This window comes from Trujillonella endophytica, from assembly GCF_900110555.1.
In the GTDB taxonomy this organism is placed as follows: domain Bacteria; phylum Actinomycetota; class Actinomycetes; order Mycobacteriales; family Geodermatophilaceae; genus Trujillonella; species Trujillonella endophytica.
The window spans coordinates 56,987-169,953 of the sequence record NZ_FOEE01000010.1; the positions used below are offsets into that span (position 1 = coordinate 56,987).

Consider the following 112,967-nt stretch of genomic DNA (forward strand, 5'->3'; position numbering starts at 1 on the left):
CAGTCGCTGGTCTACGCCGCCGTCCTCACCGCGCTTGCCTTCCGGCACTTCGCCCGCCGCGACGTCACGTCCTGACCGGAGTGCGAGAGCGCAGGAAACCTGCGCTCTCGCACTCCACTACAGGCTTGCGCGGACGGCCTGGGCCCAGCCCTCGCCCATGGGGGCGTCGGTCACGGCGGCGTTCGCGACGGCGGCCAGGCGCTGGGCCATGCCGTCGACGGCGGCCCCGTTGGCGGTGATCCACAGCCGGCCGACGGCGGGGGCCATCTCGAGGTCGCTCACGCTGTCGCCGATCGCGACCGCGTCGGCCGGGTCGAGGCCGCGGCGGCGCAGGTCCCAGGCGATGGCCGCGCCCTTGGAGATGCCGCGCGGCATGAGGTGATAGACGTGCGGAGGGGCCGGATCGGGGTCCAGGGTCATCTGCGAGCCCGCGCGGATGGCCCCGTTGTCGTTGAGCGTCAGCCACTCGAAGCCGCGCTCGGCCAGTTCGGCGTCGACGGTCCGGGGGTCGACCCGGCCGCGCAGCAGGGCATCGGCCTCGTGGGTGGCGTGCCACGGGGCGTGCCACTCCAGCCGCCCCGCGTGCCGGGTCAGCAGGTCCTCCACCACACGGGTCTCGGCGAACACGTCCATGGGCGTGCGGCCGGCGTAGGCGTCGGGCATCTGCCCCGTGAGCAGGTGCCGGTCGCGGCCGGCGTTCCAGCTCACCACCGCGCCCAGCTCGGCGATGGCGCCGTCCGCGGCGAAGATGCGGCCGGCCTCGACGACCTGCTCGAGGGTCCGGCCGCTGACCAGCACGAGCGCCACGCCGGCGCGGTGGAGCTCCAGCAGCGCGCCGGCCGGGTCCGCGGTCAGGTCCCGGCCCGCGGTGTGCCAGAACGACCCCCGCGGCCCCACCATCGTGCCGTCGAGGTCGGTGTAGACGATGCGCGTGGCCACGCCCGCAGTCTGGTCGTGGAGGGAGTGCTCCTCCGACCCGGGTAGCATGACCGGCGTTCCACTCATCCAGAGGGGCAGAGGGACACGGCCCGATGAAGCCCCGGCAACCGCCGTCCGCGCACCTGCGCGGACGGAAGGTGCCAATTCCGTCCCGCACGGCTCGACGGCCCGGTGCGGGGAAGATGAGGAGGTAGTCGTCGCATGACCCTGACCGCTCCCGGCTCCGTCCAGGCCGACTCCACAGGCGGGGGCCCGGTCCCCGCGTGTCCCGCCCGGGGCCTGGTGTGTCGCAACTGCGGCGCCACCTTCGGCCTCATCGCCCAGCACGCGTGCGCCGAATGCTTCGGCCCGCTGGAGGTCGACTACGACCCCGAGCTGATGCGGGCGGTGACCCGCGAGCAGATCGAGGCGGGCCCGCAGAACATCTGGCGCTACGTCGCGCTGTTGCCCGTGGGTCAGGACCCGGCCGACCGCGTCTCCCTCGACCCCGGGCTCACCCCCCTGGTCCGCGCCGACCGGCTCGCCGCCGAGCTGGGGATCACCGGCGGGCTGTGGGTCAAGGACGACTCGGCCAATCCCACGCACTCGTTCAAGGACCGGGTGGTGAGCCTCGCGGCCACCGCCGCCAAGGGGCTGGGGTACGCGCGGATCGCCTGCGCCTCCACCGGCAACCTGGCCAACTCCGTCGCCGCCCACGCCGCCCGGGCGGGGCTGCCCTCGGTCGTGTTCATCCCCAGCGACCTGGAGCCCGGCAAGGTCGTGCAGTCGGCGGTCTACGGCCAGACGCTGGTCGCCGTCGACGGCTCCTACGACGACGTCAACCGGCTGACCAGCGAGCTCGGCGAGACCGACGAGTTCGAGGACACCGCCTTCGTCAACCAGAACGTGCGGCCGTACTACGCCGAGGGCTCCAAGACCATGGGCTACGAGATCGCCGAGCAGCTGGGCTGGCGGATCCCGGCGCAGGTGGTCATCCCCATGGCGTCGGGCTCGCTGCTGACCAAGGTGGACAAGGCGTTCCGGGAGCTCGTCGCGGCCGGCATCGTCGAGGCGACCGAGTGGACCGTGTTCGGGGCGCAGTCGGCGGGCTGCGACCCGATCGCCACGGCATTCGACAACGGCTGGGACGTCGTCCGGCCGGTCCGGCCGACCGGCATCGCGAAGTCGCTCAACATCGGCAACCCGGCCGACGGCCCGTACGCGCTCGACGCGATCCGCCGCACCGGTGGCGCGGTCGGCCGGGTCGGGGACGACGAGATCGTGCAGGGCATCCGCGACCTGGCGCGCACGACCGGTGTGTTCGGCGAGACCGCGGGCGGGGTGACCATCGCCGTCCTCCGGCAGCTGGTCGCCGACGGCCGGCTGGACCCGGCTCGGGAGACCGTCGTGCTCAACACGGGGGAGGGCCTCAAGACCCTCGACCCGCTGGAGCCGGTGGTCGGTCCCACGCACCGCGTCGAGCCCTCGCTGAAGTCGGTCCGCGCGGCGGGGCTCATCGGCTAGCGATAGCGTGCGTTCACCCGACCGGGTGGCGAGACGAGAACGTCCGCCACACCGGCATGTCGTCGGGCCCGGACCTGGTGTGTCCGACGTCTCTTTGTTGTAGCTTCTCGCGCGGTTCGAGTTCCACGCACGTGTTCGGCGGGCGGAAGAGCGAGTAACCCGACTCCCGGTACTCGGGGGCCGTCCGCACGCACGAAACGTGGGAGTGCACGTGGCACAGGGCACCGTGAAGTGGTTCAACGCCGAGAAGGGCTTCGGCTTCATCGCCGTCGACGGCGGCCAGGACGTCTTCGTCCACTACTCGGCCATCCAGATGGACGGCTACAAGAGCCTCGACGAGGGCCAGCGGGTCACCTTCGAGGTCGTGCAGGGCGACAAGGGCCCCCAGGCAGACGGCGTGCGCGCGGTCTGAGCTCACGGCGTCCTCGCGGAGGCCCGGTCCCCACCAGGGGGCCGGGCCTCCGTCGCGTCCGAGCCCGGTCGTCGAGGCATAGGAAGCTTTCCCCACGTCTGCAGGCTGGAGACGTGCGGAAAGCCTCCTATGCCTCGCGCCCGAGGCCCGTCCGTGCCCCGCCGGCGGCGGTTCCAGTGGCGCGGGAACAGGCGCCGGGGCACCCCCGTTCTTGCACTCGGCAGGGTCGAGTGCCAGACTTCGGGCTGGCACTCGACAGTGCCGAGTGCCAATCAGGTCGGAACGGTGAGGCACTGGTCGGCGGACCGACGGAGCGTCCGCAGCACCGGTGTCGTCCGTCGCGGGCGCCGAACCCGGCCGTGCAGCGATCCATGCATGGAGGACATCACCACATGGCCAAGATGATCGCCTTCGAAGAAGAGGCGCGCCGCGGCCTCGAGCGGGGCATGAACACCCTCGCCGACGCCGTCAAGGTGACGCTCGGCCCCAAGGGCCGCAACGTCGTCCTGGAGAAGAAGTGGGGTGCCCCCACGATCACCAACGACGGTGTGAGCATCGCCAAGGAGATCGAGCTCGAGGACCCCTGGGAGAAGATCGGGGCCGAGCTCGTCAAGGAGGTCGCGAAGAAGACCGACGACGTCGCGGGTGACGGCACCACCACCGCCACCGTGCTCGCCCAGGCGCTCGTGCGCGAGGGCCTGCGCAACGTCGCCGCCGGCGCCAACCCGATGGCCCTGAAGAAGGGCATCGAGAAGGCCGTCGCCGCGGTCACCGAGTACCTCCTCTCGACGGCCAAGGACGTCGAGACCAAGGAGCAGATCGCCGCCACGGCGTCGATCTCCGCCGCCGACCCGGCCATCGGCGAGCTCATCGCCGAGGCGATGGACAAGGTCGGCAAGGAAGGTGTCATCACCGTCGAGGAGAGCAACACCTTCGGCCTCGAGCTCGAGCTCACCGAGGGCATGCGCTTCGACAAGGGCTACATCTCGCCCTACTTCGTCACCGACACCGAGCGCATGGAGGCCGTCCTCGACGACCCGTACGTGCTCGTCGTCAACTCGAAGATCGCCTCGGTCAAGGACCTGCTCCCGCTGCTGGAGAAGGTCATGCAGTCGGGCAAGCCCCTGGCGATCATCGCCGAGGACGTCGAGGGCGAGGCCCTCGCGACCCTGGTGGTCAACAAGATCCGCGGGACCTTCAAGTCCGTCGCGGTGAAGGCCCCCGGCTTCGGCGACCGCCGCAAGGCCATGCTGACCGACATCGCCATCCTCACCGGTGGCCAGGTCATCAGCGAGGAGGTCGGCCTCAAGCTCGACAACGCCGGCGTCGACCTGCTCGGTCGCGCCCGCAAGGTCGTCGTCACCAAGGACGAGACGACGATCGTCGAGGGCTCCGGTGACACCGACCAGATCGCCGGCCGGGTGAACCAGATCCGCGCCGAGATCGAGAAGTCGGACTCCGACTACGACCGCGAGAAGCTGCAGGAGCGCCTGGCCAAGCTGGCCGGTGGCGTCGCCGTCATCAAGGCCGGCGCCGCGACCGAGGTCGAGCTCAAGGAGCGCAAGCACCGCATCGAGGACGCGGTGCGCAACGCCAAGGCCGCCGTCGAGGAGGGCATCGTCGCCGGTGGTGGCGTCGCTCTCGCGCAGGCCACGGCCATCGCGTTCGACAAGCTGGAGCTCGAGGGCGACGAGGCGACCGGTGCCAACATCGTGCGCGTCGCGCTCGAGGCCCCGCTGAAGCAGATCGCGATCAACGCCGGCCTCGAGGGTGGCGTCGTCGCGGAGAAGGTCCGCAACTCGGAGACCGGCTGGGGCCTCAACGCCGCCACCGGCGAGTACGTGGACCTGATCGCGGCCGGCATCATCGACCCGGCCAAGGTCACCCGCTCGGCGCTGCAGAACGCCGCCTCCATCGCGGCGCTCTTCCTCACCACCGAGGCCGTCATCGCCGAGAAGCCGGAGAAGAACGCCCCGGCCATGCCCGGTGGCGACGGCGGCATGGGCGGCATGGACTTCTGAGTCCCGCCGCTGCCGTTCCCCGGTAGCACGACCCGTACGTCCCGGCAGGGGCGGTCCGCTTCGGCGGGCCGCCCCTGTCGGCGTTCCGGGATGGGTCGGTCGGCCATGCACCCGCGCCGAGATCGGCGATCTCGGCGGTTCCGGGCGCCGGTGGTGCCGAGATCGGCGATCTCGGCACCCGGGGGATGGCGTCGGGACGGCGGACCCCGGGTAGCCGACGACCGTGAGCGTGGTGATCGGGACGTCGGGGTGGCAGTACCGCGACTGGCGCGGCCGCCTGTACCCGCAGAAGCTGCCGCAGCGGCTGTGGCTGGAGCACCACGCCGGGCTGTTCGCCACGGTGGAGAGCAACGCCGCGTTCTACCGGCTGCCCGAGCAGCACACGTTCGAGGCCTGGCGGCAGCGCACCCCGCCGGACTACCGATGGGCGGTCAAGGCCAGCCGCTTCCTCACCCACGTGAAGCGGCTGCGCGACCCCGCGGAGCCGGTGGCGCGGCTGATGGAACGCGCGGCCGGGCTGGGGGATCGGTTGGACGCGGTCCTGCTCCAGCTCCCGCCGACGCTCCGGGCGGACACCGGGCTGCTGCGGGAGTGCCTGGCGTGCTTCCCGCCCACCGTCCGCGTGGCGGTCGAGCCGCGGCACGACAGCTGGTGGACCGACGAGGTGCGGGCCCTGCTGGAGCGCTACGGCGCGGCGTTGTGCTGGGCCGACCGCGCCGAGCAGCCGGTCACCCCGCTGTGGCGCACCACCGGGTGGGGCTATCTGCGCCTGCACACCGGCGCCGAGGGCTGGGGGTACCCGCCCGCCGTCCTGCAGACCTGGGCCGACCGGCTGGCGGCCACGTACGGCGACGACGAGGACGTGCTCGTCTACCTCAACAACGACCCGGGGGGGAACGCCGTCACCGATGCGGTGGTCCTCGCCGAGGCGGTCCGGCGGGCCGGACGGACACCGACCCGCGTGCCGACCCGCGAGCAGGCCACCGGCGAGGCGTGGACCGGCGACGAGCGGCCGGTGGTCTACAGCTAGAGCGCCGCCGGGTCCTCGCGGTGGACGACACCGAGCGCCCGGGCCGCGCGGCCCAGCACGTCCTGCACGGCCAGGGTGTCGGCCAGCGGCATCACCGCGCTCTCGGTGCGCCCCGCCCGCAGGCACTCGGTGGCCTCGACGAGCTCGTGCGCGTAGCCGCGGCCGGTCTGCGGCCGGGTGACGGTCTCCGGCTCGGCGCCGGCCCGGTTCAGCACGATCGTCTCCGGGTGGTGGAAGCGGGGCAGGACGTCGATCCAGCCCCGCGTGCCCAGGACCCGCGCCGCGCCGGGCGTCGGGTAGCGCAGCGAGCAGGTCAGCGTCGCGGACCGGCCGTCGGCGTACCCGAGCAGCAGGGCGGCCTCGGCGTCGACGCCGGTCGGGAAGGTGGAGCCGGCGACGGTCACGGTGTCCGGCGTCCCGAGCAGCATCTGGGCGAAGGAGACGACGTAGACCCCGAGGTCCAGCAGCGCCCCGCCGCCCAACTCCAGGGCGAACAGCCGGTCGGCCGGGTCGTACTCCCGGGCGACGCCGAGGTCGGCCTGCACCGCCCGCACCTCACCGATCGCGCCCTCGGCGATCAGTTCGCGCAGGGCGACCACCGCCGGCTGGAAGCGCGTCCACATCGCCTCCATGACGAAGACCCCGGCGCCGCGGGCCGCCGCGACGACCGCGCTCGCGCCCTCCGGCGTGGCGGTGAACGCCTTCTCGACCAGCAGCGCCTTGCCGGCGGCGATCGCCGCGAGCGCGATCGCCTCGTGCTGGGCGTGCGGGGTGGCGAGGTACAGGATGTCGACCTCGGGGTCGGCCAGGATCTCGGCGTAGGAGCCGTGCGACCGCCCGATGCCGTGCCGCCGGGCGAAGTCGGCACCCCGCTGCGCCGACCGGGAGGCGACCGCGGTCACCCGGGCCCCCTCGACGTGCGCGAAGTCGGGCACCAGGCTCTCGGCGATCCGGCCCGGTCCGACGATGCCCCAGCGGATCTCCTCGGTCACCCGGTCGACGGTAGCGGGCTGCCGAACCGCAGGAGGTTGCCGTCCGGGTCGATGTGCCAGCCCTCCCGCAGGCCGTAGTCGGTGTCCACGGGAGCCCCCGTGCGCGGCACGTCGGCCCACATCGCCGCCACCGCGTCGGCGTCGGGGACGTGCAGGTAGGCGGCGGCGGCGGTGCGCAGGGGGTCGTGGTCGGCGACGACGACGAGGTGGAGCTCCACCCCGCCCATCGCGGCGAAGCCGTAGCCGTCGTCGTGGGTGCTCACCGTGCAGCCGAGGGCCGCGTAGTGCTCGAGCGCCCGGGGGAGGTCGGTCACGGGGAAGATCGGCGACGCGCGCACGGCGGGCTGCTCGCTGTCCATGCCGTCACACTGGCACGGTGAGCCTGCTGATCGACAGCCCCGTGTGGCCCTGGCGCGGTCGCCGGTGGGCGCACCTGGTCAGCGACGTCTCCCACGACGAGCTGCACGCGTTCGTCGCCGCCGAGCTGGGCATCCCGCGGCGGGCCTTCCAGGGGGACCACTACGACGTCCCCGAGGAGCTGCACGAGGTGGCGGTGGCCGCGGGGGCCGAGCCGGTCGGCTCGCGGGAGCTGCTCAGCCGGCTGACCGCGGCGGGGCTGAGACGTCGGAAGCCCCGCCCGCCCGCGCGCGCAGCAGGCTGAGCTCGGCGGCGAGGTTCGCCCGCGCCCGCGGTGCCCACTCGCCGGCGACCTCGGGCAGCCGGTAGAGGCGCCCGAGGCCCAGCAGGTGCTCCAGGACCGCGATCCGGCCCGCGGTGAACTCCGCGTCGGACAGGTGGCCGTACTCCTCGCGCACCGCCGAGGCGTACGCCGCGTAGGCGTCCGGGGGCCCGGCCAGCACCGCCAGGTCCGCGTCGCACAGGACGGCGCCGTTCGCGTCGTCCGGGCCGGCGTCGTGGCCGGCGGTCAGCAGGACGAGCCGGACCACCTCCTCGACCCGCTCCCCGGGCACCAGCCCGCGCAGGCCGGCCCGGGCTCGCTCGGCGCTCCGCGCCTCGTTGTCGCCGCGGCGGGGGTCGTAGACGACGTCGTGGTACCAGGCGGCCAGCCGGACGGCGTCCGGGTCGGCGGCGGCGTCGGCGAGCCGGCCGACGATGCCGAGGACGGCGGCCAGGTGGGCCGGGTCGTGGTAGCGGCGGTGCGGCTGCCCCCACGCCTCGAGGACCAGCGCCCACTCGGTGCGGGAGGTCGGGGAGTCCCCGGCCAGCGCGGCCCACGCCTCGAAGCCCACGAGCTCCATCAGGCCACCCCGCACCGGTGCAGGGTGAGCAGCGCGAATGCGCGCGCGGCGGTGACGACCTCGGCCAGCGGCACCCGTTCCGCCGGCCCGTGCCCGAGGTCCAGGTCGCCGGGGCCGAAGTGCAGCGTCGGGATGCCCGCGGCCGCGTAGAGCCGCAGGTCCGTGCCGGCCGCCACGGCCCGCTCGGGTGCGGGGGCGGCACCGGCGCCCGCCAGTGCCGCGTGCATCTGCGGCAGCAGGGCCGATCCCGGGGGCAGCTCGCCGCTGGCGAACGCCCCGCCGGTCCACGCCACCTCCACCGGGTGCGCCGCCAGCCACGGGGATCCCGCGCAGAACGCCGCCACCCGCTCATCGAACGCCCGCTTCGCGACCTCGACCGGCTCGCCCAGCCGCACCCCGTAGCGGCCCTCGGCGACCAGCAGGTCGGGCACCGTGCTCGCCCAGTCACCGGCGCGCACGGTGCCCACCGACAGGCCGAACGGGTAGCGGGCCTCACCGAACCGGCGATCGGCGTCGCGCTGCCGCTCGCCCTCGAACGCGAGCAGGTCGGCGTGGACCGCGGCGAACAGCTCCACGGCGCTGACCCCGCGGTCGCGCAGCGCCCCGTGCGCGGCGGCACCGGTCACCCGCAGGCGGAACGTGAGGGCCCCGGCCGCCGCGGTGACCACGGCACCCGCGGTGGGCTCGGGGATGACGCACGCCTCGCCGCGGTGCCCCCGGGCGAGCGTGGCCCAGGCGCCCAGCCCGCCGTCCTCCTCACCGACGACGGCGTGCACCGCGACCGGCCGGGCCGGCCGGACCCCCGCCGCCCTCAGCGCCGCCAGGGCGGCCAGCACGGACACCAGCCCGCCCTTCATGTCGCACGCGCCGCGGCCGTGCAGGGCGCCGTCCGCGATCCGCGGCACGAACGGGTCCCCGGCCCAGGACGCGGGGTCGCCGGCGGGGACGACGTCGGTGTGGCCGGAGAAGATCAGCGCCGGGACGCCGTCGTCGGCACCCGGGAGCGTGCCGACGACCCCCCACGCCTCCTCCCGCTCCACCTCCTGGCCGGGCGCGTCCGGCGCCGTCGCCGCGGCGGCCAGGTCGATCGGCCAGCGGTCGACGTCGCACCCGAGCTCGGCCAGCCAGTCGGCGACCAGGTGCTGCACCTCGACCTCGGCCGCGGTGCCGCCGACCGACGGGACGGCGACCAGCCGGGCCAGCCGCTCGGTCGCCCACACCTCGTCGACGGCGGACAGGACGCGCGCCTCGACGGCGGTCGGGTCGGCCACGGCCGGGAGTCTGGCACGGGCGCCGCCCGGCGAGCCGCACGGCGCCTGGGACCGGAAGCGGGCACGGGAGGCTAACTTGCCCGGCGTGACGCAACCCCCTCCGCCTCCCGGCTGGTACCCCGATCCCGGCGGCAGCAGCAGCATGCGCTGGTGGGACGGCCAGGGCTGGACCGAGCACCTGCAGCAGCAGGCCCCGCCGGCGCCCTCGCCCGTCCCGCCACCGCCGCCCGCACCGACCCCGCAGCACGTCCCCGTCCAGCAGGCCGCGGCCCAGCACGCCCCCGTCCAGCAGCAGCCCGTGCAGCAGCCCGCCTTCGCGGGTTCCGGCCCGTCGCTGTACGACCAGTCGGTGCTCGTGGTCTCGCAGAAGACGAAGCTCATCGAGCTCACCAACGAGTACGCCGTGCTCGACGCCCAGGGCCAGCAGATCGGCGCGGTCGTGCAGGTCGGGCAGAGCGGGCTGAAGAAGGCCGTCCGCTTCGTCTCCAGCCTCGACCAGTACATGACCCACCGGCTCGAGGTCCGCGACAGCCGCGGGCCCGTCCTGGTGCTCACCCGCCCGGCCAAGCTGGTCAAGTCGCGCGTGATCGTCGAGCGTCCCGACGGGTCGCCGATCGGCGAGATCGTGCAGGGCAACGTCTTCGGCAAGATCCGCTTCGACATCTTCGCCGGGGGCCAGCAGGTCGGCGCCATCCAGGGCGAGAACTGGCGGGCGTGGAACTTCGCGATCACCGACTCCGCCGGCACCGAGATCGCCCGGATCACCAAGAACTGGGAGGGCCTGGCCCGCACCCTGTTCACCACGGCCGACAAGTACGTCGTCCAGGTGCACTTCAAGCTTCCCGAGCCGCTGGCCAGCATGGTCATCGCGTCCGCGCTGACCGTGGACACCGCGCTGAAGCAGGACTCCCGCGGATTCGGCTGACCCGGCCCGCGCGCGCACGCTGAGGGGTAGCCTCGGGGATGTCCGGACCGGGCTATCTGTGTCCCCGGGTGCCAATTGGATACCGCCTTCACGGACTACCGCCCCGACCTCGGTCGGGGGCCTGGAGCCGCGTCGTGCAACTCGCCGCGAGGCGACCAGAGCCCGGTCCGGACCCTGACCGTGCGAACGACCGAGGCCCCTCAGGAACCCTCCTGAGGGGCCTCAGTCGTTCCCCGGGCCGCAGGAGTGCGTGACCTCCCCATGCCCGGGCGCGCACCTCAGCAGGAGCGTCGTCGTCGTCCGAGAACGAGACGACGAGGAGTCCACCGTGTACAGCGCCTATCCCGACCCGGCACTCGAGGCCGAGCTGGCCTACCGCCGCGACGTCCTGGCCGCCCTGGGCCGCAGCGCCCGCCCCCGCCGCAACCCGTGGCTGTCCCGGTGGCGCCGGCGGGCGGACTGACCGGCTCCTCCGGTCCGGGATGTCCCCGGCCCGTGCGAGCATGCCCGGCGTGCCGCAGTGGGAGGACCGTCCGCTCGTCGGCCGGGCCGCCGAGCTGACCCGGCTGCTGGGTGCCGTCGACCGGGCGGTCGCCGGCTCCGGGGCCGCCGTCCTTCTGGCCGGGGATGCCGGCGTGGGCAAGACCCGGCTGCTCGACGAGCTCGCCGCCCGCGCGACGGAGCGGGGCCTGCGCGTGCTGACCGGCCACTGCGTGGACCTCGGCGACGTCGGGCTGCCGTACCTCCCGTTCGTCGACCTGCTCAGGCCGCTGGCGGCCGATCCGGCGACGGCGGGCTCGCCGGCGCTCGCGGACCTGCTCGCCGGCCGGGCGGGGGGCACGGCGCCGGAGCCGCCGGCGGAGGACGCCGGCGAGCTGGGGCGGCCGCTGCCCAGCCGCGCGATCCGGATCCCGGTGGACGACGGCCGGCTGCAGCTGTTCGAGTCGGTCGCCGGGATGCTGGCCGAGCTCGGCGCGCAGGCGCCGCTGCTCCTGGTCGTGGAGGACCTGCACTGGGCCGACCGCTCCAGCCGCGACCTCCTGCGCTACCTGCTGGCCCGGCTCGCCGAGGAGCCGGTGGCGGTGGTGGCCTCCTACCGCGCCGACGACCTGCACCGCCGGCACCCGCTGCGGCCGCTGCTGGCCGAGCTGGTGCGGCTGCCCGGCGTCGAGCGGCTCGAGTTGGCGCCCCTGCCGGCCCCGGCGGTCGGGCAGCTGGTCCGTGACCTGGCCGCGGACGTGCCGGAGGCCACGGTGGACGACGTCGTCGCCCGAGCGGAGGGCAACGCCTTCTACGCCCAGGAACTGGTGGCCGCGGGGCTGGCGGGGGAGAGCCTGCCGCTGGCCTTGACCGACGTGCTGCTGGCCCGCGTGGAGCAGCTGGGTCCGGGGGCGCAGCGGGTGCTGCGCACGGCGGCGGTCGCCGGGCGGCAGGTGCGCCACGAGCTGGTCGCCGCGGTCTCCGGGCTGCCCGCGACCGAGCTGGAGCCCGCGCTGGCCGAGGCCGTGCACCGGCACCTGCTGGTGGTCTCGCCCGACGGCCGCTACCGCTTCCGGCACGCCCTGCTGCGCGAGGCGGTGCTGGCCGACCTGCTGCCGGGGGAGCGGGTGCGGCTGCACGCCGCCGTCGCCGCCCACCTGGCCGACCACCCCGGCGCGGGCACCGCCGCGGAGCGCGCCCACCACGCGCGCGAGAGCAACGACCTGCCGACGGCGCTCACCGCCTCGCTGGAGGCCGCGGCCGACGCGGGTCGGGTCGGGGCCCCCGCCGAGCGGCTGCAGCACCTGGAGGCCGCCCTGGCCCTCTGGCCGGCCGTGCCCGACGCGCAGGCGCGCACCGCCCGGGACCACCCGGGCCTGCTCCTGGAGGCGGCGGCCGCGGCGCGGGCGGGCGGCGAGCTGCACCGGGCCGTGGCCTTCCTGCGCGCCGCCCAGGAGGTGCTCGGGCCCGACGGCGACCGCGCCACCCTCGCGCGGGTGCACTACACGCTCGCGCAGGCGCTGGGCCGCATCGAGGACCAGGCGGCCGCGCACCGGGAGAGCTCCCGGGCGATGGCGCTGGTGCCGGCGTCCCCGCCGTCGTCGGCGCGCACCTGGGCCGCGGCCACGCATGCCCGCACCGCCTACGACGTGGGCCTGTGGGAGGAGGGGAACGCTGCCGCCGAGGAGGCGCTCGCCGCGGCCGACGCGCTCGGCCTGGACAGCGCCTGGGCCGACACCGCGGTGACCCTGGCCCGCGCCCGGGGCGGCGCGCCGGCGGCCGTCGTCGCGCGGCTGGAGGAGGCGCTGGCCCGGGCGCGGCGTTCGGGGGACCGCGACGTCGAGCTGCGCGTGCTGTTCAACCTCGCCGTCGTCCCGTACGAGGCGGGGGACGTCGCGCGCGGCGTGCACTGGACCGACACGGCGCTGGCCCGGGCCGAGGAGCTCGGCGTCCCGTGGACCTTCTACGCGGCGGAGCTCCGGCACCTGGGGGTGTCCGCGCGCTACGTCGCGGGCGACTGGGACGGGAGCCTGGCGCTGGCCGAGCGGCTGGCCCGGGTCCCGGAGATGGGCGCGCACGTGCGGGCGGCGAGCCTGCTGGTGCAGGTGGGCCGCGGCGATCCCGCTGCCGTCGAGCGGCTGGCCTGGGCCCGCGGGCTCTCGGCGCGGCTGGAGGCGCACGTGCTGCTCCTGCTCGCGACCGCCGGGGCGGCCATCGACCTGGCCGCCTGGGCGGGCGACGCGGAGACCGCCGCGCGGGAGGCCGAGGAGGCGGAGCAGCAGCTGGGCGCGCTGTGGGGCGACGACCGGCTGGCCGCCGTCCGGCTGGTGGCGACGGCGCTGGCCCCGGTCGCCGACGCCGCGGCGGCCGCCCGGTCGGCGGGGGACGCCGGGGCCGAGCGGCGGTGGGTGGACCGGGGCGCCGGGCTGGTGGCGGCCGCCCGCTCGGCCGTGGCCGACCACCGGCGGGCCATCGGCGAGTACGGCGTCGAGGGCGCGGCGTGGCTGGCACGGGTGGCGGCGGAGGAGGAGCGGCTGCACGGGCGGCCGGCGGCGGAGGCCTGGCGGGCCGCGGTCGAGGCCTTCGACTACGGGCACGTGTACGAGCAGGCCCGGTCCCGGTGGCGGCTGGCCGAGGCGCTGCTGGCCGCCGGCGACCGGGAGGCGGCGGCGGTGGAGCTCCAGCGGGCCGCCGACGTCGCGGTGCGGCTGGGCGCGCGCCCGCTGCGGGAGGCGGTCGTGGCGCTGGCGCGGCGTGGCCGGCTGGCGGTGGACGTGCCCGGGCTCGGGCGGCTGCCCGATGCGGCGGCGGTGTTCACTCCCCGCGAGGCCGAGGTGCTGGCGCTGCTCGCGCGGGGCCGGACGAACCGGCAGATCGGCGCGGAGCTCTTCATCAGCGAGAAGACGGCGAGCGTGCACGTCAGCAACATCCTGGCCAAGCTCGGCGCGGGCGGTCGCACGGAGGCGGTGGCGATCGCCGCGGCTCGCGGCCTGCTGCCGACGCCGGAGCCGTCCGGCGGCTGAGCTCCCGCCGCGATGTCAGAGCATCGTGCGCAGGCGCTCCCGGCGGGCGCGCAGCACGTCGACCGACGCCGACGCCGAGGGTGGGCCCGGCACGTGCTGGCGCAGCTGGGTGTGCACCACGGCGTGCGGCGTCGACGTCTTCGCCGACACCCGGCTGACCAGGCGGTTGATCTCCCGGCGCAGCTCGGCGGCGTCCCGCCACGAGTTGCCGGCGCGGCCGTCGTGCAGGTCCTCGTCCGGATGGTCCTCGATGCGGAACAGCTCGCCGGTGTCGTCGTCGGCGTGCTGCCGAGATGCGATCCGCACCCGCAGCTCGTCGTCCCGCCTGGACAGCAGCTCGGCCGTCTGCTCCGCGGTGAGCAGGCCGGGGATGCCGAGGAAGTCGTCGTCCTCCGGGGCAAGCGCGACGGCACCGGAGCCCTCGCCGGTGTGCGCCGTCCCGCCGTGCAGTACGTGGGCGAAGCGCGCGTCGGCCTCCAGCGCCTCCCACTTCGGAACGCCGTTCGGGTCCTTCTCCTTGGGCGGCAGCGGCTCGAGGTCCAGCTCGTCGCCCTGCGCCGTCTTCGGCGGCGGCATGACGTGGTTGCGCTGCTCCTCCATCGTCGCCGCGAGCCCGAGCAGGGGGCGCACGGCGGGCAGGAACACCGTCGCCGTCTCGTGCGCGCCGCGGGCACGGACCACGCGGCCGACGGCCTGGGCGAAGAACAGCGGCGTCCGGTAGGAGGTCATCCACGCCAGGACGGCGGCGCGCGGCACGTCGACGCCCTCGGAGATCATCCGCACGCAGACCGCGATCCGGGCCGAGCCGTCGGCGAAGCGCTCGATCTTCTTCGACGCCTTGGGGTCGTCGGAGAGGATGACCTCGGGGAGCTTCCCGGTGACCCGCTTGACGATCTTGGCGTAGGCGCGGGCGTCGTCCTGGTCGCTGGCGAGGATCAGGCCGGCCGCGTCGGGCATGCCGTGCTCGCGCAGGTGGGTGATCCGGTCGTCCATGGCGGCGATGACGTGCGGCACCCACTGGCCCTTGGGGTCCAGCGCGGTGCGCCAGGCGGCCATCTCCACCGACCGGGTGCCGGCCTCGGAGAGCGAGGCGGCGACGACCTCGCCGGCGGAGTTCCGCCAGCGGGAGGTGCCGGTGTAGGCGGCGAAGACGACGGGGCGGACGACGTTGTCGGCCAGCGCCTCCTTGTACCCGTAGGTGTAGTCGGCGCGGCTGACGAGGCCGACGCCGCCGGAGCCGTCGTCGCCCTCGAAGGTGTCCTCCTCGTACCGGACGAAGGGGATGCGCTCGTCGGGCTTGGTGCGGAACGGCGTCCCGGTGAGGCACACCCGGCGGGCGACCATGCCGAAGGCGTCGGCGACCGCCTCGCCCCAGGAGAGGCCGTCACCGGCGTGGTGCACCTCGTCGAGGATCACCAGCGACTTGACCGCGGTCGCGCGGGCGGCGTGCAGCATCGGCTTGCCGGCGACCTGGGCGTAGGTCGTCACGTAGCCCTGCGTGCCGGCGCGGACGGGCCCGACGGCGTTGGTCAGGCCGGGGTCGAGCACGATGCCCATCCGGTCGGCCGCGTCGGCCCACTGCAGGCGCAGGTGGTCGGTCGGGCAGACCACGACGACCCGGGCCACCTCGCGCCGCTGGAGCAGCCGGGCGGCCAGCGTCAGCGCGAAGGTGGTCTTGCCGGCGCCGGGCGTCGCGGTGACGAGGTAGTCCTTCGGGGACAGCTCCTCGTACCGCGTCAGCGCGGCCTGCTGCCACGCCCGGAGCGGTCTGCTGGTCCTCTGCGGGGCGACCGCCTCCGCACGTGCTGCACTGGCCATATCGGGTGCCAGTCTGCCGTCCGGCGAGGAGACACGCCCAACCGGCCGCCTCCCGCGTGCCTGCCCGCCGACGACGTATGGCCGGTGCGGGCGGGTCGCTGACCAGCGCTTTTCCGGACGACGGTGGCCCGGCTGTGGCGAGCGTCATGCCGGGCGCGGACCGGTCCGTCCCGCCCCGCCGGTCCCGGCGCCCCCAGCCGCCCCCGCGGGTGCAGCTACCTGTCGGAGCCGACCACGCGGAGGTCGGGCCGGGTCTCGATCCCCGCCCGCGGGTCGGGGATCGCCGGGAGCCCGGCGACGCGGCGGACGCGGGACTCCGTGGTGTCCAGGGCGCGCGCCAGCGGGCCGGCGAAGCCCTCGGAGATGAAGCTCGCGCCACCCCGGGCGAGGCGTTCGACCACCTGTACGGGGATGACCCAGCGGGACCGCTGGGATGCCACTTCGGGGCTGCGCCGCAGTTCCCACAGACGCCGCCGAACGAGGTCCGACACATCGGCCATCCCAGCAGGCTACGGCCGGCCGCTGCTCCCGGCACCCTGAGCGGCGCCGCCCCGCCCGCCGGATGTCGATGGCCGGCGGTCCGCTCCGGGCGCTAGCCTCGGCGTCGAGCTCCTCGACCAGGAAGCCCATCGGCGCGTCGACCCCGCGGAACACCACCCGCCGCCGTCCGCGCCGGACGTCCCGCCCGTCGAGGTCCTGCGCAGGAGAGCTCCGTGTCCGCCGTCGTCCCGCCCCGCCCCGCCCCCGCTCTGGCCGCACGCCTGCGCGGCGTCGCCAGCTCGCCGGTCCGCGAGCTGCTCGCCCTGCTGGACCGGCCCGAGGTGATCTCCTTCGCCGGCGGGCTGCCCGCGCCCGAGCTGTTCGACGTCGACGGCCTGCGGGCGGCGTTCGACGCCGCACTGGCCGGCGACCGCGCGCGCCGCAGCCTGCAGTACGCGCCCACCGAGGGCGATCCGTTGCTGCGCGCGCACGTCGCCGAGCGGATGACGGCGCGCGGGCTGCCCACGACCGCCGCGGACCTGCTGGTCACGACCGGTTCGCAGCAGGCGCTGACCCTCGTGGCCACCGCCCTGCTCGACCCGGGCGCCGTCGTCGCCGTCGAGGAGCCGACCTACCTGGCCGCGCTGCAGTGCTTCTCGCTGGCCGGCGCGCGGGTCGTGCCGGTGCGCTCCGACGAGCACGGCGTCGACCCGGACGCCCTGGCCGACGTCGTCGCCCGGGAGCGGCCCGCCCTGCTCTACCTGGTCCCGACCTTCGCCAACCCCACCGGGCGCACCCTGCCCGCCGAGCGCCGCGCCGCCGTCGCCGAGATCGCGGCGGCCCGCGGGCTGTGGGTGGTCGAGGACGACCCGTACGGCGAGCTGCGCTACCGCGGGACGCCCGTGGCGCCGCTGGCGGCCGAGCCGGCCGCCGGCGACCGGGTGCTCTACCTCGGCAGCTTCTCCAAGGTCGCCGCGCCGGGCCTGCGGATCGGCTGGCTGCGGGCCCCCGCGGCGCTCCTGCCGGCGCTCACCGTCGCCAAGCAGGCCGCCGACCTGCACACGTCGACGGTCGACCAGGCCGCCGCCGCCGCGTGGCTGGCGGCCGCCGACGTCGACGCGCACGTCGCCCGCCTGTGCGCGGCGTACGCCGAGCGGCGCGACGCGATGATGGCGGCGATGCCGGGCACCCTCCCGCCCGGGAGCACGTGGAGCGACCCGGACGGCGGCATGTTCACCTGGGTGCGGTTGCCGGGCGACGTCGACGCCGCGGCCCTGCTGCCGGCCGCCGTGCGCGCCGACGTCGCCTTCGTGCCGGGTGCGCCGTTCTTCGCCGGCGAGCCGGACCGGGCCACGCTGCGGATGTCGTTCACCACGAACACCCCCGAGCGGATCGCCGAGGGGATGGCCCGGCTCGCCGCGGTGCTCAGGGCAGCGGGCGGACGAAGCTGACCCGGTCCAGGCCCGGGCCGTCGTAGTCCGAGTGCACGGGGATGTCGTCGACCTCCCGGTCGCCCGGCTCCAGCGCGAAGCCCATGCGGGTGTGGAAGGCGACCGACGCGCGGTTGGCCGGCCCGGTGATGCAGCGGACCTCGCGGGCGTCGCGGTCGGCGGCGAGCGCGAAGAACCACTCGTACAGTCGCCGGCCCAGCCCGCCGCCCCGCGCCGCCGGGTCGATGCCCACGAAGTGGATGTAGGCGGTCCCCGGCCGGGCGGGGGAGAGGAAGCCGACGAGGAAGGCGACGACCCGCCCGTCGGCGTCCTCGACCAGCGCGCTGGTGTCGGTCATGTGCTGGAAGAACAGGCGGGGGAGCAGCAGCGCTCGCTGGAGGTCGCCGAACTCGCCGCCCAGGTGCCCCCACCAGTCGCCGAGCGTCGCCTGCACGCGGGCGTGGTCGGCCTCGGTCGGCCGCCGGGCGGTGAGCCCGGCGGGAACTGCCGGGAGGTCGGTCGTCGTCGTCACGGCCGCGACCCCACCACCGGATGGACCGCGGCGTCCAGCGAGTTGCGGGCCGACCCTGCTGGCGGGTTCCCGACGGCGCCGGGGAGATCCCGCCGGCATCGTCGGCAACCCACCGGCAAGGTGAGCCCGTCAGCGCGTGCCCGGCGGCGCGTGCCCGGCAGCGCGTGGGGCCGGTCAGTCGGCGGGCTCGTCCACCCAGTCCGGGCCGTTGACCTCGCCGGGGCCGGCCAGGTCCGCGGCGTCGACGATCGTGTACGCGTAGCCCTGCTCGGCGAGGAAGCGCTGCCGGTGCGCGGCGTACTCGCTGTCGAGGGTGTCGCGGCTGACGACGCTGTAGAAGTGCGCCTGCCGGCCGTCGGCCTTGGGGCGCAGCAGCCGGCCGAGCCGCTGGGCCTCCTCCTGCCGCGAGCCGAACGTGCCCGACACCTGCACCGCGACCGCGGCCTCGGGCAGGTCGATGGAGAAGTTCGCGACCTTGGAGACCACCAGCGTGCGGATCTCCCCGGTGCGGAACGCCTGGAACAGTCGCTCCCGCTCCTTGTTCGTCGTCGACCCCTGGATGACCGGGGCGTCGAGGGCGGCGCCGAGCTCCTCCAGCTGGTCGAGGTAGGCCCCGATCACCAGCGACGGCTCGTCCGGATGCCGGTCGAGCACCCGGCGGATCACCGGCATCTTCGAGTGGGCCGTGGCCGCGATGCGGTACCGCTCCTCGGGCTCGGCGACGGCGTAGGTCATCCGCTCCTCGTCGTCGAGGGAGACCCGCACCTCGATGCACTCGGCCGGCGCGATGTAGCCCTGTGCCTCGATGTCGCGCCACGGGGCGTCGTAGCGCTTCGGGCCGATGAGGGAGAAGACGTCGTCCTCGCGGCCGTCCTCGCGCACCAGCGTGGCGGTGAGGCCCAGCCGCCGGCGGGACTGCAGGTCGGCGGTCAGCCGGAAGATCGGCGCGGGCAGCAGGTGCACCTCGTCGTACACGATCAGGCCCCAGTCCTGGGCGTCGAAGAGGTCGAGGTGGATGTACTCGCCCTTCCGGCGGGTGGTGATCACCTGGTACGTCGCGATGGTGACCGGGCGGATCTCCTTGCGCTCGCCGGAGTACTCCCCGATCTCCTCCTCGGTGAGCGAGGTGCGCGCGATCAGCTCGCGCTTCCACTGCCGCCCGGCGACGGTGTTGGTCACCAGGATCAGCGTGGTCGCCTTGGCCTCGGCCATCGCCGCGGCGCCGACCAGGGTCTTGCCGGCGCCGCAGGGCAGGACGACGACGCCCGACCCGCCGGCCCAGAAGCCGTCGACGGCCTCCTGCTGGTAGTCGCGCAGGTGCCAGCCGCTCTGGTCGAGCTCGATCGGATGGGCGGTGCCGTCGACGTAGCCGGCGAGGTCCTCGGCCGGCCAGCCGATCTTGAGCAGCGCCTGCTTGAGCCGGCCGCGCTCGGCGGCGTGGACGATCACGGAGTCGTCGTCGATCCGCGCGCCCAGCATCGGGGCCACCCGCTTGGACCGGACGACCTCCTCGAGCACCGCGCGGTCCGACGTCGTCAGCACCAGCCCGTGCACCGGGTTCTGCGCCAGGGTCAGCCGGCCGAAGCGGTCCATCGTGTCGGCGACGTCGACCAGCAGCGCGTGCGGCACGGGGTAGCGCGAGTAGCGCACCAGGGCGTCGACGACCTGCTCGGCGTCGTGCCCCGCGGCGCGGGCGTTCCACAGCGCGAGCGGCGTCACGCGGTAGGTGTGCACGTGCTCGGGGGACCGCTCGAGCTCCGCGAACGGCGCGATGGCCGCGCGGCACTCCTTGGCCAGCGGGTGGTCGACCTCCAGGAGCAGGGTCTTGTCCGACTGGACGATCAGGGGGCCGTCACTCACGGGCGCGTTCACTCCAGGTGGCAGGCATTCGGGGCGCGACGGTGCGCCGGACTGCCCAAGATAACGCCGCGGGGCGACAGGTCCTTCCGCGCCGCGGCATCGACGACCGTCGGACCCTCATGGCCCGCCGTGGCGGGAGGAACGGGCCACCGGGGTACGACCGTCAGGCCGGTGGGGGTGCCTCGTCGTCGACCAGGGCCACCGAGGTGATCCGGTGGACGGCGAAGGTGCGGGTCTCCCCGCGCCCCTCGTCGAAGGCCTGCAGGAACCCGCCGCCCAGCGACACCGGCTGCACGATGCGCTGGCTCCCGCTGCCCTGCGCGTCCACGTAGCCCAGCCACACGGGCAGCCCGACGCGGACGGCCCGGGAGAGCAGCTCCAGCGTGCCCGCGGTGGTCACCCCCGGGATCTGGCGCACGGCCTCGGTGCGGCGGGCCGACAGCGCCGCGTCACCGGCCCGGATCTCCCGCACGGTGGCGGCCAGTTCGGCCTCGGTGAGCGGTCGCGGGGCGGCCGTGGTGGTGGTCGTCGTCTTCCGGCCCAGGGCGCGCGGCCGGGCCGGCGGCCGGGTGAGGACGGCGCCGCCCGCGGACTCGCCCGCGGGCGCGTACCCCGCCTCGCGCAGCACGGTCAGCACCTCGTCGGCGCCCAGGCCGCTGACCAGCACCCCCGGGGCGAGGCGGCGCAGCTCGGCCGACGCGGTGCGCCGGTCGTTGAGCACCTGGGAGAGCAGGCCGTGGTCGTCGGAGCGGACGTAGCTCTCGATCGAGCCGACGCGGACCCGGCCGTGCTGGCGGGCGACGTCGTCGACGAGGTAGTCCAGCGCCTGTGGCACCGGCGTCCGCGAGGCCCGGGTGAAGAACTCGTGCAGATCGGTGGCCGACCAGCCCGAGTCCAGGGCCCGGCGCACGCTGGCCTCCGAGACGCGGAAGACCGTCGCCCCGCCGGAGGACTCGACGTCGGCGACGACGGCGAGGGTGTCGGCCAGCTCCGCGACCAGCGGGCCGGGGGCGATCAGCGAGAGGTCGGGCTGGGCCAGCACGTGGTCCACGGGAGCGGGCAGCAGGCCGCGCATGCCGTCGGCCGCGCCGTCCTCCCCGCCGGTGAGCAGCCCGCGGCCGCCGGTGGTGAGCACGCCCCCGACGAGCACGCCCAGCCGCGCTGCCTCGTCGAGCATGCCGGGCACCGGGGCCAGGCGGTCGGCGCGGCGGGGCGTGCGCCAGCGCAGCAGTTCCACGAGGGCGTCGGGCGCCAGCCCGGCGCCGCGCGGGTACTCGGCCAGGGCCGCCAGGGCGCCGCGGCGGATGCCCGCGGCGGTGTGCCGGACCAGGTCGGGGGACAGCGCGTTGACCGCCTTGCCGCCGACGTCGCGCTGGCCGACCAGCGAGGGCAGCCGGGAGCTGTCCAGCCAGCCCGCGGCGAGGGTCGCCCAGCGGTCGGCCAGGTCCTGCTCGCGCCAGAGGTCGTAGGCGCGGGTGGGCAGCCACTCGTCCCGGTGCGGCCCGCCGACGTCCAGCAGGCCCGCGGCGAGCGCGAGCTCCAGCAGCCAGCCGGCATCGGTCTCGTCCACGTGCAGCGTGCGGGCGACCCGCTTCTGGTCCCGCACGGCCACGCCGCCGCTACGCAGCAGCCCCGCGGGCTCCTCCTCCAGCAGGGTCAGCAGCTCGCCGATCCGTCCGACGATCTCCAGTGCGGCGCCCGCCGCCCGGCGGTCCAGGGTCGTCGTGTCGCGGGTCGAGACCTCCGGCTCCGGGCGCAGCCGCGGCGGGCCGTAGGGCCGCGATCCCCGCAGCAGCAGGGCCACCTCGCGGGGGAGTTCGACGTTGAGGGCGTCGATGCGGGCCAGCAGCCCGCGCTGCAGCAGGCGCCGCGCGGCGGTGCCCGGGCCGCCCGAGGTGTCCGGCAGGTGGCCCACCGGGCGGCTGCCGGCCAGCCGCTCCAGGACCTCCCGCTCGTCGGCGGGCAGCTCGCCGAGGGCGGCGGGCAGGTCGGCGGGCAGGGTGAGCCGCAGCTCGGCGGCGCGGCGGCCCAGCCCGGCGGGATAGCGGACGGCGCGGCGCACCGGCTCGGGCGCGTGCAGGAGGTCCTCGCCCCACAGCAGCGCCCGGGTCGTCAGCGCCTCCAGCGCGCCCTCGAGCACCTGCTCCGGCACCTCCGGCAGCGCGCCGAACAGGTCGGCCGCGTCCACGCCGTCGGTCGGGGCGAGCAGCACGACGTCGAGCACCTGCAGGGTGGCGGCGTCCAGTTCATCGAGGGCGCGGTCCACCGACACGGGCACGGCCAGCCGGCTGGCGAGGGCGACGACGTCGGTGGGCGCCGGCCGGGCGACGTCGGGCCGGGCCGCGAGCAGGGCGGCGACCTGCGCGTCGGTGCGGGTGCGCAACCACCCGGCCAGCGTGGCCGGCCGCCCGTCGGCAGGGGCGGCGCCTGCGGTGTCTTCGGCGGACATCCGGTCCACGGTACGGCGCCCCTGCGACCATGGTGGCGTGAGACCGGCCCTCGACGACCCCGCCACGGTCGCGACGCTCGCCGCCTACCGCGGCGGCGCCCTGCGGTGGCTGCTCGGTGGGGGCGTCGCCGTCGTCGTCGCCGTGGTGGCCGGCATGGCGGCGATCGCCATCGCCCGGGACACCGGCGAGCCGGTGCCGTTCGTCGGGCTCGGCGTCGTCGCGCTGCTGCTGGGTGCACCGGTGGCTCTGGCGGCGGGCGGGGGCTCCCTGCTGCGGGCCCGCCGCTGGTCCGCCGCGCTCGCCCACACGCCCTGGCAGCCCGGGGTTCTGCGCACCGGTGGCGCCGCCGTGCTCTCGTTCGAACCCGCCGGCTCCGACGAGCCGGAGCCCGTGCCGCTGCGCCTGCAGAGCACGACGAGCTGGCGCGTCCGCGAGGTGCAGCGGCTCGACGGGGCCGAGGTGACGGCCGCCCCGGTGGGCGGCGGCGAGTGGGTGTTCACCGCCGACGGGCTGGGCACCCTGATCGGCGCGCGGGAGCTCCGCCGGCGCCGTTGACCCCCTCGGGTGGTGTCGCGTGCACCCGCGCGGGGGCGGTCGGCGAGAATGGCGGCAGGCGGCGCACCGGCGCGTGCGCACACGGACCTCGGAGGCGACATGGCGAAGCGGAACCCCAAGCAGGCGCACCTGGTGGAACCCACGTGGGGCCAGTCGGAGAACGCCGGCCCGCCGGTGACCGAGCTGATCAGCTCCGTGGCGGGCGGGCTCTCCCCGTTCGGCGAGGACCACAGCTTCCCGCTGCCGCCGGAGCGGCTGCGCTACGCCCACCCGACCGACAAGCCCAACCGGGCCGGCCTGCAGGCGGGGGAGCCCCGCAAGAAGAGGCGCTGAGCCACCGCCGATCGACGCGGCTGGTCAGCCGGTCTTCGCCCTGGAGGCCGGCGCCAGCCGCACGATCAGCTTCGACAGCATCGAGCCCGCCACGACCCAGACGATCGCGGCGATCGCCGCGTTGACGGTCTCGCGGACCTTCGGGTCGTCGGGGGTGAACAGGTCGGTCGTGAACCCGCCGAAGTCCTCGCGGATCCCCCTCGCGAACTCGACGAGCCCGTTGGCCGGGTTCGCCTCGAAGAACACGAAGACGGCGTAGAGCGCGACGATCGCTCCGATGACGGAGCAGACCACCCGCACCACGGTGGCGACGACGTTCAGTGCTCGGGCGGCCATGCGGCGATGATCTCCCAGGTCACAGCCGTCCGCGACCCGTCGACCCCGTCAGCCCACCCGGCAGTCGACGGCGAGGGCGCGGTGGTCCGACAGCGGCAGCCGCACCGCCTCCGCCGGTCCCCGAGCGCTGAGCGGGCCGCGTGCCAGCAGGTGGTCCAGCTGCCGGGTCGGCTCCTCCACCGGGAAGGTCGCCGCGGTGGCCAGGGCCCGCAGGCCGCTGACCCGCGTCGCCTGGCGCGACTCCATGTTCAGGTCGCCCATCACGACGAGCGGCTCGCGGGTGCCGGCCAGCGCGCGCACCAGCCGCCGCAGCTGTAGCCCGTTCCACCCGGGCACGAACGACAGGTGCGTGTTGGCCACCGTGAAGTGCCCGTGCGGACCGTCGAGGACGGCGGCGACGGCGACCCGCGGCTCGTCGCCGACGACCTTCGGTACGCGGTCGCCGCGGAACCACACCGGGACCCGGCTGGGCAGCGCGGGCAGCCGGACCACGCGCCAGGAGACCACCGGGAACCGCGACAGCAGCGCGATTCCGTAGCTGGCAGAGCCCGGCTGCTCGTCGCCCGTGGCCGCCATCCACGTGCCGCCCGGGGTGCCCGACAGGGCCGCCACGAACTGGGAGTCCACCGCCCCCATGGCCTCGGCGGCGACGGCGGTCAGGTCCGCGTTCATCGAGCGGGGCTGGTCCCGGTCTACCTCCTGGAGCCCGAGGACGTCGACGTCCAGCGCCTCGACCGCGGCGGCCAGGCGGGCGACGTCGACGCGGTCGTCGGTGAGCGAGTGGCCGTGGAGGATGTTGAACGTCGCGATGCGCACGGCGGTGACCATGCCCCGACCTGGACGTTCCCTACCGTGCGTGCTCCCGGCGCGAGCGGGTAGCAGGCTGGCGTGCAACCCGACGACCGTGAAGAGATCCGCGACCTGCTCAAGCGCACCGCCGTCGCCCTGAAGGAGGGGGACGTGCCGTTCGCCCTCTGCGGCGGGTACGCGGCCTGGATGCGCGGCGCCCCCGAGCCCGACCACGACGCGGACTTCCTGGTGCCGGCCGCGGAGTCCGAGCGGGCGGCCAAGGTGCTGGCCGAGGCGGGTCTGGAGGTGGCCGACCCCGCCGAGGACTGGCTGACCAAGGTCGTGCAGGGCAACTCGTTCGTCGACGTCCTGTGGCGGGTGTGCGGCCGCCCCGCCGAAGCCGACCTGATCGACCGCGCCGAAATCATGCCGGTCCTCTCGGTGCACATGCCCGTCCTGGCGGCGACCGACATCGTCGTCACCAAGCTGATGGCCCTCGACGAGCACTACTGCGACTTCTCGCGGATGCTCCCCGTGGCCCGGGCGCTGCGGGAGCAGGTGGAGTGGGCGCGGGTCGGGCGGGACACGGCCGACAACGACTTCGCCGCCGTGTTCCTGGTGCTGCTGGGCCGGCTCGGCATCGTCGACGTCCCGCCCGGGGACCCGACGGGCTCTTGAACTGAACCCTGCTCAGCGAGCATGATGCGGGTCACATACCAGTCACTATGTCCCGTGCGTGGCGGGGCGCGACGGGCTGGCGAGGAGACCCGTGACCCTGACGACGAGCACCTCCCGGGCCGAGATCGACTTCTCCGTCTACGACCCGAAGTCGATGGACTTCGTCCAGAACCCCTGGCCGGTCTGGGACCGGCTGCGGACCGAGTTCCCGGTCGCGTTCCACACCGACCTCGGGGTCTGGATGGTCGCGCCGCACGACCTGGCGCTGGAGGTGACCCGCAGCCCCCGGTTCAGCACCAGCTTCGCCGACTGGGAGCACGCGCCGCCGCCCAAGCCCCGGTCGGAGTGGAACCTCTACAACGAGGTGATGGCGTTCCACCTGCAGAACCAGTCGACCGAGGGCCACATGCGGCTGCGGCGGCTGACCGCCCCGGCGTTCTCCCGCAAGGTCATGGACCTCATCGAGCACCGCATCCGTGACTCGATCGTCGGCGTCTTCGACGAGATCGCCGACCCCCGCCGGTTCGACGTGGCCGACGACATCGCCGCGAAGGTCCCGATCCGGGCGATCGCGCGCATGGTCGGCGTCCCGTCCGACGCCGACACCCTCTTCGAGCACGGCCTGGGCTGGAACCTCGTCCGGGCGGCCAACCCGCTCTACTCCGCGGAGGAGCGGGCGCAGTTCCAGGCCGACACCATCCCCGGGCTGCGGTTCCTCATCGAGACCGTGCAGGAGGCCCGTAGCGGCGGGCACTCCGACGACTTCATCGGCACGCTGATCGCCACGGAGATCGACGGGGAGCGCCTGCACGACCTCGAGATCGTCGCGCTGCTGATCTCGTTGATCTCGGCCGGCGCCGACACCGCGGTCGACCTGCACACCACGGCGCTGCTGGCCTTCCTCACGCACCCCGACCAGTGGGCGCTGCTCGGCGAGCGGCCCGACCTGTACGAGGCGGCGGTCATCGAGTCCCTGCGCTGGGGCTCGATGGGCAAGCTGGGGGCGATCCCGCGCTTCCCCCGGGACGACGTCGAGATCGGCGGGCAGGTGCTGCCGAAGGGGGCGTTCGTCTACCCGCTGCTCGGCCCCTCGTGGGTCGATCCCGCGAAGTGGCCCGAGCCGCGGCGCTTCGACCTCACCCGCAACCACGCCGGCAACCTCGTCTTCGGCGCCGGTCCGCACCTGTGCATCGGGCTGAACCTGGTCAAGGTCCAGGGCCGGCTGATGCTCCAGGAGTTCCGCCGCCGCTTCGGCGACACCGCCCGACTCGTGGGAGACCTCGAGTACGACCCCCAGCACTGGAACGCGCGACGGATCAGCCGGATGACCGTGGCCACGGGGGCCTGAGCGCGGAGGCCGGCGGCGGGGGCGTCCGAATGCGTTCTCCGGCGGCGGGGGGAGCCGACTAGCCTGGTCGCCGGCGGCCAGCCGTGCCGCTCCCGCCGGCGACCCGCCGGCTCCACCGCGAGCTGACTGAGGGAACTTTCGTGCCGACCGGCAAGGTGAAGTGGTTCAACCCGGAGAAGGGCTTCGGCTTCCTCTCCCGCGAGGACGGCCCCGACGTCTTCGTGCACAAGGATGCCCTGCCGTCGGGCACCGAGGAGCTCAAGCCGGGGCAGCGCGTGGAGTTCGGCATCGTCGCCGGCCGCCGCGGCGACCAGGCCCTGCAGGTCCGCGTCCTGGACCCGCTGCCGTCGGTCACCGCCGCGCACGCCGCCGCCACGCGCAAGAAGCCCGACGAGCTGGTGCCGATCATCGAGGACCTGATCAAGCTCCTGGACGACGTCTCCGAGGGGCTGCGCCACGGCCGGCACCCCGACCGCTCGCACGCCCGCAAGGTGGGCACGGTGCTGCGCGCGGTGGCGGCCGACCTGGAGCACTGAAGAAGGACCCCGCGTGGTGGGGGGATCCCCTGCGGCCCGACGAGTGTGCAGGTCTCCACCCCATCCCGAGGGGATGAGGTGGAGACCTGCACAGTGCCGGCCGTGCGGGTGACGGGGTGGGCGCGGAGGGGCCTCCGGTGCGGCTGCTACTCGGCGCGGATGAAGCCGACCGGCCAGGCGCCGGAGAACTCGCCGCAGGCGGTGCCCGCGTCCTCGACGACGACGAGGTAGAACGCCGCGGGGACGACGTCGGAGCTGGAGATGCCGTCGAAGGTGGTGCTGCCGGCCTCGACCTCCACCTCGCCGATCTGCTCGTCCAGCCGGTCGTCGAAGACCTGCACGCTCCAGCCCTGCTCGGCGACCTCGTCGGGCACGGTGAGCGTGATCGGCTGGTCGGGCGACACCTCGACGACCGGCGGCTGCACCGAGGTGTACCGCTGCCCCTCGCCGTCGACGCAGTACTGGGTCGGCGCCACGTCGATGTCCTGCGGCCCCACGGCCACCTGCACCGAGGGCGGGCCCTCGGGGTCGTCGTCCCCGCAGCCGGTCAGCAGCACCAGCAGGGCGACAGCACCGGCGGCGGCCGGCCTCACTGCGCCCATTGCTCGGTCGGCGCGGGGTGCCCCGGCCGGTTGCGGCCGTAGAGGACGACGCCGACGGCGAGCACGAGCAGGGCCGCGGCGACGGTGAAGCCCAGCCAGCCGATGGTCGGCAGCGCGATGCCGAGGGCCCCGCCCACGACCCAGGCCAGCTGCAGCATCGTCTCCGAGCGGGCGAACGCCGACGCCCGCTGGGAGTCCGGCACCTCCCGCTGGATGATCGCGTCGAGGGACACCTTTCCCAGCGCGTTGGCCACGGCCGAGACGCCGGCCACGACGGCGGCCATCCACAGGCTGAAGAAGACCGCGGCCAGCACGGTGATGCCGGCCGCGACACCGGCCGAGATCAGCACCATCTGGTCGGGGTTGGCCTTGTGCAGCCGCGACCCGATCCCGGTGCCCAGGACGCTGCCCACGCCGGCCGCCGCGGCGATGCCGCCGAGCGCCAGCGTCCCCTCCCACCCGTCGGCCGTGGCCTGCACGAGGAACGCGGAGAAGATCGTGAGGAAGCCGCCGAGCCCGCGCAGCGCCGAGTTGGCCCGCAGCGCCACGACGACGTGCGGGCTCACCTGCCGGCGACGCTTGCCCGCGGTGTCCTGCGGGGTGGTGGAGAGGACGTCGGCCGGCTGCTCACCCAGCGGGATGTCGACGTGCGGGGGCAGCCGGATGGCCAGGACGCCCGCGACGGTGAAGACGATCGCGGTGGCCCACAGCTCGGGCGGGAAGCCGAACGCCCAGGCCAGCCCCGCGGCGACGCCCCCGAAGACCGCGGAGGTGAGCAGCCCGAACACCGACGTCCGTGCGTTGGCGCTGGTGAGCGACATCGCCCCCGGGAGCACCCGCGGGAGCACCGCGGCGCGCAGCACGTTGTGCGCCTTCGACAGCACCAGCACGCCGAGCGCCGCGGGGTAGAGGATCAGGTCGTCGTAGTGGGCGGCCATCACCAGCGCCAGCACCGCCCGGCCCAGGGAGGCGCCGCCCATGGCCCACCGGCGCCCGCGCTGCATCCGGTCCAGCAGCGGACCGATGACCGGGGCGACCACCGCGAAGGGGGCCATGGTCACCAGCAGGTACAGCGCGACGTTGCTGCGCTGCGCGTCCGCGCTGGCGGCGAAGAAGAGGGTGCCGGCCAGCGAGACGGCGATCATCGCGTCGCCGGCCGCGTGCAGGGCGTTGGCCCACAGCAGCTGCGTGAGGCCGCTCTCCTCGGCGCCGTCGGCGCGGCTGGCGGCCTTCACCCGGCGGACGGCGGCACCGGTCAGCTCGCGGGAGCGGGCGACGGCCACGCGGGTCACGGTGGCGCGCTGGGCGGCCAGGGCGGCCGGCTCCGTGCCCGAGTCCGGGACCTCCTCCGGCAGGACCGACGTCTCGGCGGCCGGATCGGCGTCCGCCTCCTCGGGCCATCCCGGTGCCGGCTGCCCCGGGTACCAGCCCGCAGGCGGTCCCGGCGGGTACGCCGCGGGCGGATACGCCGCCGGTGGATAGGCAGCCGGTGGGTAGGCGCCCGGCGGATAGGCGCCCGGCGGGTAGGCGGCCGGGGGATAGGCCGCGGGGGGATAGGCGCCGGGCGGGTAGCCCGCCCCGGGGGCGGCGGGCGGGTAGCCGCCCGGAGGGTAGGACCCGGGCGGATAGGAACCCGGGGGGTAGGCGCCGATCGCGTACGGCGCCCCGTGGGGGTCGGCGCCGTACGGCGGCTGCCCGTAGGGACCCGGAACCGGGGGCGCGCCCGCCGTCGGCCGGCCGTAGGGATCCGGGCCGGCCGGGGCGGGGGCCGGGGTGGCGCCGGCCGCAGCGGACTCGCCGGGCAGGCCGGCGTCGGCCGCGGGCATGGGCTTCGTCGCCGAGCGCGGGCGCGCCACCGGGGCGGTGTCCGGAGGCCCGGTCACCGGGGGTGCCGACCGACGGCGCAGCAGACCGCGGCGCGGACCGGGCGGCGGAGAGGCGGGCACCGCTCCATGGTGCCGCACGTCGCTGATCAGGCGGAGAAGGCGGGAGCGGCGCGCTCCGCACCGAGTCGGGGAAGAGGCGGTCGGTGCGCGACAATGGTGCCGTGCCCGATACCCCGTCGTCCCCCCTGGCCGCCGCCGTCGACCTCGCGCGAGCCGCGGCCGAGGAGACCGCCGGTGACCCCGGCGTCATCGGCGAGCACCTCGGCGTCGGCTCCGACCAGACCCTCGACCCCGTCCTCGGTGAGGCGTCGACCCACTCGTTCGCCAGCAGCCTGCCCGGTTACGTCGGCTGGTTCTGGGCGGTCACCATCGCCCGCGCCGCCGGCGAGGAGACCGTCACCGTCGACGAGGTCGTGCTGCTCCCCGGGGACCAGGCGCTGCTCGCACCGGCCTGGGTGCCGTGGCACGAGCGGCTGCGCCCCGGTGACCTCTCGGTCGGCGACGTGCTGCCCAACACCGAGGACGACCCCCGGCTGGTACCCGCCTACACCACCGACGACGACGCGGCCGACGACCTCGAGGCCCGCGCCGTGGCCCAGGAGATCGGCCTCGGCCGCGAGCGCGTGCTGTCCCGGGAGGGCCGGTCGGGTGCGCTGACCCGCTGGAACGAGGGCGAGTTCGGGCCGCGCTCGCCCATGGCCCGGCACGCGCCCGGCCACTGCGGCACCTGCGGGTTCTTCCTCCCGCTCGCCGGGTCGCTGCGCGGTGCGGCCGGTGCGTGCGGCAACGCCTACGCCCCCGCGGACGGCCGCGTGGTGACCGTCGACTACGGCTGCGGCGCGCACAGCCAGGCGTCGCTCGTCGTCCAGGAGGCCACCGAGGTCGTGCACTCCGCGCGCTACGACACCTCGGACTTCGACCTCATCTGAGCGCGTCGATCGTCGGCGTGTGGTCGGGCCCGGCGGCGTGGCGAACGACCGTTCGCCGATGATCAACCGTGGGTGCCGCCGCGGCGGCCGAGCTGGCCCTGCCAGCGCATGATGCCCAGGCCGAGGAACGGCAGCACGATGCCGGCGACGCACGTCCAGGTCCACACCCGGTCGACGCGGTCGCCGAGCAGGAGGACGACCACCAGCGCCACCGCCCACAGCGCCGTGCCGGCCAGCACGACCCGGGCGGTGTCGACCCGCAGCGGGGGAGGGGCCTGCTTCGTCGGTCCGGGCATGCACCGACCCTAGGACGCGGGGTCCCGGTCGGTCGTCCCGCGGCGGTCGCGGCGTGTGGCACTCTGTCGCCGCCCGTCCGGCAGATCCCACGGGGAGATGTGTCATGCCCGAGAAGTCCCACCCCGCCACCGGGGACACCCCCGCCGACGTCACGACGGCGACGCCCGCGGGCACGCCGCGGCGCAGCGACGGCCCGCGCGTCCGCCCGCGCAACGGCGTCGACCGCTACTTCGAGATCAGCGCGCGGCGCTCCACCGTCGCCCGCGAGGTCCGCGGCGGCCTGACCACCTTCTTCACGATGGCCTACATCGTGGTGCTCAACCCGATCATCCTGTCGGGAGCGGACATCGACGGGACGACGCTGCCGTTCGCCTCGGTCGCCGCCGTCACCGCGCTGATCGCGGGCGTGGTGACGATCCTGATGGGCGTCGTCGGCCGCTATCCGTTCGCGCTCGCCACCGGCCTGGGCATCAACGCCATCGTCGGCGTGTACGCGGCCACCCAGCTGACCTGGCCCGAGATCATGGGTCTGGTCGTGCTCGAGGGCCTGCTCATCACGGCGCTGGTGCTGACCGGCTTCCGGAAGGCCGTCTTCGAGGCCATCCCGTCGCAGCTGAAGACGGCGATCGCCGTCGGCATCGGCTTCTTCCTCACCATCATCGGGCTGGCCGACGCCGGGGTCATCCGCCCGGGCAACCCGCTGATCAGCTTCGGCGTCGACGGGGAGCTGGCCGGCTGGCCGCTGCTGGTGTTCGTCGTCGGCCTGCTGCTCATGGCCGTCCTCGTCGTCCGCAAGGTCAAGGGCGCCCTGCTCATCGGCATCGTGGCGACTACCGTGCTCGCGATCATCGTCGAGGCCATCGCCGACATCGGCCCGCGCTTCTCCGACGCCGGCGAGAACGCCCGCGGCTGGGCGCTGCAGGTGCCCGAGCTGCCCGACGACGTCGTGGCCAGCCCCGACCTCTCGCTGGTCGGCAACTTCTCGCTGTTCGGCGGCTTCGAGCGGATCGGCATCATCGCCGCCCTGCTCATCGTCTTCTCGATCATGATCGCCGACTTCTTCGACACCGTCGGCACGGTCACCGCCGTCGGCGCCGAGGGCGGCCTGCTGGACGAGAAGGGCAACCTGCCCAAGTCCCAGCCGGTGCTGCTGGTCGACTCCCTCGCCGCCGCGGCCGGCGGCGCGGGCAGCGTCTCGTCCAACACCACCTACATCGAGAGCACCGCCGGAGTCGCCGACGGAGCCCGCACGGGCCTGGCGAGCATCGTCACCGGTGCGCTGTTCCTCGTCGCGATGTTCTTCACGCCGCTGGTGGACATGGTGCCCTCGGAGGCCGCCGCGCCCGCGCTGGTCATCGTCGGCGCGCTGATGATCACCCAGATCCGGCACCTGGTCTGGGACGACATGTCGCTGGTCATCCCGGCGTTCCTCACCATCGCGCTGATGCCGTTCACCTACTCGATCACCAACGGCATCGGCGCCGGCGTCGTCAGCTTCGTGCTGCTGCGCCTGGCGGTGGGCCGCCGCCGGGACATCCACCCGCTGATGTGGGTGATCGCGGTCGTCTTCGTCGTCTACTTCGCGCTGGACCCCATCCAGCAGCTCGTGTGACGCACCCCCGCTCGTAGCTCCCCTGCGGCCCCGTTCCAGGGGCGGCCGGGGAGCGGTCGTTAGATAGGCTACGGATCGTGACCCCGACCACGCTGGACAGCGCGGCGCTCGCGCACGACCTGCGGCTGGCCGTCATGCGGTTCTCCCGCCGGCTGCGCCACCAGCGGGTCGACACGTCGGTGACGCTGACCCACCTGTCGGCGCTGTCCACGCTGAAGCGGCACGGGGCGATGAGCCCGGGGGAGCTGGCCGGGCACGAGCGGGTGCAGCCCCCGTCGATGACGCGCGTCGTCGTGGCGCTGGAGGGCATGGGCCTGCTCACCCGCAGCCCGCACCCGACCGACGGGCGGCAGGTCGTGATCGAGCTGACCCCCGCTGCCGAGGAGCTGCTCACGGCCGAGGCGCAGGCCCGGGAGGCCTGGCTGACCGGGCAGCTCGGCGAACTCACCGAGGAGGAGCGCACCGTCCTGCGGGAGGCCGCGACGATCATGGAGAAGCTGGCCGCTCGGTGAGCGAGGGCGCCGTCGAGAGCAGGTCCCCCCAGGGGATGTTCCGGTCGCTGCGGGTGCGCAACTACCGCCTGTACGCGTCGGCCAACCTGGTCAGCCTCATCGGCACGTGGATGCAGCGCATCGGCCAGGACTGGCTGGTGCTCCAGCTCTCCGACGGCAGCGGCGTGGCGCTCGGCGTCGTCACCGCGCTGCAGTTCGCGCCCAACCTGCTGCTGAGCATGTACGGCGGCGTCCTCGCCGACCGCTATCCCAAGCGGCGCCTGCTGGTCATCACCCAGGCGCTGATGGGGCTGCTGGCCCTCGCGCTGGGCATCCTGGTGACCACCGGCGGCGTGGCTCTGTGGCACGTGTTCGTGCTGGCCGCGGGTCTGGGCGCGGTCTCGGCCATCGACGTGCCGGTGCGGCAGGTCTTCGTCTCCGAGATGGTCGGGCCCGACCTGCTGACCAACGCCGTCGGCCTGAACTCCACGATCTTCAACGGGGCGCGGCTGGTCGGCCCGGCCGTGGCCGGCCTGCTCATCGGCGCCTCGTCGGGCGACACCGGGCCCGCGTTCCTGGTCAACGCGGGCAGCTTCGCCTTCACCATCGCCGCGCTGTTCGGCATGCGCAGCGACGAGCTGAGCTCCACCCCGCCGGTCGCGCGGGCGCGGGGGCAGCTGCGGGCCGGCCTCGCCTACACCTGGTCGCGCCCGGACCTGGTCCTCGCGCTCACGCTGGCCTTCCTCGTCGGCACCTTCGGCCTGAACACGCAGGTCACCATCGCGCTGATGGCCCGCGAGGAGTTCGGGCTCGGAGCCGAGGCCTTCGGGCTGCTCACCACGTTCTTCGCGGTCGGGTCGCTCACCGGGGCGCTGCTGTCGGCGCGGCGCAACGCCCGGCCGAGGGAGCGCTTCCTGGTGATCGCCGTCGTCGTCCTCGGCGTCATGTGCGCCGTCGCCGGCCTGATGCCCGGGTACGTCGCGTTCGCCGCGGCGCTCGTGCCGATGGGCGCGGCCGCGATGATGTTCACGGTCGCCAACAACACCTTCGTGCAGCTGGGCGCGGACCCGCAGCTGCGCGGCCGGGTCATGGCGCTGTACTTCATGTGCCTGACCGGAGGGATGCCGATCGGGGCGCCGGTCATCGGCTGGGTGGCCGAGCACCTCGGGGCACCGTGGGCGTTCGTGCTGAGCGGGTCACTGCTGGTGGTCGCCGGCCTGGGTGCGGCGGCCTGGCTGGCGCGCAGCCGGCGCCGGGCGCCCCGGGTCGGGACGGCGGACGCGCGCTCGCCGATCACCGCGGCCTGACCCGGCGTACCCTTCCGCCACCCGCACTCCGTCGACCCGGAGGCCGCCATGGTCGGCGCCCTGCTGCAGATCGCGTTGCTCACCGCGGGCCTCGTCGCGGCCTTCGCGCTGCTGGGGCTGCTCACGGCACTGTTCTGCGGCACCGTGCGGCTCCGGCCGGTCCGTCGTCGCCCGACCGACCCGGTGCACCGCCCGCTGGAGTTGGTGGCCGCGGATCTCCGGCGGCTGGCCCGGCAGCTCGCGCTCGTCCCGGCGGGGGTCCCGGTCGCCCGCCGGCGGGGACTGCAGGCCGCCTACGACGACGTGCTGGTGGAGGCCGCCGCGCTGCTCGAGGTGCCGCACGCCCTGACGCTGACGCCGCTCGGTCACGCCCGGGACGTCGAGCGGCTGCGGTTGCAGGCGGCGCTCAGGGCGGCCGGCCTGGACCCCCGCTGACCGCGCCGTCCCCGCTGCGGCTGTTCGTCGCCGTCCCTCCGCCCGCGGCGGCGCTGGCGCACCTGGCGGCGGCCGTCGCGCTGCTGCGCGAGGCCGGCGGCGCCCCCGCGTGGACGGCGATCGATCGCTGGCACCTGACCCTGCTCTTCCTCGCCGCCGTGCCGCCGGGGGTGGTGCCGCCGCTGACCGAGCGGGTGGGGGAGGCGGTGGAGGCGACCCCACCCCTGATCCTGCGGCTGGCCGGGGGCGGGCGGTTCGGCTCGGTCCGGCGCCCGCAGGTGCTGTGGGCCGGCGTCGCGGGGGACGTCGCCGCGCTCGGTGCGCTGGCCGCCCGGCTGCAGGCGGCGGCCCGGTCGCTGCGGCTACCGGTGGAGGACCGGCCGTTCCGACCGCACCTGACCCTGGGGCGCTGGCGCCCGGGCCGCCCCGCCGACGGCGCCCTGGCCGACCGGCTCGCCGGCTACGCGGGGCCGACGTGGCCGGTCGAGGAGGTCGCGCTGATGCGCAGCACCCTCGGGCCGGCGCCGCGGCACGACCGGCTGGCGGGTTGGGCGCCGGGCAGGTGAGTTCCGCACCCAGATGCGCACGGTGGCGGTCACCCGGGTGCGGATGACCGCCACCAGGCTTATCGGGGCGCTTTCCGGCGCGTCCTACCAGGCGTACTCCTCGGGGGCCGGCCGGTAGCCCGGGAAGATCTCGTCGAGGCGGGCCATGGTGGCGCCGTCCAGGCTGATGTCGAGCGCGCGCAGGCCGCCCTCGAACTGCTCCATCGTCCGCGGCCCCACGATCGGCGCGGTCACGCCTGGCCGGTGCAGCAACCAGGCGACGCCGACGTCGGCGGGCGCGGAGCCGAGCTCGCGGCACAGCGCCTCGTAGGCCTCCAGCGCCGGGCGGTGCCGCTCGATCTGGCGGCGCACCCGGTCGTCCCGGCGGCGGTCACCGGCCGACTCGTCGAGCACCCCGGCGAGCAGGCCGCCGGCCAGCGGGCTCCACGGGATGATCCCGATGCCGTGGTGCTCGGCGGCGGGCAGCACCTCCAGCTCCACGTGCCGGGTGAGCAGGTTGTAGTGCGACTGCTCGCTGACCAGGCCCTGGGAGCCCCGGCGCGCGGCGACCCCGTTGGCGGTGGCCAGCTGCCAGCCGGCGTGGTTGGAGGAGCCGACGTAGACGACCTTGCCCTGGGCGACGAGGGTCTCGCAGGCCTGCCAGATCTCGTCCCAAGGCGTGGCCAGGTCGACGTGGTGGAACTGGTAGAGGTCGATCCAGTCGGTCCGCAGCCGGCGCAGCGACGCCTCGCAGGCCCGCACGATGTTGCGGGCGGAGAGGTGCTGGTCGTTGGGCCAGTCGCTCATCGTGCCGTAGACCTTCGTGGCCAGCACGGTCTTCTCCCGGCGCTCGTCCCCGTGCGCGAACCAGGTGCCGATGACCTCCTCGGTGCGGCCCCGGCCGTTGCTGCGCCCGTAGACGTTCGCGGTGTCGACGAAGTTCACGCCCTCGGCCAGCGCGCGGTCCATGATCGCGTGCGAGTCGGCCTCGGTCGTCTTCCAGCCGAAGTTCATCGTGCCCAGGCAGAGGCGGGAGACCGTCAGGCCGCTGCGCCCCAGGTGCGTGTACTCCATGGGGAACCACCCTGGCACCCTGGACGGCGTGCCGCAGAACCACCCCGAGAGCGCCTTCGACCGTGCCACCGCCGTCTCCGTCGCCGAGGGCGGCGGTGCGGTCGCCGAGCTGGACCCGGGGTGGGAGGTCGGCGGGGGAATCCTCAACGGCGGCTACCTCATGGCGATCGCGGCCCGCGCGGCGCTGCTGGGCAGCCCGCACCCGCACCCGGTGGCGGTCTCGGCGACCTTCCTGCGGGCCAGCGCCGGCGGGCCGGCCAGCGTCTCGGTGACGTCGGGTCCGGCCGGGCGCACCCTGGCCAACGGCGTCGCCGTCCTGTCCACCGACGCCGGGCCCGCCCTGACGGCGCAGGTCACCACGGCCACCCTGGGGGAGGTGCCGGTCGACTGGTCGGCCCACCCGATGCCGGCGGTCCCGGCGCCCGAGGCGTGCGTCGCCGCGCTGCGCCCGGACGGCGTGCCGACGCCGGGCCTGGTGCAGCGGCTGGACATCCGCTTCGACCCGGCGACCACGGGCTGGACGGAGGGCCGCCCGGCCGCCGAGCCGCGGCTGCGCGCGTGGATGCGGCTGTCCGACGGCCGCGAGCCCGACCCGCTGGCGCTGCTCCTGTTCGCCGATGCGCTGCCTCCCGCGGCCTACGCGATCGGCCGGATGGGCTGGGCGCCGACCGTGCAGCTGCAGGTGCTCGTGCGGGCGCTCCCGGCGCCGGGCTGGTGCCTGGTCGAGAACGTCAACACCGAGGTGGCCGGCGGCTGGACCGACGAGGACTGCCGGATCTGGGACTCCACCGGCCGGCTGGTCGCCCAGAGCCGGCAGCTGGCCCGCCTGCCCCGCTGAGCCGCCCCGGTCAGCCGGGCAGGACGACGTCGCCGGTGAGGTAGCGCTGCACCGTCGGCCCGACGGCGGCCACGACCTCCTCGGGGGACGCCGACGCCAGCGGTTCCAGCCGCAGCACGTAGCGGGTGACGACCAGGCCGATGACCTGCGAGGCCACCAGCGCGCCGCGGGCCTCCCGCTCGTGGACGGGCATGTCCAGCGAGCCGATGACGCGGCGGATGACCTTCGCCAGGACGAACTCCCGCAGCAGCTTCGCCGACCATTCGTGGTTGATCGCCGACCGGACGAGCGCGAGGACGGCGGGTCGGGCCGGGCCGTCCCACACGCGCATCACCATCCGCACGACGGCGGCGCCGCGGGCCTCCGGCGGCTCGGCCAGCACGTCCGGGAGGAAGTCCTCCGGGTCGGCCGGCGCCTCGACCGCGGCGAGGAACAGCTTGTCCTTGGTGCCGAAGTAGTGGTGCACCAGCGCGGGGTCGACGTCGGCGGCGCCGGCGATGGCCCGGATGGAGGCGCCGTCGTACCCGCGCTCGGCGAACGCCGCCCGGGCCGCGGCCAGCACCGCCTCGCGGGTGTCGGGGTTGCCGGGGCGGCGTCCGCCGGGGCGCCGGGGGCTCGGGGTCAGCTGGTCCTCCTCCGCAGCGTCGCCGCCGCCAGGGCGAGCGCGAGCAGGGCGGCTCCCGCGACGACGGCGACGTCGCGCCACATCGTCGCCGTCGCCGTCTCCGACGCGCCCACCTCCTGCAGCGCCTCCACCGCGTAGGTCAGCGGCAGCACGTCGCTGATCGCCTGCAGCCAGCCCGCCATCTGCTCGCGAGGCACCAGCAGGCCGCAGAGGAAGAACTGGGGGAGGACGACGACCGGCATGAACTGCACCGCCTGGAACTCGCTGCGGGCGAAGGCGCTGGCCAGCAGCCCGAGCGCCACCCCCAGCACGGCGTCCACCACGGCGATGAGCACGACCAGCCCCGGCGACCCGGCCACGTCGAGGTCGTACAGCGTCGTGGCCACGGTGACGGTCACGACCGCCTGGACCCCCGCGGCCACCCCGAACGCGGCGCCGTAGCCGAGCAGCAGGTCCAGCCGCGACAGCGGGGTGGTCAGCAGCCGCTCGAGCGTGCCGGAGGTGCGCTCGCGGAGCATCGCGATGCTGGTCACCAGGAACATGACGACGAACGGGAAGATGCCGAGCATCGTCAGCCCGACCCGGTCGAACACCGGCTGCTGCCCGGGTGGGGCCGGGACGTCGCGCCACAGCAGGTACAGCAGCCCGAGCAGGAGGCCGGGCAGCACGGTCAGCATCGCCAGCGTGCGGGGGTCGTGGCGCAGCTGGCGCAGCACCCGCCCGCCGGTCGCGGCGGTCAGGGTCGCGGTCATGCCGCGACCCCCTGCCTGGTGCGGATCAGGTGCAGGAACGACTCCTCCAGGTCGTCGGTGCCGGACTCGGCGCGCAACTGCTCCGGGGTGGAGTCGCTGAGCAGCTCGCCCTCGCGCAGCAGCAGCAGCCGGTCGCAGCGGCGGGCCTCGTCCATCACGTGGCTGGACACGATCAGCGTCGTCCCGGCGGCGGCGAGGGCCGCGAAGCGCTCCCACAGCTCCGCGCGGAGCACGGGGTCCAGGCCGACGGTGGGCTCGTCGAGCACCAGCAGCTCGGGCTCGCCGACCAGCGCGGAGGCCAGCGACACGCGGCCCCGCTGGCCGCCGGAGAGGTCGCGGACCAGCTGCCCGGCGGCGTCCCGCAGCCCCACGTCGGCGATCGCGGCGTCGGCGGCGGCGGCGCCGCGGCCGTACAGCGCGGCGAAGTACCGGAGGTTCTCCCGCACGGTGAGGTCGGCGTAGACGCTGGGCTCCTGGGTGACGTAGCCGACGCGGGAGCGCAGCGCGGGGGAGCCGGCCGGCCGGCCGAGCACGACGACCTCCCCGGAGCGGACGCGCTGCACGCCGACGACGGCCCGCAACAGCGTGGACTTCCCGCTCCCGCTGGGGCCGAGCAGGCCGGTCACCCGGCCGGCGGGCACGGCGCAGGTCAGCCCCGGCAGCACGCGCCGCGCGCCGCGGTCGACGACGAGATCTCGGACGGTGACGGCGTCGTCCATGGGAACCTCCGGAAAACTCAACGCCTGATGAACTCAACGGTAGGTGAGTTGTGCGGCGCTCGTCAACGCCCCCTCGTGCCGAGATCCGCACGGTGGTCGCCATCAGGGCCTGATGGCGACCACCGTGCAGATCTCGCCGATGGGGGGAGGGGGAACGGAGGGGTTCAGGCGGTGCGGCGCCGGCCGACCGCGTCGCCCGACAGGCAGACCACCCCGCGCAACGCCTGCACCGCGGCCACCGGCGGCAGCACGGACGCCGGCGGGTCCAGCCCAGCCGGGCAGGTACTCCGCCGGGTAGCTGCCGGTGCTCGTGGCCGCGCCGACGGTCAGCAGGGCGGCGGTGGCGACGAACGTGCCCACCGCCCCCAGTAGCCGCCCGCCGGTGTGGCGGCTCGAGCCCGGCCGGTATCAGGCGCCGGTCGCGAGTGCCCGGCCCAGCGCGTCCCCCGAGGTCCAGGCGGCCTCCACCCGCGACGGGCCCGACCACCCGTCGCCGCACGCGCCGATCCGGTCGATCAGGCCGTAGGGCTCGGTGCGGGCCTCGGTGGGGCGGGCGAACGTCCAGCGGTGCACCGTCGTCCACACCGGGTCGCCCGCCAGCGCGAGGACGCGGGTGACCGCGGCGGCGACGGCGGGCGTGGCCGCGTCGGGGTCGGCGAGATGGGCCCGCGCGAACGCGGGGGTCGTGTGGGCGACCAGCACGGGGGCTGCGTCACCGCGCCGGTCCCCGTCGTCGGCGACCCAGGCCAGCACGTCGTCGTCGTGCACGAACGCGCCGTGCAGGTCCGCCGGCCAGTCCCGCCGGTCGAAGCCCAGGACGACGGCGAGGGCCGGCTCCCACGCGCGGTCGCCCAGCAGCAGGTCGGCGGTGGCCGGGTCGAGCAGCCGCCGGGCCTGGGGGTCGGGCATGGCGAGGACCGCGGCCGGCACGGGCTCGCCGTCCACCGTCGGGCCGGGCCGGACCTGCTCGACGGTGTGCTCGCGGCGCACCTGGACGTCGGTGGCGAGGTCGGCGACGAGCGACCGCAGGCCGTCCGGTGCCGCGTAGCGGACGGGACCGGTGGTGGTCCGCTCCAGCCCGCCGGGCCCCGCGACGGCGAAGGTGTCGGTCCAGGCGCGGGCCAGGCCGCGCTCGACCCAGCCGGCCACGACGCCGGCGAACGGTGTGCCCGCCGACGCGGTCAGGTAGGAGGCGCCGATGTCGACCACCCGGCCGCCGCGCATCGACCGGGACGCCATGCGGCCCCCCGGGCGGTGCGCCCGGTCGAGCACCCGGACGGCGGTTCCGCCGGAGGCCAGGGCCCGGGCGCAGGCCAGGCCGGCGATGCCGCCGCCGACGACGGTCACGGGGGAGGCCACCGATTGATCCTGCGGTCGGGACGCCGTTCCCGCTCGGGGAGGATCGGCCCCGTGGCACCCGAGGAGATCACCGACCCCGCCGACGAGCGCGTCGCCGACTTCCGCGACCTGGTCGCCGGCGATCGCCCGCCCGGCGTCGAACGGGGTACCGGCCCGGTGATCGTCGAGGGGGTCCCCGCGGTCCAGCGGCTGCTGGCCTCGCCCTACCGCGTGCGGGCCGTGGTCGGCGTCCCCGGACGGCTGGCCGAACTGGACCTGCCCGAGGGCGTGCCGGCCTACGAGGCCGACAAGTGGGTGCTGTCCGCGGTGATCGGCTTCCGCCTCACCCGCGGCGTGCTGGCGTCGGCCGACCGTCGTCCACCCGAGGACCTCGACGGGCTGCTGGCCGGGCCCGATCCGGCGGCGCCCCGGCGGCTGGCCGTGCTCGAGGGACTCAACGACGCGGAGAACCTGGGCTCGATCGCCCGCTCGGCGGTGGCGCTCGGCGTGGACGGGCTGCTGCTGGACCCGCGGTGCGTCGACCCGCTGTACCGCCGGTCCGTGCGGGTGTCGATGGGGCACGTGCTGTCGCTGCCGATCGCCGTCCTGCCCGACTGGCCGGCGGGGCTGGACCGGCTGCACGCGGCGGGCTACCTGTCGGTGGCGCTGACCCCCGCCGACGACGCCGTCGACCTGGCCGACATCGACCCCCGCGCGCACCCGCGGACCGCCGTCCTGCTGGGCGCCGAGGGTCCCGGGCTCACCCCGGCGGCGCAGGCCGCCGCCCGGGTGCGCGCCCGGATCCCGATGCGTTCCGGGGTGGACTCACTGGGCGTCGCCGCCGCGGCCGCCGTCGCCTTCGCGACCCTCCGCTGACCCGCTCCCGGCCGCGGGCCGGGCCGGCAGCGCCGCCGCCGCGGCCGTCGAGAGGGCACCGGCGACCGCGGCCAGCACGAACACCCCGGACCCCGAGCCGGTGCCGGATCCGGGGTCGCCCGACAGCAGCAGCCCGAGCAGGCTCGCCCCGGTGATGCTGCCCAGGTAGCGGCAGGTCGACCAGACCCCCGCGGCCAGCCCGGCGCGGGCCGGCGGCAGCGCCTCCAGCGCCGCGGTCTGGACGGCGGCCATGGAGAGGCCGAGGCCCGCCCCGCAGAGCGTGAGGAGCGCGGCCGCGGCGACCGGATCGCCGGCCGGCTGCACCCCGATGAGCAGCGCGGCCGGGCCCGCCATCAGCAGGCCGCCCAGCACGGCCGGCCGCCGCCGGCCCCAGCGGTCGCTGAGCCGCCCGCCCGTCAGCGACGCGATGCTGCTCGCGCAGAGCAGGGGCAGCAGCAGCCACACCGCGCGGGTCGTGCCGACGAGCAGCGGGATCGCGAGGACGACCGTGTACAGCGCGGCGTTGCCCGTCGCCACCGCGGCACCGGCCGTGACCACGCCCCGGATGCGCAGGACCCGCACGTCGAGCACCGGCACGGGGCAGGCCAGTTCGTGCCGCACGAACGCCGTCGCCAGCCCGGCCGCGGCCACCCCGCCCACGGCGGCGACGGCCAGGGGCAGCCGGGGCAGCTCGCCGAGCAGCGCCGCGCCCCCGCCCAGGGCGAGCAGGAGCAGGACCGCGCCCGCCGCGTCGAAGCGGGGCGGCGGCCCGTCGGGGCGGGGCTCGTGCGGCAGGCCGCGCGAGGCCGCGACGAAGCCGAGCACCGCGACGGGCGCGCCCACGACGAACGCGCCCCGCCAGCCGAGCAGCGCGACCGCGCCGCCACCGAGCAGCGGCCCCGCCGCCGCCGCGGCGGTGGCCGCGGCGCCCACCCGGCCGAAGGCCCGGCCCCGCCGGTCGTCGGGGACGGCGGTGCGCACGATGGCCGCGGCGTTGACCAGCGCGAGCGCGCCGCAGGCCGCTTGGGCGCAGCGGAGGACGCCGAGGACGACCACCGAGGGGGCCGCGGCCGCGAGCAGGGACGCCACGCCGAAGCCGGCCGTGCCGAGCAGGACGCTGCGCCGCCGTCCCCACCCGTCGCCGAGCGCGCCGGCGATCGGCTGGCAGGCCGCCGTGACGACCAGGTAGGCGGTCACCAGCGCGACGGCCCCGCCGACCCCCGCGTCGAAGGCCGCGTCGATCTCCGGCAGCGCGACGGCCACCGACGTCGACCCCAGCGGGACCAAGGTGGTCACCAGGCACGCCGCGACGACGACGGCGTCGGGAGACGCGTCCGCCGTCCGGTGCCGGGTCCGCAGCGCCACCGCCGGCCGGCTCAGCCGAGGGTGGTGATGGGTCGTCGCTGCAGCAGGCTCACCGCACCGCCGGCCGCGGCCCACTCCACGTCGGACGGGCCGCCGAACACCCGGTCGCAGGTGCGCGCGAGCGCGGCGAGCGCCGCGAGGTCGGCCGGTTCCAGGCAGGGGCGGCGGGCCCGCTCCGGGGGGACGGCCACCGTCGTCGTCCCGCCGCCGGGCCGGGGCACGACGGCGCGGTCCTTGCGCCCGACCACCTGGGTGAGGACCCGCCCGTCGGGCGCCAGCCGGAACAGGTCCGGGACGACGAGACCGTCGACCACCGCCTCGCCCAGCGCCCAGCTGGCCTCGACGACGACCTCGTCGGCCCCGGTGACGGGATCGGCGGAGAACGCGACGCCCGCGGTCTCGGCCGGCACCAGGCGCTGCAGCACCACGCCGCACGCCGGCTCCGGGAGCGCGCCCCGGGCCCGCCGGTACGCCAGCGCCGACTCCGACCGGCTGGACGCGGCGATGCGCAGGACCACCGCCACGACGTCGACCGGCCGCACGTTGAGCACGGTGAGGTGCTGGCCGGCGAAGCTCGACGCGGCGCCGTCCTCGCCGACCGCCGACGAGCGCGCCGCGAGCGGCCCGCCCAGCTCCTCGGCCGCCTCGCGCACCCGCGCGCGGGCGGCCTCCCCGGCGGAGCCGGCGCCGGCCAGGGCGGCCACCAGGTGGACCGACAGGGCGACCCCGGCCGGCACGGGCAGTCCCTCCCGCACGGCCGTCCCCAGCGCGGCCGCCTTGCCGCCGAACACCTGCTCGTCGCCCACCTCGGCCAGCGGCAGCGGCCGGCCGGTCACAGCACCGTGACGGTGCCGGTCCCACCGTCCACCCGCACCCGAGCTCCGTCGGGGATCACCTCGGTGGCGTCCTGGCACCCGACGACCGCGGGGATGCCGAACTCGCGCGCCACGATCGCGGCGTGCGAGAGCAGCCCCCCTCGGTCGGTGACGATCGCCCCGAGCCGGGGGAGCACCAGGTTGAACGCCGGTCCCGTCATCGCGGCGACCAGGACGTCCCCGGCCTGGATGCGGGACAGCTCCTCGCTGCCGGCCAGGACGCGCGCGGTGCCCTCGTGGCTGCCCGGGCTCACTGCCAGCCCGTGCACCGCCCGCGCCTCGGGGGCGCGGTGCGCGTCCTCGAGGACGGCGCCCACGACGAAGCCGAGGGCCTCGTGGATGCGGGCGGCGGCCGGTGGCAGCCACTCAGCCGGCACCGGCGGCGCGGGCGGCGGGCCGAACAGCGGCGGCATGTCGCGGTAGGTGGCGGTCCGCCGCCAGCGGACCCGTTCGGCCACCTCGGCGTGTGAGGGGCCGGAGCCGTCGAGGAGCAGGGACCGCACCTCCGCGGGGTCGAGGTCCACGGCGTCGGCCGGCTCGTCGATCGCCCCGCGCGCGGCCAGCCGTCGTCCGGCCTCCAGCAGGGCGGCGCGGGCCACGCTGCCGAACAGGCGGTCGGCGTGCACCGCGCGCTCGTCCCGCAGCCGGTACACCAGCCGGGCCTCGGTGAGCAGGTCCTCGAACTCCGTCCGGTGCTCGGCCGGGACCGCGGCGCGCACCCGGGCGGCGGCGTCCGTCCCGGCCGTCGCGCGTGCCCGCGGGTCGCTGTGCAGCGCCGCACGGATGCGGGCGACGAGCAGCCCGGGCGCCTCCAGGGAGCCGGGCTCGGCGACGGCGTCCTCCCCGTCGAGGGGGAGGGCGGCCAGCGCGTGGATGTAGGCGTCGGCCCGGGCGCCCACCGGATCCGGGCTGCGCAGCAGCCGGCTCAGGGCCTCGTCGGCGGGCAGGGTCTCGTCGGTGGCGACGGCGGTCGCCGCCGGGTCCCCGCGCAGAGCCCGGACCAGCGCGGCCAGCTCGTCGGGGGCGCCCTCGGTCACCGGGCTGGCCCCGGCCAGGCAGGCGAGCACCTCGGCGGGGGGCAGCCCCGTCCAGCGGATGGCGTGCACGACGAGGTCGCCGACCGGCAGCATCGCCGGGGCGTTGTGCCGGTGGTGCTGGAGGACGCCCTCGGCGAACGCCCGTGCGCACCGGTCGACGTGGTCGCACAGGGCCGCGTCGTCCAGGCTCCCGAGGTCGACCCGCACCAGGTCCGCGTGCCGCCGGTGCAGCGCCGGCTTGATCTCGTCGTCCCAGCGCCGCAGGTCGCCCCGCCACCGCCGCTCGGCGAGCACCGTCGCCGCCGTCGCCACCCGCTCCCGGAGGGCCGGCGCGGTCTCCAGCAGCTCCCGGAACACGGGCTCCGGCGGTGGGCCGGCGGCCTCCGGCGGGGCGCCGACGGGCCGCAGCCGCTGGTAGAGGAACCCGTCGACGATGACCGCGTCGAGGGACTCGAGCAGGCTGCCGTAGCGGGCGAGGGTCTCCTGGAAGCCGGCCTCGAACGGCGCCGTGATCAGCGAGGACGTGAACCGGCACAGCGGCCGGGGCACGTGGCTGCCGTCCTGGACCCACGAGCCGGGACCCGGGGCCGTCCAGCGGCCGGGATCCGGACGGCCGGCGGTCGTGGTGGGAGCCGCTCCGGCGGCCTCCTGGCTCCTGCTCGCGTCCATGACGCCTCCCCGGGCGGGTGGGGGCGGACGCTAGCGGCCCGGCGGCGCACGGTGACAGGGCCCAAGGCCCCGGCCGCAGGTCAGCCGCGGAGGGAGAAGCGGGCCAGCGAGGCGCGGGCCTCCTCGGCCCGGCTCGGGTCGCACATCACGTCGTACCGGCCGGCGACGATCCGGCTGGTGCTGGTGAAGTCGCGCCGGCCCCGGGTGGCGGCGTATCCCATGCCGGCGAACAGGGCACCGAAGAGCAGGCCGACGAGCAGGCCGGTGAACACCGACCCGAGCCAGTTGCTGCCGTCCTCGGAGAACATCCCCAGCAGCAGGCCGACGAACAGGCCCCACCAGGCGCCCCCGGCGGCGCCCGCGCTCAGGGCGCGACCCCAGGTCATCCGCCCGGTGACCTTCTCGACCTGCTTGAGGTCCGATCCGATGATCGTCACGTTCTCGACGGGGAACTTCTCGTCCGACAGGAAGTCGACCGCGGCCTGGGCCTGCTCGTAGCTGTCATAGGACCCGACCTGGACGCCGCCGAGCGGCATCGACACCGACATGGACATGGGCACCTCCTACCCGCAGGCAAACGGAGGACACGTCCGGAGTGTTCCGGCGGTCAGCGGTGCCGGCGCACTCCGAAGACGATGTCCTCCCACGCGGGGATGCGCGCCCGCGGGTCCTCGTCCTCGCCGTCGGTGCGGCCCAGGACCACCGTGTCGTGCTCGGCGATCTCGTCGAGGTCGACCTCGGGGTCGGCGGCCCGGCGGGAGTGGTCGGCGTAGCCGTCGCCGGGGACGACGTCGCGGACCTGCTCCTCGGCGTCGGCCGGCTCGGACTCCGGCACCTGCTCGGTCACGAAGGCGACCGGCCGGGAGCGGTGCAGCGGGGACGCGGGCAGCCCGGCCGGCACGTCGGGGACGACCCGGACCAGGCGGGTGCCCTCGGCGAAGTCGGTGGTGGCCGCGTCGACGGGCACGACGGTGCGGCCGGGGATGTCGTAGGCCCAGCGGGTGACGCCGGACTTCGCGCCGGCCTGCCAGGCGGCGGTCACCTGCCACACGCCGTCCGTGGCGCGGGCGGAGTCCCACCGGACGGCGTCGAGATCGGTGCCCAGCAGTCGCAGGCGCTCGGCCATGAACTGCTGCAGCGGCGGGGCCATGCTGCCGTCGGACAGCCGGACCCGGGCCTCGCGGGCCTGCTCGGCGATGCGCTCGCGCTCCTGGAGCACCGGGTGGGCGAACCGCAGCACCCGCTCCAGGCGCAGCCCCGCGGCCTCGGCCAGCTGCTCCGGCGTCTCGCCGGCGCGGATGCGGGCCTGGATGACCCGCGGCGGCAGGCTGGTCCCCAGGTCGACGTCGATCTGCCCCAGCCGGCGGGTGTCCCCGCGGGCGGCGGCCCGGACGCGGTCGTCCACGGGGAGCAGGAACCGCTCGCCGTCGTCGCCGGGCTCGGCGCCCTCGGCGACGAGCACCAGGTCGGAGCCGTCGTCGGACAACCCCACGAGGCGCAGCGTGCGCATGGGCGTCCTCCGTCGTCAGTCGTTCCGGGATGGACCGGCGTCCGAGGCTATCCGCGCCCGGCGTGCTATCCCCCGCAGGCTCGCCCGGCGTGGCGGGAGTTGTTGCCGGCGACATCCGGACGCAACACGGCCCCTCCACTGTGGCGGATGGGGCTGCTGCGTCGACGGCGCGGGCCCTGCGGAGTGCGTGCGCTGCCACACCACGTCGGCGTGCGACCCTCCCGCGGGCCGCCGTCCGGAGCCGCCGGGCGCGCATCGCCCACCAGCCGAGGAGGTGCCGTGGCCAGCCCGCTGTTCGCCCCGCCGCCCGCCGTCCCCGCGGGCCTCGGGACCGGCCTGACCACCGAGGTCCGGCTGGCCGTCGCGGAGGTCGCCGGCGCCGCCGGCGCCTGGTGCCCCGCGCTCTCCCCGGCCGGCGACCTGGTCGCCTACGTCACCGACCGCTCGGGCATCCCCCGGCTGGAGGTGCTCCCCGTCGGCGCGGGCGGCTCGGCCGCGACGCTGCCGCTGGTGCTCTCCGGCCCGGAGCAGGAGGTCGTCTCCGTCGCCTGGGCCCCCGACGGCGCCTGGCTGGCCTACCTGGTGAGCCCCGGCGGATCGATCTGCGCGGAGCTGCACGTGGTCCGCCCCGACGGCAGCGACGCCCGCCTGGTGGCCGGGGAGGACCCGCGCGCCGCCGTCTTCGCCGGGCATTGGACGCGCCCCGGCCACTACGTGTGCTCCATCGCGCCGGGCACCGGACCGGACGCCGACGTCGTCCTGATCGACGTCGAGACCGGCGCGCACCGCACGCTGGCCCGCGGCGGCTTCCTCTCCGTGACGGCCGTCTCCGCCGACGAGCGCCGGGTGCTCGCCCGCCGCGGCCCGCGCGGCTACCGGCACGTGGTCCTCGTCGACGTCGCGACCGGCGAGGCCCGCCGCGTGATCGGGCTGGACGCCCCCGGCGGCATCGCCTCCGAGGACGGCCGCTTCGCCCCCGACGGCCGGTCGGTGCTGCTGCGGGCCGCGCTGCCCGGCCCCCCCGGCGCCGACCGCGCGGGCCTGGTCGAGGTGCCGCTGGCCGACGACGGCACCCCCGGCGCCGGCCGCGTCGTCCTCTGCCGGCCCGACGCCGACCTCGACGCCTACGCCGTGCGGCCCGACGGGTCCGTGCTCGCGGTGTGGAACGCCGGCGGCGTCTCGCGACTGGCGGTGCACGACCTGGCCTGCGGAGCGGTCGTCGAGCGCATCCCGCTGCCCGAGCCCGTGCTGCCGGGCTGGTCGCTGGCGGCGGACGGCGCGACGATGGTCGCCGAGCTCACCGGCCCGCACGCCCCGCGCGGGCTGTGGTCGGTGCCGCTGGCCGCGGCCGGGACGCCGGCCCGCCTGCACTCGCTGCCGCGCCGGCCCGACCGCGCGCTGTCGGTCGACCCGGTCCGGATCGACTACCGCGGCGACGACGGCACGCCCCTGCACGGCTGGCTGTACACCCCGCCGGACGTGCACGGGCCCAACCGCACGGTGGTCAGCTTCCACGGCGGCCCCGAGGGGCAGGAGCGCCCGGCCTGGTCGCCGGTGGCGCAGTCGCTGGTCGCCGCCGGGCTCACCGTGTTCGCGCCCAACGTCCGCGGCTCCGGGGGACAGGGGCGGGCCTTCATGTGCGCCGACGACGGCGCCGCGCGCGAGGCGTCCTTCGCCGACGTCCCCACCACGGTGCGGTTCCTCCTCGACGAGGGGATCGCGGCGCCGGGGCAGGTCGGCGCCCACGGGTGGTCCTACGGCGGCTACCTGACGCTGGTGGCGCTGACCCGCTGGCCCGAGCTGTTCGCCGCCGGGGTCTCGGTGGCCGGCATGAGCGACCTGCGCAGCTTCTTCGCCGGGACCGAGCCGTGGATGGCCGCGGCCTCGGTGACCGAGTACGGGGACCCCGTGGCCGACCGCGAGATGCTGGCGGCGATCTCCCCGATGACGGCGCTGGACCGGCTGACCGCCCCGGTGCTGCTGGCCCACGGCGACCGCGACACCAACGTGCCGGTCGCCGAGTCGGTGCAGGCCCACCAGGCGCTGCTGGCCCTCGGCGCGACCAGCGAGCTGCTCCTGCTGCCCGGCGAGGGGCACACGGTCGTCGGGCGCGAGCACGTGGTGGAGCTCGCCGAGCGGGTCGCGGAGTGGTTCACCCGGTGGCTCTAGGAACCGCCGAGATCGGCGATCTCGGCGGTTCCAGGCGCTGATGCCGCCGAGATCGCCGATCTCGGCGGGAGGGGCGGGCGCTACAGGCGCTGCGCGACGTGGTCGATGCAGGCGGTCAGCGCGCTGACGTCGTCGGGGTCGACGGCCGGGAACATGCCCACGCGCAGCTGGTTGCGGCCGAGCTTGCGGTAGGGCTCGACGTCGACGACGCCGTTGGCCCGCAGCACGGCCGCGATGTGCGCGGCGTCCACGCCCTCGGCGAAGTCGACGGTGCCCACGACCAGCGACCGCTGCGCCGGATCGGCCACGAACGGCGTCGCGATCGGCGACTCCTCCGCCCAGCGGTAGAGCCGGCCCGAGGAGTCGCGGGTGCGGGCGACCGCCCCGGACAGCCCCCCGAGGCCGTTGAGCCAGTCGATCTGGTCGGCCAGGAGGAACAGCGTGGCGACGGCGGGGGTGTTGTACGTCTGGTCCTTGCCCGAGTTGTCGACGGCGATCGACAGGTCCAGGAACCCGGGGATCCACCTGCCCGAGGCCTTGATCTCTGCCACCCGCGCCAGCGCGGCCGGCGACATGAGCGCGATCCACAGGCCGCCGTCGCCGGCGAAGACCTTCTGCGGGGCGAAGTAGTAGACGTCGGTCGCGCCGACCTCCACCGGCAGGCCGCCGGCGCCGCTGGTCGCGTCGATCAGCACGAGGGCGTCGTCGTCGGCCCCCTCGGGACGGAGCACCGGGGCCATCACGCCGGTCGAGGTCTCGTTGTGCGCCCACCCGTAGGCATCGACGCCGGCCAGACCCGCCGGCAGCGCGAGCGAGCCCGGGTCGGCCTTGGCGATCACCGGGTCGCCGAGGAACGGGGCGTCGGCCACGCCGGAGGCGAACTTCGCCGAGAACTCCCCGAAGGCGCCGAAGGCGGCGCGGTCCCGGATCAGCCCGAAGGCGGCCGCGTCCCAGAACGCCGTCGTCCCCCCGTTGCCGAGGACGACCTCGTACCCCTCGGGCAGGCTGAACAGCTCGGCCAGGCCCTCGCGGATCCGCCGCACCAGGTGCTTGACCGGCGCCTGGCGGTGCGAGGTGCCCATCAGGGCAGCGCCGTCGGAGGCGAGGGCGGCCAGCGCCTCGGGGCGGACCTTCGACGGGCCGCAGCCGAACCGCCCGTCGCCGGGCAGCAGGTCGGCGGGGATCTGGATGGTCATGGGTGTCCTCCGCGGATCGACGGCCCCACCGCAGGGGGCCCGCCGCGGGCGTTGCGCGCGACGGGCCCCTGCGGTGCTGCTGGGTGGTTCAGGAGGCGGGGGCCGCCTGGGTGACGGACTTGGTCCGGACGGTCTCCCAGCCCTCGACCTCCTCGGGCTTGCGCGGGTCGGGCCCGATGTAGCGGGCCGACGGGCGCACGAGGCGGCCGGTGTTCTTCTGCTCGAGGATGTGCGCGCACCAGCCGGCGGTGCGGGCGCAGGTGAACATCGAGGTGAACATGTGGCTGGGGACCTCGGCGAAGTCGAGGACGATCGCCGCCCAGAACTCGACGTTGGTCTCGACCGGCCGGTCCGGGCGCCGCTCGCGCAGCTCCTTGAGCGCGGCCTGCTCGAGGGCGCGGGCCGCCTCGAAGCGCGGGGCGCCGAGCTCCTCGGACGTGCGGCGCAGCACGCGGGCGCGCGGGTCCTCGGCGCGGTAGACCCGGTGACCGAAGCCCATCAACCGCTCCTTGCGGTCGAGCAGGTCCTTCACGTACTTCTCGGCGTCGCCGGTCTTCTCGACCTCGTCGAGCATGTGCAGCACGCGGGAGGGGGCGCCGCCGTGCAGCGGGCCGGACATGGCGCCGATGGCCCCGGACATGGCCGCGGCGACGTCGGCCCCGGTGGAGGCGATGACGCGGGCGGTGAAGGTGGAGGCGTTCATGCCGTGCTCGGCCGCCGACGTCCAGTAGGCGTCGACCGCGGCGACGTGGCGGGGGTCGGGCTCGCCGCGCCAGCGGACCATGAAGCGCTCGACGATGGTCTTCGCCTCGTCGATCCGGCTCTGCGGCACCGCGGGGGTGCCGATGCCGCGCGCGGACTGCGCGACGTAGGACAGCGCCATGACGGCGGCGCGGGCCAGCTGCTCGCGGGCCTCCTCGGCGCTGATGTCCAGCAGCGGGCGGTAGCCCCAGAACGGGGCCAGCATCGCCAGGGCCGCCTGGACGTCGACGCGCACGTCGCCGCTGTGCACCGGGATCGGGAACGGCTCGGCCGGGGGGAGGCCCGGGCCGAACTTGCCGTCGACCAGCAGGGCCCAGACGTTGCCGAACGTGACCTTCCCGACCAGGTCCTCGATGTCGACGCCGCGATAACGCAGGGCGCCGCCGTCCTTGTCCGGTTCGGCGATCTCGGTCTCGAAGGCGATGACGCCTTCCAGTCCGGGTACGAAGTCGTCGGCCATCTCGCATGCTCCTCTGCGCGCGGGATCGTGCGCCGGGTCGCGGCGCACGACAACGGTCGAACAGTAGGCCCAGGCCGCGGGCGCGGCGCAGCCGGGGCGGGAGCGGTGGCAGCATCGGACGGGTGCCCGACCTCTCCCGCATGCGCAGGGACTACGACCGGCCCGTACTGGCCGAGGACGACGTGGCGACCACCTGGGTGGAGCAGTTCGACCGGTGGTTCGCCGACGTCGTCGCCGCCGGGATCGACGACCCGAACGCGGTGGTGGTCGCCACCGCCGACGCCGACGGCGTCCCGGACGCGCGGATCGTGCTCGTGAAGGGCTACGACGCGTCGGGCTTCGTCTTCGGCACCAGCTACGCGTCGGCCAAGGGCGCGCAGCTGGCCGTCAACCCGCGCGCGGCCCTGGTCTTCCCCTGGCACGCGCTCCAGCGCCAGGTGCGCGTGACCGGCCGGGTCGAGCGCATCGGCGACACCGCCTCCGACGCGCTGTGGGACCCGCGCCCCCGGGAGGCGCAGCTGGCCGCCGCCGCGTCCGTGCAGTCGACCGTGGTGGGCTCCCGTGCCGAGCTCGAGGAGCGCGTCCGGGCGCTCGACGCCGGGACGCCCGCGGGGCCGGTGCCCCGGCCGGCGGCGTGGGGCGGCTACCGGGTGGTGCCCGAGACGGTGGAGTTCTGGCAGGGCGGCCCGGGGCGGCTGCACGACCGGCTGCGGTTCGTCCGCCCGGCCGGGGACGACGGCGCAGCGGGGGGTGGCTGGCTCCTGCAGCGCCTCGCCCCGTGACGAGGGACCCCGCCGCCCCGCAGGCCCGGCGCGGGTCCCTGCCGCGGAGCCGCTGGGCGATCGACACCTCCCCGCTGCAGAACCCGCACTACCGGCGGCTGTTCTGGGGGATCGCCGCCACGATGCTCGGTCAGCAGATGACGCTGGTCGCCGTTCCGTACCAGGTCTACGCCCTGACCGGGTCCTCGCTGCTGGTCGGCGTCACCTCCGTGGTCGCGCTCGTGCCCCTGGTCGTCTTCGGCCTGCTCGGCGGCGCGATCGCCGACGCGATGGACCGCCGGCGGCTGATGCTGGTCACCGCCGCCGGGTCGGCGGGGACCAGCGCGCTGCTCGCCCTGCAGGCGCTCCTGCCCGGCGGCGGCAACCTGTGGCTGCTGTGGGTGCTCACCGCGGCGGTCTCCGGCTTCAGCGCGGTCAACCAGCCGGCCCGCAGCGCGGTGATCCCCGCGCTGGTCGGGCCGGCCGGCGTGCCCGCGGCGAACGCGCTGTCGATGACGGTGCGCCAGGTCGGCGTCATCGTGGGGCCGCTGCTGGCCGGCCTGCTCATCGCCGTCGGCGACCTGTTCGTCGCCTACGCGGTCGACGCCGCCGGCTTCGTCGTCGCCCTCCTGCTGCTGCGCGGGTTGCCCTCGCTCCCGCCGGGGCGGGCGGCGGCCGGACCGCTGCGGCTGGGCGCCGCGGTGCGAGGCGTGGGCGAGGGGTTCGCGTTCCTGCGCACGCAACCGGTGCTGCTCATGACGTTCGTCGTCGACGTCCTGGCGATGCTGCTGGCGTGGCCGCAGGCGGTGTTCCCCGAGCTCACCGAGACCCGGTTCGCCGACTCGCCGAACGCGCTGGGGTGGCTGTTCGCCGGCATCTCCATCGGCGCCCTGGGCATGGGACTGACGTCGGGCTGGGTCTCGCGGGTCGACCGGCAGGGCGCGGTGGTGATCGCGGCCATCGCCGTGTGGGGAGTGGCGATCGTCGGGTTCGGGCTGGCGCCGTCGCTGTGGCTGGCGGTGCTCTGCCTGGCCGCCGCGGGCGCCGGCGACATGGTCAGTGCCGTGCTGCGGTCGTCGATGCTGCAACTGGCCGCGCCGGAGGAGATGCGCGGCCGGATGCAGGGGGTCTTCCTCGTGGTGGTCGCCGGCGGGCCGCGGCTGGGCGATCTGCGGGCGGGGGCGCTCGCCAGCCCGGCCGGGGTCAGCGTGGCGATGGTCTCCGGCGGGATCGCCACCGTCGTCGCCATGGTCGTGGTCGCGCTGGCCGTGCCCTCGTTCTGGCTGTTCCGCGCGTCGCGGTCGGCGCAGCCGAGCGCGACCGAAGGCGGAGCCCGGCCCGCCTCGCCCGCCCCCGAGAGTGGCGAGAGCCGGCCGGGCTCCACCCCGTCGTGACGAGCGGGGCGGGGGGAGGGTACTCGATGGTTCCGGAACCGCGCTCGGCGTCACGTCGTTGCTTCCGAGCGACGCTGCCGGCGCTTTCCGGACGCCGCCGGGGCGATCCCGCCGGGATCGTCGGGAACTCGCCGGCAGAGCGCCGCGACACCGTCAGGCGAGGGCGCGCGCCACCACCGTCAGGTCGGCGACGAGCGCGTCGTACGCGGCCGGCCGGGCCTCCTCCGGGGTGCGCAGCACGGCCGAGGGGTGGGTCGTCGCGAGCATCCAGGTCTGGTGCGGGGCGTCCTCGTCGTCGTCGGCGGGCTCGACCGCGACGGCGCCCGGCGGCGTCCACGGCAGCAGCTGCCCGCGGTCGGCGGTGATCCGGAAGGACGGCGAGATCAGCGCCCGGGCCGCGGTCGCGCCGAGGCAGACGACGACCTCGGGCTTGAGCACCTCGAACTCCGCCTCCAGCCACGGCCGGCAGGCGCGCAGGTGCTCGGCCCCCGGGGACTGGTGGATGCGCCGCTTGGCGGTCGGGGTGAAGCGGAAGTGCTTGACGGCGTTCGTGACGTAGGCGTCGCGGCGCTCGATGCCGGCCTCGGCCAGGGCGCGGTCGAGCAGCCGGCCGGCCGGGCCGACGAACGGCTCGCCGGAGCGGTCCTCCTGGTCGCCCGGCTGCTCGCCGACGAACACGATCCGGGCGGTCTCCGGGCCCTCCCCGAACACGGTCTGCGTGGCCGGCTCCCAGAGCTCGCAGGCGCGGCAGCCGGCGGCCGCCGCCCGCAGCCCGGGCAGGCCCACGCCCGAGGGCGGGGCGGCCGGCTCGTTCTCCTGGCTCATGCCCCGATGACACCCCACTCGGCCGCCGGCCGCGCGGCGGGCGACGTTACGGTCGCGCAGACGCACCCGACGAGGGGAAACCAGTGCTGGAGTTCGACGGGCTCTACAAGAGCTACGGGGACAACCGCGTCCTGGAGGGGGTCGGCTTCGCCGTCGCGGCGGGGTCGATGTTCGGGTTCTGCGGCGCCAACGGCGCCGGCAAGACGACGACGATGCGCATCGCGCTCGGCCTGGCCCGCGCCGACGCCGGCGAGGTGCGCTGGCGCGGCGTCCCGCTCGACGCCGCGATCCGGCGCCGCATCGGCTACATGCCGGAGGAGCGCGGGCTCTATCCGAAGATGCGGGTCGGCGAGCAGCTGACCTACTTCGCCCGGCTGCACGGGCTGGACGCCGCCGCGGCCGCCCGCGCCGCGGAGCACTGGGCCGAGCGGCTGGGCCTGGGCGCCCGGCGCAAGGACGCCGTCGAGAAGCTGTCGCTGGGCAACCAGCAGCGGGTGCAGCTCGCCGCGGCCCTGGTCAGCCGGCCCGAGGTGCTGATCCTCGACGAGCCGTTCTCCGGGCTGGACCCGGTCGGCGTCGACTCGCTGGCCGAGGCGCTGCTCGAGCAGTGCCGCGATGGCGTCCCGGTCGTGTTCTCCAGCCACCAGCTGGACCTGGTCGAGCGCCTGTGCGACTCCGTCGGCATCCTCGCCCGCGGCCGCATCGTCGCCAGCGGGACGGTCGAGGAGCTGCGCCGCCGGGAGGCCGGCAGGCTGCTGCGCGTCGTCGTCCCGGACGCGCCGCAGGGCTGGGCGGCGAGCGTCCCCGGCGTGCGGGTGGTCTCCCAGCAGGCCGGGGACACCCTGCTCGAGCTCGCGGCCGGCACCGACGACCAGGTGGTCCTCGCCGCCGGGCTGCGCACCGGCCGCGTCACCCACTTCGCCTGGCGCGAGCCCACGCTGGTCGAGCTGTTCCGGGAGGCGGTCGCCGACCCGGCGCCGTCGGTCGATCCCGCGGAGGTCGCCGCGTGAGCGACCCCGGGACCGCCGGCGACGGGCGGGGGCAGAAGGCGCTCGGCAGCGCCGCGCTGGTCCGGCTCGTCGCCGGCCGCGAGATCTCCACCCGCCTGCGGGACAAGAACTTCATCATCAGCTCGATCGTGATCATCGTGATCCTGATCGGGGTCATGGTGTTCCAGGTCGTCGTGGGTGCCGGGGAGGACGAGGGCCGCGTGGGCGTGGTCGGCGACGCCTCCGCGCTCGGCCCGGCGATCGAGGCGCAGGGGGAGGCCGCCGGCGTCGACGTCACGATCGTCGGGTTCGACGACGACGCCGCCGCCCGGCAGGCGGTGGAGGACGGCGACGTCGACGGCGCCCTCGTCGGCGGCACCGGCGGGGCCCCGCAGCTGCTCGTCGACGACCGCGACCCGACGACGGAGGCGGTCGTCACCGGGGCGGTGGCCGCGGTGGCGCTCGCCGACCGGCTGGCCGAGGCCGGGGTCGACGTCTCGGGCCTCCCGCAGGTCTCCGTCACCTCCCTCGCGGGCGGGGACGACGACAGCCAGCAGATCGTCGTCGCCATCATCGGCGTCGGGCTCCTGTACGGGCTGCTGATCCTCTTCGGCCAGTTCGTGGCCCAGGGCGTGGTCGAGGAGAAGTCCAGCCGGGTGGTCGAGCTGCTGCTGGCCACGATGCGGCCCTGGCAGCTGCTCGCCGGGAAGATCGCCGGCCTGGGCGTGCTGGGGCTGGCGCAGATCGTCGTCATCGGGATCGTCGGGGTGGTCGGCGCGCTCGCCTTCGACGTCGTCGACGTGCCCGGTGACCTGATCGGCACGGTGGTCTCGGTGGTGCTGTGGTTCGTGCTGGGCTACGCCTTCTACGCCTCGGTGTTCGCCGTCGCCGCGTCGCTGGTCAGCCGCCAGGAGGACCTGGGCAGCGTGCTCACCCCGACCACGCTCGTGCTCGTGGCCGGCTTCTTCGTCGGCATCCAGGCCGCGACCGATCCCGACAGCACCCTGGCGACGGCCACCTCGTTCGTGCCGGGGCTGTCGCCGCTGGTCATGCCGGTGCGGCAGGCCGCGGGCGAGGCCGCGGCCTGGGAGGTCGCCCTCGCCGTCGTCCTCATGCTCGTCGCGGTCGCCCTCGTGGTCCGGCTGGGCGGGCGGGTCTACGCCGGGGCGCTCCTGCGCACCAGTGGCCGGACGAAGCTGCGGGAGGCCCTGCGCGCCGAGCGGGCCTGACCCGGCGCCGGGGCGGGTGCGCCGGCGCGGGTCGGGGGCCGGTTCGGGTCAGGCCGGGGCCTCGGCGGTCGAGGCCGCCAGCTCCTCGGGACCCTGCTGCGCCGCGGCCCGGTCCATCCACATGATCTGCCAGCCGTGGCCGTCGAGGTCGTAGAAGCTGCGCGAGCACATGAAGCCGTAGTCCTCCAGGTCGTCCACCTCCACGCCGCCGGCGGCCACCGCGGCCGCGGTGACCGAGTCGACCTCCTCGCGGGAGGAGACGCTGAAGCAGTAGAGCGCCAGCGTGTGCGTGCGGGGATCGGCCATCGGCAGCTTGGCGAACTCCCGGAACTTCTCGTGGCCCAGCAGCATGACGCTGGCGCCCTCGCCGATCGCCATGCAGGCGGCGGTCTCGTCGGTGAAGGTCGGGTCGAAGCCGAACCCGAGCGCCGTGAAGAACGCCTTGCTGCGCTCCACGTCGGCGACGGGCAGGTTGACGAACAGGGTGCGGCCGGGGTGGGCGGGAGCGGTCACGGGGGTCTCCGGGAGAGAGGACGACGGGTACGTCCGGAGAGACGGGCCGAGCCGGCGGAACTCATCGGTGGAGCCCGGTGCATGACCGCCCCGCGCCCGATTGGGTGCTCTCCGCCCCGGGTAGCCGCCGCCCATGGCGATGCAGCTGGGCTACACGATGATGACCGAGCAGGCCGGTCCACGGGAGCTGGTGGGGCACGTGGTCGGGGCCGAGGAGGCCGGCTTCGACTTCGCCGTCAGCAGCGACCACTTCTTCCCCTGGCTGGAGGAGATGGGCCACTCGCCCAACGCCTGGGTCACTCTCGGCGCCGCCGCCCAGGCCACCAGCCGCATCCCGCTGATGACCTACGTGACCTGCCCGATCCTGCGCTACCACCCCGTGGTCGTGGCCCAGCAGGCCGCGACGCTGCAGATCCTGTCCGGAGGCCGGTTCACCCTCGGCATCGGTGCCGGGGAGAACCTCAACGAGCACGTCGTGGGCGCCGGGTGGCCGCCGGCCGACGTCCGTCACGAGATGCTCGTCGAGGCGCTGCAGGTCATCCGCGAGCTGTTCGACGGCGAGGGGCACGTCAACTTCCGCGGCGACCACTTCGACGTCGAGTCGGCCCGGCTGTGGGACCTGCCGGAGAAGCGGGTGCCGATCGGGGTCGCCGTCTCCGGGGAGCAGTCCTGCGGCATCGCCGGCGAGCTCGGCGACGCGATGGTCGCCACCGAGCCGCGCACCGAGCTGGGGGAGTGGTTCGACGACGCCGGCGGGGTCGGCAAGCCGCGGATCGCGCAGATGCCCCTCAGCTACGACACCGACCGCGACGCGGCGATCGAGCGGGCCCACCGGCTGTTCCGCTGGTTCGGCCTCGGCTGGAAGGTCAACGCGGAGCTGCCCGGCCCGCCGGCCTTCGAAGCGGCCAGCCAGTTCGTCCGTCCCGAGGACGTCGCCGGCAGCATCCCGTGCGGCGCCGACGTCGACGCGGTGATCGAGGCCGCGCAGGAGTACGCGCACGCCGGGTTCACCCACCTGGCGCTGGTGCAGATCGGCGGCGACGCCCAGCAGCCCTACCTCGAGTGGGCGCAGCGGGAGCTGATGCCGGCCTGGCGGAAGGCCTTCGGGGACTGAGCGGTGCCCCCCGCCGACGGGGGAGACACGATCGGGTCAGGTCACCACCACGGAGGACGCCGAGGTGGGGACCGGCATCGCACCATGGCCGCATGACCGAGGACCCGGACGAGCGCCTCCGGCAGCTGCCGGCCGCCGACGCGCGCGCACTCATCGCCCTCGGCCGCGAGCTGGTCGGTGCCGACCGTCTGCCGGAGGCGGAGGAGTGCTTCCGCCGCGCCGCGGCACTGGGCAGCGCGGTGGCGGCGTTCGCACTCGGCAACGCCCTCGCCGCGCAGGAGCGCTGGAGCGAGGCGAGCGTGGCGTACGAGGCCGCCTTGGCCGGCGGCGAGGCGCACGCGTGGCGCACGCTCGGTCACGTGCTCGAGGAGATGGGCGACGACGCGGGAGCGCTCGCCGCCTGGCGGGGGGCGGCCGACGCGGGGGACGCCCACGCCGCGGCGGTGCTCGCCTGCCGGGAGTGGTGCCGCACCCAGGACCCGGCGCTCGAGGACGCGCTGCGGGCGGGGGCGGACCTGTTCCCGCCGGCGCGGGCGGACCTGGCCGACCTGCTGCGGGAGACCGACCGCGCGGTCGAGGCCCGCTTCGTGCTCGAGGTCGGCGCCAAGCGCGGCGAGGCGGTGGCCTGGCTGCCGCTGGGCAACCTCTACTGCGACGAGCTGGGCGACGACGAGGCGGCCGAGGAGGCCTACCGCAGCGGCATCGCCGCCGGCGACGTCCGCTGCCACCACAACCTCGGCGTGCTGCTGGTCGGCCGCGGTGACCACGAGGGCGCCGCGGAGCAGTTCGGCATCGGTGCCGAGGCCGGCGACGAGCTGGCCATGGCCGCGCTGCGCCTGTTCCAGGACTGAGGAAGGACCGGCGTCGTCCGGACGCGGCTCCTGGCGGCCCCGGCGGCACGCCTTGCGGGTGTTCCTCGCGCGTTGCCGGCTCTGCAGGACCGCCGACGCGCGAGCAACACCCGCATCGGGGGCCGGGCTAGGCGAGGTTCAGCTGCCAGGAGACGCCGAACCTGTCGTTGACCCAGGCGAAGCGGGTGCTGAAGCCGTAGTCGCCGACCGGCATCAGCACGCCGCCGCCCTCGGACAGGCCCGCGAACAGCCGGTCGAGCTCCTCGGCCGACTCCACGTCGACGAAGACCGAGAAGGACGGCGTGAACGTGAAGTCGTGCACCGGCGGGCTGTCGAAGCAGCGGAACACCTGGCCGGCGATGGAGAAGGTGGCCTGCTCCACCGTGCCCTCCGCGCCCGCGCCGCCGGGCCCGAAGCGGGTGAGGGTGAGCACCTCGGCGTCGTCGAACAGCGACGTGTAGAGCTCCAGGGCGCGCTCGGCGTCGCCGGTGAACATCAGGAACGGGGTCACCTGCTTCGGCATGGCGGCAGGCTACCGGCGCCCCCCGACGGTCGGGGCTCTCAGGTGAGCTGGCGCAGGCCGTCGAGCGGACCGCGGTAGACCGCCGCCGCCGGGCCGGTCACCCCGGGCCGCGCCGTGAACAGCCGCCCGGCCAGGGGCTGCGCCGCCCGGTCGGCCGCGGACATCCCCTCCGCCGACGTGGTCACCACCAGCAGGTCCCGGCCGGCGCCGGCGAAGCAGCAGGCCGAGGTCTGCGCCACCGGCACCTCGACGACCGCGAGCAGGTCGCCCTCGGGGGAGTACCGGCGCACCTGCCCGGCTCCCCACAGCGCCGTCCAGAGGCAGCCGTCGTCGTCGACGGTGAGCCCGTCGGCCACGCCGGCGTCGTCGCCGAACTCGAGCAGCACCCGGCCCCGCGCAGGCGTCCCCGTGGCGACGTCGTAGTCGAACGCCGACAGCAGCCCCGGGCCGGAGTCGGCCAGGTAGAGCGTGCTGCCGTCGGGTGACCAGCCGAGCCCGTTGGAGACGGTCAGCCCGTCGAGCAGCGTGCGCACGGTGCCGTCGAGGTCGAGGCAGTACAGCGCGCCGGCGCCCGGGCGCTGGTCGAAGGCCATGGTGCCGGCGAGGAACCGGCCCGCCGGATCGCACGCGGCGTCGTTCATCCGGGTGCCACCGGACCCCTCGGAGCCGCCCTCACCGGCGAGCTCGAGCAGCACGCGGGCGGCGCCGTCCTCGGCGAGAGCGCTGAACCCGCCGCCGGCGGCCAGCAGCCACCCCCCGGCCGCGACCGGGGCCACGGCGCCGACGGTGTCGCCGCCGTGGTGCGCGGCGCGCTCGGTGAGGTCGCCGTCGGGCCCGACGGCCGCGCGGCGCAGCAGCCCGGCGGGGATGTCGACCCACAGCAGTTCGGCGCGGGCGGCGTCCCACCGCGGCCCCTCCCCGTGCGCGGCGGCGGGCGGAGCGGCGGCGGTCGCGGTCAGGCGCTGCATACCGACGTCCTCCCCACGACACCCGCTCGTCACACGGACGGCGGCATACTCCCGCCATGTCCGAAGCCACCGTGGACGTCGCCGACCTCCGACAGCACGGCCGGACGGAGGATCCGGGCGCAGAGGCACCGCTGCGCGAGGACATCCGGCTGCTGGGCCGGGTGCTGGGCGAGGTGATCGCCGAGCAGTCCGGCGACGAGGTGCTGGAGCTGGTCGAGAGCACCCGCGTGGCCGCCTTCGGGGTGCGCCGGTCCGACGTCGACCGCGCCGAGCTCGCCGACCAGCTCAGCGGGCTCGACGTCCGGGCGGCCAACCACGTGATCCGGGCGTTCAGCCACTTCTCCCTGCTGGCCAACCTGGCCGAGGACATCCACCACGAGCGGCGCCGGCGGTTCCACCGGCGCAGCGGCTCGCCGCCGCAGCCGGGCAGTCTCGCCGCCACCTTCGGCATCCTGGACGCCGCCGGACTCGACGCCGACGCGGTCGCCGACGCGCTGACCGGGGCGCTGGTGGTCCCCGTGGTCACCGCGCACCCGACCGAGGTGCGGCGCAAGACCATCTCCCAGGTGCAGCGCCAGGTCACCGAGCTCATCCGCCACCGGGACCGGTCGACCGAGGACCTCGGCGCGGACCCCGAGTGGGCCGGCCGGCTGTGGCGGGCGGTGCTCACCCTGTGGCAGACCGCCCTGCTGCGGCTGTCGCGGCTGCGGCTGTCCGACGAGATCGACGAGGCGCTGCGCTACTACGAGCTCTCGCTGTTCGAGGTCATCCCGGCCGTCAACGCCGAGCTGCGCCGCGCCCTCCGGCAGCGCTGGCCCGACGTGGGGCCGACCCGGCCGATGCTGCAGCCGGGGTCCTGGATCGGCGGCGACCGGGACGGCAACCCGTTCGTCACCGCCGACGCCGTCCGCCGGGCGACCAGCCGCCAGGCCGAGACGGCGCTGGGCCACCACCTCGCCGAGCTGGTGACGCTGCGCGACGAGCTCTCGATGTCCGACCGGCTGGTCACCCCGACGCACGAGCTCTACCAGCTGGCCGACGCCTCCCGCGACGAGTCGCCGTTCCGCGCCGACGAGCCCTACCGGCGGGCGCTCATCGGGGTGCACGCACGGCTGGCCGCCACCGCGCGCCGGGTGCTGGGCCGCGTGCCCGGCGCCGCCCCGGCGGGGGAGCGGGAGCCCTACGACGGCCCGGCCGAGCTGCTCGCCGACCTCGCGGTCGTGGACGCCTCGCTGCGCAGCCACGGCGCCGGTGCGCTGGCCGACGACCGGCTGACCCGGCTGCGCGAGGCGGTCGAGGTGTTCGGCTTCCACCTGTGCGGCCTGGACATGCGGCAGAACTCCGCGATCCACGAGGAGGTGCTCGGCGAGCTGCTGGCCTGGGCCGGCGTCTGCGACGACTACGCCGCGCAGGACGAGGCGACCCGGGTGGAGCTGCTCGCCGGCGAGCTCCGGCTGCGCCGCCCCCTGGTCCGCCCGGACGCCGAGCTGTCCGAGCTGGCCCGCGGCGAGCTGGACCTGCTGCACGCGGCGGCCGAGCAGGTGGCGCTGCTCGGCCCGCAGGCGATCCCCAACTACGTGATCAGCATGTGCGAGTCGGTCAGCGACGTGCTCGAGGTCGCCGTCCTGCTCAAGGAGGTCGGGCTGCTGGAGCTCGACGCCTCCGGCCGCCCTTCCTGCCCCGTGGGCATCTCGCCGCTGTTCGAGACGATCGACGACCTGCAGGGCGCCGGCGCGACGATGACCGCGGTGCTGCACCAGCCGCTCTACCGCGACCTGGTCGCGGCCCGGGGCGACCAGCAGGAGGTCATGCTCGGCTACTCCGACAGCAACAAGGACGGCGGCTACCTCGCCGCCAACTGGGCGCTGTACCGGGCGGAGCTGGAGCTGGTGGAGGTCGCCCGCGCCGAGGGCGTCCGGCTGCGGCTGTTCCACGGCCGGGGCGGCACCGTCGGCCGCGGCGGCGGGCCCAGCTACGAGGCGATCCGGGCGCAGCCGCCGGGCGCGGTCGCCGGCTCGCTGCGGATCACCGAGCAGGGCGAGGTCATCGCCGCCAAGTACGCCGACCCGGACCTGGCCCGGCGCAACCTCGAGGCGCTCGTTGCCGCCACGCTGGAGGCGAGCCTGCTCGACATCGAGGGCCTGGGCGACGGCGCCGACGAGGCCTACACGCTGCTCGACGAGCTCGCCGGCCGGGCCCGGCAGGCCTACGGCGCCCTGGTGCACGAGACGCCGGGGTTCGTGGAGTGGTTCCGCGCCGCGACGCCGATCCGCGAGCTGGGCGAGCTGAACATCGGCAGCCGCCCGCCGTCGCGCAAGGCCGGCGACAGCATCGCCGACCTGCGGGCCATCCCGTGGGTGTTCAGCTGGTCGCAGGCCCGGATCATGCTGCCGGGCTGGTACGGCACCGGCTCGGCGCTGGAGTCGTGGATCGGCGGCGACGAGGGCCGGCTGGACCGGTTGCGGGAGCTGCACCGGCGCTGGCCGTTCCTGCGCTCGGTGCTGTCCAACATGGGCATGGTCCTGGCCAAGACCGACCTCGGCCTGGCCGCCCGCTACGCCGGGCTGGTGCCCGACGAGGAGCTCCGCGCGCGGGTGTTCGACCAGATCACCGCCGAGCACGAGCGGACCTGCCGGATGCTGCTGGCGGTCACCGGGGACGACGCGCTGCTCGCCGACAACCCCTCGCTGGCCCGCTCGATCCGCAACCGGTTCCCCTACCTCGAGCCGCTGCACCACCTGCAGGTCGAGATGCTGCGCCGCCGCCGCGAGGGCGACGACGACGAGCTCGTCCGCCGCAACATCCAGCTGACCATCAACGGCATCGCCACCGCGCTGCGCAACAGCGGCTGACCGGGCAGTGTCGACCGGCGTGGGGAGCGGGGGAGCGGCAGCTCCGGGGGTCGTCGTCGCGGCCACCGGTGGCGAGGTGCTGCACCGCGCGGCGGTGGACCTGGGGCTGGCCCCGGCGGCACTGGCGCCGGCCGTGAGCGACCCGGCGTATCGGGTGCTGGCCGGCGGCCCGGGGCAGGCGGTCCTGCTGCGCCGGCAGTGGACCGTCGAGGGGACGCCCGAGGCGGTGGTGCTCGCGGCCGCGGGCATGGGACCGGACTCCCCGGCGGTGCAGGCGACGGCCGCGGCCTGGGGCTGCGAGCGGGTGCGCGACCGCCCCGGCGGCCGCGGGGTGCTGCCCGTCGCCCCGCCACCGGCCACCGCGCCGCTGACCGAGCGGTTCCTCGCCTCCGCGGCGCTGGCCGCCACTCGGGTCGAGACGGCGGTGGCGCTGGCCCGGGGCACGGGCGAGGACCGGGTGAAGCTCGACGGCAGCCCGTCCCTGGCCGCCGACGAGGCCGCGCACACCGCCGCCGTCGGCGTGCTCGGCGCCCTGGGCGTGCCGGTGCTCAGCGAGGAGCGCCCCGACGTCGCCGTCGACCCGGACGGGCCGTGGATCGTGCTCGACCCGCTCGACGGCACCGGCAACTTCCGCGCGGGTCTGCCGCCGTGGGCCTTCTCCGCCGGGCTGGTCCTGGCGGGGGAGCCGATCGCCGGGGTGGTCGTCGACCTCTCGTCGGGCCGCCGCTGGTCCGGTGCCGCGGGCGCCGGCGCCCGGCGCGACGACGTCCCGATCGCGCCGCGCCCGGGCACCACGGTCGTGGTCCCGAGCGCGCCGGGAGGCCGCGCGGTCGGGGTGCCGACCACCGCGCGCCGGATCCGCGTCACCGGCTGCACCGCGGTGGAGATCTGCCTGGTCGCCGACGGGTCGGCCGCGGGGTGGCACGACCTGGACCGCTCCGGCACGCACGTGCACGACGTCGCCGGCGGGCTGGCCGTGCTCGCCGCCGCCGGCGGGGTGGCGCTGACCCAGGACGGCGAGCCGCTGCGCCTGCACCCCGACACCGGGATGCTCATCCGGTTCGCCGCCGCGGGAACGGCCGAGGCGACCCGGGAGCTCATGGCCGCCGTCGGCCCGCGCTGAGCCGGCCCGGCCGGCGTCCCGAACGGGCCCGCCCGGGACGGGGCGGGTCAGTCGCGCGCGCCCTCCTCGGCCTCCTCGGCGGCCTGCGCCGCCCGGGCCGCGGCGAGCAGGGCCTCGCGCTCGTGCATCGTCGTGCGCTCCCGGCCCCGGGTCGCGCCGAGGGCCGTCTCCGCCGCGTCGATGGCCTTCCAGTTCGCCAGGAGCACCGGGTCGACACCCTTGGCGCGCAGCGTGCGGACCAGGTCGTCCGGGTCGCCGTGCGGCGTGATGGTCCCGGCCTGGACGTCGGCCAGCAGCGTGGTCACGGTCTCGCGGGCGTCGTGCTTGTTGGTGCCGACGACGCCGGTGGGCCCCCGCTTGATCCACCCGGCCACGTACTCGCCGGTCGAGGGGACGCCCTCGCGCAGCACCCGCCCGGCCTCGTTCGGCACGGTGTTCGTGCCGGTGTCCAGCGGCAGCCCGGGCAGCGGCAGCCCGCGGTAGCCGACCGACCGCACGACCAGGTCGGCCGGCAGCGTGGTGATCTCGCCGGTGCCGACCGCGCGGCCCTCGGCGTCGACCGCCGTCCGCTCGACCTCGATGCCGGTCACCCGGTCCTCCCCGAGGAGCCGCACGGGGCGGGCGTAGAACCGCAGCGCGAGAGTCGGGCGCCCGGGCTCGGCGGTGTGGTCGGCGTAGCCGCGCAGGATGCCGATGTTCTTCGCCCGCAGCCGGTCGGCGGGCGGCGGCTCGTCCTCGCCGGGCAGGTCCGCGGGGTCGACCAGCACGGTGGCGCCGGCCAGCTCGCCGAGCTCCCCGAGCTCCTTGGCGGTGAAGGTGGCCTGCGCCGGACCGCGGCGGCCCAGGACCGTCACCGACTCCACCGGGGCCGCGGCCAGGGCGTCGAGCACGTGCTGGGGCATGTCGGTGGGCTCGAGCTCCTCGGGGGTGCGGACCAGCACGCGGCCCACGTCCAGGGCGACGTTGCCCACCCCGATCACGATCGCCGACCGCGCCCCGGCGAGCGCCTTCTCGATCCGCTCGCGGTCGGCGTCGGGGTGCCCGCAGTACCAGCCCACGAGGTCGGTCGCGGCGATGCTGCCGGGCAGCTCCTCGCCCTCGATCGACAGCGCCCGGTCGCGCGAGGCGCCGTAGGTGTAGATGACGGCGTCCACGTGGTCGCGCAGTTCGTGCAGGTCGAGGTCGGTGCCGATCTCGACGTTGCCGACGAAGCGCACGTGCTCGTGGTCCAGCACGCCGTGCAGCGTGTTGCGCAGCGCGCGCATCTTCAGGTGGTCCGGGGCGATGCCGTGCCGGACCAGGCCGAACGGGGTGGGCAGCCGGTCGATGAGGTCGACGGCGACCGGGACGTCGGTCTGCCGCATCAGCGCCTCCGCGGCGTAGATGCCCGCCGGCCCGGCGCCGACGATGGCCACCCGGAGGCGGCGCGCGGCGGGTGTGGTGGCAGTGTCCTCGGCGTCCGACATGATCGGCATCCTGACCTGCGCGGCCCGGATGCGCCAACCACCGCACCGGGTCGGCCGCGCCGTCCCGCCGTCCAGGAGGAGCTCCGATGTCCGTGGTCGTCGTCGCCCACATCCGCCCGCTGCCCGAGCACCTCGACGCCGTGCGCGAGGCGTTCGTCGAGATCCTGCCGGCGGTGCACGCCGAGCCCGGCTGCGAGCTCTACGCGCTGCACGAGGCCGACGGCGTCCTCGTGATGATCGAGAAGTGGGCCAGCCAGGAGGCGCTGACCACCCACATGACCGCCCCGGCGCTGGCCGGGCTGGGCCCGAAGCTGGCGGGCAAGGTCGGCGGCGCGCCCGAGGTGCAGGTGCTCACGCCGGTGCCGGCCGGCTCCAAGGGCGCGCTCTGATCGTCTCCGCGGGTCCGCCCGCCCCGGCGTTGTCCCTCGAGCGGCCAGGGCGAGCGGCGAAATGGCCGGCTCAGGGACACCGCCCCGCTGAGCTGCGCGCCGCCGTCGCCGCTGGAGTTCCCGCGGCGGGGTCCGGCGCCGGCGTGTCCCTGGGGCGGCCAGAAGGGCCGAGGGAACGGCCGCCCCGGGGACAACGCCCCGGCGCTGGGGGGATCGAAGGCGCTCTCTGACGGGAGGAGATGGGTGGGTGTCACGCCCACCGATCTCCTCCGGTCAGGCCGCCTGGCAGGCCGGGCACCAGTAGAGGTTGCGGCCCACCATGTCCCGGGTCGCCACCTCGGTGCCGCAGATCCGGCAGGGCAGCCCGGTGCGCCGGTACACGTAGTGCGCGTCCTCCCGGCCGGCCGGGCCGCGCCGGCGGGTGCGGTCCTCGGGGCGGGTCGTGACGATGCGGCCCAGGCGGACGCCGGCACGCATGAGGACGACGAGGTCGGCCCACAGCGCCGCCCATTCCTCGGGGCCGACCTCGCGGCCGGGGCGGAAGGGCGAGATCCGGTGCCGGAAGAGGATCTCGGCGCGGTAGACGTTGCCGACGCCGGCCAGCACCGACTGGTCCATGAGCAGCGCCCCCACGGCGGTGCGGCTGGCGGCGATGCGCCGGTGGGCGAGGGCGCCGTCGCGGCTGCGGGCGCGCAGCGGGTCCGGGCCCAGCCGGTCGAGCACCCGGTCGACCTCCGGCGCCGTGAGCACCTCGCAGACCGTCGCGCCCCGCAGGTCGGTCCACACGCCGTGGCCGTCCGGCCCGGGTCCCTCCCAGCGCATCCGCAGCGCGCCCCGCGGCGGGGGAGGGGTGCCGGTGCCGGCGGTGTAGGTGCCGTAGAGCCCCAGGTGCACGTGCAGGGCGTCGCCGCCGAAGTGCGCGAACAGGTGCTTGCCGTAGCTGGTCACCCGGTCCAGGCACCGGCCGTCGAGGAGTTCGGCGCCCGCGGTGAAGCGGCCCTGCGGGCTGGTCACGTGCACCGGCCGCCCGGCGAACGCCTCCTGCTGCTCGCGGGCCAGCCGGAACAGGGTGTGGCCCTCAGGCACGACGCACCCGCTCGAAGCGGTCCAGGGCGACCCGCCGCTCGTGCGCGTGGTCGACGACCGGGTCCGGGTAGCCGGGGGGCGGGCCGCCGGGCGCCGTCCAGGGCTCGTGCACGTACTTCGCGTCGACGTCGCGCAGCTCCGGCACCCACCGCTTCACGTAGGTGCCGTCCGGGTCGAACTTCTTCCCCTGGGTGACCGGGTTGAAGACCCGGTAGTAGGGCGAGGCGTCGGTGCCGGTGCCGGCGACCCACTGCCACCCGTGGTTGTTGCTGGCCAGGTCGCCGTCGACCAGGTGCTGCATGAAGTACCGCGCTCCCCTCGTCCACTCCTGGTGCAGGTCCTTGACCAGGAACGAGGCCACGATCATGCGCACCCGGTTGTGCACGTACGCCTCGCCCAGCAGCTGGCGCATCCCGGCGTCGACGATCGGGAAGCCGGTGCGGCCGGTCTCCCAGGCGGCCACCAGCTCCTCGGCGTGCGGTCCGGAGTCGTAACCGATCGCCGCGAGCTCCGGGCGGAGGTACTCCCGCGCCGACTCCGGCCGGTGCCACAGCACGTCGGCGTAGAACTCCCGCCAGGCGAGCTCGTCGGTGAACCGGCGCACGTCCTCGCCGTCTCCCTCGGCGGCGAGGTCGGCCAGCAGCGTGCGCGGGTGGACGGTGCCGTACTTCAGGTGCGCCGAGAGCCGGCTCGTGCCGTCGGTGCCGGGGGTGTTGCGGCCGTCGGCGTAGGCGTGCAGCCGCTCCTCGCGGAACCGGTCCCAGGTGGCCCGGGCGGCCTCCTCGCCGGCCGGGGGGAGCCGGGTCCCGCCGAGGTCCTGCTCGGGCGGCAGGTCCTCGGAGCGGGGGCCACGGCACCAGGCGACGTCGCCGGGGTGCGGCGCCGGCGCCGGCCACCCGTGCTCGCGCCAGGCGCGCGCGAAGGGGGTGAAGACCTGGAACGGGGTGCCGTTGCGCTTGGTCACCAGCCCCGGGCCGACGGCGTAGGGCGATCCGGTACGGGTGAACGCGACGTCGCCGAGCGCCCGCTCGACGGCGGCGTCGCGGCGGCGGCCGTACGGCCCGGTGTCGGCCGAGACGTGCACGCTGCCGGCCGCCACCTCCCGGGCCACGGCCGGGACGACGTCGGACGGGTCGCCCGAGCGGATCACCAGGGCGCCCCCGGTCGCCTCGCGCAGCGCGGCCAGGCAGCGGCGGAGGTACTCCCGCCGGGGCACGCCCGAGGGGCCCCACAGCCGGGGGTCGACGACGAACAGCGGCAGCACCCCGTCGGCGCCGGCCGCCTCGACCGCCGTCATCAGGGCGGGGTGGTCACCGAGCCGCAGGTCGCGGCGGAACCACAGGACGCTCGTGGGCACCCGCGCCACGGTAGGTGCGATCGGAGACACGCGCAGACGAAGGCCCTCGGTGCCCCCCACGACTCGCACGCTCGTCGCGGGCCCCTGCACCGAGGCCGAGCGGGGTTGCTAGGCCTGGGCGGTCGCCAGCCCGAAGTGCGGGCGGTCGTCCTCGGCCACCAGCTCGACGTAGTCCGGGTGCTGCTGGATGTAGTGGCGGACGAAGGAGCAGTAGGGCAGCACGTGCAGGCCGCGCTCGCGCGCCGCGTCGAGGACGCCGGCGACCAGCGCCGACCCGATGCCCCGGCCACCGACGCCTGGATCCACCTCGGTGTGCGGGAGGGTCATGACGCCGTTCTCGACGTGATAGCTGGCGAGGCCGACGACGCGCTCGCCCAGCCGGACCTCGAACCGTCCCCGATCCGGGGCGTCGACCACACTCGTCTCCATCGTGCTGTGTCCACCCTCCACTCACCTCCGGCGCCGTTGCCGGGGCACCACCTGCGTCTCGGAACGGTAACGCGGAAACAGCGACGAACGTCCCGCTTCCGGTGCGCGGGCGAGTCGCAACTCCCGGATCGAGTGACGTGTGCCACTCGGACGCGGTGGTGGCGGGGGGAGAGGATCGGTGCTGCCGCCGTCCCCGGCGGTCCGCCGTCGAGAGGCCCTGCCGTGCTCAAGCTCGTGAGTCTGATGTCCCGCAAGCCCGGGATGTCGATGCCGGACTTCCGCCGCTACTACGAGGAGCGGCACGTCCCGCTCGTCGCGCGGCTGCTCCCGCCGGCGCAGGACTACCGGCGCAACTACGTCGCCGAGGGCTCGTCGCACCGGACCGGGCACATGGCCGAGGGCCGGCCCACCGACCGCGCGTTCGACGTGCTGACCGAGCTCACCTACGAGAGCCGGGAGGCCTACGAGCGGGTCGTGGCCGCGCTGTCCGATCCCGAGGTCGGCCGGCTCGTCGCCGAGGACGAGGAGCGGTTCCTCGACCGCGCCTCCGTCCGGTCCTACGTGGTCGAGGAGGTCCGCTCGCCGTAGCGGTGCGTCAGACGCCCGGCGCCCCGGCCCGCAGCTCCGCCCCGCGCGAGGTGGGCGGCCGCCAGCCGGTGGTGTCGCGTCGCGGCGGGAGGGGGGACACCGGCAGGGGATCGGGCTCGGGCAGCGGCGCACCGCGCTCGGGGGCGAGGTCGGCCGGGTCCACGGTGATCGACGCGAAGACGCCGTCGACCAGCCCCGGGACCAGGTCGGGGCGGCGGGCCCGGACGCTGGGCGTGCCGTCGTCGACGAGGAAGAGGCACGGCGTGCTGGCCGGGGAGCCCAGGTACTCGCGCGAGCTCGCTCCGGCCATCGGCTCCCAGGGGAGCCCCATGAACTGCAGGAGCCGCAGGACGCGGTCGTCCAGGATCGCCACCAGACCGGGCACGTGGCAGTCCAGCGCGTACCGGCCGATCGCGTAGCAGAGCGCGAGGTTGAGCTCGGCCCCCGCCCGGCCGGTGCGGAAGCGTGGGTCCACGGCCAGCGTGGCGACGTCCCACACCGGGCGGCCGGACAGCCCCGCCGCGCCCAGCACGTCGTCGGCGGAGAGGTGCCAGGGCGGGCCGGCGACGTCGGTCAGCGTCTTCACCTCGCCGGCGTCGTCGGGGAGGACGAACCGCGCGGCACCGAGCGCCGAGCCGTCCGCGTCGTCGATCACCGCGATGAACCGGGACCGGCTGTCGTAGGGGCCGTACTCGCGCTCCATGACCTCCGGGGTGTTGCCGAACGCCCGAAGGAACACCCGCTCCTCGACGCGGCGCGCGGCGTCCCGCTCCGCCGGGGTGTGGGCGACCAGCAGGCGCAGCGTCATCTCAGAAGGACTTCGCGACGATCGTGCGCGCGGCGAAGAAGTCCCGCGTGAAGGTCACCGCCGCGTCGACCTCGAAGGCCTTGCACGTGTAGATGTCCACGGAGAAGAACAGCCGCGGCTGCTCCCAGGCGTAGAAGTGGGCGCCCGAGGTCTCCCAGTGGATCCACCCGGCCCAGCCGTAGAGGTCGGACCGGTGGGTGACCGGCTCGAGCAGCTGCACCATGTCGACCTCGCGCGACAGACCCGACAGGTAGTGCCGGATCTGCGCGTCGTCGACCGGGGCGGCGGGGACGCCCTCGACGACCAGGCGCTGCCGGAGGATGTCGGGGGCGAGGTCGTGCCACCCGTCCTCGCCCGCCTCGCGGGCGGGGAGGTCGACACTGCGGCGCCGGAGCGGGAGGACCAGCTCACTTTCGGGGAACGTCGGAGTCGCAGTCACCCGGTCATCGTGACAGAACGTCCATGATCCACCGCGCCGTGTCGCCCATTCGGAACACCGACGTCCACCTGTCGAGGGGTCAGGAGGGGACGATGGGCCTGCTGAGCTCAGGGATGAGGGTGAGGTCCGACAGGCCCGAGTCGAAGGCGTCGAGCCAGCCGAGGAACTCCTCGACCGGCATCGGACGGGCGATCGCGTAGCCCTGCGCGACGTCGCAGCCCAGGCGGGCCAGCGCGGCGCTGGTGGCCAGGGTCTCCACGCCCTCGGCGACCAGGCTGAGGCCGAGGTCGTGGGCGAGCGCGACGGTGTGCTGCACGATCGCCGCGGCCCGGGGGTCGCGGTCGACGTCGGCGGTGAGGGACCGGTCGAGCTTCAGCTCGTCGGCAGGCAGGTGCCGCAGGTAGGCCAGCGAGCTGTAGCCGGTGCCGTAGTCGTCGATCGACGTCCGCACCCCGAGCCGGCGCAGCTCGGCCAGGACCGTGCGTCCCCGCTCGGGGTCGGTCATGAGGGTGTCCTCGACCAGCTCGAGCGTCAGCGCCTCCCGGGGCAGGCCGTGCCGCGCGAGCGCGGACGCCACCTTGTCCGGCAGGTCGAGGTCGGTGACGTTGGCCGCCGAGAGGTTCACCGAGATGGGCACGTGGCGCTCGTGCCACCACCGGCCGGCGGCGGCCAGGGCGAGCTCGAGGACCCGGTCGGTCAGCGGCCGGAGGAGTCCGGCCTGCTCGGCGGCGGGCAGCAGGTGGGCGGGGGAGAGCAGGCCGCGGTGGGGGTGGTGCCACCGGATCAGGGCCTCCGCGCCGACGACGGAGCCGTCGCGCAGGCTCGTCTGCGGCTGCAGGTAGACGGCGAGCTCGTCACCCTCCAAGGCCGTGCGCAGCTCCTCCATCGTGCGCAGCCGGTCGCTGCCGGACGTGCCCGTGACGGGGTCGGGGACGTACACGTTCACGCCCTCGCGGGCGCTCTTGGCGGCGTACATGGCGACGTCGGCGCAGTGCAGCAGCTCCTCGACCGTCGTCGCCGGGGTCGGGGTGGTGGAGACGCCGATGCTGACGCCGACGTGCAGCCGGACACCCGCGACGGTGAACGGCTGGAGCAGGAGCTCGCGCAGCCGCTCGGCGAGCGCCTGCGCCCGGTCGACGTGGGTGTCGGGCAGCAGGATCGCGAACTCGTCGCCGCCCAACCGGGCGAGGACGTCGTCGCGGCGCAGGCAGCCGCGCAGCCGCGGGCCGACGAGGCGCAGCAGCTCGTCGCCGGCGGAGTGGCCGAGGCTGTCGTTGACCTCCTTGAACCCGTCGAGGTCCAGCAGGAGGAACGCGCCGGGCCGGCCGGCGGTGGCGGAGGTGACGATGGTCTGCGCCCGCTCGATGAGGGCCCGGCGGTTGGGCAGGCCCGTGAGCTCGTCGGTGCGGGACTCCAGCTTGATCTGGTTGAAGCTGCGGACCTCGTGGAAGGTCACGGCGATCCGGGCGATGCCGGCGACGACGCAGGCGATGGCCAGCCAGGCGGCCACGGGGGGCATGGGGTGGGTCCAGCCCGCCCCGAGGACGACGACGCTGGCCACGATGCAGGCCAGCGGCACGGCCAGCAGGCGCCAGCCGATCCGGGAGGCGCTGTCCCGCTCGACGGGGGTGGGTCGCTCCCGCGCGCCGCCGGCGGCCGAGGCCACCAGGAGGACGCCGACGAGCCAGCCGAGCTCCAGCGGGCCGCCGTCGACGTAGGTGTCGCGGACGTGCAGGGCGAACAGCGCGATGTCCGAGGCGCTGATGGCGCACAGGCCGAGGCCCAGCGTGAACAGGGTCCGGTCCAGCCGCAGGCCGAGGATGGCGCCGACCGCGACGAGGACGCCGAGGAGCAGCACCGTCGTCGTGGGGGCGAAGAGGTCGACCGCGGCCACCTTCTGCTCGCCCGGCTCGGGGTAGAGGTAGGGGCCGAGCAGGAACGCCACGCCGGCGGAGAGGGTGCCGAGCGCGCCGATGATCCCGTCGAGCCACATGCTGGGGTGGAACCGGGGCACGCGCGCCCGGATGACCACGAACAGCGGGACGTACATCGTCAGGTACGCCGTGAAGGACACGGCGGTGGACAGCGCGGACGCCTCGCCGTTGCCCTCGAGCCCGGCGGAGAGCACGCGCAGGGCGTTGCCGACGGCGCCGAGGCTCAGCGCGACGGCGAGGCCGATCCACGCCACCCGGTCGGCGCGCACGCGCTGCGACGCCAGGGCGCACGCCGCGGCGGCGGCCAGGTACGGCAGGTTGTAGAGGACGACGTCGTAGGTCCGGTCCCACGCCGCGCCGGGCGGTCTGCCCCCGAGCCCCGTGGCGAACAGGGCGACGAAGGCGGCCGTCAGGAGCGGCGCGAGAAGGGGTCGCTGCAGCGCGGAGACCAGCGCTCGCTTCCTCTGCATGCCCGGGTCATCGGCGGGTGGGGCCCGAGACTTCAGGTGGAGCGCCCCCTGTCTCACCCAGGGGGGTGAGCCGCCCCCGCGCGGAGCCCCGCGCCGCAGTGGCCGGTGCGGGGCTCCGCCGGGGTCGGGTCGTCGCTACTTGAGGGTGGCGCCGGCGTCGACGGTGAGGTTGAGCCCGGTGACGTAGCGGGCCTCGTCCGAGGCGAGGAACAGGACCGCGTTGCTGATGTCGACCGCCTCGACCATGCCGATCGGCAGGACGTGCATGCCGCGCGCGGCCACGTCCATGTCCGCCGGGGTCGGGTTCTCCAGGTCGGGCCGGAAGAGCTTCATCGTGCCCTCGTTGATGAACATCGGGGTGTTCACGTTGGTCGGGTGCACGCAGTTGACCCGGATCGAGTACTTGCCCAGCTCGACGGCGAGCATCCGCATGAGGCCGACCACGCCGTGCTTGGCGACGGTGTACTGGCCGGTGTTGGGCACCGCCTTCAGGCCGCCGACGGACCCGGTCAGGATGATCGACCCGCCGCGCTTGCCGGCCTTGATGTGCGGGACGGCGGCCTTCACGGTCTTCCACACCCCGGACAGGTTGACGTCGAGCATCTCCTGCCAGTCGTACTCGGTCGTGAAGTCCAGCTTCTGTCCGCCGTTGCCGATCCCGGCGCTCGCGGAGACGACGTCGAGCCGCCCGAGCTCCTGCACCCCGGCGTCGACCGCCGCCTTCAGCGCGTCGAAGTCCCGCACGTCGGCCTTCGTGGCGATGATCCGGCGGTCGAGGGCCTCGACCAGCCGCACGGTCTCCTCGAGGTCCTCGGGCGTCGCCGGCGGGATGACGGTGTTCTCCGGGACCGGACCGCACGCGTCGACGGCGATGATGTCGGCGCCCTCCTCGGCCAGGCGGACCGCGTGGCTGCGGCCCTGTCCTCGCGCCGCACCGGTGATGAACGCGACCTTGCCCTCGAGCCGACCAGCCATTGACGCTTCTCCTCGTTCGGTTTCCGTCGGGGTGTGTGCGGGGATCAGGCGTCGCAGCTGACGACGGCGTCGCGCAGCTCGTAGCTCATGATCCCGTCGTTCCAGGTCATCGTCGGGGGGCGCACGAGCTCCAGACCGGGCAGCTTCATCAGCTTGTCGAGGAAGACCCGGCTCTCGTGCAGCGCCACGTTCGCGCCCGGGCAGCGGTGGCTGCCGTCGCCGAAGCTCATGTACGCGCCGACCATGCGGACCTTCGTGGCCCGGTCGGGGTCCAGCGCGTGCGGGCACTCGCCGACCGTGGCCTCGTCGAGGTTCGCGTCGCGGATGCTCAGCGCCACCACCTCGCCCTCGGCGAGGGTCCCCGACGGCAGGGGCGTCTCTTCGGTCGCCCGGCGGTGCAGCATGGCCGCGACGGGTTCGATGCGGAGGATCTCCTCGAGGATCGCCAGCTGGTCGGCCTCGTCCCCGGCGACGAACCGGGCGCGCAGGGCGTCGTCGTCGAACAGGTGCCAGGCGGCCATGACGATGAACTCGCGCGTGGTGACCATGCCGGCCACGGCGTAGGTCATGCACTCGATGAGGATCTGCTGGTTGCTGTACTCCTCGTCCAGCAGGTGCGAGATCACGTCCTCGCGGCGCTCCTTGCGCCGGGCGCGCACGGCGGGCAGCACGTCCTGCACCATGAAGTTCAGCGCGTGCACGCCGACGAGGACCTGCATCACGCTGCGCCGGAGGCCGGTGTGGTTGCCGAGCTCGGTGCCGATCAGGCTGCGCTTGATTCGCTTGGCCATCCGCAGCTGGTTGCTGTTGGTCAGGCCCACGATCTCCGCGGCGACGGCGACCGTCATGCGGAAACTGACGTCGTCCAGCCGCCCGCCGCGGTCGGCGCGCAGCATGGCCATGAGCTCGTCCGCGGTCCGCTCCATGACCGTCCGGTGCCGGGTCGCGATGACCTTCGGGGTGAAGAACTTGGCGATCGCGGTGCGGCGCCGCTTGTGGTCCTCGCCGTCGAGGAAGAAGACCGAGCTCTGGGTGAGGTCGTCGCGGTCCTCGTCCTGACCGGCACCGGCCTGGCGCATCGCCTGGCTGCGCAGCACCCGGCGCACGTCCTCGAACCCCGCCACCACCTCGGCGCCCGGCTTGGGCTTCACGTTGGCCGTGGCCAGCGCGGCGGACTTGCGGTCGTCCCGTCCGCCGTGGACCGGGCAGACATCGGTGGAACTCGCGGTCATGCGGACCTCCTCGGAACGGACCCGGCCGGGCGGACGCCCGCGCGCCCCGGCCGGCACGAACGTGCACGTCGTGCACGAATCGACTGGGAACCTACGTGCATCGGGGGGCGCCCGGTAGCCCCGGGGCCGCTTCCCGCCGACCTCGGCGAGGGGCGTCCCACCCTGTGGCCGGAGTCCGATCGTTGCTACGCTCCTATGTGAGCGTTCGTTTTGTTACAGGCCGGGAGGGCGAGCATGTCGATCAACTGGTTCATCTCCGTGGACGACCACCTGATCGAACCGGCCCGGCTGTGGGAGGAGCGCCTGCCGGCGAAGTTCCGCGAGGCCGGTCCCCGGATCGTGCGCGAGGGCAGCACCGAGTTCTGGATGTACGAGGACCGGCAGATCGTGACCACCGGGCTCAACGCCGTGGCCGGCAAGAACCGCGAGGAGTTCTCGCCCGAGCCGATCACCTACGAGGACATGCGTCCGGGGTGCTACGAGCCGGCGGCGCGCGTGGCCGACATGAACGACGGCCTGGTGCTGGCCTCCATGCTGTTCCCCTCGTTCCCCCGCTACTGCGGCCAGGTCTTCCACGAGGCCAAGGACAAGGAACTCGCCCTGCTGGGTGTGCAGGCCTGGAACGACTTCATCCTGGAGGAGTTCGCCGAGGCCTACCCGGGTCGCTTCATCCCGATGATGATCATCCCGCTGTGGGACCCGGTGGCCGCCGCGAAGGAGGTCGAGCGCACCGCCGCCCGCGGCGCCAAGTCGATCGCGTTCTCGGAGAACCCGACCAAGCTCGGGCTGCCGTCGATCCACACCGACGAGTGGGACCCGCTCTTCCGCGCCTGCGACGAGACCGGCCTCGTCGTGTCCATGCACGTCGGCTCCTCGTCCAACCTCATCCGCACGTCGCCGGACATGCCCACGCTGGCCTTCATGGCCTACTCGGCCGCCGCCAACCAGGCGGGCACGCTGCTGGACTGGCTGTTCAGCGGCAACTTCACCCGGTTCCCGAAGCTGAAGATCGCGCTGTCGGAGGGGTCGATCGGCTGGATCCCGTACTTCCTCGAGCGGGCCGAGCAGGTCATCGACAAGCAGCGCTTCTGGGCGTCGCGGTTCGACATCGACATGAATGCCAGCCACGAGCGGGGCGAGGAGAAGGGTGCGGCGAAGTTCGACCTGGACACCGACATCCGCCGCCTGTTCAAGGACCACGTGTTCGGCACCTTCATCGAGGACCAGGCCGGCCTGCGCCTGCTCGACATCATCGGCGAGGACAACGTGATGCTCGAGTGCGACTACCCGCACTCGGACTCGACCTGGCCGAACACCTCCGAGATGGCCGAGAAGTGGCTCGGGCACCTGCCGAAGGAGACCCAGCACAAGATCACCATCGGGAACGCGTGCCGGGTGTACGACTTCACGCCCGCGGACCCGGCCACGATCGTCCGCTAGTCGCCCGCCGCCAGCAGTCGAGGGAGATCCCCGTGGACCGCGAAGCCTTCGAGCACGCCATCGTCCGCCGGTTGCTCGATCACGTGGAGAACCGCACCACCGACCTGGCCGACGACGTGCTGGAGCTGTCGACCGACGCGTACTCGGCCGAGACGCACGCGGAGGAGGTCGACGTCCTCTTCCGCGACCACCCGCTGGTGCTCTGCCTCTCGGGGGCGCTGCCGGAGCCCAACACCTACTTCACCGTCGACCTGTGCGGCTCGCCCGTCCTGCTGACGCGGGACGCCCGGGGCGAGGTGCACGCGATGGCGAACATCTGCCGGCACCGCGGGGTCCGGCTGGTCGACGGCGCCGGGGCGGCCAAGAAGTTCACCTGCCCGTTCCACGCCTGGGTGTACGACCTCGAGGGCGCGCTCGTGCGGGTTCCCGTCGGCGAGGCGTTCGAGGGGATGTGCCGCGACGAGAAGGGCCTCGTCGAGCTGCCGGTCGCCGAGGGGTACGGCCTGGTGGTGGGCCGGCTGCGGCCGGGGGCGGCCGTCGACGTCGACGAGTACCTCGGCCCCGGCCTCGCCGACGAGCTGGCGATGCTCGACTTCGCCGACTGGCGTCCCTACGGCGAGACGCACGTGCACGAGGTGGCCGCGAACTGGAAGGTCACCCTCGACACCTACCGGGAGAACTACCACTTCAACTACCTGCACCGCCGCACGCTCGCGACCTACGCGCACGGCGGCGTGCTGACCTTCGACGCCTTCGGCGCGCACCTGCGCAACACCTCGGCGCTGCGGTCGATCGACGCGCTGAAGGGGGTGCCGGAGTCGGAGTGGACCGACGTGACCCAGCACTTCAGCTACCAGTACGCGCTCTTCCCCAACGTGAGCCTGACCTTCGACAGCCGGCACGCGGAGCTGTGGCAGATCCTCCCGATCGACGCGGCCTCGTGCGAGGTCGTCCACACCGCCTACGCCCGGCCCGACCTCGACGAGGCGGAGCAGGCGAAGCTGGTGGAGATGGCGCCGTGGATCTGCGACGCCGTCGTCGACGCCGAGGACTTCTGGGTCGCCGCCCGCACCGAACCCGGCGTGCGCAGCGGGCTGCTGGACACCGTGGTGTTCGGGCGCAACGAACCCGCCCCGCAGCACCTGCACCGTGGCTTCGCCGCGGCGGTCGAGGCCGCCCGCGAGCGCCGCGCCCGCCCGTAGTCCCCCGCGCCGGCGGCCCGCCGGCCACCGTCCCGGCCCGGCCGGGCTGACGAGGAGGCACCGATGCCCGAGCTGGTCGCCGATCTGCGCGTGATCGACGCGGACACGCACATGACCGAGCGCCACGACCTGTTCACCGAGCGGGCGCCGAAGGGCTACGAGGACCGGGTGCCGCACGTCGAGAAGGTCGACGGCGTGGACATGTGGGTCATCGAGGGCACGACCTTCGGCAAGGCCGGGTCGGGCGGGACCATCGACCACGCCGGGAAGAAGCACCCCTTCCGCGCCTCGCAGGGCGGCTCGTGGGGCATCGACGACGTCCACCCGGCGGCCTGGGACCCCGAGGTGCGGCTGCGGCTGATGGACGAGCTGGGCGTGCATGCGCAGGTCGTCTACCCGAACGCGATCGGCCTGGGCGGCCACAACCTGGTCAACTCGGTCGCGGACCCGACGCTGCTGCGGCTGTGCGTCGAGCTCTACAACGACGCGATGGCCGAGGTCCAGGCGGACTCGGGCAACCGGCTGCTGCCCATGCCGATCATGCCGGCGTGGGACATCGACGGCTGCGTCCGCGAGGCCCGGCGCTGCGCGGAGATGGGCATGCGCGGGGTGAACATGACCGCGCACCCGCAGGACTCCGGGTCGCCCGACCTCGGCGACCGCGCCTGGGACCCGTTCTGGGAGGTGTGCGCGGGCATGGAGCTGCCGGTGCACTTCCACATCGGGGCCAGCCAGACCGCGCTGTCCTACTTCGGCACCACCTACTGGCCCAGCCAGGACGACTACGTCAAGCCCGCCATCGGCGGCGCCTCGCTGTTCCTGAACAACTCGCAGGTGCTGCTCAACAGCGCCTACTCCGGCATGTTCGACCGGCACCCCGAGCTGAAGATGGTCTCGGTGGAGAGCGGCATCGGCTGGGTGCCGTTCATGCTCGAGGCGATGGACTACGAGCTGGAGGAGAACGCCCCGGAGTGGTTCGACAAGCTGCAGAAGCGGCCGTCGGAGTACTTCCGCGACAACTGGTTCGCGACCTTCTGGTTCGAGAAGGGCAACGGGGACCTGCAGCACCTCATCGACACCGTCGGTGAGGGCAACGTGATGTTCGAGACCGACTTCCCGCACCCCACCTCGCTGCACCCGAACCCGCTGGAGATCGTGCGGGAGCAGGTCAGCGCGCTGCGCCCGGAGACGCAGGTCAAGGTCATGGGCGGCAACGCGGCGAAGCTCTACCGGATCTGACACCCGCCGGGGGCGGACCCGCCGCTCAGCGCAGGGCCTCCGGGGGGACGAGGGCCGCGAGGCTCTCCGGGGTCAGCGGCAGCCGGGTGATCCGCGCGCCGAAGGGCGCGAGCGCATCGGCGACGGCGTTGACGACGGCGGGCGGGGCGCCGATCGCGCCGCCCTCGCCGACGCCCTTGTAGCCGCCCGGCCCCCCGCTCATCGTCTCGATGTGGCCGTACTCGATCACGGGCACGTCGGTGGCGGTCGGCAGCAGGTAGTCCACGAACGTCGTCGCGGTCGGGTTGCCGTCCTCGTCGTAGGCCAGGTGCTCCAGCAGCGCGCCGCCGATGCCCTGGACGGTGCCGCCGGCGATCTGCCCCTCGACGACGGAGGGGTTGATCATCGGTCCGCAGTCCTCGCTGACGATGTAGCGCAGCAGCGTGACCCCGCCGGTGACGGGGTCGACCTCGCACGTGCACACGTGCGCCGCGTTGACCCACACCGAACGGGTCTCGGCGGTGTACCGCGCGCTGGCCTCCAGCCCCGCCGGGACGCCGGGCGGCAGCGAGTAGGGGTCGAAGTACGCCGTCGCCGCCAGTTCCGCGACCGTGACCGAGGCCCCCGGCACGCCGCGCACGCTCGCCCGGCTGCGCACCAGCTCGATGTCCTCGGGGGCGGCCTCCAGCTTGTGCGCGGCGATCGCGATCATCCGCTCGCGCAGGATCGTCGCCGTGTCCCGCACCGCGCCGGCGGTCATCGAGCCGCTGCGGCTGCCGGCCGTGCCCGCGCCGAAGCCCGTGACGGCGGTGTCGCCCTGGATGGTGGCGACGTCCTCGATGGCCACCCCGAGCACGTCCGCGGTGAGCTGGACGACCGTCGTCTCGATGCTGTTCCCGGTCGAGCCGCCGGCGATGTAGACGTTGACCTTCCCCGAGGGCTCGATGCGGATCGTCGCCGCCTCGGTCGCGTACGAGCCGTAGCCCGGGGTGGACGGCTCGACGTAGGTCGACATGCCGACACCGAGGTAGCGGCCCGCCTCCCGCGCCCGCGCCTGCTCGGCGCGGAAGGCGTCGTAGTCGAGCATCTCCAGCGCCTGCTCGAAGGTCTCCAGCGGCGTGATCCGGTCGTAGGTCATGCCGTTGGGGTTGGCGAAGGGGAGCTCGTCGGTGCGCAGCAGGTTCCGGCGCCGCAGCTCGGCCGGGTCCATCCCCATCTCGCGCGCGGCGTTGTCGAGCAGCACCTCGCGGGCGAGCGTCTCGAACTGCCACGGCCCGCGGTAGGCGACCCGACCCGCGGTGTTGGTGTAGACGGTCGTGGCGGTGAAGCTCGCCGCCGGCACCCGGTAGGGGCCCGGGAACAGCATCCCGACCGCCGCGGAGGTACCGACCGGCCACGGCGTCGGGTAGGCGCCGCAGTCGGACACGAAGTCGATCGAGGCGGCGAGGATCAGCCCGTCGGGGTCGAAGGCCATCGAGACGTCGGCGTGCTCGTGCCGGGACATGCCCGCGGCGAGCAGGTTCTCGCGGCGGTCCTCCACCCATTTGACCGGGGCGCCGGCCCTGCGCGCGACGAGCATCAGGGCCATCTCGTCGCGCTGGACCATGACCTTCTGGCCGAAGCCGCCGCCGGTGTCGCGCATGAGCACCCGGATGCGGTGCTCGGGCAGGCCGAGCAGCCGCGAGCAGAACAGCCGGATCTCGTGCGGCGCCTGGGTCGCCGCGTGGATGGTCAGCTCGCCGGTGCTCGCCGAGTAGTCCACGACCATGCCGCGCCCCTCCATGGGGACGGCGGTGTGGGCCTGCTGGTGGATGGTGTCGGTGACGACGTGCGCGGCGCCGGCGAACACGTCGGCCAGCGTGGCGGCCGGGCGTCCGGCCAGCTGCCCGACGACGTTGGACCCGTGGGCCTCGTGCACCAGCTCCTGCGCCTGCGCGGCCCGCGTGTAGTCGACGACGGCGGGGAGCTGCTCGTAGTCGACCTCGACCAGCTCGGCGGCGTCCTCCGCGAGGTAGCGGTCGTCGGCCAGCACCAGCGCGACCGGGTCCCCGACGAACCGGACGTCGGTGTCGGCCAGCGGGGGGCGGGGCGTCTCGGGGCTCTTCGGCCCCACCGAGGTGTGCCACTGCTCCCGGACGTCGGGGTTGAGGTCGGCCGCGGTGAAGACGTGCCGGACGCCGGGCAGCGCGAGCGCCGCGGACGCGTCGATGCCGAGGATCCGGCCGCGGGCCACGGGGCTGCGCACGAAGACGGCGTGCAGCATGCCGGGCAGGCGGATGTCGTCGACGTAGGTGCCGCGGCCGGTGAGCAGGCGGGGGTCCTCGACCCGGCCGATCCGGGTGCCGGCGTAGCGGGTGGCGCCGCCGGCCTCGACGCGGCCGTCGCCCGTCGCCGCCGCGGTCATCGCGCGGTCTCCGCGCCGGCCGCCTGCTGCACGGCCCGCAGGATGCCCTGGTAGCCGGTGCAGCGGCACAGGGTGCCCGACAGCGCCTCGCGGGTCTCCTGGTCCGTCGGCCGCGGGTTGTCCCGCAGGAACGCGGTGATCGACACGACGAAGCCGGGGGTGCAGAAGCCGCACTGCAGGCCGTGGCAGTCGCGCAGGGCGGCCTGGACCGGCGAGAGCTCGCCGTCGGGGCCGCCGAGCCCCTCGACGGTCGTGACCTCGCTGCCCGCGGCCTGGACGGCGAACACCAGGCAGGACCGCACCGCCTCGCCGTCGACCAGCACCGTGCACGCCCCGCAGACGCCGTGCTCGCAGCCGAGGTGCGTGCCGGTCAGCCGGCACTCCTCCCGGAGGAAGTCGGCCAGGGTCAGCCTCGGTTGGACCGTCGCCGTCCTGGCCTGGCCGTTGACCGTCAGCTCCACCTGCACGTCACTCACGCCGCGCCCTCCGTCGATGCATCCGCCACTGCCCTCGTCCACGCCCGAGCGACCATCGCCGCGCCCACCCGCCGGCGGTAGTCCGCCGAGCCGTTGCCGTCGCTGGTCACCGCGGTCAGGCCGGCCATCGCGAGCCGGCCGACCTCGGCGGGGTCGATCTCCGACACCGGGCGCCCGACCAGCTCGGCCTCGGCCTCCCGCGGCCGCTCGGGCGTCGGGCCCAGGGCGACGAGCCCGATCGCACACCGCCGCACGCGGTCGGTCTCGTCGAGCTCGACGGCGACCTCGGCGCCGGCGATCGCGTAGTCGCCGTGGCGCCGCGCGAACTCCTCGACGGCGAACCCGCTGCGCCCGCCCCAGGCGGGAAAGGTCACCCCGACGAGCATCTCGTCGGGTTCCATCGCGGTGGTCCACAGGTCGGTGAAGAACTCCTGCGCGGTGAGGGTCCGCCGTCCGGTCGGAGAGGCGATGTCCATCGTCGCGTCGAGGGCCAGCGCCGCGGCCGGGTACTCGGCGGCCGGGTCGGCGTGCGCGATCGCGCCGCCCAGGGTGCCCCGGTTGCGGATCTGGAAGTGCCCCACCAGGGGCGTCGCCAGCGTCAGCAGCGGCGCGGCCGCGGCCACCTCGGGGCTGGTCCCGACCTGCGCGTGCCGCACGGCGGCGCCGATCCGGACGCCGCCGTCGCGCTGCTGGACGCCCTGCAGTTCCGGGATGCGGCAGACGTCGACGAGGTGGTCGAAGGCGGTCAGCCGCAGGGCGAGCATCGGGATGAGGCTCTGCCCCCCGGCGAGGACCTTGGCGTCGTCGCCGAGCTCGGCGAGCAGCGCCACGGCCTCCTCGACGGTGCCGGGGGCGTGGTAGTCGAAGGCGGCTGGTTTCACCGGGCTCCTCGTCGGGGTCGGGACGTCGCACACCTCTCCCCGTGCCGACGACTGAACGCTCACTCTGCAATGACAGGCGCGGGATGTCGACCCCAGGTCAGAGCACCTCCTCGCGCACCGCCAGGAACCAGTTGCGGTCGAACAGGTCGCCCGGGCCGTTCTCGCGCGTCGCCCGGTCCAGCCACGCCGTCCGGGTGCGCAGGGCGGCCAGGTCCTCCAGCCACACCTCGGTGACCGCGTCGTAGACCGGCTCGCACTCCGGCAGCGGGGAGTTCTGCACGTACGCCGACCCGCGGGCGGCGTCGGGGATGCGGACCGCCCCCACCGAGCCCGCGTGGGTGCGCCAGCGCTCCGCGAACTCGGCACGCGACAGCCCCTCCCGGCGGACGGCGACGGCCACGTGCTCGAACCGGGTCCCGCCCTCGCGCCACCGCCGCTCCAGCCACTCGGCGCCGCGCATGACGCGCTCGGCGGCCACGACGACGGGCCCGCCACCCCCGTCGTCGTCCCCGAGCCAGGCCTCGTAGCGGGCGAGGTGCGCCGCGTCGGTGAACAGCTCCACCCCGATGCCCGCGTGCGGCGCCGCCGGCGTCAGCTCGGTCAGCGTCAGCCCGAGGGTGATGCGGTCGGGCCGGGTGCCGGGCGGGGCGTCGAGGGCGGCGACGACCGCGTCGCGCCATGCCTCCGGGGCGGCGTCGTGGGCGGCGAACCGGATCCGCTTGAGCGCCATCAGTCGGTGTCGATCCACACCGACTTGGTGTTCAGGTACCCCTCGAGCGACTCCTCGCCCATCTCCCGGCCCCAGCCGCTCATCTTGTAGCCGCCGAACGGCACCGCCGGGTCCATCAGCAGCATCGTGTTCACCCACACCGTGCCGACCTGCATCCTCGCGGCCAGCCGGTGCGCCTTGCCGACGTCGCGGGTCCAGATCCCGCCGGCCAGGCCGTACTCGGTGTCGTTGGCACGGCCGGCGACCTCCTCGAGGCTGTCGAAGGGCAGCACGGCGGCGACCGGGCCGAAGATCTCCTCGCGCGCGATCCGCATGTCGTCGGTGACGTCGGCGAACACCGTCGGCGGGACGAAGTAGCCCCGGGCGAGGTCGCCGTCGGTCACCCGCGCGCCGCCGGCGGTCACCCGGGCGCCCTCCCGCAGGCCCAGGTCCAGGTAGCCGGTGACCCGCTCCAGCTGCTCGGCGGAGACCAGCGGCCCGATCCTGGTCTCGGGGTCGAGGCTGTTGCCCACCCTGAGAGAGCGCGCGAAGTCCGAGGCGCCCTCGACGAACTCCTCGTAGACCGGCCGCTCCACGTAGATGCGGGTGCCGGCGCAGCAGATCTGGCCGGAGTTGGAGAAGACCCCCATCGCCGCGCCGGGGATCGCCTTGGCCAGGTCGGCGTCGGCGAACACGACGTCCGGTGACTTGCCGCCGAGCTCGAGGGTGAGCCGCTTCAGGTTGCCGGCGGCGGCCCGGATGATGTGCTGGCCGACCGCGGTGGAGCCGGTGAACGCCACCTTGTCGACGTCGGGGTGCGCGGCCAGCGCGGCGCCGACGGTCTCCCCGAAGCCGGTGAGCACGTTGACCACGCCGGGCGGGATGCCCACCTCCAGCGCGAGCTCGCCGATCCGCAGCGCGACCAGCCCGGCCTCCTCGGCCGGCTTGAGGACCAGCGTGCAGCCGGCGGCCAGGGCCGGACCGATCTTCCAGACGGCGTTGGAGATCGGCCGGTTCCACGGGACGATCGCGGCCACCACGCCCAGCGGCTCCTTGAGCGTGTAGCTGAGCACCGAGCCCGGCATCGAGTTGGGGATCGTCGCGCCCTGGATCTTCGTGGCCCAGCCGGCGAAGTAGCGCAGCACCTCGGCCTCGAAGGTGGGCCGGGTCGTCGTCCGCCGCCGGCCCGCGGGGAAGCCCATGTCGACGGCCTCGAGCAGCCGCAGCTCGTCGTAGTGCTCCTGCACTGCGTCCGCGAGCGCCCAGAGCAGCCGCTGCCGCTCCCGCGGCGACGTCGCCCGCCACGGCCCCTCGAACGCCGCCCGGGCCGCGGCGACCGCGCGGTCGGCGTCGACCGCGTCGGCCTCGGCGAGCGCGGCGATGGTCTCGCCGGTGGAGGGATTGATGCTCGGGAAGGTGCGTCCGCCGGCCGCCTCCACCCACTCGCCGCCGATCAGCAGCTTCTTGGGGGCGGGGCCGAGGAACCCGGGCAACGGGGTATCGGGCAGGGACGTCGTGGACATGGGGCGGTGCTCCTTGTCGGGGGCTATTCGAGGGAGGTCAGGGCCGCGCGCGTCTCCAGCTCCACGAACGCGGTCGCGTAGCGGATGGCCAGCTCCAGGGAGATGTCGTGGGACTGGTAGCCGTCGGTGCCCAGCGTCGACAGCCAGATGGCCAGGCCGTAGGCGGCCGAGGCGCGGTACCAGAGCCAGGCCTCGTCGCGGTCGGCGGCGGGGTCCAGCGCGGTGCGGTGGGCCTCGACGAGGTCCTGCTCGGCGGCCCGCCGGTCGGTGTCGGTCAGCGCGCCCTGCACGAAGTAGCCGACGTCCTGGGACCAGTGGCCGCGGCGGACGACCTGCCAGTCGAGGAAGCCGACGTCGTCGCCGGGCAGCACGTAGGTGTTGCCGACGTGCGCGTCGGCGTGCAGCAGCGTCGGGTCCCGGTGCAGGAGGGCCACGTACCGCACCCACAGGTCGACGACCTCGTCGGGTGAGCAGCGGAGCACCTCGGCGGGCAGGCGGTCCCCGGCGCGCTCGAGGCCGAGCGGCACCCGCCGGCGCAGGCCGCTGGAGAAGCCCTCGGTCGGCGCCCACGTCTGCACCCACTCCAGCGCCGGGACGTCGGCCTGCCGGAAGCCGCGGTACTGCCGGTGCAGCGCGCCCAGGCCCCGGGCGCCGGCGGCGACCTGGTCGACGGTCATGGGCCGGAGCGCGTCGCGGGGGTCGCCGCCCCGGCCGGTCACGTCCTCCAGCACGACCACCCAGTCCAGCGCCGGGCGGTCCACCAGCACCGCGTAGGGCCGCGGGTGGTCGACCGGGATCGGCCGGCCCGAGGAGTAGAAGGCCGGCTCGTTCCAGAGGTTGCCGTTGCGGGCGTGGGCGTCCCGGTGCTCGCCCTCGGACTTGACGAAGACGACGTCCGGGCCGGAGCCCGCCGCGTACGTCAGGCCGAACGTCGCCCGCCGGTTGGTGCCGTCGCTGCGGCGGAGCAGCGTCAGCCCGGCGACCTGCGCGCCGGGACAGCTCTGCGCGAGCGCCGCCGTCATCCACTCCGGGGAGAGGTCGGCCCAGTCGGCGGGGATCAGCACGGTGCGCTCCTCACTGGACGGCCCCCCGGTCCTTGAACTCGGCGATCTCCGCCCACGTCAGCCCGAGCTCCAGCAGGGCCGCCTCGGTGTGCTCGCCGTGCTCGGGGGCGCGGGTGGGGCGCCCCGGCCGCCCGTCGAACTGCACCGGGGTGGTGACCATCGGCAGGCCGAAGCCGCCGGCCATCTCGACGTCGGCCACGAACCCGTTCGCCCGCACCTGCTCGTCGTCGTGCACCTCGGCCGGGGTCTGCACCGGGGCCCACTCGCCGTCGAACCCGGCCAGCGCCCGGGTCCACTCCGCGAGCGTCCGTTCCGCGAACGCCGCGTCCAGCGCCGCCACGCACTCGGCCGCGTGGGTCCGCCGGGCGGCGAGATCGGCGAAGCGGGGGTCCTCGGCGAGCTCCTGCCGGCCGAGCACCTCGCACAGCCGGGGCCAGTGCGGATCGGGCGCGAGCACCATGAGGGCGACGAACCGGCCGTCCGCGGTGCGGTACGGGAGCATCAGCGGGTTCCACACCGAGGCCCGGTCCCGCGGCGCCGAGGTGGCGCCGTCGGTCGCCGCCAGGCCGGCGTTCACGACGTCGGGCTGCACCTGCCACAGGCCGCAGGCGAGCAGGGCGGCGTCGACGACCGAGGGCTCGCCGGTCCGCTCCCGCCGGTACAGCGCGGTGCTGACCGCGCCGGCCACCGCCAGCCCGCCGACGACGTCGCCGAAGGCCGGACGCGGCGGCCCCGGCCACGGCTCCCCGGCCGGGGAGAGCAGGTGCTGCATGCCGCTGCGCGCCCAGTAGGCGCCGGTGTCGTAGCCACCCCGGTCGGCGTCCGGGCCGCGGGCCCCGAAGGCCGTGCCGCGGACGTAGATCACCGCGGGGTTGTCCCGCCGCACGTCGTCGACGTCCAGCCGCAGCCGGCGCAGCGTCGACAGCCGCAGGTTGGTGACGAAGACGTCCGCCGTCTCGACCAGCCGGCCCAAGAGCCGCCGCCCGTCGGGGTGCTTGAGGTCCAGCCCGACCGAGCGCTTGCCGCGGTTGGCCGACTGGAAGAAGGGGTCCACGCCCCGGTACACGTTGTGCAGGCCCGCGGTGACCAGCGACCGGTAGGGATCCCCGGTCTCCGGGTGCTCGACCTTGAGCACCTCGGCGCCCCACTCGGTGAGCACGGCGCCGGCCATCGGCACGAACACGTGCGAGGCGACCTCGACGACCCGGACGCCGGCCAGGGGGCCGGGTGCTGCGGTCATGGGGCGCGGCACTCCTCGTCGGGCTGGGATAGGACGCCGCGGCGACCTACCCTCACGTGCGGTGTGATGGCGGATACAGTGACAGGAGCAAGTGCTCACTCACAAGAACGGGGCGGGAGATGGCCGACCGGACGCTGTTGCGCAACGCCCGGGTGCTGACGTGCTCCGGGGATCCCACCGAGCGGCTGCTCGACGGTGACGTGCTCCTCGAGGGCGACCGCATCGCGGCGGTCACCCCGGGCCGGCTGGCCGTCGACGAGGCCTCGACCCGCGTGGTCGATTTGGCCGGCGCGACCGTGCTGCCCGGGCTCGGGGACGCGCACGTGCACACGAGCTGGCCGCTGGACTTCGTCTTCGACCACGGCGCGATCGCCGCGACGCCGCCGGCCCGGCACATGCTCGACGTCGTCGCCGTCGTCCGCACGTTCCTGGAGAGCGGCTACACCCAGATCATCGGCGCCGGCGTCACCCAGCCCGGCGACGACCTGCTGGCGAAGCAGGCGATCGAGGCCGGCCTGATCCCGGGCCCGCGGATCGTGCCCAGCGGGATGATGGTCGCCGAGGTCGGCGGCCTCGGGTCCGACGGCGAGCTGATGGAGGTCGCGGCCGACGCCGCCTCCCTGCGCGAGATCGTCGCCCGGCAGTGCGACCAGGGCGTCACGGCGCTCAAGCTCTTCGTCTCCGGCGACGGCGTGGTGCCCGCGCACCCGTCCGAGGACGTCTACATGGACGACGAGATGCTCTCGGCGGCGGTCGCGGAGGCCGACCGGCACGGGGCCTTCATCACCGTGCACGCCCGCGGATCGGCCAGCGTCGCGATGGCCGCGCGCACCGGCGTCCGGATCATCCACCACGCCTGCTTCCTCGACGACGAGGCGCTGACCGCGCTGGAGGCCCGGCGCGACGACGTCTGGGTCTGCCCGGGGCTGCACTACCTCTACGCCGTGGTGCGCGGCCACGCCCGGCCGTGGGGCATCACCGAGGAGCGAGTCGAGGCCTCGGGCTACCCGCGCGAACTCCGGGCGCAGGTCGACGGCCTGCGCAAGCTCAGGGCGGCCGGCATCAAGATCTTGTCCGGCGGCGACTTCGGGCACCAGTGGACCCGGCACGGCACCTACGCCGCGGAGCTGGAGCGCTACGTGGAGCTGGTCGACATGTCGCCGGTGGAGGCCATCCACACCGCCACCCGGAACTTCGGCCCGGTGGTCGGCCTGCCGACCGGCCAGGTCCGGGAGGGCTACCTCGCCGACCTGGTCGTCCTCGACGGCGACCCGACCGCCGACATCACGCTGCTCCAGCAGCCCGACCGCCGCCGCGCCGTGCTCAAGGACGGCCGGTTCGCCTACGTCAACCCCGACGTCTTCCCGTGACGGCGGTCGAGCCGGGGACCCGGACGGCGGAGGTCCTCTCCGGCGTCGACACCCTCACCCGGCTGCTCCTGCTGCGCCAGCAGGTCGACGCCCGCGACGGGCTCACGACGGCGACCCTGGTCTCGGGCTACCCGGGCTCGCCGCTGGGCACCGTCGACCTCGCCCTCGACGCGCTGGGCGATCGGCTGGCGGCGCACCGCGTCGTCCACCGGCCGGGGCTCAACGAGGAGCTCGCCCTGGCCGCCGTGTGGGGCAGTCAGATGGGCACCGTCGTCCCCTACGACGGCATCGACGGCGTGGCCGGCGCCTGGTACGGCAAGGGCCCCGGCCTCGACCGCAGCGGCGACTCCCTCAAGCACGGCAACGCGATGGGGTCCGGCCCGAACGGCGGCGTCGTCCTGTTCTGCGGCGACGACCCCGGGTCGAAGTCCTCCACGCTGGCCTGCGACAGCCAGTACGCCCTCGAGGACGCGTGCGTCCCGGTGCTCTACCCGGCCGACCAGCAGGACCTGCTCGACCTCGGGGTGCACGCCTTCCGGATGTCGCGGTGGTCCGGCGCCTGGGTCGCCCTGAAGATCGTCACCAACGTCGCCGACGGCATCGGCAGCGTCGACGTCGACCCGGCCCGGCAGCAGCCGGCGGACCCGGCCGGCGTCCTGGTGGACGGCGTGCCGTGGCAGCACCGGCCGCTGGCCACCATCGGGCCGCACGCGGTGCCCGACCAGGAGGTCCTCGTCGTCGAGCGCCGGCTGCGCGCGGCCCGCGCCTACGCCCGGCACAACGGGCTCGACCGGGTGCTCGGCGCCGCCCCCGGGGCGCCCCTGGGCATCGTCTGCGCCGGCAAGACCTACGTCGACGTGGTGCAGGCCCTCGCCGACCTGGGGGTGACGCAGGAGGGGCTGGCCGACGCCGGGGTGCGGGTGCTCAAGCTCGGCATGACCTACCCGCTGGTCGAGAAGACGGTTCGGGAGTTCGCCGCCTCGGTCGACGAGGTGCTGGTGGTCGAGGAGAAGCGGCCGTTCGTCGAGACGCAGTTGCGCGCGGTCCTGCACGAGGCCGGCAGCCGGATCCCCGTCGTCGGCAAGCGCGACCGGGAGGGGCGCCCGCTGGTCTCCCCGGTGGGGGAGCTGGACGCGACGGCCGTCGCGGCGGTCCTCGCCCGCGTGCGGCCGGAGCTGGCGCCGCGCCGGCCGGCCGCGGTCCGCACGTCCCTGCCGCTGCTGCAGCTCCCCGCCCGCCCGCCGGGCTTCTGCAGCGGGTGCCCGCACAACCGGTCCACCGTGGCGCCCGACGGCGCGCTCGTCGGCGGCGGGGTCGGCTGCCACGGGATCATGTACTTCGAGCCGCGCAACGCCGGGATGCGCCGCCTCCCGCCCACGCCGATGGGCGCCGAGGGGGTGCCGTGGATCGGCCTGGCGCCGTTCGTGGCCGAGCCGCACCTCATCCAGAACCTGGGCGACGGCACCCTGAGCCACTCCGGCACGCTCGCCATCCGCGCCGGCGTGGCCGCCGGGGTGAACGTCACCTTCAAGATCCTCTACAACGCCGCCGTCGCCATGACCGGGGGCCAGGACGTGACCGGCGGGATGGACGTGCCCGCGCTGACGCGGGCGCTGGAGGCCGAGGGCGTCCGGCGGATCGTCGTCTGCGCCGAGGACCCCAAGCGGTACGGACGCCGGGCCCGCTGGGCGGCCGGTGTCGCCGTGCACGGCCGGGACCGGCTGGACGCCGTGCAGCGCGAGCTCGCGGGCGTCGAGGGCGTCACGGTGATCGTCTACGACCAGCAGTGCGCGGCCGAGGCCCGCCGGTTGCGCAAGCGCGGGCTGCAGGAGGAGCCGGCCCGGAGGGTCGTCATCAACGAGGCCGTGTGCGAGGGCTGCGGCGACTGCAGCACGAAGAGCAACTGCCTGTCGGTGCAGCCGCTGCCCACGGAGTTCGGCGTCAAGCGCCAGATCCACGACCTGTCGTGCAACCGCGACTACACCTGCCTGGACGGCGACTGCCCGTCGTTCGTCACGCTCACCCCGCGGCGGCGGGGGAGGCGTCGGACGTCGGCGCGGGCCGCGCGCCCGGCGCTCCCGGCCGGCGAGCTCCCCGAGCCGCGGCTGCCCGAGCTGGGGGAGCAGTACGGCGTCTACTTCACCGGCATCGGCGGCACCGGTGTCATCACGGCCAACCGGATCCTCGCCTCGGCCGCGGAGGCCGCCGGGCTCGTCGTCGGCGGGGTCGACCAGACGGGGCTGTCGCAGAAGGCGGGCGCCGTCGTCTCCCACCTGCGGCTGGCCCGCAGCCGCGAGGCGCTGGGCTCGGCGGCGGTGACCGCGGGCGGCGCCGACCTCTACCTCTCCGGCGACATCCTGCAGGCGGCCGGCCCCAAGCACCTGGAGAAGGTGACCCCCGGCCGCACGACGGCCGTCGTCGACGTCGCGGTCACCCAGACCGTGGCGATGATGCAGGGCGGCGCGCCCCCGCCGCCCGCCGCCGACCTGCAGGCGGCGATCACCGCCCGCGTCGGCGCCGACCGGGTCGCGTTCCTGGACGCCGGCCGCATCGCCGAGCGCGTCTTCGCCAACCACCTGCTCGGCAACGTGGTGCTGCTCGGCGCCGCGTTCCAGGTCGGGGGGCTCCCGCTGGCCCTGGCCGACCTCCACCGCGCGATGGAGAGGGGCCGGGGAGCCGCGGACAACCGGGCCGCCTTCGCGTGGGGGCGCTGGGCGGCGCACGACCCGGCCGCGGTCGAGGCGGCGCTCGCCGCGCCCGACGCCTCGAGCATCAGCGACCCCTCCGCCGACGCCGTGCGCGTCGCGGCCGACCTGGTCGCGCGCCGCCGGCTCCCCGTCGAGCTGCGCGACCTGCTGGTCCGGCGGGCCGCGCAGGCCGTCGACTACCAGGACGCCGCCCGCGCGGAGCGGTACCTCGACCTCGTCGAGCGCGTCGCCGCCCACGACGACGCCGACCGCGCCTGGGCGCTGACCGCCGAGGTCGCGCAGGCGTGGTTCCTGCTGCTGACCTACAAGGACGAGTACGAGGTCGCCCGGCTGCACCTGTTGGCCGACTACGACGCGGCCGCCCGAGAGCTCGGCATCGACGGGCCGTACGCGGTGACCTACCACCTGCACCCGCCGGTGCTGCGCCGGCTGGGCGTGCACCGCAAGCTCCCGATGGGCCGGCCGTACGAGATCGCCTTCCGCGGGCTGAGCCGGATGAAGCGGCTGCGGGGGACCCCGTTCGACGTCTTCGGCTACGACCCCGACCGGCGCATGGAGCGCCGGCTGATCGGTGAGTACGAGCGGCTGGTCCTCGAGGCCGTGGACCCCGCCGCCGGTCTGCCGTACGGGACGCAGGTGCGGCTCGCGGGGTCGACGGCGACGGTGAAGGGGTACGCGCAGATCAAGGAGGCGGCGGTCGCCGCCTGGCGCGAGCAGGTCGCCGCCATCCGGAGCGCGGCCGGCGCCGTGCCGGTCACCCCGCCGGTCACCCCGATCCGCTGACCGACCGGGCCCCGCGAGCCCGGCGACCGAGGAGGCACACGTGCGCAAGGGCATCTTCGTCGTCCAGGCGGCGCCGGCCGACCCGTCCCGCGAGGACGAGTTCAACGACTGGTACTCCGGGACCCACGTCCCGGAGCTGCTCGCCGTCGAGGGCTTCGTCAGCGCGCGCCGCTACAGGCTGACCGGCGACGACGGCTCGGCGACCCACCCCTACCTGGCGGTCTACGAGATCGAGGCCGAGGACCTGGCCGCGCCGCTGCGGGAGCTGCGCCGGCGCGCGGCCGAGGGCGGGTCCACGCCCAGCACGGCGCTGCGCCTGGACCCGCCGCCGATCACCGCGCTCTACGAGCTCCTCGACTGAGCCTCCCGCCGCGGGGGCTCACCCGCGGCGCGGGCCCGGGCGGAACCGGATCGGGATCCGCATCGGCGCGCGGTTGAAGGCCGTGTGGAACGGCAGCGTCTCCTCCGGCTCGAGCAGCTCGACGTCGTGCAGCCGGTCCAGGACCTCGGTGAGGGCCACGGTGAGGTTCATCCGGGCCAGGTTGGAGCCGACGCACCGGTGGGGCCCCGCCCCGAAGGCCAGGTGCCGGTTGTGCCGGCGGTCGAGGTCGAAGGCGTCCGGCTCGGGGAACTCCGCCTCGTCGCGGTTGGCCGAGGCCCAGGAGATGTAGACCTTCTCGCCCGGCTCCACCGCGGTGCCGGCCAGCTCGGTGCGCTGCCGGACGGTCCGGCCGATGGCCAGGAACGACCCGTCGAGGCGCAGCAGCTCCTCGACGGCGGCGGGCATCCTCTCCGGCCGGGCCCGGATCTCGTCGGCCACGTGCGGCTCCCGGACGAAGCGCAGCATCGCCGCGCCGAGGACGCCGGCCGTCGTCTCCAGCCCGCCGAGGATGAGCAGCAGCACCATGCCCAGCACCTCGGTGTCGCTGATCGGGCGGCCCTCGATCTCCGCGCCCAGGATCGCGTCGACGATGTCGCCCTTCGGCGGCTGCGCCCGCCGCTGCTCGAGGAACGCGTGGATCCAGCCGTGCAGCTGCGCCCAGATCTCCTTGACGTCCGGGTTGCTCGGCATCGACGCCTGCTGGGCCAGGCCCGCGACGTGCTCGACCTCCTCGGGCGGGGCGTTGAGCACCATGCCGAAGAACGCCCGGCCCGGGAACGGCATGGCGAGGTCGGCCATGAAGTCGCAGGTCCCGGCCTCGATGAACCGGTCGATCATCTCGGTGACCAGCGCGCGGGTGGCCGCCTCGTGGGGGCGGACGAGGGCGGGGGTGAGGTGGGCGCTGATCAGCTTCTTGTAGACGCGCTGCAGCGGCGGGTCCACGGTCTCGGGGATCGCGGGGATGGTCATCGTCGTGGCGGGGATGCCCACGCCCAGTTCGGAGCTGAACGTCTCCCAGTCCTGGGCGACGCGGAACACGTCGTCGTAGCGGCTCACCACCCAGAACCCGCCGCGGGCGTCGCTGCGGGTGATCGGCCACTGCGCGCGCAGCCGCGCGTAGGTCGGGTGCACCGCGCTGCCGAACTCCGGCGCCAGGTAGTCGAAGTGCTCCGCGCACCACTCGTCCGACAGAGGGGTGGCGACGGGACCGGCGAGGCCGGTCGTGTCGGCGCTCATGCGCCCGCTCCGCCGGCGACCAGCGCCGGGGGGAGCCCGATGCTGCGGGGCTCGAGGAACGCGGTCAGCCCCTCGGGCCCGAGCTCGCGGCCCAGCCCGGACTGCTTGAACCCGCCGAAGGGCACCAGCGGGAACGGCGGGTAGGTGCCGTTGACCGCGATGCTGCCGGTGCGCACCCGCTTCGCGATCCGCACGCCGCGGGCCGGGTCGGCCGACCACACCCCGCCGGAGAGGCCGTAGGGCGAGTCGTCGGCGATCCGGACCGCCTCGTCCTCGTCGGCGTAGGGGATCAGGCACAGGACCGGCCCGAAGATCTCCTCGCGGGCGACGCGCATGGAGTTGTCGACGTCGGCCAGGATCGTGGGCTCGACGTACCAGCCGCGCGGCAGGTGGGCGGGGCGACCGCCGCCCGCGGCGGCCCGGGCGCCGTCGCCGAGGGCCGAGGCGATGTAGCCCTCCACCCGGGCGCGCTGCCGCTCGGCGACCAGCGGGCCGACGACCGTGGCCGGGTCGTGCGGATCGCCGACGGCGATGTGCGCGGCAGCAGCGGCGGCGGCGTCGACGGCCTCGGCGTAGCGCGAGCGCGGCACCAGCACTCGGGTGTGCGCCCCGCAGACCTGCCCGGACAGGTGCATGCCGCCGTGCACGAGCGCCGGGAGCACCGTGCCGAGGTCGGCGTCGTCGAGCACGATCGCCGCCGACTTGCCCCCGAGCTCCAGCGAGACCCGCTTCACCTGCTCGCCGCAGAGGCTCATGATCCGCTTGCCGGCGGCGGTGGAGCCGGTGAACGCGACCTTGTCGACGCCGGGGGAGCGGACCAGGTGCTCGCCGACCTCGCGCCCGGCCGGCACGACGCTGACCACGCCCTCGGGGACGCCCGCCTCCGCCAGCGCCTCGGCCAGCACGAAGTTCGACAGCGGCGCCTCCGGCGGGGGCTTGAGCACGATGGTGCAGCCCGCGGCCAGGGCCGGCGCGGCCTTCCAGGCGGCCAGCGTGACCGGCGCGTTCCACGGCACGATGCCCGCGACGACGCCGACCGGCTCCTGCGTCACCAGCCCGGCCCGGGCGCCGTCGACCACCTCGCGCTCGAAGCCGAAGGTGCGGATCAGGTCGGCGTAGTAGCTGAAGACGGTCGAGACCATACCCTGGGCGCGCGGCGCCTGGCTGATCGCGATGCCCATCTCGTCGACGACGACGCCGGCGATGTCGCCCTCCCGCTTGCGCAGGACGGCTGCCGCCTCGGCCAGGACGTCGGCCCGCTCGGCGGGGGACATGCGCGGCCAGGGGCCCTCGTCGAAGGCCTCGCGGGCGGCGGCCACGGCGCGGTCGGCGTCGGCCTCGGTGGCGAGCGGGACCTGTCCGACGACCTCCTCGGTGGAGGGCGAGACGACCGGGAGCACCTCGTCGCCGTCGGGGGCGGTCCACCTGCCCCCGATGAAGAACTCGCGCCGATACATCAGCCGGTCGTCCACGGTTCCTCCGCCGATCCCCTCGCCCATCCGGTCGCGTGCGGGTCCAGTACAACTGAGTGAGAGCTCACTTGCCAAGCCCTCCGGGCGCCGATTAGCGTCCCGGCAGCGACCGATCGGAGCATCCATGGACCTGCTGTTGCGCGGAGCCTCTCTCGTCGACGGGAGCGGTGCGCCGGCCAGGGCCGCGGACGTCGCCGTCGAGGGCGACCGGATCGTCGCCGTCGGCCCGCCCGGGGAGCTGCGGCCGGGCCCGTCGACCGAGGTCGTGCACCTCGACGGGCTGACCCTCGCGCCCGGGTTCATCGACATCCACACGCACTACGACGCGCAGATCCTGTGGGACGGCGACCTGACCCCGTCCAGCTGGCACGGGGTCACCAGCGTCGTCATGGGCAACTGCGGCTTCGCCGTCGCGCCGACCCGGCCCGAGCACCGCGAGACCGTCGTCCGCACGTTCGAGAACGTCGAGGGCATGTCCATGGCCGCCCTCGACGAGGGCATCGACTGGTGCTTCGAGACGTTCCCGGAGTACCTCGCGGCCCTGGACGCGCGCGCCAAGCGGCTCAACGTCGGCGCCTTCGTCGGGCACTCGACGCTGCGGCTGTACGCGCTGGGGGGCGAGGAGCGGCCCGCCACCCCGGCCGAGCTCGAGACGATGCGTGGCCTGCTGCGCGAGGCGCTGGAGCTGGGGGCGGTCGGCTTCTCGACCTCGCGCCAGCCCAACCACCAGGGCGCGTACGGGCGGCCGGTGCCCAGCCGGTTCGCCGAGGTCGACGAGGTGTACGCGCTGACGTCGGTGCTCGGCGAGCTCGGCAAGGGCGTCGTCGAGGTGTCGATCGGCCCCGGCCTGTGGCTGGAGCAGTTCTCCGAGCTGTCGCAGCGCTACGGCGTCCCGGTGACCTGGACGGCGCTGGTGGCCCGGGCCGACAAGCCGGGGGCGGCGATGCGGACCGTCGAGCGCGGCGGCGCGCTGCCCGGCGAGGTCTACCCGCAGATCGCCTGCCGGCCGATCGTCTTCCAGACCACGATGGCCGATCCGACCAACCTCGGCGAGATCGACGAGTGGAAGGAGGTCCTCGCCGTCCCCCGGGAGCGGCGGTCCGACCTCTACCGCGACCCCGCCTGGCGCGACCGGGCCCGCCCGACGACGCTCGCCGCCTGGGCGCACCGCTGGTCCAAGATCGACGTCGAGGAGACGGTGCAGCACGCCGACCTGGTGGGCGTCCCGCTGGACGCGCTCGCGGAGCAGCGGGGCACGACCCCGTTCGACCTGATGCTCGACCTCGCGCTCGCCGACGACCTGGCGACCCGGTTCCGGGTGGTCATGGACAACGACGGCGAGGAGGAGATGGGCGACCTGCTCGCCGACAAGCGCACCCTGCTCGGCCTCTCCGACGCCGGCGCGCACGCGAGCCAGCTGTGCGACGCCTGCTACTCCACCCACCTGCTCGGCCACTGGGTGCGCGAGCGGAAGGCGCTGTCGCTGGAGGACGCGGTCTGGCGGCTCACCGGGCACCCCGCGCACGCCTTCCGGATCCCGGAGCGCGGCCTGGTCCGGGAGGGCTACTTCGCCGACCTCGTCGCCTTCGACCCCGCGACGGTGGGCACGACGCCGGTCGAGCGCGTGTACGACCAGCCCGGCGGGGCCGACCGGCTGATCGTGCGGAGCACCGGCATCGCCCGCACCTGGGTCAACGGGGTGGCCACGCGGGTCGACGGGACCGACGTCGACGGCGTCGCCCCCGGCCGCCTGCTGCGGGTGTGACCGCCGCACTGGCGGGCCTGCGGGTCGTCGAGGTCGCGCTGGGAGTTCCCGACGTGGGCGCCGGCCTGGCCACCCACCTCCCCGGCCGGCTGCTGGCCGACCTCGGCGCGCACGTCACGCACGTGCGGTCGCGCCGGCGCTCGACCCTGGACGCCGGGGTGGAGTCCGCCCGGGCCTGGGACCGCGGCAAGGAGGTCGTCGAGGTCGACGACGAGGAGCTCGCGGCGGCCGCGGGGACGGTCGCCGGGCTGGCCCGCGACGCCGACGTGCTCCTCCTCGCCGGCGCCGAGGAGCGGCTGGAGCGCCAGGGGCTGACCTGGGCCGCGCTGTCGGCGGCGAACCCGCGGCTGGTCGTCGTCCGGCTGCGGCCGAGCGCCACCGCCCGCGGCCCGCTGCCCGACCTCGAGCTCCTGGTCGCCGCCCGCGCCGGGCTGCTGACCCAGATCCGCGGTTCCCGGCCGGGACCGGTCTTCGCCGACCTCGCGATCGGCGCCGCGGGCGCCGGGCTGTCGGCGACGGTCGGCGCGCTCGCGGCGCTCTACGAGCGGGAGTCCACCGGCCGCGGCGGCTGGGCGGAGACGTCGCTGTACGACGGGCTGCAGGCGCTGCTGCCGATGATCCTCGGCCGGGTCGAGCACCACTCGCCGACGACGGCCCTGCTGTGGCGGGACCAGGGTCCGGCCGAGTCGCTGTGCTACCGGTGCGCCGACGGGGAGTACGTCCAGCTCTGGTTCGGCGCGGCCGGTGCCTACGAGGCGTTCCTGGAGCACATGGGCGAGCCGCCCAGCGAGCGCGGCTACAACGCCGACCTGATGAGCGGCGCGATGGTCGAGCGCGGCCGGCGATGGGCGGCGGCGTTCGCCACCCGGGAGCGGGAGCACTGGCTGGCCTCGCTGGCGGGGCAGCGGTTCCGCTGCGAGCCGGTGTGGCGGCCCGGCGAGGCGCTGCGGGACGCACACGTCCGCGAGATCGGGCTGGCGGTGCCGCACGAGGACCCCGAGCGGGGCCGGCTGACGGTGCTGGGGCCGGCGATCCGGGTGACGGCGGCCGGTAACTCGGCAGCGGCGCCCGTCCCGGCCGGGGGCCGGCTGCTCGAGGGCGTGCGCGTGCTGGACCTGTCGGCGTACCTCGCCGGGCCGATCGCGCCGCTGGTGCTGGCCGAGCTGGGCGCCGACGTCGTCAAGGTCGAGCCCACCACCGGCGACGCCCACCGGAGCATGCAGCCGATGTTCGCCGCCGGTCAGCGGGGCAAGCGGGCGCTGGCCCTGGACCTCAAGTCCCCGGACGCCGCCGAGGTGCTCGACCGCCTGTTCCGCTGGAGCGACGTCGTCCACTCCAACGCGCGGGTCGGGCTGGCCGAGCGCCTCGGGTACGACGAGACGACCGTCCGGGCCGCCAACCCCGACGTCGTGCACAGCTTCGCCAGCGGGTTCGGCGAGTCCGGGCCGCGCGCCCTGCTGCCGAGCAACGACCAGCTCATGCAGGCGCTGGCCGGGATCGAGGCCGCGCAGGCCGGCGAGGGCCGGCCCCCGACGTACCTCGTCTGGGGCGCGGTCGACGTCACGGGTGGCTGGATCGCCGCGGTCGGCATCCTCGCCGGCCTGTACGCGCGGCGGCGCGGGGGCGGCGGGCAGTCGGTGGCCAGCAGCCTGCTCGGCGCCGGCCTGACGCTGAAGTCCGGCGCGTTCCTGGCCGGGGACGACGTCGTCGTCGGGCCCCGGGTGGACGCCGCGGAGACCGGGTACGGCGCGGCCTACCGCATCTACCGGGCCGGCGACGGGGCCTGGTTCGCCCTCGCCGCCCCGGACGCCGCGGCCTGGTCGGCGCTGCGCCGGGTGGTCGGCGTCGAGGGGCTGTCGGAGTGCCCGCCGCCGCTGCGCACCGCGGTTGCCGGCCCGCAGCCCGACGAGCTCCTGCTGGAGTCCGCGTTCGCCGCCCGGCCCGCGGGCGAGTGGGTGCGGGAGCTGTCGGCGGCGGGGGTTCCGGTCGAGCCGGTCGTCGAGGCCGACCGCAGCGCGTTCGTGGCCGGCGTCGTCGACGACCCGGTCAACCGGCAGCGCGGCCGGGTGACGGACCACGTCTGGGGCGACCTGGGGCGCGTCGAGCAGCCGTGCCTGCCGCCGCGGCTGGGGCCCGAGCCGCAGCCGCGGGCCGCCGCCGGCATCCCCGGGCTGGGGGAGCACACCGCGGAGGTCCTGGCGCTGCTCGGCTTCGACGCCGGGCAGCGGGCCGCGCTCGCGGCGAACGGCTCGGTGGCCGGGGGCTGAACGCCCGCCGCCGCATCGCCGATCATCGGCGGGTGGCTGCGCGACCCGCCGACGGGGGGCGCCACCTGCCGATCATCGACGCCGCTACGGGACCGGCTGGGCAGCGAGCTCGGTGACGACCGCCGGCCAGCCCGGGCCGCTCGGCAGCGGGTGGCGGAACAGCCGCGCCGCGTTCCCGCCCGCGATCATCGACGCCTCCTCGAACGGGATCCGCCCGAGGCGCTTGCGCAGCAGGTCCTGGGAGTGCGGCCACGTCGAGTCGGCGTGCGGGTAGTCGGTCTCGAACATGATGTGGTCGATCCCGATCAGGTGCCGCTGGTCGAGGGTGCTGGGGTCGTCGAGCATGCAGAAGTAGAAGTTCCGCCGCAGCGCCTCGCTGGGGGAGATGTCGAACTCCCACGCCTCGCCCGCGGCCGAGCCGGCGGAGTGCTCGGTGACGTAGTCGAGGCGGTCGATCGCCATCGGTACCCAGCCGATGCCGCCCTCGCTCAGGGCGATCTTCAGGTCCGGGTAGAGCGCCGGGATGCCCGCCCACGTCCAGTCCACGGCGGCGCAGAACGCCCCGCCGGGGAACATCGACACCTGCGTGTTGAGGCCGTTGCCCGGCGACCCCTGCAGCACGAACCCGCTCGCGCCCGCGTGCAGCGAGATGACCGTGTCGGTCTCCTGGCACGCCTCGAAGAACGGCCGCCAGTGCTCGCGGTCGGTGATCGGCGGCAGCTTGAGCAGCTGCGGGGACTCCATGAACGAGACCGAGGTGAACCCGAGCCCGGCGTTGCGGCGGACCTCCTCGGCGGCCAGCACCGGGTCCTGCAGCCACGGCAGCTGCATCGGGATGAAGCGCTCCGGGTGCGCCCCGTGCCACTCCTCGATCATCCAGCTGTTCCAGGCGCGGATCGCGGCCAGCCCGACCTCCTGGTCGCGGTTGAGCGACAGCACCCGGCCGGTGAAGCCCCACGCCCCGGACGGGAAGCACAGCGACGCCCAGATCCCGTCGACGTCCATGTCCTGCACCCGCCGGTCGACGTCCCAGCAGGCGGGGCGCATCTCGTCGAGGTTCAGGACGTCGTCGGTCCACTCCTCGCGCGGGCGGCCCGCGACCACGCTCAGACCGGTGTCGGCGTAGAAGCGGTCCTTGTAGAGCCAGGCCTCGGTGCCGTCGTCCCGGGTGACCAGCCGGGGGGCCCGGTCGCGCAGCTTCGCGGGGAAGCGCTTCTCGAAGAGGTCGGCGGGCTCGGTGAGGTGGTCGTCGACGGAGATGACCGTGTACGACCGCTCCCGGGGCTCCGGGTCGGGGAGCTGCTGCCACGTGCGTCGGGTCGTCGCCGTCATCTCGCCGTCCTCGTTAGAGAGTGTTCGCTCACTCAGTCTAGCGGTCCCGCGGCCCCGGCCGGGGAGCCGCTACCCCTCCTCGGGGGCCGGGACGGCGCGCAGGTAGGGCGCCATCATCAGCGGGGTCACCGCGAGGACGCCGGACTCCACCGGCAGCGTCACCCCGGTGATCCAGCGGGCCTCGTCGCTGGCCAGGAACACCGACGCCCAGCCGACGTCCCAGCCGTCGCCCGGGGTGCCGAGCAGGCCGGCCTCCGACCGCATCCGGTTCATGTACTCCGCGCGGGAGCCGGGCGCGCTCACCGACATCACCATCGGCGTGGTGATGTGGCCGGGGGCGATCGCGTTCACCCGGATGCCCTGCCGGCCGTGGGAGTAGGCCATGTCGACGGTCATCCCGATGAGCCCGGCCTTGGCCGCGGAGTAGGCGACGGTGCCGTCGCCCCGCAGCGCGGAGATGGACGAGATGTTCACGATCGACCCGCCCCCGGAGGCGGCCATCACCGGGACGGCGTACTTCGACGCGAGGAACGCCGTGCGCAGGTTGATCGCGAAGGCGCGGTCCCACGCCTCCTCGGTGACGTCGACGACGGTTCCGAGCGAGGCCAGGCCGATGTTGTTCACCAGGACGTCGACCGTGCCGAAGGCGTCGACGGCGGCCTGCACCATGGCCTCGCAGTCGTCGGCCCGCGTGCAGTCCGCGGCGAAGACCTGCGCCTGGCCGCCCTCCCACTCGATGATCGCCCGGGTCTCCTCGGCGCGCTCGGGGTGCAGGTCGACGAGCAGCACCCGCGCGCCCTCGCGCGCCAGCGTCACCGCGCTGGCCTTGCCGGTGCCGATCCCGGGGCCGGGCGTGGAGCCGGCGCCGGTGACGACGGCGACCTTCCCCTCGACCCGGCCGCGACGTTCCACCATCGGGAGTCCCTTCTGTCGTCGGACGAACGGTGCTGCGCACCGGGGCCCGCGGTCGGGCCCCGGGTCTACCAGCGGGTGAGCAGCGCGGCGCCGGCCTCGAAGCCGCCCACGTTGCCCAGGGCCACCACCTGCGCGCCGTCGACCTGGCGCTCGCCGGCCTCCCCGCGCAGCTGCCGCACGGCCTCGGCGGTGTGGCCGAAGCCGGCGTGCAGCCGGCCGCCGGAGAGCTGCCCGCCCCAGGTGTTGAGCGGCAGCTCGCCGCCGAGGGAGATGCGCGACCCGCCGTCGACGAAGTCGGCCGCCTCGCCGGTGCTGCAGAAGCCCAGGGCCTCCAGCCACCAGACGACCTCGATCGTGAAGCCGTCGTAGAGCTGGGCGACGTCGACGTCGGCCGGCCGCAGGTCCGTGCGCTCCCACATGGCGCGGGCCGCCCCGTGGCCGACCCGCCCCATGTCCTCCCACTGGTCCCACGACGGCCGGCCCTCCACGACCCCCGCCATGGCCTCGATCCGCACCGGTGCCCGCAGGTCTCCGGCGGTCTCGATCGCCGAGACGACGATCGCGGTCGCGCCGTCGGCCGGGACGTCGCAGTCGTACAGGCACATCGGCGTCGAGATCATCCGCGACTCGAGGTACGCCTCGAGGGTCAGCGGCGTGCGGTAGACCGCGTCCGGGTTCAGCGCGGCGTGCGCCCGCTGGGTCACCGGGATCCAGCCGAGCTGCTCGCGCGTGGCGCCGTACTCGTGCATGTACCGCATGGCGTACGGCGCGACCTGGCAGACCGGCGACAGCATGCCCACCGGCAGCAGCCAGGCGAGCGGGCCCTCGGCCACGGGCTTGGTGGAGCCGTACGCGGGGCGGCCCCCGGCGTTGCGCGCCGCGCTGCCCTCCTTGACCGTGCGCCAGATGACGGCGTGCCGCGCCTGCCCGGTCGCCACCGCCTGGGCGGTTCCGTAGAAGGGCAGCGCCAGGCCCTCGACGATGCCCTGGCGCCACGTCGTCCGCAGGCCGAGCGCGTCCTGGACCTCGTACAGGTTGCCGTTGGCGTAGCCGGGCAGGTTCGCCGCGCCGCCGCCGGGGAACGTGGCCAGGCCGTCGATGTCGTCGAGCCTCAGCCCGGCGTCGGCGACGGCCGCGGTGATCGCGTCGAGGGTGAGCTGCAGGCCCGAGCGGTCCACCTGGCGGCCGATCTGCGACTGGCCCACGCCGGAGACGACCACGCGCCGCTCGAGGTGCTCCGTGCCCATCAGGCGTCCGCCCCGGCGGCGATGAAGCTGGGGATCGCCTGCCCGCCCGGGCCGGGCTCGAAGCCGATGTCGACCAGCATGCCGATCCGGGTCTCCTCGGCCGGGCACCCGCGCAGCCGGCCGGTCACCCGGACGCCGGGGTGGGCGGGGAACTCGACGAGGACCATCGCGTACGGCACCTCGAGGTCGGGGAGCCACCGCTGGTGGTTCACCGTGAAGCTGTAGACGACGCCCCGGTCGGTGATCTCCGCGGTGCTGGTCTCCCGGCCGCGGCACGACCGGCAGATGCCGCGCGGCGGGAACGACGTCGCCCCGCAGGCGGTGCACTGCTCGACCACCAGCCGCCCCTCCTGCGCCGCCGACCAGAACGCCGCGGTCTCCTCGGTGACGGCAGGGGGGATGCCCGTCGTCGCGTCCATCCGCTCTCCTCCTGGCCCGGCCGGTCAGTTCCGCGCCGGCAGCGGACGAGCGTCCTGCACGACGGCCCCGGTGGCCAGCAGCGCGTCGATCTCCGCCCGGCCGAACGTCGACTCCGACCCGCCCGGGGCGACGTCGGCGACCCGGCCGACGGCCAGCACCTCGGCGCCCAGGTCGGCCAGCACCATGGTGCCGAACGGGCCCGGACCGCGGCCCTGCAGCTCGAGGACGCGGAGTCCGGCCAGTGGCCTGGGCATGACCCTCCTCCGGCGTCCGACGGGTGCAGAAGAAAATGTGCGCTCACTCTATACGGAGCCGGCGGCTGTTATGTTCGCGCCGGGGTCGCCGCTGGTGAGCGGCCCAGCCGACGTGCGAGGAGTCGTCGTGTCAGCCGAGCGGATCACCTTCGGAGCGGCCGCGATCCCGGAGCCCGACCGGGCCTGGCTGGCGGCGGTCGAGCGACTGCCGATCGACTCGGTGTGGCAGGGCGGGCACGTCCTCCCACCCAGCGACACCGGCGAGGCGATCACCCGGCTGGCGCTGATGACGGCGTGGACCGAGCGCGTCCGCGTCGGCACGGCCGTGCTGCTCCTGCCGCTCTACCACCCGGTGCTGGTCGCCAAGCAGCTCGCCGACCTCGACGCGCACTCCGGCGGCCGGGTGTCGGTCGGCATCGGCGTCGGCGGCGAGTTCCGCCACGAGTTCGACGCGCTGGGGGTCCCGGTCGCCTCCCGGGGTGCCCGCACCGACGAGGCGATCGAGGTGCTGCGGGCGCTGTGGGGCGGCGGACCGGTCAGCCACTCCGGCCCGGCCTTCTCCTTCGACGACGTGCAGCTGCGCCCGGTCCGCCCGCCGGGCGCGGACGGCCCGGCCGGGCGGCCGGGCGGACCGCCGCTGATCGTCTCCGGCCGCAAGGAGCCCGCGATGCGCCGGGCGGCCCGCGCCGGCGACGGCTGGCTGCCCTACCTGTTCTCGCCCGAGGCCTACGCGCGGTCGGTGCGGACCATCACAGCGCACGCGGCGGAGATCGGCCGCGACCTGGCCGGCTTCGAGTGGATGGCCTACGTCTACTGCTCGGTCCGCCGCGACGGCGACCGCGCCCGCGACGACGTGGCGACGTTCCTCGGCGGCGCCTACGGCGACAAGCCCGGCGCGATGCTCGACCGGATCGCCCCGGCCGGCACCCCCGAGGAGGTCGCCGCCCGCCTGCAGCAGTACGTCGACGCGGGGGTCCGGCACCTGGTCGTCTCCCCGGCGGCGCGCGAGGACACCCTCGGGGTCGTCACCCTGGCCGCCGAGGAGGTCCTGCCGAGGCTGACGCTGCCGGCCGGGGTCGAGGTCGGGGTGGCCGCGGAGGCCGGCGCACCGTGACCGCGCCCGGCGCGGGCCGGCCGCTGTCCGGCGTGCGGGTCGTCGAGGTCGCCGTGGGGGTCACCGACCTGGGGCTCGGCCCGGCCGGCGGGATGCCGGGGATGCTGCTGGCAGACCTGGGCGCCGAGGTGGTGCGGGTGGTCCCCGCCCGGGCGCCGGCGATCGACGCGGACGTGCCGTGGGGGCGGGCCTGGCACCGGGACAAGCGGATCCTCGCCACCGACGACCGCGACGTCGTCGCCGAGCAGCTGCGGGGCGCCGACATCGGATTCGTGTACGGGCCGGAGGAGCTCGTCGAGGGCCGGGGCCTGGGCTGGCGCGACCTGCGCGAGGAAGCCCCCGGGCTGGTCCACGTGCGGTGCCGGCCCAGTCGCACGTCCGCCGGTTCCGTGGCGGACTTCGGCCTGCTCGTGGAGGCGCGGTCGGGGCTGTGCACCCAGCTCGCCGGTCACCGCCCCGGCCCGATCTTCGTCGACGTCCGGACCGCGACGGCCGGCACGGCCTTCCTGCTGACGACGACGGCGCTGGCGCTGCTGCGCCGCCGGGTGCTCACCGGATCGGGCGGCTGGGGCGAGACCTCGCTGTACGACGGGATGCTCGCCTCGCTGGGCTGCATGGTCGGCCGGTCGGAGCGGGCGACGCCGGACGTGGAGAACTACTGGGCGAAGGGGTCGACCTACCCGAACTTCCTCTACCGCTGCGCCGACGGGGAGCTGGTCCAGGTCTGGTTCGGCGGCAAGGGGATGTACCGCGCGCTGATCGACGTCCTCGGCGACGAGCCCAGCGAGGCCGGCTACTACACCGACCAGCGGACCGGGCACCTGCAGGAGCGCGCCGTCCGGTGGCGGTCGTTCTTCGCGCAGCGGCCGCGCGACGCCTGGATCGCCGACCTGCGCCGCGCCGGCGTCGCCTGCGAGCCCGTGCACGCGCCGGGGGAGGCGCTGGCCGAGCCGCACCTGACCGAGGTGGGGCTCGCGGTGCCGCGCTCGGAGTGCGGGCACGACGACGTCGTCGTCGGATCGCCGCTGTCGGTCGCCCCGCTCGCCGGGTCCGCGGCGCCCGCTCCCGCGCCGCGGCCGCCGTCCGGGCGCGGCCTGCTCGCCGGGCTCCGGGTGCTCGACTTCTCCGCCTTCGTCGCCGGTCCGCTCGCCGCCGAGATCCTCGCCGACCTCGGCGCGGAGGTGGTCAAGGTCGAGCCGGTCGAGGGCGAGGCGATGCGCGCGGCCGCGTACGCGGTCGGTGCCTGCCAGCGCGGCAAGCGCAGCCTCGCCATGGACATCACGGCCGAGGAGGCACGGCCGGTCGTCGAGCGGCTCATCCGGTGGGCCGACGTGGTGCTGCACAACTTCCGCGTCGGGGTGTCGCAGCGGCTGGGCATCGACGAGGAGACCGTCGGCCGGCTGAACCCCGGTGCCGTCTACTGCCACGCCAGCGCGTTCGGCGCGACCGGCCCGCGGGCGAGGTTTCCGGGCAACGACGCGCTGATGCAGGCGCTCACCGGCCTCGAGGTCGCCGCGGGTGGCGCCGGAAACGACCCGCTGGCGGCCACGTGGGTGCCGATCGACATGGCCGGGGGCTGGTGCGCGGCCGTCGGCGTGCTCGCCGGGCTCTACCGCGCGGCCGCCGGCGGGGGCGGCCAGCGCGTGGCGACCAGCCTGCTGGGCACCGGGATGCTGCTGCACAGCGGCGTGTTCCTGCGCGACGGGGCACTCGTGCCCGGTCCGGCGCTGGACGGCGGGCAGACCGGGTACGGGCCGGGCTACCGCATCTACCGGGCGGGGAACGGCGACTGGTTCGCGCTCGTGGTCCCCGACGAGGCCGCGTGGGCGCGGCTCGGCCGCCTCGTCGACGGGCTGCCGTCGGAGTACGCGCCCCTGCGCGGGAGCGCCGGCGCGGGCCGGGCCGAGGAGGCCGAGCGGGTGCTGGAGCGCGCCTTCGCGACGGCGCCGGCGGGGGAGTGGGCCGGCCGGCTGCGGGCGGCGGGCGCGCTGGTCGAGCCGATCGTGCCGGTCGACCGGGACGGCTTCCGGCGGGGCGTGCTCGACGACCCGGTCAACCGCGAGCTCGGCCGGGTCGTCTCCTACGACACGGCCGACTGGGGGCGCTTCGAGCAGATCGGGCCGCTCCTGCGGACCGGCCCGGAGCCGGGCACGGGCCCGCGGCTCATGCTCCCCGGCATCGGCGAGCAGTCCGTGGAGGTGCTGGCGGAGCTGGGCGTGCCGGCGCCCGACATCGAGGCGCTGCTGTCGGCGGGCGTCGCGTTCCAGGGCCCGGCCGCGACTCCCTGACCGGAGGTGGAGCCGCGCCGTCGTCCCTGGCGCCGGGCCACGGCGCGGCTCCGGGGGCGGCACCCCGGCTCGACCCGCGGGCGAGGTCGGCGGGGGCCGAGGTCGGCGGAGGCCGAGGGTCAGCCGGGGCCGAGGTGGTCGGTCTCGGCGGGGGTGAAGGCCGCGTAGTGCGACCGCCACTCGACGATCCGCCCGGCGTCGTCCACGCGCATGAGGTCGGCGCCGGTCTTGTCGACGCCGTTGGGCAGGTGGACCGTGTAGACGAGCACGAGGCTGTCGGTGCCGGTGAAGCTGCCGTCGAGGGTGTACCGGATCCCGGGGGTGCGCCGCAGTGCGCCGTCGACGTACTCCCGCAGGGCGGCGGCGCCGACGATCGTCGTCCTCTTCGGGTCGCCGGTGGCGCGGACGACGAACGGCGAGCTGAACACCACGTCGTCGGCGTAGGGCGCCATGATCGTGTCGAGGTCCTCGCGGTTCCAGCCCTGCTCCCAGTGCTCGCTGAGCTCCGCGGCCAGCTTGTCGTCGAGCACGGTCAGCCCGCCAGGGCCGGCGCGCGGTCGGGCAGGCCCAGCAGCGCCGCCGTGTTGCCGCGCAGCACCGCACGCGCCACGTCCGGCGGGCATCCCTCGAGCCGGGCGACGTAGTCCAGCGGCTCGCGCAGCCCCTCCGGGTGCGGGTAGTCCGAGCCGAAGAGCACGTGTCCGGCGCCGAGGATCTCGATGAGCTCCGTGGCGTCGTCCTCGGGGAACGGCGAGATGTACAGGTGCTCGAGCAGGGCCTCGCTCGGCCGGTCGGGCAGGTCGCCGCCGAGCTTCGGTCCGCGGCGCCCGAGGGCGGCGGCCTTGTCCACGGTCTTGAGCAGCGGGCGCAGCCAGCTCGACCCGTTCTCGATCGAGATGATCTTCACCTTGGGGTGCCGGCCGAACAGGTTGTGCAGCGTCAGCGCGATCAGCGTGTCCACGAGCGGGCGCTCGGTGTTGCACAGCGCCCACTGCAGCGGCGACTGCTTGTGCGAGGGATTGCGCGGGTCCTCGCCCCACTGCGTTCCGTAGAAGTACTGGTAGCCGCTGTTGGACGTGTGCAGGACGACGGGGACGCCGGCCTCGGAGACCGTGTCCCAGAACGGGTCGAACCGCGGGTCGGCGGGGGAGTACCCGCCCACCGGCCCCGGGCAGAGGTGCACCAGCCGCGCGCCGGCCGCGATCACCCGGTGCAACTCGGTCATGGCCTGGTCGACGTCGAGCAGCGAGAGCATGGGGACGGCGAACAGGCGCCCGTCGTCGCCGTAGCCCCAGTCCTCCTCGAGCCAGCGGTTGAACGCCCGCAGGCTGGCGTAGGAGAGGTCGACGTCGTCGCGCATCTCGTACTCGACCGCGACCCCCAGCGTCGGCAGCATGATGGTCGCCTCGACCTGCTGGGTGTCCATCAGGGCCTTGCGCGCCGCGGCGTGGGTGAACGCCGGCTCGTCCTTGGCGTTGATGACCTCGCGGTGGGTGAAGCCGTCGGTGACCTTGCCGACGAACAGGCCCTGCAGCGCGCCCGGCGCCGAGGCGTGGTCGCCCGGCATGACGCTCATGAAGGTGCGCTGTCCGCGCAGGAAGATGCGGCCCAGCCCGTCCTCCCCGCGCACGACCGTGATGGTCCGGTCGGCGAACCGCGACTCGATGTGCCGGGTGAAGCAGTCGTCGGGCTCGTAGTAGTGCCCGTCGGCATCGATCAGTCGGTAGTCCATGGCGGGCTCCTCCGGTTCGCGACCCCAGGGGGCGCACCGCACAGCGGAAACGAAGTGAACGCCCAGTCACTAGTGTCGGGCCGCCCGCGGAGGGGTGTCAAGGCGACCGGCGGCGGGGAAGCGGGGGGATCAGGCCGGGGCGTCCAGGGTCGCGAGGAGCAGCGCGGTGTCCTGCTGGAACACCCGGATCTGCGACACGAGCCCGTCGGTGACCTCGAACAGCTCGACGACGTCGACCGTCGCCGAGCGGCCGGTTGCCGTCGCCGTCCAGGTCTGGGTGGTCACCTGCGCAGCGCCGTCGGCCCAGGCCGCGAGCCGCGGGGCGGAAATCGTGCGGGTCCAGTGCGCGGCGAACCGGGTGCCCATCTCGCCCATGCCGGCCCGGCCGTCGAACCAGCCGCCGTGCGGCAGGGACGCCGGCTGCTGGATCCGGAACCGCGGGTGCAGCAGGGAGAACGCGCCGTCGGGGTCGCCGGCGGCGAACCGCCGCGCCATCTCCTCGACGACGCCCACGGCGTCGCTCACCGCGCGCGGTCGCCGGGCTCGAGGCGGGGGAAGAAGCCGTCGATGGTGCCCTCGGTGACCAGGGAGAGGGCGCGGTCGCGGTCGGTGCCCTTTCCGTGGTGACCGTCCAGGGCGAGCATCAGCGCCATGCCCATCACCGCGCGGGCGGTGATGTCCTGCGCCCCGACGTGGTGGCCGTAGCGGTCCTCGACCGCCTGCCAGGCCGAGCCCAGCCGGTCCATCGCGACCGCGAAGTTCTCCCGGTAGAAGCGCCGGGCGACCTTGGGGTCGCCGAACAGGACCAGCCCCAGCAGGGGCAGCACGTCCTCGAGGGTCGCGGTGAGCTGGCGGTAGAGGCCGTGCAGCGTCTCCTTCTGCCGCTCGGGGGTGAGGGGCTCGTCGCGGTCGACCGACTCGGTCGCAGCGACCAGGGAGTCGACCGCCTCCCGCAGCGGCTCGACGACCGCTTCGATGAAGAGCTGGTCCTTGCTCTCGAAGTGGCGGTAGATCACGCCCTCGCTGACCCCGCCCTTGTCGGCGATGGCCCGGATGGTCGTGCCGTTCATGTCGCCGGCCTCGGTGAACGCCCGCCGGGCGGCCTTGAGGATCGAGCGCTTTCGCGCCTCGGCGGTGAGCCGTTTGCGCACCGGCGCGGCGGCGCCGCCGTCCGCAGGGATCGTCCGTGTCATGTTTCCTCCCGCACGTGCGCGGTCCCGCACCGTTCGCCGCGGAACCTTCCCGACTGTAGGCGCCCGGCCCGCACAGCGGAGGGAGTGCTCAGTCACAACGGTGCCTTCCTCACCTATATGGTGGAGCGAATGCTCGCTCACTATCCCGAGGGGTGCCGGTGAAGGTCGCGATCGCCGAGGAGGTGGGCAAGCCGCTCGTGCTGGCGGATCTGCCGGTGCCCGAGGTCGGCCCGCGGGACGTGCTGGTCCGCATCGCCGCCAGCGGGCTGTGCCACACCGATCTCCACGTCATCAACGGGTCCTCGGCGCTGCCGCTGCCGATCGTCCCCGGGCACGAGGCCTGCGGGATCGTCGAGGAGGTCGGGCGCGAGGTCCGCCGGGTCGTCGTGGGCGACCGCGTGCTCGCCTCCGTGGCGCCGGCCTGCGGCAGCTGCTGGTGGTGCGTCAACGGGATGTCGAACCAGTGCGAGCTCAACCCGCTGGTCAAGGCGGCCCAGCGGTTCCGGCTGCCCGACGGCCGCAGCGTCGGCGCGGTCTGCGGGTGCGGCACGTTCGCCGAGGCGATGGTGGTGCACGAGGCCTCGCTCGTGCCGGTGCAGACCGGCCTGTCCGACGAGCACCTCGCGCTGCTGGGCTGCGGGGTCACCACGGGGCTGGGCGCGGCGCTGATCACCGCCGGGGTGACGCCCGGGTCCAGCGTGGCCGTGATCGGCTGCGGCGGCGTCGGCCAGTCGGTGATCCAGGGGGCCCGCATCGCCGGGGCCGCCGTCATCGTCGCGATCGACCCGGTCGCCGAGCGCCGCGACAGCGGGCTGAAGGTCGGCGCGACGCACGCGGTCGACCCGGCCGACGCCGACCCGATCGAGCAGGTCCGCGCGCTGACCAGCGGCCGGGGTGCGGACTTCACGTTCGAGGTCGTGGGCCGCACCGAGCTGATGGTGCAGGCGTTCGACATGGCGCGGCAGCAGGGCACGGTGACCCTCGTGGGCATGCCGGGGGTCCGCGACCAGCTGACGCTGCCGGCCATCCGCGCGGTCTTCTCCGGCAAGAAGCTCGTGGGCTCGGTGGTCGGCGGCGCCCAGATCCTGCGCGACTTCCCCCGGTTCATCGCGCTCGCCGAGTCCGGCCGGCTCGACCTGGGCTCGATGGTGTCCCGGCGGATCTCCCTCGACGACATCAACCTCGGCATCGACCTGCTGACCCGCGCCGAGGGCGTGCGCACGGTCGTCGTCTAGGCCGCGGGCATGGGAAACGGCGTCCCCGAGGCGCTGCGCAGCTTCCTGCTGGACGGCCGGGTCGCCGTCGTCACCGGGGCTTCCTCCGGGCTGGGCGCGGGCATCGCACGGGCGCTGGCCTCGGCCGGCGCGCGGGTCGCGGTCGTCGCCCGCCGCCGCGACCGCCTGGAGGAACTCGCGGGGGAGATCGGCGGCCTCGCCGTGCCGTGCGACCTGGGCGACGCCGACCGGCTCGCCGACGTCGTCCCGGCCGTGGTCGAGGGGCTGGGCCCGCCGGAGATCCTGGTCAACACGGCCGGGAACATCTTCACGTACGAGGGCGCGGAGGCCGAGCCGCTGGAGGCGATCCGGCAGACGCTCGACCTGAACCTGGTCGCGCCGTTCCGGCTGGCCCAGGACGTCTTCCCGCACATGCTCGCCGCCGGCCGCGGCTCGGTCGTGCACGTCTCATCGATCAGCGGGCACGTCGGGATCTCGGGCATTCCGCAGGCCTCCTACGCGGCGAGCAAGGCGGGGCTGTCCGGGCTGACCGTCGACCTCGCCGTGCAGTGGGCCCGGCACGGCATCCGCGTGAACACCGTCGCCCCGGGCTTCTTCCGCAGCGAGATCACCGACGGCCTCTACGACGACGAGAAGTCGGCAGGCTACCTGCGCCGCAACACCCCGCTGCCGGTCGAGGGCACGGTCGAGGACATCGTCGGCGCGGTGCTCTGGCTGGCCTCGGACGCGGGCCGTTACGTGACCGGTCAGACCATCCGCGTCGACGGCGGCTGGACCGCGCGCTAGCCCCATCCGTTCGTGCACCGACCCGAGGAGCTGAGTCGACAGGTGGCATCCGGCCTGGACTTCGAGATGGGCCCGGCGGCGACGACGCTCCGGGAGGAGCTGCGCGCCCTCGTGGCCGAGGAGGTGCCCGCCGGCTACCTCGGCGCGTTCACCGACGACCCGGCCGACCTCGCGGTCGCGCAGCGGTTCTGCGGGGTGCTCGCCGAGCGGGGCCTGCTGTGCCTGGCCTGGCCGGCGGAGTACGGCGGGCGGGACGCCTCGGTGTGGGAGCAGGCGGTGGTGCGCGAGGAGATGTGGGCCGCGCACGAGCCGCGCGGCGCGCAGTACATGGGCGTCAACTGGGTCGGCCCGACGATCATGCGGCACGGGACGCCGGAGCAGAAGGCGCAGCACCTGCCGCCGATCGCCCGCGGCGAGGTGATCTGGTGCCAGGGGTTCAGCGAGCCCGAGGCCGGCTCCGACCTCGCCTCGCTGCGGACGGCGGCCCGGCCCGACGGCGACACCTGGCGGATCAGCGGCCAGAAGGTGTGGACCTCCTACGCGACCATGGCGCAGTGGTGCTTCCTGCTGGCGCGCACCTCGCGGGAGGAGCGCCGGCAGCAGGGGCTCACCGTCTTCCTCGTGCCG

The 112,967-nt window shown here is 75.1% G+C and carries 105 protein-coding genes and 1 riboswitch (2 of these 106 running past the window's edge); of the genes, 47 read left to right on the plus strand and 58 right to left on the minus strand.

Features of this window, described 5'->3' with window-relative positions:
• Positions 1–75, plus strand: partial view of an ABC transporter permease gene (locus BMY88_RS15915; RefSeq protein WP_091945550.1) — the end only. It extends 798 nt beyond the left edge of the window; the window shows 75 of its 873 coding nt (coding positions 799–873); its start codon lies beyond the left edge, outside the window; its stop codon occupies positions 73–75.
• A gap of 42 nt (positions 76–117) precedes the next feature.
• On the opposite strand, the gene BMY88_RS15920 is transcribed toward BMY88_RS15915, so the two are convergent.
• A complete protein-coding gene (locus tag BMY88_RS15920; protein ID WP_091945553.1) occupies positions 118–939 on the minus strand; it encodes an HAD hydrolase family protein in 822 nt (273 codons plus the stop codon).
• A 59-nt stretch (positions 940–998) separates the two neighbouring features.
• Positions 999–1,128, plus strand: a riboswitch (SAM riboswitch).
• 12 nt (positions 1,129–1,140) lie between these two features.
• On the opposite strand from BMY88_RS15920, the gene thrC reads away from it, so the two are divergent.
• From thrC to BMY88_RS15940, 4 genes are all read left to right on the plus strand, one after another.
• Entirely contained in the window at positions 1,141–2,442 is a 1,302-nt protein-coding gene (thrC, locus tag BMY88_RS15925; RefSeq protein WP_091945556.1) for a threonine synthase, read from the plus strand.
• Positions 2,443–2,653: 211 nt separating this feature from the next.
• A complete protein-coding gene (locus BMY88_RS15930) occupies positions 2,654–2,854 on the plus strand; it encodes a cold-shock protein (protein WP_091945852.1) in 201 nt (66 codons plus the stop codon).
• Between the two features lie 392 nt (positions 2,855–3,246).
• The gene (gene groL / locus BMY88_RS15935) at positions 3,247–4,875 is read left to right on the plus strand and encodes a chaperonin GroEL (protein WP_091945558.1); all 1,629 of its coding nucleotides are present in this window, start codon (positions 3,247–3,249) and stop codon (positions 4,873–4,875) included.
• A gap of 223 nt (positions 4,876–5,098) precedes the next feature.
• The gene (locus tag BMY88_RS15940; protein WP_091945560.1) at positions 5,099–5,905 is read left to right on the plus strand and encodes a DUF72 domain-containing protein; all 807 of its coding nucleotides are present in this window, start codon (positions 5,099–5,101) and stop codon (positions 5,903–5,905) included.
• On the opposite strand, the gene BMY88_RS15945 is transcribed toward BMY88_RS15940, so the two are convergent.
• Both BMY88_RS15945 and BMY88_RS15950 read right to left on the minus strand, forming a co-directional pair.
• Positions 5,902–6,897 (minus strand): Gfo/Idh/MocA family protein, encoded by a 996-nt coding sequence (locus BMY88_RS15945; protein WP_091945562.1) that lies wholly within the window; start codon positions 6,895–6,897, stop codon positions 5,902–5,904. The genes BMY88_RS15940 and BMY88_RS15945 overlap by 4 nt on opposite strands.
• Positions 6,894–7,256, minus strand: coding sequence for a VOC family protein (locus BMY88_RS15950; RefSeq protein WP_091945565.1), 363 nt, complete (start codon positions 7,254–7,256; stop codon positions 6,894–6,896). The genes BMY88_RS15945 and BMY88_RS15950 overlap by 4 nt, the downstream gene beginning before the upstream one ends.
• Positions 7,257–7,273: 17 nt before the next feature.
• Here BMY88_RS15950 and BMY88_RS15955 point away from each other — a divergent pair, with 17 nt between their 5' ends.
• Entirely contained in the window at positions 7,274–7,558 is a 285-nt protein-coding gene (locus tag BMY88_RS15955; protein ID WP_091945568.1) for a DUF4031 domain-containing protein, read from the plus strand.
• Here the strand turns inward: BMY88_RS15955 and BMY88_RS15960 are convergent.
• Both BMY88_RS15960 and BMY88_RS15965 read right to left on the minus strand, forming a co-directional pair.
• Complete coding sequence (locus BMY88_RS15960; RefSeq protein ID WP_244524714.1) at positions 7,491–8,171, minus strand: HD domain-containing protein; 681 nt, start codon at positions 8,169–8,171, stop codon at positions 7,491–7,493. The two genes, BMY88_RS15955 and BMY88_RS15960, sit on opposite strands and share 68 nt — an antisense overlap.
• Positions 8,156–9,427, minus strand: coding sequence for an ArgE/DapE family deacylase (locus tag BMY88_RS15965; RefSeq protein WP_091945574.1), 1,272 nt, complete (start codon positions 9,425–9,427; stop codon positions 8,156–8,158). Before BMY88_RS15965 ends, BMY88_RS15960 begins: the two co-directional genes overlap by 16 nt.
• 85 nt (positions 9,428–9,512) lie before the next feature.
• Here BMY88_RS15965 and BMY88_RS15970 point away from each other — a divergent pair, with 85 nt between their 5' ends.
• The 3 genes from BMY88_RS15970 to BMY88_RS24690 all read left to right on the plus strand — a co-directional run bounded on the left by BMY88_RS15970 (position 9,513) and on the right by BMY88_RS24690 (position 13,855).
• Positions 9,513–10,352, plus strand: a complete 840-nt coding sequence (locus tag BMY88_RS15970; RefSeq protein WP_091945576.1) for an LURP-one-related family protein — start codon at positions 9,513–9,515, stop codon at positions 10,350–10,352.
• Between the two features lie 250 nt (positions 10,353–10,602).
• Complete coding sequence (locus BMY88_RS23470) at positions 10,603–10,815, plus strand: hypothetical protein (protein WP_139220500.1); 213 nt, start codon at positions 10,603–10,605, stop codon at positions 10,813–10,815.
• Between the two features lie 40 nt (positions 10,816–10,855).
• Complete coding sequence (locus tag BMY88_RS24690; RefSeq protein WP_091945854.1) at positions 10,856–13,855, plus strand: ATP-binding protein; 3,000 nt, start codon at positions 10,856–10,858, stop codon at positions 13,853–13,855.
• A 15-nt stretch (positions 13,856–13,870) separates the two neighbouring features.
• Here BMY88_RS24690 and BMY88_RS15980 read toward each other — a convergent pair whose 3' ends face one another.
• Both BMY88_RS15980 and BMY88_RS15985 read right to left on the minus strand, forming a co-directional pair.
• Complete coding sequence (locus tag BMY88_RS15980) at positions 13,871–15,673, minus strand: DEAD/DEAH box helicase (RefSeq protein ID WP_091945579.1); 1,803 nt, start codon at positions 15,671–15,673, stop codon at positions 13,871–13,873.
• A gap of 215 nt (positions 15,674–15,888) precedes the next feature.
• Complete coding sequence (locus tag BMY88_RS15985; protein WP_091945582.1) at positions 15,889–16,074, minus strand: hypothetical protein; 186 nt, start codon at positions 16,072–16,074, stop codon at positions 15,889–15,891.
• Positions 16,075–16,386: 312 nt separating this feature from the next.
• Between BMY88_RS15985 and BMY88_RS15990 the strand changes: the two genes are divergently transcribed.
• Positions 16,387–17,604, plus strand: a complete 1,218-nt coding sequence (locus BMY88_RS15990) for an aminotransferase-like domain-containing protein (protein WP_091945584.1) — start codon at positions 16,387–16,389, stop codon at positions 17,602–17,604.
• Here the strand turns inward: BMY88_RS15990 and BMY88_RS24160 are convergent.
• The 3 genes from BMY88_RS24160 to BMY88_RS16005 form a co-directional block, all read right to left on the minus strand.
• Positions 17,579–18,115, minus strand: coding sequence for a GNAT family N-acetyltransferase (locus BMY88_RS24160; RefSeq protein ID WP_244524715.1), 537 nt, complete (start codon positions 18,113–18,115; stop codon positions 17,579–17,581). The genes BMY88_RS15990 and BMY88_RS24160 overlap by 26 nt on opposite strands.
• A 174-nt stretch (positions 18,116–18,289) precedes the next feature.
• Entirely contained in the window at positions 18,290–19,975 is a 1,686-nt protein-coding gene (locus tag BMY88_RS16000; protein WP_091945589.1) for a DNA repair helicase XPB, read from the minus strand.
• 163 nt (positions 19,976–20,138) lie between these two features.
• The gene (locus tag BMY88_RS16005; protein WP_091945591.1) at positions 20,139–22,424 is read right to left on the minus strand and encodes a helicase C-terminal domain-containing protein; all 2,286 of its coding nucleotides are present in this window, start codon (positions 22,422–22,424) and stop codon (positions 20,139–20,141) included.
• A 37-nt stretch (positions 22,425–22,461) separates the two neighbouring features.
• Between BMY88_RS16005 and BMY88_RS16010 the strand changes: the two genes are divergently transcribed.
• Both BMY88_RS16010 and BMY88_RS16015 read left to right on the plus strand, forming a co-directional pair.
• Positions 22,462–22,980 carry a hypothetical protein gene (locus BMY88_RS16010; protein WP_091945594.1) on the plus strand — a complete coding sequence of 173 codons (519 nt, stop codon included), beginning with the start codon at positions 22,462–22,464 and terminating at the stop codon, positions 22,978–22,980.
• 99 nt (positions 22,981–23,079) lie between these two features.
• On the plus strand, positions 23,080–23,313 hold the full coding sequence (locus BMY88_RS16015; RefSeq protein WP_091945596.1) for a hypothetical protein: 234 nt from the start codon (positions 23,080–23,082) through the stop codon (positions 23,311–23,313).
• A 24-nt stretch (positions 23,314–23,337) separates the two neighbouring features.
• Here the strand turns inward: BMY88_RS16015 and BMY88_RS16020 are convergent, their stop codons facing one another.
• Together BMY88_RS16020 and BMY88_RS16025 are read right to left on the minus strand one after the other, a co-directional pair.
• Positions 23,338–23,649: a hypothetical protein gene (locus BMY88_RS16020; protein WP_091945600.1), complete on the minus strand. Its 312-nt coding sequence runs from the start codon at positions 23,647–23,649 to the stop codon at positions 23,338–23,340.
• Positions 23,650–23,697: 48 nt separating this feature from the next.
• Positions 23,698–24,477, minus strand: a complete 780-nt coding sequence (locus tag BMY88_RS16025; protein WP_244524716.1) for an endonuclease/exonuclease/phosphatase family protein — start codon at positions 24,475–24,477, stop codon at positions 23,698–23,700.
• A gap of 60 nt (positions 24,478–24,537) precedes the next feature.
• Here BMY88_RS16025 and BMY88_RS16030 point away from each other — a divergent pair, with 60 nt between their 5' ends.
• From BMY88_RS16030 to BMY88_RS24870, 3 genes are all read left to right on the plus strand, one after another.
• Positions 24,538–25,116: a nucleotidyltransferase family protein gene (locus tag BMY88_RS16030; RefSeq protein ID WP_091945603.1), complete on the plus strand. Its 579-nt coding sequence runs from the start codon at positions 24,538–24,540 to the stop codon at positions 25,114–25,116.
• Positions 25,117–25,207: 91 nt separating this feature from the next.
• Positions 25,208–26,464, plus strand: a complete 1,257-nt coding sequence (locus BMY88_RS16035; protein ID WP_211435681.1) for a cytochrome P450 — start codon at positions 25,208–25,210, stop codon at positions 26,462–26,464.
• 140 nt (positions 26,465–26,604) lie between these two features.
• A complete protein-coding gene (locus tag BMY88_RS24870; protein ID WP_091945862.1) occupies positions 26,605–27,000 on the plus strand; it encodes a cold-shock protein in 396 nt (131 codons plus the stop codon).
• Between the two features lie 146 nt (positions 27,001–27,146).
• Here the strand turns inward: BMY88_RS24870 and BMY88_RS16045 are convergent, their stop codons facing one another.
• Both BMY88_RS16045 and BMY88_RS16050 read right to left on the minus strand, forming a co-directional pair.
• A complete protein-coding gene (locus BMY88_RS16045) occupies positions 27,147–27,602 on the minus strand; it encodes a DUF2771 family protein (RefSeq protein WP_091945605.1) in 456 nt (151 codons plus the stop codon).
• Positions 27,590–29,428, minus strand: a complete 1,839-nt coding sequence (locus tag BMY88_RS16050) for an MFS transporter (protein ID WP_244524717.1) — start codon at positions 29,426–29,428, stop codon at positions 27,590–27,592. Before BMY88_RS16050 ends, BMY88_RS16045 begins: the two co-directional genes overlap by 13 nt.
• Before the next feature lie 221 nt (positions 29,429–29,649).
• Between BMY88_RS16050 and BMY88_RS16055 the strand changes: the two genes are divergently transcribed.
• A complete protein-coding gene (locus BMY88_RS16055; RefSeq protein ID WP_244524718.1) occupies positions 29,650–30,417 on the plus strand; it encodes a DUF3027 domain-containing protein in 768 nt (255 codons plus the stop codon).
• 62 nt (positions 30,418–30,479) lie between these two features.
• On the opposite strand, the gene BMY88_RS16060 is transcribed toward BMY88_RS16055, so the two are convergent.
• Positions 30,480–30,713: a DUF2530 domain-containing protein gene (locus BMY88_RS16060; protein ID WP_091945613.1), complete on the minus strand. Its 234-nt coding sequence runs from the start codon at positions 30,711–30,713 to the stop codon at positions 30,480–30,482.
• A 104-nt stretch (positions 30,714–30,817) separates the two neighbouring features.
• Between BMY88_RS16060 and BMY88_RS16065 the strand changes: the two genes are divergently transcribed.
• The 5 genes from BMY88_RS16065 to thpR all read left to right on the plus strand — a co-directional run bounded on the left by BMY88_RS16065 (position 30,818) and on the right by thpR (position 35,125).
• Entirely contained in the window at positions 30,818–32,326 is a 1,509-nt protein-coding gene (locus BMY88_RS16065) for an NCS2 family permease (protein WP_091945616.1), read from the plus strand.
• A gap of 77 nt (positions 32,327–32,403) precedes the next feature.
• Complete coding sequence (locus BMY88_RS16070; protein ID WP_170861140.1) at positions 32,404–32,838, plus strand: MarR family winged helix-turn-helix transcriptional regulator; 435 nt, start codon at positions 32,404–32,406, stop codon at positions 32,836–32,838.
• Positions 32,835–34,124, plus strand: coding sequence for an MFS transporter (locus tag BMY88_RS16075; protein ID WP_244524719.1), 1,290 nt, complete (start codon positions 32,835–32,837; stop codon positions 34,122–34,124). The genes BMY88_RS16070 and BMY88_RS16075 overlap by 4 nt, the downstream gene beginning before the upstream one ends.
• A 48-nt stretch (positions 34,125–34,172) precedes the next feature.
• Positions 34,173–34,559 (plus strand): hypothetical protein, encoded by a 387-nt coding sequence (locus tag BMY88_RS23475; protein ID WP_139220501.1) that lies wholly within the window; start codon positions 34,173–34,175, stop codon positions 34,557–34,559.
• A gap of 20 nt (positions 34,560–34,579) precedes the next feature.
• On the plus strand, positions 34,580–35,125 hold the full coding sequence (gene thpR, locus BMY88_RS16080) for an RNA 2',3'-cyclic phosphodiesterase (RefSeq protein ID WP_280138733.1): 546 nt from the start codon (positions 34,580–34,582) through the stop codon (positions 35,123–35,125).
• An 84-nt stretch (positions 35,126–35,209) separates the two neighbouring features.
• On the opposite strand, the gene BMY88_RS16085 is transcribed toward thpR, so the two are convergent.
• Positions 35,210–36,178 (minus strand): aldo/keto reductase, encoded by a 969-nt coding sequence (locus tag BMY88_RS16085; RefSeq protein ID WP_091945619.1) that lies wholly within the window; start codon positions 36,176–36,178, stop codon positions 35,210–35,212.
• Between BMY88_RS16085 and BMY88_RS16090 the strand changes: the two genes are divergently transcribed.
• Positions 36,177–37,016 (plus strand): thioesterase family protein, encoded by an 840-nt coding sequence (locus tag BMY88_RS16090; protein WP_091945623.1) that lies wholly within the window; start codon positions 36,177–36,179, stop codon positions 37,014–37,016. The genes BMY88_RS16085 and BMY88_RS16090 overlap by 2 nt on opposite strands.
• Before the next feature lie 10 nt (positions 37,017–37,026).
• Here BMY88_RS16090 and BMY88_RS16095 read toward each other — a convergent pair whose 3' ends face one another.
• From BMY88_RS16095 to BMY88_RS16110, 4 genes are all read right to left on the minus strand, one after another.
• Complete coding sequence (locus BMY88_RS16095) at positions 37,027–37,578, minus strand: TetR/AcrR family transcriptional regulator (protein ID WP_091945626.1); 552 nt, start codon at positions 37,576–37,578, stop codon at positions 37,027–37,029.
• A 59-nt stretch (positions 37,579–37,637) separates the two neighbouring features.
• Positions 37,638–38,393 (minus strand): ABC transporter permease, encoded by a 756-nt coding sequence (locus BMY88_RS16100; protein ID WP_091945629.1) that lies wholly within the window; start codon positions 38,391–38,393, stop codon positions 37,638–37,640.
• Positions 38,390–39,112, minus strand: coding sequence for an ABC transporter ATP-binding protein (locus tag BMY88_RS16105; protein WP_091945632.1), 723 nt, complete (start codon positions 39,110–39,112; stop codon positions 38,390–38,392). The genes BMY88_RS16100 and BMY88_RS16105 overlap by 4 nt, the downstream gene beginning before the upstream one ends.
• A 408-nt stretch (positions 39,113–39,520) precedes the next feature.
• On the minus strand, positions 39,521–40,471 hold the full coding sequence (locus BMY88_RS16110; protein WP_091945635.1) for an NAD(P)/FAD-dependent oxidoreductase: 951 nt from the start codon (positions 40,469–40,471) through the stop codon (positions 39,521–39,523).
• A 51-nt stretch (positions 40,472–40,522) separates the two neighbouring features.
• Here BMY88_RS16110 and BMY88_RS16115 point away from each other — a divergent pair, with 51 nt between their 5' ends.
• Positions 40,523–41,326 (plus strand): TrmH family RNA methyltransferase, encoded by an 804-nt coding sequence (locus BMY88_RS16115; protein WP_091945638.1) that lies wholly within the window; start codon positions 40,523–40,525, stop codon positions 41,324–41,326.
• Here the strand turns inward: BMY88_RS16115 and BMY88_RS16120 are convergent.
• From BMY88_RS16120 to sepH, 5 genes are all read right to left on the minus strand, one after another.
• Positions 41,276–42,622 carry an MFS transporter gene (locus BMY88_RS16120; RefSeq protein ID WP_170861141.1) on the minus strand — a complete coding sequence of 449 codons (1,347 nt, stop codon included), beginning with the start codon at positions 42,620–42,622 and terminating at the stop codon, positions 41,276–41,278. The two genes, BMY88_RS16115 and BMY88_RS16120, sit on opposite strands and share 51 nt — an antisense overlap.
• Before the next feature lie 80 nt (positions 42,623–42,702).
• Positions 42,703–43,527, minus strand: coding sequence for a PEP/pyruvate-binding domain-containing protein (locus tag BMY88_RS16125; protein WP_170861142.1), 825 nt, complete (start codon positions 43,525–43,527; stop codon positions 42,703–42,705).
• Positions 43,524–45,272, minus strand: a complete 1,749-nt coding sequence (locus BMY88_RS16130; protein ID WP_091945647.1) for a PEP-utilizing enzyme — start codon at positions 45,270–45,272, stop codon at positions 43,524–43,526. Before BMY88_RS16130 ends, BMY88_RS16125 begins: the two co-directional genes overlap by 4 nt.
• A gap of 80 nt (positions 45,273–45,352) precedes the next feature.
• Positions 45,353–45,826, minus strand: coding sequence for a YflT domain-containing protein (locus BMY88_RS16135; protein WP_091945650.1), 474 nt, complete (start codon positions 45,824–45,826; stop codon positions 45,353–45,355).
• Positions 45,827–45,879: 53 nt separating this feature from the next.
• The gene (gene sepH / locus BMY88_RS16140) at positions 45,880–46,782 is read right to left on the minus strand and encodes a septation protein SepH (protein ID WP_091945653.1); all 903 of its coding nucleotides are present in this window, start codon (positions 46,780–46,782) and stop codon (positions 45,880–45,882) included.
• Positions 46,783–47,061: 279 nt separating this feature from the next.
• Between sepH and BMY88_RS16145 the strand changes: the two genes are divergently transcribed.
• Entirely contained in the window at positions 47,062–48,951 is a 1,890-nt protein-coding gene (locus tag BMY88_RS16145; protein ID WP_244524720.1) for a S9 family peptidase, read from the plus strand.
• Positions 48,952–49,031: 80 nt separating this feature from the next.
• Here the strand turns inward: BMY88_RS16145 and serC are convergent, their stop codons facing one another.
• Both serC and BMY88_RS16155 read right to left on the minus strand, forming a co-directional pair.
• Positions 49,032–50,147 carry a phosphoserine transaminase gene (gene serC / locus BMY88_RS16150; RefSeq protein WP_091945659.1) on the minus strand — a complete coding sequence of 372 codons (1,116 nt, stop codon included), beginning with the start codon at positions 50,145–50,147 and terminating at the stop codon, positions 49,032–49,034.
• Between the two features lie 88 nt (positions 50,148–50,235).
• Positions 50,236–51,369: a citrate synthase 2 gene (locus BMY88_RS16155; protein WP_091945663.1), complete on the minus strand. Its 1,134-nt coding sequence runs from the start codon at positions 51,367–51,369 to the stop codon at positions 50,236–50,238.
• Between the two features lie 122 nt (positions 51,370–51,491).
• Between BMY88_RS16155 and pdxH the strand changes: the two genes are divergently transcribed.
• Positions 51,492–52,151 (plus strand): pyridoxamine 5'-phosphate oxidase, encoded by a 660-nt coding sequence (gene pdxH / locus BMY88_RS16160; RefSeq protein ID WP_091945666.1) that lies wholly within the window; start codon positions 51,492–51,494, stop codon positions 52,149–52,151.
• The gene (locus tag BMY88_RS16165; RefSeq protein ID WP_091945669.1) at positions 52,148–53,524 is read left to right on the plus strand and encodes an MFS transporter; all 1,377 of its coding nucleotides are present in this window, start codon (positions 52,148–52,150) and stop codon (positions 53,522–53,524) included. Before pdxH ends, BMY88_RS16165 begins: the two co-directional genes overlap by 4 nt.
• Before the next feature lie 153 nt (positions 53,525–53,677).
• Here BMY88_RS16165 and BMY88_RS16170 read toward each other — a convergent pair whose 3' ends face one another.
• The gene (locus tag BMY88_RS16170; protein WP_091945672.1) at positions 53,678–54,349 is read right to left on the minus strand and encodes a UdgX family uracil-DNA binding protein; all 672 of its coding nucleotides are present in this window, start codon (positions 54,347–54,349) and stop codon (positions 53,678–53,680) included.
• 83 nt (positions 54,350–54,432) lie between these two features.
• On the opposite strand from BMY88_RS16170, the gene BMY88_RS16175 reads away from it, so the two are divergent.
• Positions 54,433–55,359, plus strand: coding sequence for an ABC transporter ATP-binding protein (locus BMY88_RS16175; RefSeq protein WP_091945675.1), 927 nt, complete (start codon positions 54,433–54,435; stop codon positions 55,357–55,359).
• Positions 55,356–56,567 carry an ABC transporter permease gene (locus BMY88_RS16180; protein ID WP_091945678.1) on the plus strand — a complete coding sequence of 404 codons (1,212 nt, stop codon included), beginning with the start codon at positions 55,356–55,358 and terminating at the stop codon, positions 56,565–56,567. The genes BMY88_RS16175 and BMY88_RS16180 overlap by 4 nt, the downstream gene beginning before the upstream one ends.
• 48 nt (positions 56,568–56,615) lie before the next feature.
• On the opposite strand, the gene BMY88_RS16185 is transcribed toward BMY88_RS16180, so the two are convergent.
• Entirely contained in the window at positions 56,616–57,080 is a 465-nt protein-coding gene (locus BMY88_RS16185; RefSeq protein WP_091945681.1) for a VOC family protein, read from the minus strand.
• Between the two features lie 133 nt (positions 57,081–57,213).
• Here BMY88_RS16185 and BMY88_RS16190 point away from each other — a divergent pair, with 133 nt between their 5' ends.
• Both BMY88_RS16190 and BMY88_RS16195 read left to right on the plus strand, forming a co-directional pair.
• Positions 57,214–58,194, plus strand: coding sequence for a TIGR03557 family F420-dependent LLM class oxidoreductase (locus BMY88_RS16190; protein WP_091945685.1), 981 nt, complete (start codon positions 57,214–57,216; stop codon positions 58,192–58,194).
• 92 nt (positions 58,195–58,286) lie between these two features.
• Entirely contained in the window at positions 58,287–59,045 is a 759-nt protein-coding gene (locus tag BMY88_RS16195; protein WP_091945688.1) for a tetratricopeptide repeat protein, read from the plus strand.
• 127 nt (positions 59,046–59,172) lie between these two features.
• On the opposite strand, the gene BMY88_RS16200 is transcribed toward BMY88_RS16195, so the two are convergent.
• Both BMY88_RS16200 and BMY88_RS16205 read right to left on the minus strand, forming a co-directional pair.
• Positions 59,173–59,568: a VOC family protein gene (locus tag BMY88_RS16200; RefSeq protein WP_091945691.1), complete on the minus strand. Its 396-nt coding sequence runs from the start codon at positions 59,566–59,568 to the stop codon at positions 59,173–59,175.
• Between the two features lie 38 nt (positions 59,569–59,606).
• Positions 59,607–60,536, minus strand: a complete 930-nt coding sequence (locus BMY88_RS16205; RefSeq protein ID WP_091945694.1) for an SMP-30/gluconolactonase/LRE family protein — start codon at positions 60,534–60,536, stop codon at positions 59,607–59,609.
• A gap of 56 nt (positions 60,537–60,592) precedes the next feature.
• Between BMY88_RS16205 and ppc the strand changes: the two genes are divergently transcribed.
• Complete coding sequence (gene ppc / locus BMY88_RS16210; protein WP_091945697.1) at positions 60,593–63,388, plus strand: phosphoenolpyruvate carboxylase; 2,796 nt, start codon at positions 60,593–60,595, stop codon at positions 63,386–63,388.
• A gap of 19 nt (positions 63,389–63,407) precedes the next feature.
• Positions 63,408–64,511 carry an inositol monophosphatase family protein gene (locus BMY88_RS16215; RefSeq protein WP_244524721.1) on the plus strand — a complete coding sequence of 368 codons (1,104 nt, stop codon included), beginning with the start codon at positions 63,408–63,410 and terminating at the stop codon, positions 64,509–64,511.
• A 47-nt stretch (positions 64,512–64,558) separates the two neighbouring features.
• On the opposite strand, the gene BMY88_RS16220 is transcribed toward BMY88_RS16215, so the two are convergent.
• Positions 64,559–65,977: an FAD/NAD(P)-binding protein gene (locus tag BMY88_RS16220; RefSeq protein WP_091945877.1), complete on the minus strand. Its 1,419-nt coding sequence runs from the start codon at positions 65,975–65,977 to the stop codon at positions 64,559–64,561.
• Positions 65,978–66,063: 86 nt separating this feature from the next.
• On the opposite strand from BMY88_RS16220, the gene BMY88_RS16225 reads away from it, so the two are divergent.
• On the plus strand, positions 66,064–66,366 hold the full coding sequence (locus BMY88_RS16225) for a putative quinol monooxygenase (protein WP_091945704.1): 303 nt from the start codon (positions 66,064–66,066) through the stop codon (positions 66,364–66,366).
• A 273-nt stretch (positions 66,367–66,639) separates the two neighbouring features.
• Here the strand turns inward: BMY88_RS16225 and BMY88_RS16230 are convergent, their stop codons facing one another.
• The 3 genes from BMY88_RS16230 to BMY88_RS16240 form a co-directional block, all read right to left on the minus strand.
• The gene (locus BMY88_RS16230; protein ID WP_091945707.1) at positions 66,640–67,452 is read right to left on the minus strand and encodes an Fpg/Nei family DNA glycosylase; all 813 of its coding nucleotides are present in this window, start codon (positions 67,450–67,452) and stop codon (positions 66,640–66,642) included.
• Complete coding sequence (locus BMY88_RS16235; RefSeq protein ID WP_091945710.1) at positions 67,445–68,809, minus strand: cryptochrome/photolyase family protein; 1,365 nt, start codon at positions 68,807–68,809, stop codon at positions 67,445–67,447. Before BMY88_RS16235 ends, BMY88_RS16230 begins: the two co-directional genes overlap by 8 nt.
• 108 nt (positions 68,810–68,917) lie before the next feature.
• Positions 68,918–69,238 (minus strand): GNAT family N-acetyltransferase, encoded by a 321-nt coding sequence (locus BMY88_RS16240; RefSeq protein WP_091945712.1) that lies wholly within the window; start codon positions 69,236–69,238, stop codon positions 68,918–68,920.
• 243 nt (positions 69,239–69,481) lie between these two features.
• Here BMY88_RS16240 and BMY88_RS16245 point away from each other — a divergent pair, with 243 nt between their 5' ends.
• On the plus strand, positions 69,482–69,826 hold the full coding sequence (locus BMY88_RS16245) for an EthD domain-containing protein (RefSeq protein ID WP_139220502.1): 345 nt from the start codon (positions 69,482–69,484) through the stop codon (positions 69,824–69,826).
• A 7-nt stretch (positions 69,827–69,833) separates the two neighbouring features.
• Here BMY88_RS16245 and BMY88_RS16250 read toward each other — a convergent pair whose 3' ends face one another.
• The 5 genes from BMY88_RS16250 to BMY88_RS16270 form a co-directional block, all read right to left on the minus strand.
• Positions 69,834–70,634, minus strand: coding sequence for a hypothetical protein (locus tag BMY88_RS16250; RefSeq protein WP_091945720.1), 801 nt, complete (start codon positions 70,632–70,634; stop codon positions 69,834–69,836).
• A gap of 1 nt (position 70,635) precedes the next feature.
• A complete protein-coding gene (locus tag BMY88_RS16255) occupies positions 70,636–71,073 on the minus strand; it encodes an S-adenosylmethionine decarboxylase (RefSeq protein ID WP_091945725.1) in 438 nt (145 codons plus the stop codon).
• A gap of 79 nt (positions 71,074–71,152) precedes the next feature.
• Entirely contained in the window at positions 71,153–73,477 is a 2,325-nt protein-coding gene (locus tag BMY88_RS16260) for a putative bifunctional diguanylate cyclase/phosphodiesterase (protein WP_091945729.1), read from the minus strand.
• 135 nt (positions 73,478–73,612) lie between these two features.
• The gene (locus BMY88_RS16265) at positions 73,613–74,452 is read right to left on the minus strand and encodes a mycofactocin-coupled SDR family oxidoreductase (RefSeq protein WP_091945732.1); all 840 of its coding nucleotides are present in this window, start codon (positions 74,450–74,452) and stop codon (positions 73,613–73,615) included.
• Positions 74,453–74,496: 44 nt separating this feature from the next.
• Positions 74,497–75,684, minus strand: a complete 1,188-nt coding sequence (locus tag BMY88_RS16270; protein ID WP_091945733.1) for a cytochrome P450 — start codon at positions 75,682–75,684, stop codon at positions 74,497–74,499.
• 234 nt (positions 75,685–75,918) lie between these two features.
• Between BMY88_RS16270 and BMY88_RS16275 the strand changes: the two genes are divergently transcribed.
• From BMY88_RS16275 to BMY88_RS16285, 3 genes are all read left to right on the plus strand, one after another.
• Positions 75,919–77,124 carry an amidohydrolase family protein gene (locus tag BMY88_RS16275; protein ID WP_091945736.1) on the plus strand — a complete coding sequence of 402 codons (1,206 nt, stop codon included), beginning with the start codon at positions 75,919–75,921 and terminating at the stop codon, positions 77,122–77,124.
• A gap of 32 nt (positions 77,125–77,156) precedes the next feature.
• Positions 77,157–78,326: an aromatic ring-hydroxylating oxygenase subunit alpha gene (locus tag BMY88_RS16280; protein WP_091945738.1), complete on the plus strand. Its 1,170-nt coding sequence runs from the start codon at positions 77,157–77,159 to the stop codon at positions 78,324–78,326.
• 63 nt (positions 78,327–78,389) lie between these two features.
• Positions 78,390–79,565, plus strand: coding sequence for an amidohydrolase family protein (locus tag BMY88_RS16285; protein ID WP_091945741.1), 1,176 nt, complete (start codon positions 78,390–78,392; stop codon positions 79,563–79,565).
• 25 nt (positions 79,566–79,590) lie between these two features.
• On the opposite strand, the gene BMY88_RS16290 is transcribed toward BMY88_RS16285, so the two are convergent.
• The 7 genes from BMY88_RS16290 to BMY88_RS16320 all read right to left on the minus strand — a co-directional run bounded on the left by BMY88_RS16290 (position 79,591) and on the right by BMY88_RS16320 (position 87,841).
• A complete protein-coding gene (locus tag BMY88_RS16290; RefSeq protein WP_091945745.1) occupies positions 79,591–81,948 on the minus strand; it encodes a xanthine dehydrogenase family protein molybdopterin-binding subunit in 2,358 nt (785 codons plus the stop codon).
• Entirely contained in the window at positions 81,945–82,424 is a 480-nt protein-coding gene (locus BMY88_RS16295; RefSeq protein ID WP_170861143.1) for a (2Fe-2S)-binding protein, read from the minus strand. The genes BMY88_RS16290 and BMY88_RS16295 overlap by 4 nt, the downstream gene beginning before the upstream one ends.
• Entirely contained in the window at positions 82,421–83,305 is an 885-nt protein-coding gene (locus BMY88_RS16300) for an FAD binding domain-containing protein (protein WP_091945748.1), read from the minus strand. Before BMY88_RS16300 ends, BMY88_RS16295 begins: the two co-directional genes overlap by 4 nt.
• Before the next feature lie 97 nt (positions 83,306–83,402).
• A complete protein-coding gene (locus BMY88_RS16305; RefSeq protein WP_211435682.1) occupies positions 83,403–84,053 on the minus strand; it encodes a hypothetical protein in 651 nt (216 codons plus the stop codon).
• Positions 84,035–85,537 carry an aldehyde dehydrogenase family protein gene (locus tag BMY88_RS16310; RefSeq protein WP_091945752.1) on the minus strand — a complete coding sequence of 501 codons (1,503 nt, stop codon included), beginning with the start codon at positions 85,535–85,537 and terminating at the stop codon, positions 84,035–84,037. Before BMY88_RS16310 ends, BMY88_RS16305 begins: the two co-directional genes overlap by 19 nt.
• A 23-nt stretch (positions 85,538–85,560) precedes the next feature.
• Positions 85,561–86,601, minus strand: coding sequence for a phosphotransferase family protein (locus BMY88_RS16315; RefSeq protein WP_211435683.1), 1,041 nt, complete (start codon positions 86,599–86,601; stop codon positions 85,561–85,563).
• Between the two features lie 10 nt (positions 86,602–86,611).
• Entirely contained in the window at positions 86,612–87,841 is a 1,230-nt protein-coding gene (locus tag BMY88_RS16320) for a CaiB/BaiF CoA transferase family protein (RefSeq protein WP_091945754.1), read from the minus strand.
• A gap of 119 nt (positions 87,842–87,960) precedes the next feature.
• Here BMY88_RS16320 and BMY88_RS16325 point away from each other — a divergent pair, with 119 nt between their 5' ends.
• The 3 genes from BMY88_RS16325 to BMY88_RS16335 are packed head-to-tail and all read left to right on the plus strand — an operon-like array spanning position 87,961 to position 93,063.
• On the plus strand, positions 87,961–89,211 hold the full coding sequence (locus BMY88_RS16325; RefSeq protein ID WP_091945757.1) for an amidohydrolase family protein: 1,251 nt from the start codon (positions 87,961–87,963) through the stop codon (positions 89,209–89,211).
• A complete protein-coding gene (locus tag BMY88_RS16330) occupies positions 89,208–92,702 on the plus strand; it encodes an indolepyruvate ferredoxin oxidoreductase family protein (RefSeq protein WP_091945759.1) in 3,495 nt (1,164 codons plus the stop codon). The genes BMY88_RS16325 and BMY88_RS16330 overlap by 4 nt, the downstream gene beginning before the upstream one ends.
• Positions 92,703–92,742: 40 nt before the next feature.
• Positions 92,743–93,063: a DUF4286 family protein gene (locus BMY88_RS16335; RefSeq protein ID WP_091945761.1), complete on the plus strand. Its 321-nt coding sequence runs from the start codon at positions 92,743–92,745 to the stop codon at positions 93,061–93,063.
• Positions 93,064–93,081: 18 nt separating this feature from the next.
• Here the strand turns inward: BMY88_RS16335 and BMY88_RS16340 are convergent, their stop codons facing one another.
• Both BMY88_RS16340 and BMY88_RS16345 read right to left on the minus strand, forming a co-directional pair.
• Complete coding sequence (locus BMY88_RS16340; RefSeq protein WP_091945763.1) at positions 93,082–94,320, minus strand: cytochrome P450; 1,239 nt, start codon at positions 94,318–94,320, stop codon at positions 93,082–93,084.
• Positions 94,317–95,792: an aldehyde dehydrogenase gene (locus BMY88_RS16345; RefSeq protein WP_091945766.1), complete on the minus strand. Its 1,476-nt coding sequence runs from the start codon at positions 95,790–95,792 to the stop codon at positions 94,317–94,319. Before BMY88_RS16345 ends, BMY88_RS16340 begins: the two co-directional genes overlap by 4 nt.
• Positions 95,793–95,916: 124 nt before the next feature.
• On the opposite strand from BMY88_RS16345, the gene BMY88_RS16350 reads away from it, so the two are divergent.
• The gene (locus tag BMY88_RS16350; RefSeq protein ID WP_091945769.1) at positions 95,917–97,557 is read left to right on the plus strand and encodes an N-acyl-D-amino-acid deacylase family protein; all 1,641 of its coding nucleotides are present in this window, start codon (positions 95,917–95,919) and stop codon (positions 97,555–97,557) included.
• A complete protein-coding gene (locus tag BMY88_RS16355) occupies positions 97,554–99,824 on the plus strand; it encodes a CoA transferase (RefSeq protein WP_091945771.1) in 2,271 nt (756 codons plus the stop codon). Before BMY88_RS16350 ends, BMY88_RS16355 begins: the two co-directional genes overlap by 4 nt.
• 84 nt (positions 99,825–99,908) lie before the next feature.
• Here the strand turns inward: BMY88_RS16355 and BMY88_RS16360 are convergent, their stop codons facing one another.
• From BMY88_RS16360 to BMY88_RS24695, 5 genes are all read right to left on the minus strand, one after another.
• Positions 99,909–101,156: an amidohydrolase family protein gene (locus BMY88_RS16360; protein WP_091945774.1), complete on the minus strand. Its 1,248-nt coding sequence runs from the start codon at positions 101,154–101,156 to the stop codon at positions 99,909–99,911.
• Between the two features lie 69 nt (positions 101,157–101,225).
• Complete coding sequence (locus tag BMY88_RS16365) at positions 101,226–102,071, minus strand: SDR family NAD(P)-dependent oxidoreductase (RefSeq protein ID WP_091945777.1); 846 nt, start codon at positions 102,069–102,071, stop codon at positions 101,226–101,228.
• A 65-nt stretch (positions 102,072–102,136) separates the two neighbouring features.
• Complete coding sequence (locus BMY88_RS16370; protein ID WP_091945780.1) at positions 102,137–103,318, minus strand: thiolase C-terminal domain-containing protein; 1,182 nt, start codon at positions 103,316–103,318, stop codon at positions 102,137–102,139.
• Entirely contained in the window at positions 103,318–103,737 is a 420-nt protein-coding gene (locus BMY88_RS16375) for a Zn-ribbon domain-containing OB-fold protein (protein WP_091945783.1), read from the minus strand. Before BMY88_RS16375 ends, BMY88_RS16370 begins: the two co-directional genes overlap by 1 nt.
• A gap of 24 nt (positions 103,738–103,761) precedes the next feature.
• Complete coding sequence (locus BMY88_RS24695) at positions 103,762–103,992, minus strand: CoA transferase (RefSeq protein WP_091945786.1); 231 nt, start codon at positions 103,990–103,992, stop codon at positions 103,762–103,764.
• 127 nt (positions 103,993–104,119) lie between these two features.
• On the opposite strand from BMY88_RS24695, the gene BMY88_RS16385 reads away from it, so the two are divergent.
• Together BMY88_RS16385 and BMY88_RS16390 are read left to right on the plus strand one after the other, a co-directional pair.
• The gene (locus BMY88_RS16385) at positions 104,120–105,106 is read left to right on the plus strand and encodes an LLM class flavin-dependent oxidoreductase (RefSeq protein ID WP_091945790.1); all 987 of its coding nucleotides are present in this window, start codon (positions 104,120–104,122) and stop codon (positions 105,104–105,106) included.
• Positions 105,103–107,394 carry a CoA transferase gene (locus BMY88_RS16390; protein ID WP_091945794.1) on the plus strand — a complete coding sequence of 764 codons (2,292 nt, stop codon included), beginning with the start codon at positions 105,103–105,105 and terminating at the stop codon, positions 107,392–107,394. The genes BMY88_RS16385 and BMY88_RS16390 overlap by 4 nt, the downstream gene beginning before the upstream one ends.
• A gap of 119 nt (positions 107,395–107,513) precedes the next feature.
• On the opposite strand, the gene BMY88_RS16395 is transcribed toward BMY88_RS16390, so the two are convergent.
• The 4 genes from BMY88_RS16395 to BMY88_RS16410 all read right to left on the minus strand — a co-directional run bounded on the left by BMY88_RS16395 (position 107,514) and on the right by BMY88_RS16410 (position 110,319).
• A complete protein-coding gene (locus BMY88_RS16395; protein WP_091945798.1) occupies positions 107,514–107,924 on the minus strand; it encodes a nuclear transport factor 2 family protein in 411 nt (136 codons plus the stop codon).
• Positions 107,925–107,926: 2 nt separating this feature from the next.
• Complete coding sequence (locus BMY88_RS16400) at positions 107,927–109,126, minus strand: amidohydrolase family protein (RefSeq protein WP_091945801.1); 1,200 nt, start codon at positions 109,124–109,126, stop codon at positions 107,927–107,929.
• A 129-nt stretch (positions 109,127–109,255) separates the two neighbouring features.
• Complete coding sequence (locus BMY88_RS16405) at positions 109,256–109,651, minus strand: nuclear transport factor 2 family protein (protein ID WP_211435684.1); 396 nt, start codon at positions 109,649–109,651, stop codon at positions 109,256–109,258.
• Positions 109,648–110,319, minus strand: a complete 672-nt coding sequence (locus BMY88_RS16410; protein ID WP_091945804.1) for a TetR/AcrR family transcriptional regulator — start codon at positions 110,317–110,319, stop codon at positions 109,648–109,650. Before BMY88_RS16410 ends, BMY88_RS16405 begins: the two co-directional genes overlap by 4 nt.
• A 158-nt stretch (positions 110,320–110,477) precedes the next feature.
• Here BMY88_RS16410 and BMY88_RS16415 point away from each other — a divergent pair, with 158 nt between their 5' ends.
• The 3 genes in view from BMY88_RS16415 to BMY88_RS16425 are tightly spaced (at most 42 nt apart) and all read left to right on the plus strand, a layout consistent with a single transcriptional unit that may run on beyond the window.
• Positions 110,478–111,554 carry a Zn-dependent alcohol dehydrogenase gene (locus BMY88_RS16415; RefSeq protein WP_091945888.1) on the plus strand — a complete coding sequence of 359 codons (1,077 nt, stop codon included), beginning with the start codon at positions 110,478–110,480 and terminating at the stop codon, positions 111,552–111,554.
• Between the two features lie 9 nt (positions 111,555–111,563).
• On the plus strand, positions 111,564–112,340 hold the full coding sequence (locus BMY88_RS16420) for an SDR family NAD(P)-dependent oxidoreductase (protein ID WP_091945807.1): 777 nt from the start codon (positions 111,564–111,566) through the stop codon (positions 112,338–112,340).
• Positions 112,341–112,382: 42 nt separating this feature from the next.
• A protein-coding gene (locus tag BMY88_RS16425; RefSeq protein ID WP_211435685.1) for an acyl-CoA dehydrogenase family protein crosses the window boundary here: on the plus strand, positions 112,383–112,967 show its 5' portion. The gene runs 579 nt beyond the window's last position; the window shows 585 of its 1,164 coding nt (coding positions 1–585); its start codon is at positions 112,383–112,385; its stop codon lies off the right edge, out of view.

What these genes read in the sequence shown, in the direction of transcription:
- thrC (WP_091945556.1), top strand. Translation starts at nt 1,141, where the DNA reads ATGACCCTGACCGCTCCCGGCTCCGTCCAGGCCGACTCCACAGGCGGG.
- groL (WP_091945558.1), top strand. Translation starts at nt 3,247, where the DNA reads ATGGCCAAGATGATCGCCTTCGAAGAAGAGGCGCGCCGCGGCCTCGAG.
- BMY88_RS15950 (WP_091945565.1), bottom strand. Translation starts at nt 7,256, where the DNA reads ATGGACAGCGAGCAGCCCGCCGTGCGCGCGTCGCCGATCTTCCCCGTG.
- BMY88_RS24690 (WP_091945854.1), top strand. Translation starts at nt 10,856, where the DNA reads ATGCCCGGCGTGCCGCAGTGGGAGGACCGTCCGCTCGTCGGCCGGGCC.
- BMY88_RS15980 (WP_091945579.1), bottom strand. Translation starts at nt 15,673, where the DNA reads ATGGCCAGTGCAGCACGTGCGGAGGCGGTCGCCCCGCAGAGGACCAGC.
- BMY88_RS16005 (WP_091945591.1), bottom strand. Translation starts at nt 22,424, where the DNA reads ATGTCCGCCGAAGACACCGCAGGCGCCGCCCCTGCCGACGGGCGGCCG.
- BMY88_RS16015 (WP_091945596.1), top strand. Translation starts at nt 23,080, where the DNA reads ATGGCGAAGCGGAACCCCAAGCAGGCGCACCTGGTGGAACCCACGTGG.
- BMY88_RS16020 (WP_091945600.1), bottom strand. Translation starts at nt 23,649, where the DNA reads ATGGCCGCCCGAGCACTGAACGTCGTCGCCACCGTGGTGCGGGTGGTC.
- BMY88_RS16025 (WP_244524716.1), bottom strand. Translation starts at nt 24,477, where the DNA reads ATGGTCACCGCCGTGCGCATCGCGACGTTCAACATCCTCCACGGCCAC.
- BMY88_RS16045 (WP_091945605.1), bottom strand. Translation starts at nt 27,602, where the DNA reads ATGGGCGCAGTGAGGCCGGCCGCCGCCGGTGCTGTCGCCCTGCTGGTG.
- BMY88_RS16050 (WP_244524717.1), bottom strand. Translation starts at nt 29,428, where the DNA reads ATGCCCGCGGCCGACGCCGGCCTGCCCGGCGAGTCCGCTGCGGCCGGC.
- BMY88_RS16060 (WP_091945613.1), bottom strand. Translation starts at nt 30,713, where the DNA reads ATGCCCGGACCGACGAAGCAGGCCCCTCCCCCGCTGCGGGTCGACACC.
- BMY88_RS16065 (WP_091945616.1), top strand. Translation starts at nt 30,818, where the DNA reads ATGCCCGAGAAGTCCCACCCCGCCACCGGGGACACCCCCGCCGACGTC.
- BMY88_RS23475 (WP_139220501.1), top strand. Translation starts at nt 34,173, where the DNA reads ATGGTCGGCGCCCTGCTGCAGATCGCGTTGCTCACCGCGGGCCTCGTC.
- BMY88_RS16090 (WP_091945623.1), top strand. Translation starts at nt 36,177, where the DNA reads ATGGGGAACCACCCTGGCACCCTGGACGGCGTGCCGCAGAACCACCCC.
- BMY88_RS16085 (WP_091945619.1), bottom strand. Translation starts at nt 36,178, where the DNA reads ATGGAGTACACGCACCTGGGGCGCAGCGGCCTGACGGTCTCCCGCCTC.
- BMY88_RS16100 (WP_091945629.1), bottom strand. Translation starts at nt 38,393, where the DNA reads ATGACCGCGACCCTGACCGCCGCGACCGGCGGGCGGGTGCTGCGCCAG.
- BMY88_RS16105 (WP_091945632.1), bottom strand. Translation starts at nt 39,112, where the DNA reads ATGGACGACGCCGTCACCGTCCGAGATCTCGTCGTCGACCGCGGCGCG.
- BMY88_RS16130 (WP_091945647.1), bottom strand. Translation starts at nt 45,272, where the DNA reads ATGGACGCGAGCAGGAGCCAGGAGGCCGCCGGAGCGGCTCCCACCACG.
- BMY88_RS16135 (WP_091945650.1), bottom strand. Translation starts at nt 45,826, where the DNA reads ATGTCCATGTCGGTGTCGATGCCGCTCGGCGGCGTCCAGGTCGGGTCC.
- sepH (WP_091945653.1), bottom strand. Translation starts at nt 46,782, where the DNA reads ATGCGCACGCTGCGCCTCGTGGGGTTGTCCGACGACGGCTCCGACCTG.
- serC (WP_091945659.1), bottom strand. Translation starts at nt 50,147, where the DNA reads ATGACCATCCAGATCCCCGCCGACCTGCTGCCCGGCGACGGGCGGTTC.
- BMY88_RS16155 (WP_091945663.1), bottom strand. Translation starts at nt 51,369, where the DNA reads ATGGCCGACGACTTCGTACCCGGACTGGAAGGCGTCATCGCCTTCGAG.
- BMY88_RS16170 (WP_091945672.1), bottom strand. Translation starts at nt 54,349, where the DNA reads ATGAGCCAGGAGAACGAGCCGGCCGCCCCGCCCTCGGGCGTGGGCCTG.
- BMY88_RS16190 (WP_091945685.1), top strand. Translation starts at nt 57,214, where the DNA reads ATGGCGATGCAGCTGGGCTACACGATGATGACCGAGCAGGCCGGTCCA.
- BMY88_RS16195 (WP_091945688.1), top strand. Translation starts at nt 58,287, where the DNA reads ATGACCGAGGACCCGGACGAGCGCCTCCGGCAGCTGCCGGCCGCCGAC.
- BMY88_RS16200 (WP_091945691.1), bottom strand. Translation starts at nt 59,568, where the DNA reads ATGCCGAAGCAGGTGACCCCGTTCCTGATGTTCACCGGCGACGCCGAG.
- BMY88_RS16205 (WP_091945694.1), bottom strand. Translation starts at nt 60,536, where the DNA reads ATGCAGCGCCTGACCGCGACCGCCGCCGCTCCGCCCGCCGCCGCGCAC.
- ppc (WP_091945697.1), top strand. Translation starts at nt 60,593, where the DNA reads ATGTCCGAAGCCACCGTGGACGTCGCCGACCTCCGACAGCACGGCCGG.
- BMY88_RS16220 (WP_091945877.1), bottom strand. Translation starts at nt 65,977, where the DNA reads ATGTCGGACGCCGAGGACACTGCCACCACACCCGCCGCGCGCCGCCTC.
- BMY88_RS16225 (WP_091945704.1), top strand. Translation starts at nt 66,064, where the DNA reads ATGTCCGTGGTCGTCGTCGCCCACATCCGCCCGCTGCCCGAGCACCTC.
- BMY88_RS16240 (WP_091945712.1), bottom strand. Translation starts at nt 69,238, where the DNA reads ATGGAGACGAGTGTGGTCGACGCCCCGGATCGGGGACGGTTCGAGGTC.
- BMY88_RS16245 (WP_139220502.1), top strand. Translation starts at nt 69,482, where the DNA reads ATGTCCCGCAAGCCCGGGATGTCGATGCCGGACTTCCGCCGCTACTAC.
- BMY88_RS16250 (WP_091945720.1), bottom strand. Translation starts at nt 70,634, where the DNA reads ATGACGCTGCGCCTGCTGGTCGCCCACACCCCGGCGGAGCGGGACGCC.
- BMY88_RS16260 (WP_091945729.1), bottom strand. Translation starts at nt 73,477, where the DNA reads ATGCAGAGGAAGCGAGCGCTGGTCTCCGCGCTGCAGCGACCCCTTCTC.
- BMY88_RS16265 (WP_091945732.1), bottom strand. Translation starts at nt 74,452, where the DNA reads ATGGCTGGTCGGCTCGAGGGCAAGGTCGCGTTCATCACCGGTGCGGCG.
- BMY88_RS16270 (WP_091945733.1), bottom strand. Translation starts at nt 75,684, where the DNA reads ATGACCGCGAGTTCCACCGATGTCTGCCCGGTCCACGGCGGACGGGAC.
- BMY88_RS16275 (WP_091945736.1), top strand. Translation starts at nt 75,919, where the DNA reads ATGTCGATCAACTGGTTCATCTCCGTGGACGACCACCTGATCGAACCG.
- BMY88_RS16285 (WP_091945741.1), top strand. Translation starts at nt 78,390, where the DNA reads ATGCCCGAGCTGGTCGCCGATCTGCGCGTGATCGACGCGGACACGCAC.
- BMY88_RS16290 (WP_091945745.1), bottom strand. Translation starts at nt 81,948, where the DNA reads ATGACCGCGGCGGCGACGGGCGACGGCCGCGTCGAGGCCGGCGGCGCC.
- BMY88_RS16310 (WP_091945752.1), bottom strand. Translation starts at nt 85,537, where the DNA reads ATGTCCACGACGTCCCTGCCCGATACCCCGTTGCCCGGGTTCCTCGGC.
- BMY88_RS16320 (WP_091945754.1), bottom strand. Translation starts at nt 87,841, where the DNA reads ATGACCGCAGCACCCGGCCCCCTGGCCGGCGTCCGGGTCGTCGAGGTC.
- BMY88_RS16325 (WP_091945757.1), top strand. Translation starts at nt 87,961, where the DNA reads ATGGCCGACCGGACGCTGTTGCGCAACGCCCGGGTGCTGACGTGCTCC.
- BMY88_RS16340 (WP_091945763.1), bottom strand. Translation starts at nt 94,320, where the DNA reads ATGAGCGCCGACACGACCGGCCTCGCCGGTCCCGTCGCCACCCCTCTG.
- BMY88_RS16350 (WP_091945769.1), top strand. Translation starts at nt 95,917, where the DNA reads ATGGACCTGCTGTTGCGCGGAGCCTCTCTCGTCGACGGGAGCGGTGCG.
- BMY88_RS16360 (WP_091945774.1), bottom strand. Translation starts at nt 101,156, where the DNA reads ATGACGGCGACGACCCGACGCACGTGGCAGCAGCTCCCCGACCCGGAG.
- BMY88_RS16365 (WP_091945777.1), bottom strand. Translation starts at nt 102,071, where the DNA reads ATGGTGGAACGTCGCGGCCGGGTCGAGGGGAAGGTCGCCGTCGTCACC.
- BMY88_RS16370 (WP_091945780.1), bottom strand. Translation starts at nt 103,318, where the DNA reads ATGGGCACGGAGCACCTCGAGCGGCGCGTGGTCGTCTCCGGCGTGGGC.
- BMY88_RS16375 (WP_091945783.1), bottom strand. Translation starts at nt 103,737, where the DNA reads ATGGACGCGACGACGGGCATCCCCCCTGCCGTCACCGAGGAGACCGCG.
- BMY88_RS24695 (WP_091945786.1), bottom strand. Translation starts at nt 103,992, where the DNA reads ATGCCCAGGCCACTGGCCGGACTCCGCGTCCTCGAGCTGCAGGGCCGC.
- BMY88_RS16400 (WP_091945801.1), bottom strand. Translation starts at nt 109,126, where the DNA reads ATGGACTACCGACTGATCGATGCCGACGGGCACTACTACGAGCCCGAC.
- BMY88_RS16410 (WP_091945804.1), bottom strand. Translation starts at nt 110,319, where the DNA reads ATGACACGGACGATCCCTGCGGACGGCGGCGCCGCCGCGCCGGTGCGC.
- BMY88_RS16420 (WP_091945807.1), top strand. Translation starts at nt 111,564, where the DNA reads ATGGGAAACGGCGTCCCCGAGGCGCTGCGCAGCTTCCTGCTGGACGGC.